Genomic DNA, 115,343 nt, shown 5'->3' with positions numbered 1-115,343 from the left:
TGGCGCTGGCCGAGCACGCCTCCGCCGAGCTCACCCTCACCGACATCGGGGAGCTCACCGCGGAACGGGTCGCCTCCTGGCGCCCGTACGCCGACGAGAAGGGCGTACGGCTCACCGGGACGGGCCGGACCGCCGTCACGGGCTGGGCCGACCCCATCGCGCTCTCCAGCGCGCTCGACGCCGTGATCGACAACGCCCTCAAGTTCACCCCTGAGGGGGAGGAGGTCGAGGTGTCGGTCGCCGCGGCCGGGTCCTTCGTGCACGTCGTCGTCGCCGACCGCGGCCCCGGCCTGACCGACGAGGAGCTGCTGCGCGTCGGCGACCGGTTCTGGCGCAGCGGCCGTCACCAGAACATCAAGGGCTCCGGGCTCGGCCTGTCGATCTCCCGGGCCCTGCTCGCTGCGGGCGGCGGGTCGCTCGCGTACGAGACGAACCCGCCGCACGGGCTGCGGGTGACGGTGGCCGTCCCGCGCAGTGATCCGCACACGCCCTGACCGCAGCAGCAGCAGCAGCCCGGCCGGGGCGGGCCGGGTCAGGCGGATCCGGTCCAGGCGAGGGTGGTGCCCGCCGGGGCGGAGGTCGCGTACAGCTCGTCCACGGCCCGGACCTCGAAGGCGGCCGCCCGCTCCCGGCCGGCGCGGATCACGGCCGGGAGGTGGAGGGCCGTGCCGCAGGTGCCGCCGAGGAAGCGGCGGGTGCCGTCCGGGAGCAGGCGGTACAGCTCGTAGTGGCGGACCGGCCCGGCTGCCCGGCGCCAGGACAGTCGCACGGAGGCCTTGCCGTCGTGCTGGGCCGAGGCGTCCACGGTCAGCGCACCCGGAGCCGCCGGCCGCCGCCGCGCGGTGTCGTCGCGTACCGACAGGGCGCCGAGCCGCCAGGCCACCGCTCCCCTCCCGCGGGCCGTGATCCGTACGGCCAGCCCGTACGCGGTCCTGCCCGCCAGCGACGAGAGCCCGACCCGGGAGGTGTGCCAGCCGCCCCGGCCGGAGCCCGGGGTCTGTGTCTTCAGCCAGGTGTACGGGACCGGCTCGCCCGGGGCGGCCGGCTCGCGCGTGGCCACCCCCACCTCGACGGTGAGTGCGCCCGCCTCGGTGGCGTGCACCAGCTCCAAGGCGGTGGAGCCGGTCAGCGGCAGCCGCGTGCAGTGCAGGCCGACGACGGCCGGGGCGGTCAGCCCGCCCGCCACGAGGAGGCTGGAGCCGCCGCGCCAGGCGTTCGCGAAGTCCAGCGTGACGGACGGGCGCGGCCCGGCGCCCTGCACGGCCCAGCGGCGGCCCGGGAGCCGGTCCTGGAGCCCGAGGTGGTTCCAGGGGGTGTCGGAGGTGACCTTGCCGTCCTCGTACCAGCGCTCCCCGTGCCCGGTGTTGAAGGCGCAGGCGAACGGGAGCGCGGTGACCGTGGACCGGTCCGCGACGGCTGTGGCGGGCGCCCGCCACGTGTCCTCGGGTGCCGGGCGGGCCGGGTCCAGGGACTCGCCCGTCCAGAACCGGTCGTCGGCGCGGTGGAAGGCGCCGGGGGAGCGGTCGGTCAGGTGATTGCGGGTCCACTCGGGCCGGTAGAAGCCGAAGCTGACGACGTGGTCGCGGCCGCGCGGGATGATCGCATCCCAACGGACGGCGGAGTTCCAGCCGTTGGACTCCACATCGAGGGCCGCCCACAGCTCGTGGCGGGAGCGGCCCAGCCGGTCGGCGAGCGTGCCGGAGGCCGCCAGGGTCTGCGCGGTCCACCGGAAGTCCACGAACACCGTGTCCGCGACCCGGCCCGACCGGTCCTCGAAGAACTCCTGGTTGAGCTGGTTGAGCGCGCCCTGCCAGCCGACCTGTCCGGTGCTGTTCATGGCGTCGTACCAGGTGATCCGCAGGCGGTGCGGGGCGCCGGCGGCCCGCAGGGCGCGCAGGAACTCCCGCATCCGGGCGGCGAGCGAGCTGTCCCCGCCGTCGGTCTCGGCATTCACGAACCAGCCGTCGAACCCGTACGTCCGCGCCACCTGTACGAGCTTCTCGGCGATCGGGAACCGGCCGTCGGCGTCCTGCTGCACCAGGTCCCGCGTCCAGCGGAGGTCACCCCCGTACACGACGGGCGGCAGGAAGACGTTGCCCAGCACCGGGACGCCGTTGCGGTGGGCCGCATCGACCACGGGCGCGTTCGGCGCGAGCACGATGCCCTCGCCGGCCGAGCCGCCCCAGAACACCAGCTCGTCGAGGTACGCCCAGTGCGTGAGCGCGTAGTGGTCGGCGGTGGCGGAGCCCTGGGAGGGGTTCCGGGCGGTGGGCCCGAAGGAGACGAGCGAGGAGATCCGGGCCTGGCCGGCGCGGGCGCCCGCGTTCGGCGGCACCGGGGTGAAGCGGGGCGCCAGCGGCACGGTCGCGGTGTTGTACGCGAGGTCCGGGTCGGACTCGGGGGTCCACTGTTTGAGCGAGCGCCAGGTGATGCCCGGGCCGGGGGCACCCTGGGGGAGCGAGTCGGGGAACCAGTAGGAGGCGTACGGGGCCAGCTCGGCCGGGTCGCCGGGGGCTGCCGGCTCGGCGGGGGCTGCCTGCGCCGCGGTGGCCGCGCCGGTCGTGCCGAGCAGCGCGGTCACCCCCGCCCCGGCCCCGGCGGCGAGCACCCCGCGGCGGGTCGGTGCCGCCGACAGCGCCGGGGGTGCCGGTGGCATCGGTGGCATCGCCGGCGTCGAACGGGCGGTGCGAGGGTCTGCGCCGGTGCCGATCTCGGACATGCGGGGCTCCTCGGTGACGGGGGTGCGACGGGTGGCGGGTGACGCGTGATGGGTCACGGGCGGACGGTGGCGGGTGGGGTCGCGGGTCGCGGGCGGCGGGCGCCGGGTGACGTGTGCAGTGCGGTCAGGTGACGTCGCGGACGCGCAACACCTCCGTGATGCCGCGCGCGGACAGATGGGCGCGGTCCTCGGCGAGCTCCGCCAGGACCACGGCGGGTCGGACCCCCTGGGCCGTCAGCGCCGCCCAGGCCTCGAAGAAGGCGCCGCCGGGGGCGCACACCGAGCGCCGCGGTGCCGTCTGCGACCCGCCGACGTCCACGGCCAGCGCGGTGGACCGGACGGCCGGCCCGTGCTCCCGGCCCCGCCATTCCGCGGCGATCCGGGCGATGACCGCACCCACCGGCTTGGCCCGGCGGTCGTTGGTGAGCAGGCCGAGCCCGTACTCCAGCTCCGGGAAGTCCGCGAGCTCCCGGGACACGTCGTGCGAGCACCACCAGGTCACGCCCCACAGGTCCGGGCAGTCCAGCACGCCGGCCACGGTCGCCTCCGCGAAGGCGGCCGCGTGCTCCGCCGGGATCAGCGGCGCGGGCGCCCCGACCTCCTGGAGCCACACCGGCCGGTGCGGATCCAGTGCCCAGGCCTTCGACAGCTCGACCAGGTACGCGGCGTGGTGCTCGGTCGCCGTCCCGGTCCGGCCGTGGCGCTGGGCGGTGCCGTTGAACACCCAGGAGTGCACGGCAGTGGCCGCGCCCAGCCGGGCCGCCTGCGCGATCGTGAAGGGGTGCCCGTCCTGGTACCAGGCGGCGTCGTACTCCGCATGCAGGTGGAACCGGCCCGGAGCGCCCTTCTCGCAGGCCGCGAGCATCCGCTCCAGCCAGCGGCCCGCCTGCTCCCGGGTGATGCGGTCCGGGTCCGGATGCGGGGCCCCGGAGAACTGGTTGATCTCGTTGCCGACGGTCATGCCGAGGAAATTGGGACGGTCGGCGAGGGCGGCGGCCAGCGTGCGCAGGTACTCCTGTTGCGCGGCGACGACGTCCGGGTCGGTGAAGATGTTCCGCCGGTGCCAGGTCCCGGTCCACGCGGGCAGGAAGTCGAAGCTCGACAAGTGCCCTTGCAGGCCGTCCACGCTGACGTCGAGCCCGCGCTCGGCGGCCGCGTCGGCGAGCGCGACGAGCTGTTCGACCGCGCGCGGCCGGATGAGTGTCCGGTTCGGCTGGAACACCGGCCACAGCGGGAACACCCTTACGTGGTCCAGCCCGAGCGCGGCAACCGAGTCGAGGTCGGCCCTGACCTCGTCGAGGTCGAAGTCGAGCCAGTGGTGGAACCAGCCCCGGGCCGGCGTGTAGTTGGCGCCGAAACGGAGGGTTCGGGCGGGCGGGGGAACGGCGGTGCCGTCGCGCATGCAGAGTCCCGGAGTTCAGGGGAATTCGCCGGACGTGCCATAACCTGCCGCGCGCCGAGGGAGAAAGTCAACAGGGCCTTCGGCTTCCCGAACGGCTCTCCACAGTCGTGGACTTATTCGCTTCAGTCCCGTTGACAGAAGGGTCGGCGGCGTCTGAAGCTGCATGAGCTAATGCGGTTTAGCTCTGTTCGGCCAATGGCGTCCGATGGAGAAGTACGGGGAAATGGACAGCGGTATTTCGGTCACGTCGGCCACCACTCCGCGCCTCTTCACCCGGAGTTCGAACTCAGGCCGCCGCCGGGAGCCGTGCCGGGCACGCGTACTGGATGCCGGTCAGGGCGGCCTGCCGGGGCAGGATCGCGTACGGTCCCGCCATCGCCGTCCACGTGGGCGGACCTGACGCACCCGAGGGATGAAGAGGCAGGCCATGGCCCGCAGACCCACCATCAAGGACATCGCCCGCCGGGCCGGGGTGTCCGAGAGCGCCGTGTCCTTCGCGCTCAACGACCGGCCCGGAGTGTCCCGGGACACCCGTGCCCGGATCCGCCGGGTCGCCGAGGAACTCGGCTGGCAGCCCAACAGCGCCGCCCGCGCCCTGTCCGGCGAACGTTCCGGCGCCGTCGGGCTGGTGCTCGCCCGGCCCGCGCAGACCCTCGGAGTCGAGTCCTTCTTCCTCCAACTCGTCTCCGGCATCCAGGAGGTGCTGTCCGCGAGCCGGGTCGCCCTCCTCTTCCAGGTCGTGGACGGCATGGACGCCGAATGCGCCGTCTACCGCCGCTGGTGGGCCGAGCGGCGCGTGGACGGGGTCCTCGTCGTCGACCCGCGTACGGACGACCCGCGCCCCGAACTCCTCGCGCAGCTCGGCCTCCCCGCCGTCGTGATCGGCGCAGCGGGCGAGACCGGCCCCCTCTCCTCGGTCCGGGCCGACGACGCCCGGGCCATGGCCGAGGTGCTGGACCACCTGTACCGGCTCGGCCACCGCCGCATCACCCACATCGCCGGGCTGCCCGGCCTCGCCCACACCGCCCGTCGCATGGCCTCGCTGCGCACCGAGGCCGCCGTGCACGGGCTCGGCCCGGAGCACGTGCGCTCGGTGGTCACCGACTACTCCGACGCAGAGGGGGCGGCCGCCACCCGCCGGGTCCTCGCCGAGCCCGAACCTCCGACCGCGCTCGTCTACGACAACGACGTGATGGCGGTGGCCGGCATCGCCGTCGCCGCCGAGCTGGGGCTTGCCGTCCCCGGCCGGATCTCCATGGTCGCCTGGGACGACTCCGCGCTGTGCCGGGTCACCCACCCCCGGCTCACCGCGCTCGTACGCGACACCGCGGGCTTCGGCCGGCTCGCCGCCGAGGAGCTCCTCGCCGTGCTCGCCGGGAACCCGCCCCGGGCCCGCGAGAGCGAGCAGCCCCGGCTGGAGCCCCGGGAGAGTACGGCCCCGCCGCCGACCGCATACTGATCCCGACCCCTTCCTGGAGCAGCTTCCGTGACCAGTCCCACCTCCGCCCACCCCGCTCCCCGGGGCACCGACCCGGCCGCCGGCCTGACGGTGGCCATCGACATCGGCGGTACGAAGATCGCCGGCGCGCTGGTGCACCCCGACGGCACGATGACGGCCACCACCCGCCGCCCGACCCCCCGGGGTACGGACGGCGACGGGGTCTTCGCCGCCGTGGCCGAGGTCGTCGCCGAGCTCGCGGGCTCCCCGCTCTGGCCCTCGGCGGTCCGCTGCGGCATCGGCAGCGCGGGCCCCGTGGACACCTCCCGCGGCACGGTGAGCCCGGTCAACATCGGGGCATGGCGGGAGTTCCCGATCCAGGCCCGGGTCGAGGCCGAACTGGTCCGGCACGGCGCGGCCCTGCCCACCGTCCTCGCCGGTGACGGCGTGGCGATGACCGCCGCCGAGCACTGGCTCGGCGCGGCCCGGGGCCACGCGAACGCCCTGTGCATGGTGGTCTCCACCGGGGTGGGCGGCGGGCTGATCCTGAACAACCGGCTCCACCCGGGCCCCACGGGCAATGCGGGCCACATCGGCCACATGAGCGTGGCCTTCGACGGTGAGCGGTGCGTCTGCGGCGGCCACGGCTGCGTGGAGTCCATCGCCTCCGGCACCGCCATCGCCCGGTGGGCCCTGGCCCAGGGCTGGACCCCGGCGACCCCGGACGGGGACGCCTCGGCGGCGGGCGTGGCCGTGGCCGCAGATGCGGGGGACCCCGTCGCCAAGGCCGCCTTCGACCGGGCGGGCCGCGCCCTGGCCGCAGCCGTCGCGGCCACCGCGACCCTCGTCGAAACGGACATCGCGGTCATCGGTGGGGGCGTCGCCGCCTCGGGCGACACCCTCTTCGCGCCGGTCCGGGCCCACCTGGCCGACTACGCCACGCTTTCGTTCGTGCGCGGCCTGCGGGTGGTCCCGGCGTCCCTGGGCACCCACGCGGGACTGATCGGCGCGGCCGCGGCGGCGCTGATGCTGCTGCCGTCCGCCTGACGCCGTTCGGGCGGCGTCCGCTACGGCTTGACCGAGCGGTAGTACCGCCGGGCGCCCTCGTGCAGGTCCAGGGGATCGGTGTAGATCGCCGTGCGCAGGTCCACCAGCTGCGCCGCATGCACCTCGTGCCCGATCCGGTCGCGGCTGAGGATCACGGTCCGTGTGAACTGCTCGGTGAGCTCCGGGTCGGTCTCCTCGGTGGTGACCAGCAGGTTCGGTACGGCCAGGGTCGCCACCGCCGAGGTGTTCCGGGCCCGCTTGTACGCGTCCTGGGGCATCACCGCCGCCCGGTAGTACCGGGCCGGGCTCCCGCTCGCCTGGAGTGACTCCACCAGGTCGCCGAGCTGGACGAGCCGGATCTCGAAACGCTCCGACAGCTCCCGCACCGCGTTCGTCGGCAGGCCGCCGGACCAGAAGAACGCGTCGATCCGACCGGCCTCCAGCTCGGCCGGCATGGTGTCGATGCCGATGGACACCGGGGTGATGTCCCGCGCCGGGTCCAGCTTGGCCGCCGACAGCAGCCGCTCCGAGATCAGCCGCACCCCGGACCCCGCCTGGCCGACGGCCACCCGCTTGCCCTTCAGGTCCCGCGCCGACTGCACCGTCGACCCGGCCGGCACCACCAGCTGCACGTAGTCGTCGTACAGGCGCGCGACGCCGCGCAGCCGCTCCGCGCCCGGCTTCCCGTCGGCCCGGTACTTGGAGACCGCGTCGGCCGTCGCGATGGTGAAGTCGGCCTTCCCCGAGGTGACCCGCTGCAGGTTCTCCTGCGAGCCCTCACTGGTCTCCAGCCGTACCTTCATCCCGGGCATGTCCTGGGCGAGCGCCTGGTCCAGCAGCTGCCCGTAGCGGTGGTAGACGCCCGTACGGACACCCGTGCTGAAGGTCAGCCCGCCCTTGAGTTCCGGCTCTGCGAAGGGCTTCAGCCACCATGTGAGCAGCCCGAGCACCGCGAGTACGGCCACCAGCCCCCACAGGGCGGTGCGCCTGCGGATGCGGGGCGGTACATGAGCCATGGCCGCGATCCTGCCACCCACCCGCCGCCCTGTCACGGGCCGCCGGTCCCGGACCCCCGGATCCGAGCCCTGACCGGGCCGGTTCCGGATCTTCGTCCGGCTCCCCTTACGGCTCCCGATCCTGCTCCGGGCCCGGGCCCGGAGCCTGCTCCGGCAGGTCAGTCGCCCGGACCCGTTCCGGCCGCGAACCGGGTCCGCAGGAGGTCCAGCAGCGTGCGCGCCGCCGGTCCGGCAGAGCCGTCCGCGGGCCAGGCCAGTGCGACCCGCCCGTTCAGGGCCGGCCCGGTGATGCGCAGCGCGACCAGCTCCCGCACGGCCCCCGGCTCCTGCGCCCCGGCCGGTACCACCGCCACCCCCAGCCCCCGCGCGGCGAGCCGCACCAGCACCCCGGGAGCCGCCGCCTCGAAGTCCACCCGCGGAGCGAACCCGGCCTCCGCACAGGCCCGCTCCAGCACGCCGCGCAGCCCGGTCCCGCGCGGCAGACCGATCAGGGCCCGGCCGCGCAGCGCCGCCAGCGGAATCCCGCCGTCCACGCTGTCCTGCACGAGGGGGTCGTCGGTCCGTACGACGGCCACCAGCGGTTCGTCGACCACCACCTGTACGGAGATCCCGGCGGGCGGTTCCCCGCCCAGCCCGACCACGGCGAGGTCCAGCTCGCCCTGCCGGAGCGCGGCCAGCATCCGCTCCGAGGTGTCCTCGGCCAGTGAGATCTCCACCTGCGGGTGCGCGTCGTGGAAGTCGCCCAGCACCCCGACCACGTCGGAGCCGCCCACCACGGCCCCGGCCGCCCCCGGGATCAGGCCGATCGCCACTCGCCCCCGCAGCAGCCCGCAGACCTCGTCCGCCGTCCGCCGGATGCCCTCGACCGCCGCCAGCGCGGCCCACGCGTACGACAGCACGGCCTCACCCGCCTCCGTCGGTGTCACCCGCCGCCCCGACCGGTCCAGCAGCCGCAGCCCCAGCTCCCGTTCCAGTTGCCTGACCTGCGCGCTCACCCCCGGCTGGGAGACGTGCAGGCGGGCCCCGGCCCGGGTGAACCCGCCCTCCTCGACCACCGTCACGAAGTACCGCAGCTGAGCCAGCTCCATAACCAGCGATTCTAGATCGGAGAAGCACCCGCTCTTGGACTTATGGATACCGGCCCGCCCACTCTGAACCCATGACCGACATCGCCGCGGCCACCGCCGCCGAACGCCGCGAACTGGCCGACGTACTCGACACGCTCACGCCCGGGCAGTGGGACGCCCCGAGCCTCTGCGCGGGCTGGCGGGTCCGGGAGGTCGCCGCACACATGTCGATGGGCTTCCGCTACTCCGTGCCCCGGTTCGCCACCGAGTTCGCCAAGGCCCGCGGCAGCCTCCACCGCATGACCGACCGGGCCGCCCGCCGCGACGCCGCCGCGTTCACCCCGCGCGAACTGGCTGCCCTGCTGCGCGAGAACGCCGGACACCCGTGGAAGCCCCCGGCGGGCGGCCCCACCGCCAGCCTCGCCCACGACGTGGTCCACGGCCTCGACATCACCGTCGCCCTCGGCCACCCCCGCCGGGTCCCCGAGGACCGGCTGCGCCTGCTGCTCTCCGCGGTCACCCCTCGTGGCCTGCGGTTCTTCGGAGTCGACCTCACTGGCATCCGACTGTGCGCCGACGACCTCGACTGGTCCCACGGCGACGGAACCCCCGTACACGGCTCCGCCCAGGACCTGCTCCTCGTCCTCTTCGGCCGCCGCCTGCCCGCGGGCCGGCTGCACGGTGGGCCGGAGGGCTTCCGGGTACCGCCTACCCTTGTCGCATGACCAGCAGCAGCGACCGGAGCACGGCAGTGGACGTCAAGGGAACATACGAGGTGCGCACCTACGGGTGCCAGATGAACGTGCACGACTCCGAGCGACTGTCCGGTCTGCTGGAGGACGCGGGCTACACGCGGGCGCCCGAGGGCTCCGACGGCGACGCCGACGTCGTGGTGTTCAACACCTGCGCCGTGCGCGAGAACGCCGACAACAAGCTGTACGGCAACCTCGGCCGGCTTGCCCCGATGAAGACCAAGCGCCCCGGCATGCAGATCGCCGTCGGCGGCTGCCTCGCGCAGAAGGACCGCGACACGATCGTCAAGCGGGCCCCCTGGGTCGACGTGGTCTTCGGCACGCACAACATCGGCAAGCTGCCCGTCCTGCTGGAGCGCGCCCGCATCCAGGAGGAGGCGCAGGTCGAGATCGCCGAGTCGCTGGAGGCGTTCCCCTCCACGCTGCCGACCCGCCGCGAGTCCGCCTACGCGGCCTGGGTCTCGATCTCCGTCGGCTGCAACAACACCTGCACCTTCTGCATCGTCCCGGCGCTGCGCGGCAAGGAGGAGGACCGCCGGCCCGGCGACATCCTCGCCGAGGTGGAGGCCCTGGTCGCCGAGGGCGTCTCCGAGATCACCCTGCTCGGCCAGAACGTCAACGCGTACGGCTCCGACCTGGGCGACCGCGAGGCCTTCTCGAAGCTGCTGCGCGCCTGCGGCCAGATCGAGGGGCTGGAGCGGGTCCGCTTCACCTCCCCGCACCCGCGGGACTTCACGGACGACGTGATCGCGGCCATGGCCGAGACGCCGAACGTGATGCCGCAGCTGCACATGCCGCTCCAGTCCGGCTCGGACACCATCCTGCGCGCGATGCGCCGCTCGTACCGCCAGGAGCGCTTCCTCGGCATCATCGAGAAGGTCCGCGCCGCCATCCCGCACGCCGCGATCTCCACCGACATCATCGTGGGCTTCCCCGGTGAGACGGAGGAGGACTTCGAGCAGACGATGCACACCGTGCGCGAGGCGCGCTTCGCCAACGCGTTCACCTTCCAGTACTCCAAGCGCCCCGGGACCCCGGCGGCCGACATGGAGGGGCAGATCCCGAAGGAGGTCGTCCAGGAGCGCTACGTGCGGCTGGTCGCCCTCCAGGAGGAGATCTCCTGGGAGGAGAACAAGAAGCAGGTCGGCCGCACGCTGGAGGTCATGGTCGCGGAGGGCGAGGGCCGCAAGGACGGCACGACGCACCGCCTGTCCGGCCGCGCCCCCGACAACCGCCTGGTGCACTTCACGAAGCCGGAGGCGGAGGTCCGTCCGGGTGACGTGGTGACGGTGGAGATCACGTACGCCGCCCCGCACCACCTCCTGGCCGAAGGCCCGACGGAGTCGGTGCGCCGGACCCGCGCGGGCGACGCGTGGGAGAAGCGCAACGCGGCCCCGGCGCAGCCCCAGGGCGTCATGCTGGGCATCCCCACCCTGGGCGTTCCCGCCCCCCTCCCGGCGGCAACCTCGGGCTGCGCCCTGCCCACTCCCTCCTGACCCTCCCGGCGCACCGCCCGGCGCCGGGGACGCGCCTCCCGCAGCTGCGCCGACCGGTCGGCACCGGCCCGGCACCGCCGACCGGTGCCGACCGGCACCGGCCCGGCACCGCCGGGCGCTCCGGGCACCGCCGGCGGCGTTCGAGGCGCGCCGCGGGGGTCCGGGCCGACTCCTGGGCACCCCGGGGCGCGGCCGGGGGCGCCTCGCACGGTACGGAGCGGCACCCGATCCCGCCGGCGGCCGGGGGGCACGTGGAGCCCGGGTAAACCCGCGCCCGCCGGAGACGGCTCACGCGTCACGGGAGCGGAACGCGATCCAGCCACCCACCCGGCCGGAGTGCGGGTGGGGCCCGGCGGTGGCCGAGGAAGGGACCGGGCGGAGCCCTGGGAAACCCGGGCTCGGCCGAGGCGGCCCGCAACCCGTTCGGCGACGTCCGCGGCACGGTCCGGTACCGCCGGCACGCCGTCGTTACCCCCGCCCGGCGAACCCGGCCTCGCCGCGGGTTCCGAGCCGGAACCCGGGCCTGCCCGGACGGAGCCGGTGGGCCGCTCGGGGGCCGGGCCGGGGCCACGGAGCGCCGGAAGCGGAGGTGGCCCGCCGGGCCCCGTTCCGCCCGCGACGGCTAGGCTGCGGATCATGCTCGTTGCCGCCGCCGTCTGCCCCGCCCCGCCGCTCCTCGTGCCCGAGGTCGCCGCGGGAGCCGCCGCCGAACTCGGCGACGCCCGTACCGCCTGCTCCGACGCCCTCGCGGTGCTCGCCGCCTCCCGCCCCGACCTGCTGGTCGTCATCGGCGCCGCCGACGAGGACCACCGCGGCACCTTCCCTCAGGGCGCCCGCGGCAGCTTCCGCGGATTCGGCGTCGAGGCCGACGTACGGCTCGGGGCCGGGGACGAAGGCCCCCGCCTCCTGCCGCCGTCCCTCGCCGTCGGCGCATGGCTGCTCGGCCGCGCCGGCTGGGGCGCCGCGCCCGTGGAGGGCCTCGGGGTCGGGGAACCGTTCGACACCGCGCGGTGCCTGGAGGCCGGCCGGGGACTCGCCGCGCGCGAAGAGCGCGTCGCGCTCCTCGTCATGGGCGACGGCAGCGCCTGCCGCACCCTGAAGGCCCCCGGCTACCTCGACGACCGGGCCGAAGCCTTCGACGCCGCGGCGGCCCGCGCCCTCGCCTCCGCCGACGTGGCCGCGCTCGCCGCCCTCGACGCCGAGCTCGCGTACGAGCTCAAGGCCGCCGGCCGGGCGCCCTGGCAGGTGCTGGCCGGCGCAGCCGAGGGCGCCGGCCTCGACGGGCGGCTGCTGTACGAGGACGCCCCGTACGGGGTCGGCTACTTCGTCGCCACCTGGTCCTAGCCCCGGTCCGAGCCGCCGGCACCGGTCCCGGCCCGCGGCCCCGGAGACGCGGAAGGGGCGCGGGTTCCGATGAACCTGCGCCCCTTCCGAAACAGCGTCAGGAAGCGGCCGGCGGCGTCGTCCCGCCGGGGGCGTCCTTGTGCGCGATCTTGCCCAGGGCGTCCTTCGCCTTGCTCGTGCCGGTCTCGATGTGGCCGTGGTACTTGCCCTTGGTTTTGGAGTCCACGGCCTGGGCCATCTTGTCGAGGTTCTGGCCGATCTTGCCCTCGTGCTGCAGTGCGAGGTTGCCGACCTTCTCCTTCGCCGGACCGAGCTTGGCCTTCAGAGATTCCAGCAGGCCCATGGGTCACCTTCCAGTGGCGGCGGCTACGTACGGGCGCTCTCGCCGGCCTCGCTGTCCGCGACTGCCTCCGCCGACTGCTGCTTCGGGATCTCCACGGCTTCCGCCGCAGGCGCCTCCGGCGCAGCCGGCTCGGCTTCGGTCTCACCGACCGGAGCCTCGGACTCCGTCGTCACGTCCTCGGAAGCGACCTTCGTGGTCGCATCCTCGCCCTTACGACGAAAAAACCGAGCAAAAACGCCCATGTCTACTCCCATAACGTTACTCGTGCGGGTGAAGTTCCGCCTCGTACGGCCCGGCCTCCGCACGGCGTACGCCCGGCGGAGGCTCGCCAGGGCAACGACCCTGCCACCGCCCCGTCACGTAACTCGATCGGGTACATGCCGCAAGGTTTGCGAGACTGGGGCGGTGAGGAATGCAGCCCCCGCCCCGCGGGTCATCGCCGTCGTCGGTCCCACCGCGGCCGGAAAGTCCGATCTGGGCGTAGCCCTGGCCCGCCGGTTCGACGGCGAGGTCGTCAACGCCGACTCCATGCAGCTGTACCGGGGGATGGACATCGGCACCGCCAAGCTGACGACCGAGGAGCGCGGCGGCGTCCCGCACCACCTCCTGGACATCTGGGACGTGACCGAGACCGCGAGCGTCGCCGAGTACCAGCGCCTGGCCCGCGCCGAGATCGACAAGCTGCTCGCCCAGGGCCGCACGCCGGTCCTCGTCGGCGGATCGGGCCTGTACGTCCGCGGCGCCCTCGACGCCATGGAGTTCCCCGGCACGGACCCGGAGATCCGGGCCCGGCTGGAGGAGGAGGCCGCCCTGCACGGCCCCGGCGCCCTGCACGCCCGCCTCGCCGCCGCCGACCCGGCCGCCGCCCAGGCGATCCTGCCCAGCAACGGCCGCCGCATCGTCCGCGCCCTGGAGGTCATCGAGATCACCGGGAAGCCGTTCACCGCCAACCTGCCCGGCCACGAGTCGGTCTACGACACCGTCCAGATCGGTGTCGACGTGGCCCGGCCGGAGCTCGACGAGCGGATCGCGCTGCGCGTGGACCGGATGTGGGAGGCCGGGCTGGTCGACGAGGTCCGTGCGCTGGAAGCCCGGGGCCTGCGCGACGGAATCACCGCTTCCAGGGCGCTCGGCTACCAGCAGGTGCTGGCCGCCCTCGCCGGCGAGTGCACCGAGGACGAGGCCAGGGCCGAGACCGTCCGGGCCACCAAGCGGTTCGCCCGCCGACAGGACTCCTGGTTCCGCCGGGACCCCCGTGTGCACTGGCTCAGCGGCGCCGTCGCGGACCGGGGGGAACTCCTCGGACTCGCGCTGTCGTTGGTCGAACGAGCGGTTACAGCCTGATCACGTGATGGCATCGGGACGCCCCGTGCGCCCGTTCGGGACCCTCAGCCGTGCCATCATCAAATTCCGCGGGTGCGATCACCGGCGGTGAACAACAGCGTGCGAAGTCCGAGTGGGGAGGGCGCGTGGCAATGGAGGCCGGCCCTCGTGACACCGGGCAGGACGGGACGAGACGGGAAGCGGACCCGATGCTTCTCGACGCGTCCCCCGAGCCCGAAGGCCTCGGCCTGCCCGCGGACCCGGCACGGCTGACCCCCGACGGCCCGGACGCACCGGACACCGCCGAGGCGGAGGCCGCCGCCGGTCCCGCGTTCGAGGTCGAGCTGCGCCCGCAGCGCCGGCTGCGCATCTGGCAGATCGCCCCGATCGTGATGCTGGCCGCCGCCGGCTCCCTGATGTTCGCCTTCCCACTCGCCTTCGAGTTCGGCGACGGCGGAGCCGTGGTCGCCATGCTCGGCTTCCTCATCAGCTCCTGCGCCGGCGGCTGGGGGATGATGGCCGCGCGCCGCGTGGGCTACACCTGGCCCGGGCTCCCGCCCCGGGGCAGCGGCCGTCGCCCCGACTGGCGCATGGCCGGGCTGTACGCCCTGGTCGCGCTGGCCGTCGTCGCCCTGGCCGTGTACCGGGTCGCGCGCCTGCGATAGACGCCGCCGACCTGCCCGAACACCGCGCTCGGTACCATGGGCGGGTGACGCAGACGAGCCTCTCCTTCCTCAAGGGCCACGGCACCGAGAACGACTTCGTGATCGTCCCGGACCCGGACAACGCCGTCGAGCTGCCCGCGACCGCCGTCGCGAAGCTGTGCGACCGGCGTGCCGGAATCGGCGCGGACGGCGTGCTGCACGTCGTCCGGTCCGCCGCGCACCCCGAGGCGGCGCACATGGCCGACGAGGCCGAGTGGTTCATGGACTACCGCAACAGCGACGGCTCCATCGCCGAGATGTGCGGCAACGGCGTCCGCGTCTTCGCCCGCTACCTCCAGTACGCCGGCCACGTCGAGCCCGGCGACCTCACCGTCGCCACCCGCGGAGGCGTCAAGCGGGTGCACCTCGACAAGAGCGGCGACGTGACGGTCTCCATGGGCCGCGCCGTCCTCCCCGAGGAACAGGTCACCGTCACGGTCGGCGACCGTGCCTGGCCCGCCCGCAACGTCAACATGGGGAACCCGCACGCCGTCGCGTTCGTCGACAGCCTGGACCACGCCGGCAAGCTGCTCGACCCGCCCCCGTTCAGCCCGGCCGGGGTCTACCCGTCGGGTGTCAACGTGGAGTTCGTCGTCGACCGGGGCCCCCGCCACGTTGCCATGCGCGTCCACGAGCGCGGCTCCGGCGAGACCCGCTCCTGCGGCACCGGCGCCTGCGCCGTCGCCGTGGCCGCCATCCGCCGCGACGGCGCGGACCCGGCAGCCACCGGCGAACCCGCCACGTACACCGTCGACCTCCCCGGCGGCACCCTCCTCATCACCGAACACCCCGACGGCCAGATCGACATGACCGGACCGGCCGTCATCGTGGCCGCGGGTGAGTTCGACGCGGCCTGGCTCGCCGAAACGGCTTTCGGCTGAAGCTTCCCTCTAATGGGTGATCCGTTTCACGCTGAGCGAGAGGCGGACTGCGCCACGTGGTGGGGTCGGTAGCATCAGGCACCGGCCCTGAGGGCTCACCCCATGCCCGCCACCGCCGGTCGAAGACGCCGGAGGTGCCCATGAGTGCAGAGGCCACGAACCCCGAAGCACGTCCCGAAGCGCGCCCTGAGCTCCGCAGACGAGGCCGTACCCGCCTTGACCTGCGACGACTTGGGCGCGCCGCCCTTCTCGGGCCCACATCCCGAGACCGGCTCCCCGACGCCATCGGCCATGTCGCCGAGGCGCACCGCGCCCATCACCCGGACGCGGACCTGTCCGTCCTGCGCCGCGCGTACGTGCTCGCGGAGTCCTCGCACCGCGGCCAGATGCGGAAAAGCGGTGAGCCGTACATCACACATCCACTCGCCGTCACCCTGATCCTCGCCGAACTCGGCGCCGAGACCACCACCTTGACGGCCTCTCTGCTCCACGACACCGTCGAGGACACCGAGGTGACCCTCGATCAGGTCCGCGCGGAGTTCGGCGACGAAGTCTGCTTCATCGTCGACGGCGTCACCAAGGTGGAGAAGATCGACTACGGGGCCGCCGCCGAGCCCGAGACCTTCCGCAAGATGCTCGTCGCCACCGGCAACGACGTCCGCGTCATGTCGATCAAACTCGCCGACCGGCTGCACAACATGCGCACCCTCGGCGTGATGCGCCCCGAGAAGCAGGCGCGCATCGCCAAGGTCACCGGCGACGTCCTCATCCCCCTCGCCGAACGGCTCGGCGTACAGGCCCTCAAGACCGAGCTGGAAGACCTCGTCTTCGCGATCCTGCACCCCGAGGAGTACGAGCACACCCGCGCGCTCATCGCCGCCCACGCCGGCGAGCGCGACCCGCTGCCCGCCATCGCCGACTCCGTCAGGGCCGTCCTGCGCGACGCCGGCATCGCCGCCGAGGTGCAGGTACGGCCCCGGCACTTCGTCTCCGTGCACCGGATCGCCCTCAAACGCGGCGAGCTGCGCGGCTCCGACTTCGGCCGCATCCTGGTGCTCGTCGGGGAGAACGCCGACTGCTACGCCGTGCTGGGCGAGCTGCACACCTGCTTCACCCCGGTCGTCTCGGAGTTCAAGGACTTCATCGCCGCCCCGAAGTTCAACCTCTACCAGTCGCTGCACACAGCCTTCGCCACGCCCGAGGGGTACGTGGCCGAAGTCATCGTCCGCACCCGCCAGATGCACCGGGTCGCCGAGGCCGGCGTGGTCGCCCTCGGCAACCCGTACGCCACCGCCTCGGCGGAGGCCGCCGCCGACTGCGACGAGGAGCGGGTCGACCCGACCCGGCCCGGCTGGCTGTCGCGCCTCCTCGACTGGCAGCAGTCCGCGCCCGATCCCGACACCTTCTGGAGCGTGCTGCGCGCCGAGCTGGCACAGGACCGGGAGATCACCGTGTTCCGCGCCGACGGCGGTTCCCCCGGCACGATCAGCCTGCCCGCCGGGGCCAGCTGTATCGACGCCGCGTACGCACAGTACGGCGAAGCGGCCCACGGCTGTATCGGCGCCCGCGTCAACGGGCGTCTCACCTCCCTGGCCTCCCGGCTGTCCGACGGGGACACCGTCCAGCTGCTGCTCGCCCAGGACGCCTCCTCGGGCCCCGCCGCCGACTGGCTGGAGCACGCCAGGACCCCGGCCGCCCGGATCGCCATCGGCAGCTGGCTCCAAGCGCACCCCGACTCGGTGAAACCCACCACCACGGCCGCCCGGGCACCGCTGTCCGTGGTCGGCGCCCGGGGCGGCGGCGGCAACGCGGTCGCCGACCTGCCGGACGCCACCGTACGGCTCGCGGGCTGCTGCACACCCGTACCGCCGGACGCCGTCGCCGGGTTCGTCGTACGGGGCGGGGCCGTCACCGTCCACCGCATCCACTGCTCGGCGGTGGCCCAGATGCGCGCACTGGGCCGGACCTCCGTCGCCGTGCACTGGCGGGCCACGGCGGACTGCCGGGTCACCCTGCTCGCTGAATCGTTCGGCCGCCCGCATCTGCTGGCCGACCTGACCGAGGCCATCGCCCGCCAAGGGGTCGAAGTGGTCTCCGCGACCGTGGAGCCGCCCGTCGAGCAGCGGGTCCGGCACACCTACACCCTGCAGCTGCCCGACGCGACCGGACTGCCGGCCCTGATGCGGGCCATGCGGGACGTTCCCGGCGTCTACGACGTCAGCCGGGCCTAGGCCGGGCGTCGCCGGAAGGCCCCGTTCGGGTGGACCCGTCGCGCGCCGTACCCGGGCGCGTGGCGGGCGCTGGTAAGCGGTGGAGGATGCAGCTCTCCTCCCCCCGCCTGCGCGCCGCCCTGCTCGCCGCGGCCTCCCTCACCCTCGTCGCCGCCGTGCTGCCCCCGCCGATGCCGCTGGGCATCGGTGACACGCTGTTCCCGCAGCTCGGGAACCCCGGGTATGACGTCCTCTCGTACGATCTGTCCTTCACGTACAAGGACAACAAGAGCCCGCTCGACGCGGTCACCGTCATCGACGCCCGCACCCTGCAGCCGCTGGAGCGGATCAACCTGGACTTCACCCACGGAACGGTGGCGTCCGCCCAGGTCAACGGCGAACCGGCGCGCTTCGAGAGCGCCGGGGAGGACCTCGTGCTCACCCCGGCGCGCCCGGTCACGGCCAATCTGCCGCTCCACATCGAGATCCGGCACACCAGCGATCCGCGCGGCATCGCCGACGGGGGCTGGGTCCCGACCGACGACGGCCTGGCCATGGCCAACCAGGCCGACGCCGCCCACCGGGTCTTCCCGTGCAACGACCACCCGGCGGACAAGGCGTACTTCACCTTCCGGATCACCGCACCGACCGGACTCACCGCCGTCGCCAACGGGGTGCCCGGCACGCTCCCGGCCCGCCGGGCCGCGGGCTCGGCCACCTGGACGTACCGGACCCTGCACCCGATGGCCACCGAGCTCGCGCAGGTCTCCATCGGCACCTCGGCCGTGGTGCAGGGCACCGGTCCGCACGGGCTGCCGCTGCGCGACGTGGTCCCGGCCGCGGACCGGCAGCGGCTGGAACCCTGGCTGAAGAAGACCCCCGGGCACATCCAGTGGATGGAGCAGCACATCGGCCGCTACCCCTTCGAGAACTACGGAGTGCTGATCGCGCGGGCGAAGACCGGATTCGAGCTGGAGACGCAGACCCTCTCCCTCTTCGAGAACAGCCTGTTCTCGGGGGAGGGCTACCCCGAGTGGTACGTCGAGTCGGTGATGGTCCACGAGCTCGCCCACCAGTGGTTCGGCGACAGCGTCACCCCGCGGACCTGGTCCGACCTGTGGCTCAACGAGGGACACGCCACCTGGTACGAGGCCCTGTACGCGGACGGGCTCGGCAAGTACTCCCTGGAGCGGCGCATGCGCGAGGCGTACCAGCGCTCCGACCAGTGGCGGGCGGCCGGCGGGCCCCCGGCCGCGCCGAAGCCCGCCGCCCCCGGCGAGAAGATCGGGCTGTTCCGGCCGGTGGTCTACGACGGGGCCGCGCTGGTGCTGTACGCACTGCGCCAGGAGATCGGCGCGAAGGCTTTCGACGGGGTCGAGCGCCGCTGGGTGGCGGAGCACCGGGACGGGATCGCCGGCACGCAGGACTTCGTACGACTGGCCTCGGAGGAGGCCGGACGGGATCTGGAGGCCTTCCTGAAGCCGTGGCTGTACGGGACGACGACCCCGGCGATGCCCGGGCACCCGGAGTGGGGCGGGCCGAAAAGCGTGTGACCGGCGGGGAACGGGCATGTCACCATCGACGAGGCCGAACGCCGGGGGAATCTCCCGGCGATGTGACACGTTGGACGTGACAGTGTTAGGTCACTGTCACACGTGGCTTTGGCCGCATTCGATATCGACGTAAGGATCCAATGACCTCCTCTTCTTCCCCTTTCCAGGACGCGCGGGACGCACGGGACGTGCCGGACTCGCAGAGCTTCACCGAGAGTCTTCGGGCCGACGCCCTGATGGAAGAGGACGTCGCCTGGAGCCACGAGGTCGACGGAGACCGGGACGGCGAGCAGTTCGAGCGCTCCGAGCGCGCGGCGCTGCGCCGCGTGGCCGGCCTCTCCACCGAGCTCGAAGACGTCACCGAGGTCGAGTACCGGCAGCTGCGCCTTGAGCGCGTGGTGCTGGTGGGCGTCTGGACCTCCGGCACGGTGCAGGATGCCGAGAACTCCCTCGCGGAGCTCGCGGCCCTCGCCGAGACGGCCGGCGCCCTCGTACTCGACGGTGTCATCCAGCGCCGCGACAAGCCGGACCCGGCCACCTTCATCGGCTCCGGCAAGGCCCGCGAGCTGCGGGACATCGTGCTTGAGAGCGGGGCCGACACCGTCGTCTGCGACGGTGAGCTCAGCCCCGGCCAGCTCATCGCCCTCGAAGACGTCGTCAAGGTCAAGGTGGTCGACCGGACCGCCCTGATCCTCGACATCTTCGCCCAGCACGCCAAGTCCCGAGAGGGCAAGGCGCAGGTCGCCCTCGCGCAGATGCAGTACATGCTGCCGCGCCTGCGCGGCTGGGGTCAGTCGCTGTCCCGGCAGATGGGTGGCGGCGGCGGTGGCGGCATGGCCACCCGAGGCCCCGGTGAGACCAAGATCGAGACCGACCGGCGCCGGATCCGCGAGAAGATGGCGAAGATGCGCCGGGAGATCGCGGAGATGAAGACCGGCCGCGACATCAAGCGGCAGGAACGGCGCCGCAACAAGGTGCCCTCGGTCGCCATCGCCGGCTACACCAACGCCGGCAAGTCCTCCCTGCTCAACCGCCTCACGGGCGCGGGCGTGCTGGTGGAGAACGCGCTGTTCGCCACCCTCGACCCGACCGTGCGCCGGGCCGAGACGCCCAGCGGCCGGATCTACACGCTGGCCGACACGGTCGGCTTCGTCCGGCACCTGCCCCACCACCTGGTCGAGGCGTTCCGCTCCACGATGGAGGAGGTCGGCGACTCCGACCTCATCCTGCACATCGTGGACGGCTCGCACCCGGCTCCGGAGGAGCAGCTGGCGGCGGTGCGCGAGGTCATCCGCGAGGTCGGCGCGGTCAACGTGCCCGAGATCGTGGTGATCAACAAGGCCGACGCCGCGGATCCGCTCGTACTGCAGCGGCTGCTGCGGATCGAGCGGCACTCCATCGCCGTCTCGGCGCGCACGGGGCAGGGCATCGCCGAGCTCCTCGGGCTCATCGATTCCGAACTGCCGCGGCCCGAGGTCGAGGTGGAGGCCCTGGTGCCGTACACGCGCGGCTCGCTGGTCGCTCGGGCGCACGCCGAGGGCGAGGTGATCTCCGAGGAGCACACCCCGGAGGGCACCCTGCTCAAGGCCCGGGTCCACCAGGAACTGGCGGCGGACCTGGCGCCGTACGTGCCGGCGAAGCGGTGACGCGGACACGGCAGCACGGATGAACCGAGGGCCCCCTGCACTGCAGGGGGCCCTCGGTCGTGTGGCTGCGTGGCCACGTGGCCGCGCATACGGGTGGGGACTACTTGAACTTGGCGCTCACGGCGTCGAAGATCCCCTTGGCCTCCGGTCCCAGCCGGGGTCCGGCCAGCCAGCCCGCCTTGACGGGGCCGATCGAGGTGTTCGACACCAGCGCCGGCTTGCCGTCACTGCCCGCGGCCACCCAGCCGCCGCCGGAGGAGCCGCCGGTCATCGTGCAGCCGATGCGGTACATCACCGGGTCGTTCGTGGTCAGCGACAGCCGGCTCGGCTTGTCGGTGCACTGGAAGGCCTTCTGGCCGTCGAACGGGGCCGCCGCCGGGTAGCCCGTGGCTGTGATGCCCGCGACCTTCGGCACCGCCGGGGCGTTGAACTCCACCGGGAGCGCCGCACCGACCGTCTCCTCCAGGGACTTCCCGGTGCTCTTCTCCGGGGTCACGTGCAGCACCGCGAAGTCGTACGGGGCGCCTGCGCCGCCGGTCGGACCGCCGTTCGCGATCCACTGGTTCGAGGTCTGCGCCCAGTCGCTCCACCACACGCCGTACGGAGCCACCTGATCGCGCGGGGCGCCCTTGAGCTGCGCCGCCGGCCGGCCCGCGTTGTTGTACGACGGGACGAAGGCGATGTTGCGGTACCAGCCGCCGGACTTGCCCGCGTGCACGCAGTGGCCGGCCGTCCAGACCATGTTGGACTTGCCAGGGTGGGCCGGGTCCTTGACCACGGTCGCCGAGCAGACCATGGAGCCCTCGGGGCCGTCGAAGAAGACCTTGCCGGACACCGGAACGCTCGTGTGGTAAGGCGCGTTGGCCGCCTTGGCCTGCACCGGTGCCGGGACCGGGTCGGTGACGCCCTGGTCCTTGCCGGCGTCCGGGTCGATGGCCGGGGGCTGCGGGGTCTTGTCGGCCTCACGCATCCGGTCCGGGTCCCACAGGTCCTCGATGATCGGGTTGACGTAGTCGCCCGCCTCGCGGAGCCAGTCCTCCTGCTTCCAGTTCTTCCACGCACCCCCCTTCCACTTGTCCAGGTCGAAGCCGTGCTGCTTGAGCTTGTCCTTGAGCTGGTCCGGGATCTTGATGGTCCCGTCGGCTTCGGACGGGAGGCTCGCTGCCGCGGTCGGCTTGGCGTCGCCGCCGGCCTCCCCGTCGCCGGGTCCGCAGGCTGCGGCGGTCAGTGCGAGTGCCGCCGCGCACAGGATCGCGGTGACCGGTCGGTTCGGTCGCATGTCGTGAATCCCCCTGGTGGTTCTGGGTGTGAGACGCGGTGCAGTTGCGCTTTGTGGGGCACGCGAGGTGCGTGCTGCCGAGTGCAGCACCCCACTATGCCGCTGTCTTTGGGGACGGCACAGCCCGGGGCTGCGGTTCCGGATCCGGCGGACACCCCGAAGTCCGGGCGGAACAAGGATCTTGGGGCCACCCGTGATCCGCCGCCGTCACCGTCGTTGGTACGCACGGGGGATGGGGGAGCAGCGTTCATTTTCGAGGCGCAATCCGGTAGAGCAATCGTGCGGGAGGTCCGACAGTCGTGGCTTTGACCGAGCAGGGCGCGGCCGCCGCGCAGGGGCCACCGCAAGGGCAGCAGGCGTCACAGGAAGCACCGCAAGTACCGCAAGTAGCGCCACAGGCAACGCCGCAGGTACCGCCGCAGGGGAGCCGGGGATCGGCGGGGTCCGGTGGGCCTGCAGGGGTGGGCGCAGGTGCGGAGGGCATCCTGCGACGGCAGGCGATGCGGGAGTCCGCCGCCCGCACGTACGCGCGCTCGCTGCCCATCGTCCCGGTGCGCGCCCGAGGGCTGACGATCGAGGGCGCCGACGGGCGGCGCTACCTGGACTGCCTCTCCGGGGCCGGCACCCTCGCCCTGGGACACAACCACCCCGTGGTGCTCGAAGCCGTCCGCGGCGTCCTCGACTCCGGAGCACCGCTGCACGTCCTGGACTTGGCGACCCCGGTCAAGGACGCCTTCACCACGGAGCTGTTCGCCTGCCTCCCGCCGGCCCTGGCCGCCGACGCCCGCATCCAGTTCTGCGGGCCCGCCGGCACGGATGCGGTGGAGGCCGCGCTCAAACTGGTCCGCACGGCCACCGGGCGCACGGGGCTGCTCGCCTTCACCGGGGCCCACCACGGGATGACCGCCAGGGCCCTGGGTGCCTCGGGCGGAGCACCGGACGTACGGGTGACCCGGCTGCCGTTCCCTCAGGACTTCCGCTGCCCGTTCGGGGTCGGCGGCCCCGGGGGCGCCCGGCTCGGGGCCCGTTGGACCGAGAGCCTGCTGGACGACCCCAAGGGCGGGGTGCCGAAGCCCGCGGCGGTGATCGTCGAGCCGGTGCAGGGCGAGGGCGGGGTCTTTCCGGCCCCGGACGAGTGGCTGCGCCGGATGCGCGAGATCACCGAGGACCGGGGGATCCCGCTGGTCGCCGACGAGGTGCAGACCGGCGTGGGCCGCACCGGCGCCTTCTGGGGCGTCGACCACGCCGGGGTGGTGCCGGACGTGATGGTCCTGTCCAAAGCGATCGGCGGCAGCCTCCCGCTCGCGGTGATCGTGTACCGGTCGGGCCTGGACGTCTGGGCCCCCGGAGCACATGCCGGCACCTTCCGCGGCAACCAGCTGGCCATGGCGGCCGGAGCCGCCACCTTGGCGTACGTACGGAGGAACCGTCTCGCCGAGCGTGCGGGGGCCCTGGGCGAGCGGATGCTGACGGCCCTGCGTGCCTTGGCCTCCGTCCACCCCTGCATCGGGGACGTCCGGGGCCGCGGCCTGATGATCGGTGTCGAACTCGTCGACCCCGACACCGGGGCCGTGGCGCCGGCCCTCGCCGCGACCGTCCGCCAGGAGTGCCTGAACCGCGGCCTGATCGTCGAACTCGGCGGCCGCCACTCCAGCGTCGTCCGCCTCCTGCCGCCGCTGACCCTCACCGACGAACAGGCCGCCGCCGTGCTCGACCGCCTGGCCGACGCCATCCCCGCCGCAGCCGCCTGCCGGCCCCACTGACCCGCACCCCAAGGACCAGCGATGCCCGACTCGCAACACCGCGCCACCGACACCCCGCCCACGCGCCCCCTCGCCGAACCGACACCAACCCCGGGTCCCGTCCCCGGCACTCCGCGTCCCCCTGGCGGATCGGCGCCGACCCTCGGCATCGGGACCGAGTCCGCCACCGCGAGCCCCGTCGGCGGGCCGGCACCGGCCCCGGGCGGCGGGACCGACGGCATGCGTCCCCCTGGCGAATCGGCACCGACCCCCGCCAGTGGGGACGAGGCCGGCGGCACGCGTGCCGCCGATGGGCCGGCGCCCGCCCATGGCGGCAGGGGCGTACCGGGCGGATCGGCGCCGGAGCCGGTGGGCTCGATCCCCGAGGCCACCTCATTGCCGTCCGCGGGCACCGGCGCTCCCGGCAGAACCGATGGGAGCGAACGGACCGGCGGCCTCGCAGGGTTGGCCTCGACCCCCCAGCCCACCCACCGGCCGAACCCCGGCGCCGACGGGCTGGTGTCGGAGCCGGAGGGCTCTGCTCTGACCCCCCGGTCCCCGCTGGGCTCGGCGCCCCGGGCCACTCCGTGGCCTGCATCCGGTCTCGGCAGCCTCACCACCCCTGGCGGGCCCGCCGGGACCGAAGGGACGGGAAGGCTTGCGGGCGCCGGCGGTTTCGGCGGGTCCGCTACGGAGGCGGGGGCGGCTGCCACCCCCGGCCCGCAGTCCCCAGTGGACCCGGTCTCAGAGGGCAGCGCATGGCAGGCTCCAGGGACCGGCGGGCCGGGTGGAGCCGGACGCATCCCCTCCTCCGGTGCTTCCCCTGAGCCCGGCAGGGGCGGTGACGGCCGAGGCCTCGGCGGGATCGCGCCCGAACCGGAGTGCACCGCTCCGGCCCCCCGGCGCCCGCTGGGCCCGACCCTCGGCGCTGGCAGCCCTGGTGCTCACGGGGGCGGCGGGAGCGGGGGCGAGACCGAGCCGGCGGGGTCCGGCGCGACTCCACAGCCCACGGCAGCGGCGGTTCCGCCGGGTGCCGCGGCCACCGTGCCGCGGCAGAAGGACGGCACACTCCGGCTCCGGGTCGGCTCCGCCGGTTCGGCCGGTCCCGAGCCCGCGATGCTGCCCGACCTGCTGGACCACCCCGACCCGGGCATCGCCGCCGAGGCCGCGGCGGTGGAGAACCTGCTGCGGTGCTGGGTCCGCGAAAGCGGCATCGGCCGTCCCGACGGGCCCGGCGGGACCCTGCTGCGCATCCCCTTCCCCGCATCCGGCACCGCCCTGCTCGTCGCCGTCCGCTACTGGTCCCCGGCCGGCTGGCACCGCTTCGCCCCCGCCCGGCTCGAAGGCGCACCTGCCCACGCCCCGGCGCTGGACGCCGTCACCCTCGCCTCCCTGATCGCCCGCGAGGGCGACAACCGCGGCCGCGGCGGTGCCGCCCTCGTCGGCCGCGTCGCCGACTCGGTACGCCGCACCGCCGAGTTCATCGCCGACCGGCGCGAACGCCCCACCCCGCCCGAACCCGTCGCCGGTGACCTCTTCCTCACCGCCGAACAGTCCCTCCTCCTCGGCCACCCCCTCCAGCCGGACCCGAAGAGCCGCGAAGGGCTCTCCGAAACCGAAGCACGCCGCTACTCACCGGAACTCCACGGCTCCTTCCCCCTGCACTGGTTCGCCATCGCCCCTTCCGCCCTCGCCACCGACTCCGCCTGGACCGAGCGCGGCCGTCCCGTCTCCGCCGCCCGCCTCCTCGGCCGGCTCACTCCCGGGCTCCCGCTGCCCGACGGCATGACCCCCCTTCCCCTGCACCCCTGGCAGGCCCGCGACCTGCTCCAGCGCCCCGCCGTCGCAGCCCTCCGCGACGCGGGACTCCTCCACGACCTGGGCCCGTACGGCGAGCCCTGGTACCCCACTTCCTCCGTCCGCACCGTCCACCGCCCCGGCACCCCCGCGATGCTCAAACTCTCCCTGGGCCTGCGCATCACCAACTCCCGCCGCGAGAACCTCCGCAAGGAACTCCACCGCGGCGTCGAAGTGCACCGGCTGCTCCGCACCGGCCTCGCGGAACAGTGGCAGGCGGCCCACCCCGGTTTCGACATCGTGCGCGACCCTGCCTGGATCGCTGTCGACGCCCCGGACGGCACCCCCGTCCCCGGACTGGACGCCGTACTGCGACACAACCCCTTCCGCCCCCACGACGACGTCGTCTGCATCGCCGCACTCACCGCGCCCCGCCCGTGGCCGGGCCGGGCCACCGTGCGCTCGCGGCTCGCCGAGATCGTCTCCCGGCTCTCCGCCACCACAGGGCGGGCGACCTCCGCCGTCGCCGCCGAGTGGTTCCTGCGCTATCTCGACCACGTCGTCCTGCCGGTCCTCGCCTTCGACGCGCTCGCCGGCATCGCCCTCGAAGCGCACCAGCAGAACACGCTGGTCCTCCTCGACCCGGCCGGCTGGCCGGTCGGCGGCCGCTACCGCGACAACCAGGGCTACTACTTCCGCGCCTCCCGCCGGGCGGAACTGGAGCGCCGACTCCCCGGTATCGGCAGCGCCAGCGACACCTTCGTCTCCGACGCCGTCACCGACGAACGCTTCGCCTACTACCTCGGCATCAACAACGTGCTCGGGCTCATCGGCGCCTTCGGATCCCAGCGGCTCGCCGACGAACGCGTCCTGCTCGCCGCCTTCCGCCGGTTCCTCGGCAAGGCCTCCGGACTCGGACCGCTCCCCGCACGGCTGCTCGACTCACCCACCCTGCGCTGCAAGGCGAACCTGCTCACCCGCCTGGGCGGCCTCGACGAGCTCGTCGGCCCCGTCGACTCCCAGTCCGTCTACGTCACCCTCACCAACCCCCTCCACGATTGAGTGCCGATGCCCTCCACCGACACCTCCACCGACCTCTCCGCCACCGCCTTCACCGTCGCCGTCGACTCCGCCGCCCCCATGGCCGCCGCGGGTGTCCGTATCCCCGGACGACGGCTCGCCGCCCGGCTGCTGCCCCTGCTCGCCGAAGCCGAACTGCTCGACTCCCCGGCCGGCTGGGGCACCGTCGCCACCCCAGTGGGAGCCTTCCGCCTCGAACCCGTACGGCTCGGCCGCGACCTGGAGCTGCTCACCGGCTGGATGAACGACCCCGAGGTGGCCGCCTACTGGGAGCTCGCCGGTCCCGCGGCCGTCACCGCCGCCCACGTACGGGCCCAGCTCGACGGGAACGGCCACAGCGTGCCCTGCCTCGGCCTCCTCGACGGCAGGCCGATGAGCTACTGGGAGATCTACCGGGCCGACCTCGACCCGCTGTCCCGCCACTACCCGGCGCGCCCCCATGACGCGGGTATCCACCTGCTCATCGGGGACGGCACGAACCGCGGATGCGGCCTGGGCACCGCCCTGCTGCGCGCCGTCGCCAACCTCGTGCTCGACAACCGCCCCCGCTGCACCCGCGTCATCGCCGAACCGGACATCCGCAACACCCCCTCCGTATCAGCCTTTCTCAACTCCGGATTCCGCTGTTCCACGGAGATCGACCTCCCCGGGAAGCGCGCCGCCCTGATGGTCCGGGAGCGGGCGCTGCGCAATCTCATCTGAACCGCCGCCCCGCATCCCCGGACCACCACTGCGCGCCTCCCCTTCAGCCTTCCTGCTCAGCTCTCCCGCACAGCCTTCCGTTCACGCCTCACCCTTCGAAAACTCTGCGCCGCGCAGCAAAGTTCCCGATCCCGAGGAGTCCCGTGCCGAATTTTCCCGACGCCACCGACTCCGCCGGCGACGCCTGGCAGCTGACCCTCGACGACGGCAGCAGCCTCGGCTTCCGGGCCCGCCGCCGCGCGTACGGGAGCCGGCACGTCGTCCCGGACACCATCACGCTCACCCCGCCGCCCCCGTCGCCGGAACCCCCCACCGCCTTCACGGACCCGTACGCCTTCCTCGTCCGCACCCGCACCCTTCGACCTGCTCGGCGAGCGCATCGGGCGGCTCTGCATGCACCGGAACCCGCTGTACGAGGACGGCTGCCGCGAGCGCGCTGCCGCCCGCAGGCGGTGGCACGGCACCGTGCCCGACCCCTTGTACCAGCCGTTGTACCGGCCGTGAATCATCGTCTTGGCGGTCACTGTCGGTGGCGCCCCGTAGGGTTGGCAGTGCTATGACGAAGCCCTCCCTCCCCGACCTGCTGCACGCCGCCGTCTCCGCCGTCGGCGGCACGGAGCGGCCCGGCCAGGTGTCCATGGCCGAAGCCGTCGCCGAGGCGATCGACGACAACACGCACCGGCTGATCCAGGCCGGCACCGGCACCGGCAAGTCCCTCGGCTATCTGGTGCCGGCCCTCGCGCACGGCGAACGTGTGGTCGTGGCCACCGCCACCCTCGCCCTCCAGCGGCAGCTCGTCGAGCGCGACCTGCCCCGGACGGTGGACGCGCTGCACCCGCAGCTCCGCCGCCGCCCGCAGTTCGCCATGCTCAAGGGCCGGTCCAATTACCTGTGCCTGCACCGGCTGCACGAGGGTGCCCCGCAGGATGAGGAGGAGGGCCTCTTCGACCAGTTCGAGGCGGCCACCCCCACGAGCAAGCTCGGTCAGGACCTGCTGCGCCTGCGCGACTGGGCCGACGAGACGGAGACCGGCGACCGGGACGACCTGACTCCCGGTGTCTCGGACAAGGCCTGGTCGCAGATCTCCGTCTCCTCCCGGGAGTGCCTGGGTGCGACGAAGTGCGCGTACGGCGCCGAGTGCTTCGCCGAGGCTGCCCGCGAGCGGGCCAAGCTCGCCGACGTGGTCGTCACCAACCACGCGCTGCTGGCCATCGACGCCATCGAGGGCGCCCCGGTGCTGCCGCAGCACGAGGTGCTGATCGTGGACGAGGCGCACGAGCTGGTCTCCCGGGTGACCGGGGTCGCCACCGGCGAGCTCACCCCGGGCCAGGTCAACCGCGCCGTGAAGCGCGCGGCCAAGCTGGTCGACGAGAAGAACGCGGACTCGCTCCAGACCGCGTCCGAGTCGTTCGAGCGGGTCATGGAGCTGGCCCTTCCGGGCCGGCTGGAGGAGGTCCCCGAGGACTTGGCGTATGCCCTTGCGGCCCTGCGGGACGCCGCGCGCAACGTCATTTCGGCGATCGGCGCGACCCGCGACAAGTCCGTCCACGACGAGGACGCCGTCCGCAAGCAGGCTCTGGCCGCGGTGGAGAGCGTCCACGGGGTGGCCGAGCGGATCCTGCTCGGCTCCGAGTACGACGTCGTCTGGTACGAGCGGCACGACCGCTTCGGCGCCACCCTCCGGGTCGCCCCGCTGTCCGTGTCCGGGCTGCTGCGCGAGAAGCTGTTCGAGGACCGCTCGGTGGTCCTGACCTCGGCGACCCTCAAGCTGGGCGGTGATTTCAACGGGGTCGCAGCCTCGCTGGGCCTGTCCCCCGAAGGGGTCGAGGGGGACGACGCACCGGTGTGGAAGGGGCTGGACGTCGGCTCGCCGTTCGACTACCCGAAGCAGGGCATCCTCTACGTCGCAAAGCACCTGGCCACGCCGGGCCGGGAGGGCACCCGCGGCGACATGATGGACGAGCTCGCCGAGCTGATCGAGGCGGCCGGCGGCCGCACCCTCGGCCTGTTCTCCTCCATGCGGGGCGCCAAGGCAGCCGCCGAGGAGCTGCGCGGCCGGCTCGACAACCCGATCCTGCTCCAGGGAGAGGAGACGCTCGGCGAGCTGATCAAGGCGTTCGCGGCGGACCCGAAGACCTGCCTGTTCGGGACGCTGTCGCTCTGGCAGGGCGTGGACGTGCCCGGTCCCAGCTGCCAGCTCGTGGTCATGGACCGCATCCCGTTCCCGCGCCCCGACGACCCGCTGATGAGTGCCCGGCAGAAGTCGGTCGAGCAGCACGGCGGCAACGGCTTCATGGCCGTCGCGGCCACGCATGCGGCACTTCTGATGGCCCAGGGTGCGGGTCGGCTCGTACGGGCCACCGGCGACCGCGGCGTCGTCGCGGTCCTGGACCCCCGGCTGGCCACCGCCCGGTACGGAACCTTCCTGCGGGCCACCCTGCCGGACTTCTGGTACACCACGGACCGCAACCAGGCACGCCGCTCGCTGGCAGCGATCGACGCTGCCGCACAGGCGGACGGCAAGTAGCCCCTCCTGCCGAACAGCCCCTGCCGACGGGTCGGCAGGGGCTGTCGTGCGCGGGAGCAGCACAGGTTCAGACGCGGGAAAAGACGCGGAAAAGCAGCTCCGGGACCGGCGCAGTGGGTCCCGGAGCCGTATGGGGGCGCGGGGTCAGACCCGGCGCAGCACCGCGACGACCTTGCCGAGGATCGTCGCCTCGTCGCCGGGGATCGGCTGGTAGGCGGCGTTGTGCGGGAGCAGCCAGACATGGCCGTCCTCCCGCTTGAACCGCTTGACCGTGGCTTCGCCGTCGAGCATCGCGGCCACGATGTCCCCGTTCTCCGCGACCGGCTGGCGACGGACCGTGACCCAGTCGCCGTCGCAGATGGCTGCCTCGATCATCGAGTCGCCGACGACCTTGAGGACGAAGAGTTCTCCATCGCCGACCAGCTGGCGGGGGAGCGGGAACACGTCCTCCACCGACTCCTCGGCGAGGATCGGGCCGCCGGCCGCGATCCGGCCGACCAGGGGAACGTACGAGGCGGCGGGCTTGCCGGTGGTGTCCGTGGGCTGAGAGCTGGGCTGGTCGGAGCCGCGGACCTCGTACGCCCGGGGGCGGTGCGGGTCCCGGCGCAGGAAGCCCTTGCGCTCCAGGGCCATCAGCTGGTGGGCGACCGAGGACGTGCTGGACAGGCCGACCGCCTGGCCGATCTCGCGCATCGACGGCGGGTAGCCGCGCCGCTGCACTGAGTCGCGGATGACCTCGATGACCCTCCGCTGCCGGTCCGTGAGCCCGGAGCTGTCGGCGCGGATGCCTGGAGGTCGGCCTGGCAGCGAGCGTGCGGGGCGTACGGGCTCCGCCTCCGGGTTCAGACTTGCGTCGTTCATGGGATGCACCGGCTCGAGTCGGCTCTGGGAGCGGTTCTGGGCAGTGATGGTGGCACTGTCTGCGGTGGTGGTCACGTCGGCCCCTCTCGAAATGTTCTCCCTAGCTGGACAACGGTAGTTGCTTTCGAAAGGTTGCGCCAAACACACGTTCGAGTGAAAAATCGCAGATCGTTCAACATGGCCACATCGAGGGGTGTATAGGCGGCCGGTCCGCCGAACGCGGGTTCGGTCCCGTGCCCGCTGTTTACGGTACCCTTCCCGGTCGGATCGCCACCTTCCGGTCCGGTGCCCAGTGTGGCACCGGGAACGCCTCCGTCCGGTGATCGGGCCCGGCGACACGCGGAGCGAACCAAATCTGCCGCAACCCAAGATCTAGTGGTTGGATGAGCGATGCCGCCCAGAAGTTGTGGTCCACGGTCCGCCGAGGCCCTCCGCATCGCATATGCTGGTGGCTGCTTCGCGAGCCCCCGGCAGAGACCCGTCTCAGTCGTTCAGGGGCCTTGCGGGGCGATTCAGTCGTGCCCAGAGGGAGGGTGAGGGACCATGCACTGCCCCTTCTGCAGGCACCCCGACAGCCGCGTCGTCGACAGCCGCACCACGGACGACGGCACGTCGATCCGCCGGCGCCGTCAGTGCCCCGACTGCTCCCGTCGCTTCACGACGGTGGAGACGGCCTCGCTGATGGTGATCAAGCGCAGCGGGGTGACCGAGCCCTTCAGCCGGACCAAGGTCATCTCCGGTGTGCGCAAGGCGTGCCAGGGGCGGCCGGTCACCGAGGACGCCCTCGCCAAGCTCGGCCAGCGGGTCGAGGAGGCGGTGCGCGCCACCGGGAGTGCGGAGCTGACCACCCACGACGTGGGTCTGGCCATACTCGGCCCGTTGCAGGAGCTCGACCTGGTCGCGTACCTCCGGTTCGCGTCCGTTTACAAGGCGTTCGACACACTCGAAGACTTCGAGACCGCCATCGCGGAACTCCGCGTGCCGCGGCCTCACCCCGAAGAGTGCGAGCCCGGTCGGACCGTTCCGGTCCCCGTGCCCGCCTCCGCCGCCGACTGACCGGGCGGCCGCAGCGCAGCGCGGCCGCCCGGTACGGCAAGGCGAAGAAACGCAGATAGAAGACAGACCGTGCCGCGGAATAACGCTGGCACTTTAGGGCGTTTTTGCCCGCATATGGGAGGAAGCGGCATGACAGAGACGGCGAGCGGCTCGGCACGAGGTTCCCGCGCCAAGGGGACCAAGACTGCCAAGGGCGGCCTGCGGATCGAGCGCATCCACACCACCCCGGGCGTGCACCCGTACGACGAGGTGAGCTGGGAGCTCCGTGACGTCGTCATGACGAACTGGCGCGACGGCTCGGTCAACTTCGAGCAGCGTGGCGTCGAGTTCCCCGACTTCTGGTCGGTGAACGCGGTCAACATCGTCACCAGCAAGTACTTCCGCGGCGCCGTCGGCACCCCGCAGCGCGAGACCGGTCTGAAGCAGCTCATCGACCGCATCGTGAAGACGTACACGAAGGCCGGTGAGGACTACGACTACTTCGCGTCCCCCGCCGACGCGGAGATCTTCGAGCACGAGCTGACCTACGCCCTCCTGCACCAGATCTTCAGCTTCAACTCGCCGGTGTGGTTCAACGTCGGCACGCCCCAGCCGCAGCAGGTCTCCGCCTGCTTCATCCTGGCCGTCGACGACTCCATGGAGTCGATCCTCGACTGGTACAAGGAAGAGGGCATGATCTTCAAGGGCGGCTCCGGCGCCGGCCTGAACCTCTCCCGCATCCGCTCCTCCAAGGAGCTCCTCTCCTCCGGCGGCAACGCCTCCGGTCCGGTTTCCTTCATGCGCGGCGCCGACGCGTCCGCCGGAACGATCAAGTCGGGCGGCGCCACCCGCCGCGCGGCGAAGATGGTCGTCCTCGACGTCGACCACCCCGACGTCGAGGCCTTCATCGAGACCAAGGTGAAGGAAGAGGAGAAGATCCGCGCCCTGCGCGACGCGGGCTTCGACATGGACCTGGGCGGCGACGACATCACGTCCGTCCAGTACCAGAACGCCAACAACTCCGTCCGCGTGAACGACGAGTTCATGACGGCCGTCGAGAACGGCACCGAGTTCGGCCTGCGCGCCCGCATGACCGGCGAGGTCATCGAGAAGGTCGACGCCAAGGCGCTCTTCCGCAAGCTGGCCGAGGCCGCGTGGGCCTGTGCCGACCCGGGCATCCAGTACGACGGTGTGATCAACAACTGGCACACCTGCCCCGAGTCCGGCCGGATCACCGCGTCCAACCCGTGCAGCGAGTACATGCACCTGGACAACACGTCCTGCAACCTCGCCTCGCTGAACCTGATGAAGTTCCTGAACGACGACGGCAAGGGCAACCAGTCCTTCGACGCCGAGCGCTTCTCCAAGGTCGTCGAGCTGGTCATCACCGCGATGGACATCTCCATCTGCTTCGCGGACTTCCCGACGCAGAAGATCGGCGAGAACACCCGCGCCTTCCGCCAGCTGGGCATCGGCTACGCCAACCTCGGCGCCCTGCTGATGGCGACCGGCCACGCGTACGACTCGGACGGCGGCCGCACCCTCGCCGCGTCGATCACCTCGCTGATGACCGGCACCGCGTACAAGCGCTCCGCCGAGCTGGCCGCCATCGTCGGCCCGTACGACGGCTACGCCCGCAACGCCGAGGCGCACAAGCGCGTCATGAAGCAGCACGCCGACGCCAACGCCGTCGCGCCGCGCACCGAGGACCTCGACAACTCGATCTGGGCCGCGGCCACCGAGGCCTGGCAGGACGTCCTGCGCCTCGGCGAGAAGAACGGCTTCCGCAACTCCCAGGCCTCCGTCCTCGCGCCGACCGGCACCATCGGTCTCGCGATGTCCTGCGACACCACCGGTGTCGAGCCGGACCTGGCCCTGGTCAAGTTCAAGAAGCTCGTCGGCGGCGGCTCGATGCAGATCGTCAACGGCACCGTCCCGCAGGCACTGCGCCGCCTGGGCTACCAGGAGGAGCAGATCGAGGCGATCGTCGCCCACATCGCCGAGCACGGCGTGGTCGTCGACGCCCCGGGCCTGAAGACCCAGCACTACGCGATCTTCGACTGCGCCATGGGCGAGCGCTCCATCTCCCCGATGGGCCACGTCCGGATGATGGCCGCGATCCAGCCCTGGATCTCCGGCGCGATCTCGAAGACGGTCAACATGCCGGAGTCGGCGACCGTCGAGGAGATCGAGGAGATCTACTTCGAGGCGTGGAAGATGGGCGTCAAGGCGCTCGCGATCTACCGCGACAACTGCAAGGTCGGCCAGCCCCTCTCCGCGAAGAAGAAGGAAGAGGAGAAGGAGGAGGTCACCGCCAAGGCGGAGGACACCATCCGCGCGGCGGTCGAGAAGGTCATCGAGTACCGCCCGGTCCGCAAGCGCCTCCCCAAGGGCCGCCCGGGCATCACCACCTCCTTCACCGTGGGTGGCGCCGAGGGCTACATGACCGCCAACTCCTACCCGGACGACGGCCTGGGCGAGGTCTTCCTGAAGATGTCCAAGCAGGGCTCGACCCTCGCGGGCATGATGGACGCCTTCTCGATCGCCGTCTCGGTCGGTCTGCAGTACGGCGTCCCGCTGGAGACGTACGTCTCGAAGTTCACGAACATGCGTTTCGAGCCGGCCGGCATGACGGACGACCCGGACGTGCGGATGGCGCAGTCGATCGTCGACTACATCTTCCGCCGCCTGGCGCTCGACTTCCTGCCCTTCGAAACCCGCTCGGCGCTCGGCATCCACACCGCCGAGGAGCGTCAGCGCCACCTCGACACCGGCTCGTACGAGCCGCTTGAGGACGACCTCGACACGGAGTCCCTTGCCCAGTCGGCCCCGCTGGCCGCCGTCCCGGCCGCCCCGAAGCCGGCCGCGGTCGTCGAGGTCCAGGCCCCGAAGACGGCGCACTCCAACGCCGAACTGGTCGAGATGCAGCTCGGCGTCTCCGCCGACGCCCCGCTCTGCTTCTCGTGCGGTACGAAGATGCAGCGCGCAGGCTCCTGCTACATCTGCGAGGGCTGCGGCTCGACCAGCGGCTGCAGCTGATACGGGCGGCTTCGCGTGGTTGAGCGCGAAGCGTGATCTCTGAAAGGGAGGGGCGTCAGCCATGGGCTGACGCCCCTCCCTGACGTGCACCGGCTTCGCCGCACATGCACAGGACAACTGGGACGCCGATCAGCTCGGCTACCCCTGGCCGGGCCCCCGACGACGCGCAGGCAGCTGACCGGCGCCGGATACGCTCGGAGCCGGTGAGCCGGGCGAAGAGCGGGTTGGTGTGCAGCGCCGTTATGCCGATCATTGTGCGCGGCGGGGCCATCGGGCGCCCGCCGTTTCACGAGCGGGAGCGGGGGAGACATGTGGAGTGGTGGCGAGCTGGATCTCGATGCCTATCTGGCACGGATCGGCTACGACGGGCCCGTCGGTGAGGACGGGGAACTCCGGCCGGACCTCGCGACGTTGTACGCAGTGCACCGGGCCCACACCGGTGCCATCACCTTCGAGAACCTGGACGTGCTGCTCGGCCGCCCCGTCGAGCTGGGCGTCAAGGCCCTGGAGGACAAGCTCGTGCACGGCCGCCGCGGCGGCTACTGCTACGAGCAGAACTCGCTGCTGGCCGCTGCCCTGGAGCGGATCGGCTTCGAGGTATCCGGGCGCGGCGCCCGCAACCGCACCCGGGGGGACTCCGTGCTCGCTGTGACGCACGCCGTCCTCGTGGTCACCGTCGAAGGGGAACCCTGGCTGTGCGACGCCGGGTTCGGCCACCAGGGCCCGCGCGAGCCCGTCCCGCTGGCGCGGCCCGGAGCCGAACTGGTGCAGGGGGAATGGACGTACGCGGTCCGTGAGGAGGGCGAGGGGATCCTCGCGCTGTGCATGCTGCGCGAGGGCACCTGGCGGGACCTGTACGCGTTCTCGCCGCAGCGTTACCACCCCGTCGACTACGTCCTGCTCAACCACTACAGCTCCTCTCACCCCCGTTCCGCCTTTGTCGGCCAGGTGGTCGTCCAGCACCCGGGCGAGCCCGTCCGCCGGGCGCTCGTGGGGCGGGAGCTCACCCGGCTGTACCCCGACGGGCGCGCAGAGCGGCAGTCAGTGGCCCCCCACGAGCTGCGCGCGCTGCTCGACCGGGAGTTCGGGCTTCGGCTGTCCGGGCGGGATGCGGAGGAACTGGAGCGTATGAACCGCGCTGGGGACTGACCGGGGCCGCGCCGGGCCCGTACGATGGCGCGGTGCTGGTCAAGTGGATTCGCTGCACGGTGACGGACCGACGCGGGTTCGAGCGCGGGCAGCGCAAATGGGCGGGGCTGCCGGGCGAGCCGGGATTCCGGGGACAGGGCGGCGGCTGGAGCCGGGGGCGGCAGGGGGTCGCGCATGTCTTCGCGTTTTGGGAGAGCCGTTCCTTCTACGACTCCTTCATGGCCCGGTCGTACGACCGGCTGGCCGCGGCCCAGGCCGGCACGTACACCAACGCCCGGGTCACGCTCTTCGACCACCGCTTCGACGTGAAGACCGGCTTCGAGCCGCGCTTCACCGACGCGGACGTCGTGCGCGTGGCCCACACCCGTGTGCGCGAGGGCCGCGTGGACCACTTCGCCCTCATGCAGGAGAAGGTGTGGAACCCGGCCATGGCCGGCTCGCCCGGGATGATCCGGGGACTCTTCGGAGAGGCCCCGGGCCGGGAGTTCCTGGTGCTGTCGATGTGGCATGCCGCCGCCGAACACGGCAAGTACCGTCAGGAGCGGGTCGAGCGGCTCTCGCTGCGCGCCCAGACCGAGGCCGACGTGGAGGCCCTCACGGGCGACGTCGTCGACCTCGAACCGTCTTGGACGGTATGACCGTACGACGATCGGCGGGCCGACCGGCGAGCCCGGGTGCCCGGCCCGCCGGTGGCCGCATAGGGTCGTGGAATGGCACGACCACGGCGCATCGTCCTTGTCCGGCACGGGGAATCGGAGGGCAATGCCGATGACACGGTGTACGAGCGGGAGCCCGATCACGCCCTGCGGCTGACCGGCCAGGGGCGTGAGGAGGCCGCGGAGGCCGGCGCACGGCTGCGCGAGCTGTTCGGCGAAGAGCCCGTCAGCGCGTACGTCTCCCCGTACCGCCGGACCCTCCAGACGTTCCGGGAGCTTCGGCTGGACCCGGCGCGGGTCCGGATGCGCGAGGAGCCGAGGCTGCGCGAGCAGGACTGGGGGAACTGGCAGGACCGGGAGGACGTACGGCTGCAGAAGGCGTACCGCGACGCGTACGGGCACTTCTTCTACCGTTTCGCGCAAGGCGAGTCGGGCGCGGACGTGTACGACCGCGTCGGGGCCTTCCTGGAGAGCCTCTTCCGCAGCTTCGAGGCCCCGGACCACCCGCCGAACGTGCTGCTGGTGACCCACGGGCTGACCATGCGGCTGTTCTGCATGCGCTGGTTCCACTGGTCGGTGGCCGAGTTCGAGGCCCTGTCCAACCCCGGTAACGGCGAATTCCGGGTGCTCCTGCTGGGTCCCGACGGGCGGTACCGCATGGACCGCCCATTTGAGCGCTGGACCACACCGGAGCCTTATGACCTGGACGGCTAAACTGACGCGGGATGACCGCCGACTCCTCTTCCGAAGGGCGCTACGCACGCGCCACGGCCAGCCTCCGCGGGCTGGCTCTGGGTGACGCCCTGGGCTCCCAGTACTTCGTCCCCGTGAACTACCCCCGCCTCAAGCGCCGCGAGCTGCCCGCCGGCACCGAGACCTGGCAGTGGACCGACGACACCGAGATGGCCTGCTCGGTGGTCGCCGTCCTCGCCCGACACGGGCGCATAGACCAGGACGCCCTGGCGAGCTCCTTCGCCCACCACCACGACTTCGACCGCGGCTACGGGCCCGCCGTGAACCGGATGCTCCGCCTCGTCCGTGAGGGCGAGGACTGGCGCACCCTGGCGGCCGAGCTGTTCAACGGGCAGGGCTCGTGGGGCAACGGTGCGGCCATGCGCATCGCGCCGCTGGGCGCCTGGTACGCCGACGACCCCGAGCAGGCCACGCACCAGGCGGAGATCTCCGCCTACACCACCCACCAGCACCGCGAGGCGGTGTGCGGGGCGATGGCCGTCGCCGCGGCAGCCGCGCTGGCGGCCGATCCGGCGGGTCCGCCGAAGGCTGCCGACCTGCTGGACGGGGTGATCGCCCTGGTGCCGCGCAGCGCCGTGGGCGCAGGGCTGCGGCGCGCGCGGGACATGCTGGACTACGGCGACGCGACCACGGTCGCGGCGGTGCTGGGCTGCGGGCGGCGCACGAGCGCCCACGACACCGTGCCGTTCGCCCTGTGGTCGGCGGCGCGGTCGCTGGACGACTACGAGCGGGCGTTCTGGACCACCGCGCAGGTGGGCGGGGACGTCGACACGACCTGCGCGATCGTCGGCGGGGTGCTGGGGGCGCGTGGTGACGCGGTGCTGCCGGCCGCCTGGCTGGCCCGTACGGAGGCTCTGCCGGACTGGCTGCCGAAGACGCCGACGGCGGGGTAGCCGGCGGGCCGGCATCGGGTCGGCCGACGGTCCGGCGGCCGGGCCGGGGGAGCGGGCCGGGGGAGCGGGCGGTGTCCGCAGTCGGGCGGTACGCCCCGTTCCCGATTGTCACGGTCCTGCCACAGGGACCCCTCCGGTATGGCTGACGCCGCACGTCACGCGCCTACCCTGTCCGCTTCGCCGCCTCCGTCGTGACGACGGGGCGGCCGACAGGGGAGGGGAACCCGATGACGGAAAACTCCGATGGAGTGGCCGACTGCGCGAGAGGGGACGCGAGCGGAGGCCCGACCGCCGAGCCCGCGCAGCCGGCCCGGGCGGGCGACGGGCCCGCAGAGGCCCCAGATCCACCGACAGGACCGGCCACGGGCGCGGCCGGCGGATCCATCCCGGCCGCACAGCCTGCGGCGCTGCAGACCGGGCAGCCCGTGCAGTCCGTGGCAGAGGCCAGCCCCGGCCCCGATGGCGGTCCGGCCGGCGGTCCCGCCGCCGGGACGGCGCAGGCCGCAGTACCGCCCGGCTGGGACCCCAGGGCATGGCAGGCCTACCAGGTCCGTCAGCAGCGGGCCAAGACCGGAGCCTGGTCCATCGCACCGCTGGCCTGGGCCGAAGCCGCGCGTCCGGCGCAGGCCGCACCCGTTTCCACCGCCGTGCTGCTCTCCGCCGGGGCCGCCGGCCTTGCCGCAGCCCTCTTCCTCGGCGACGGCCTGGGTCCCGGCCTGCTGCTCGCCGTCGTGCCCGCCGTCGTCGCCGCGTACGCCGCCGCCCGCGCGGCCCGGCGTACCGCGCGCCCCTGGACCGTGGTCTGGGCCATCGGCTGCATCGCGCTCCTCGCCGTACCCGCGCTGCGCGACGCCGGCTGGCCGTCGACCCTCGCGCTGCTCGCCGCCGTACTGCTCGGCGCGCTGGCCCTGCACGGCAGCCGCACCTGGCCCGGCGTGCTGCTCAGCCCGCTTGGCTTCGTCGACGCCACCGTGCTCGGAATCCGCTGGGCCTGGAGCGGGCTGCGCTCGCGCGGCAGCGGGGTCGACCGGGACCGCTGGGTGCCCGTGGCCAAGGCCACCGTGGTGGCAGCCGTACTGCTGGTCCTCTTCGGCGCCTTGTTCGCCTCCGCCGACGCCGCTTTCGCCGACCTGCTGGGTGGGCTCACTCCCGACGTCTCCGTCGGTGACGGACCGGTGCGCCTCCTGCTCTTCCTGCTCGGAGCCGTGCTCGCGCTCGCCGCCGCCCGCGCCGCCGCGGCACCTTCGCGCTGGGACCGGATCCGGGTCGCACCCGGCAAGCCGCGCTCCCGTGTCGAATGGGCACTCCCGCTCGTCGTGCTCAACCTGCTCTTCGCCGGGTTCAACGCCGTCCAGCTGGCCGTGCTGTTCGGCGGCTACGACAAGGTTCTGGAGAGCACCGGGCTCACCTATGCCGAGTACGCCCGACAGGGCTTCTGGCAGCTGCTCTGGGCCACCCTGCTCACTCTCGCCGTGATCGCGCTCGCCCTGCGCTGGGCTCCGCGTGCCGGAGCCGGGGACCGGCGGTTCGTCCGCGCCGTCCTGGGCACGCTGTGCGCCCTGACCCTGGTCGTGGTCGCCTCCGCGCTGCGCAGGATGGACCTGTACGTGGACGCGTACGGGCTGACCCGGCTCCGCGTGTCGGTGGCCGCGATGGAGCTCTGGCTCGGGCTGGTCATCGTACTGATCATGGCTGCCGGGGTGTTCGGCGCGCGCTGGCTTGCGCGCGCCGTTGCGGGAAGCGCGGCCGCCGCCGTCCTGGCCTTCGGACTGCTGTCCCCGGACGGGATGGTCGCCGAGAAGAACGCGGACCGCTTCCGGCAGGCCGGCAAGATCGACCTGGCCTACTTCCAGTCCTTGTCGGCGGACGCGGTGCCCGCCCTGGACCGGCTGCCCGAACCCCACCGCTCCTGCGCCCTGCGCAGGATCAACAACGAACTGTCGAGGGCCGGCCGAGTGCCCTGGTACGCCATGAGCCTCGGCGAGTACCGGGCCCGGCAGATCCTTCGCGAGCGCCCGGTGACGGCCCCGTACGAGGTCTGCTCCAGCCTCGGCGCGTTCAGCACGCGCACCGGGTAGCCGCGCGCCGCGGATCCCGTACGGGGCCCGGGCGCACGGGACCACCTCCCGCGCCCGGGCCCCCGCGTGGTCCAGCAGCGCTTCAGGCCGCCGGAGCGGCCTCCGCGGCGCCGTTGAGGGCCTCCAGGTCGCTCTTGCGCACCCGGATCACCAGCAGCGCGGTGGCCAGGGCGAGCCCGGCCATGGCGACGGCCGCGATCAACGCGGTGGAGATGCCCTGGGTGAGGACGAGGTCGCCCCAGGGGTCGGGCAGCCGCCCGGTCTCCTTGAAGGCCGCCACCTGATCGGCGTCCGCGTGGGCCATGAAGTCCGGGATCTGCTTCTCGCCTTCGCTCCGGCTGGCCGTGGCGAAGACGGTGACCAGGATCGACAGGCCGAGTGAGCCGCCGACCTGCTGGCTGGCGTTGAGCAGCCCGGAGGCCGCGCCCGCCTCCCGCCGGGCGACCCCGGAGACGGCCGTGAGGGTGAGGGTCACGAAGTTCAGGCCCATGCCGAAGCCGAAGAGCAGCATCGGCCCGAGAACCCCGGAGACGTACGAGCTGTCGGTGCGGATGGACGTCAGCCAGGTCAGCCCGATGCCGGTGAGAGCGGATCCGGCGACCATGAACGGCTTGGGCCCGAAGCGCGGCAGGAAGCGCTGCGAGAGGCCGGCGGCGGTGACGATCGCGACGGTCACGGGCAGGAAGCCGAGCCCCGACTGGATCGGCGAGAAGCCCAGCACGTTCTGTACGAACTGGACGATGAAGAAGAACATGCCGAACATCGCGGCGGCGAGGCCGAGCATGATCAGGTAGGTGCCGGCGCGGTTGCGGTCGGCGAACATCCGCAGCGGGATGATCGGCTCGCTCGCCCGCGACTCGACGGCCACGAAGAGCCCGAGGAGGCCGACGGCGGCGGCGAAGGAGGCGAGGGTGAGCCCGTCGCTCCACCCGTCCTCCGAGGCGCGGATGAACCCGTAGACGAGCGAGGCCATACCGCCGGTGGAGGTGAGGGCCCCCGCGATGTCGAAGCGGCCGGAGTGGCGCTCGGACTCGGTGATGTACAGCGGGGTGAGCACGGCGATCAGCACGCCGATCGGCACGTTGACGAAGAGCACCCAGCGCCAGTCGAGCCATTCGGTCAGCATGCCGCCGGCCAGCAGGCCGATCGCGCCGCCGCCTGCGGAGACGGCGGCGAACACCCCGAACGCGCGGTTGCGCTCGGGGCCTTCGGCGAAGGTCGTGGTGATCAGGGCGAGCGAGGTCGGTGAGGCGATCGCGCCGCCGACCCCCTGGAGGGCACGGGCGGCCAGCAGCTGCCAGGGCTCCTGCGAGAAGCCGCCGAGCAGCGAGGCCAGGGTGAAGAGCAGGATTCCGGTGAGGAACACGCGGCGCCGGCCGAGGATGTCGCCGGCCCGGCCGCCGAGCAGCAGGAGACCGCCGAAGGCCAGCGTGTACGCGCTGATCACCCACGACAGGTCGGTGGTGGAGAAGGAGAGGGCGGTCTGGATGTGCGGGAGTGCGATGTTCACGATCGTCGCGTCGAGGACGACCATCAGCTGGCAGGCGGCGATGACCGCGAGTGCCACGCCGGGGCGCCCTTCCCGGCGGGCCGCGCCCGGTATCCGGGGCGTGGCGAGTTGAGAGCCTTCCACCGTGGAACCCCCCATAGTGAAATAGTGAACGCATTCGTTCACTGTGGGTCCACGGTAGGAGGCCCTCGATAGTGAACGCAACCGTTCACTAAGGCTGAAAGCGCGCGCAAGGGGCGCGTGAGTCGGTCGGAGGTAGAGGTGATGGTGGGTTCGCGCTGGTCGGCGCCGCCACCGGGGCGCAGGCGGGGGCCGGAACTCGAACGGGCGATTCTCGACGCGGCTTTGGAGCAGCTGAGCACCGTCGGCTGGAACGCGCTCACCATGGAAGGGGTCGCCGCCTGTGCCCACACCGGCAAGGCGGCGGTGTACCGGCGCTGGCCCTCGAAGGCGGACCTGGTGGCCGAGGTGCTGCGGACCGGACTGCCGCCGATCGGTGAGATCGCCGATCACGGATCGATCCGGGATGACCTCCTCTGGTTGTGTGTGCGGATGCGGGACGTGATGGAGTCGCGCGCCGGTCAGGCACTGCGTGCGGTCCTTCACGAATGCGACCACATGCATGCGGGTCGCTTCCACGAGGTCATCCGGGCCGGGCTGCACGAGCCCGCCCACCGGCTGATCAGGGAGCTTGTGCAGCGTGGAATCAAGCGAGGCGACGTGCGACCGGATGTGACGAGTCCATTTGTTGCCGACGTCATTCCGGCGATGATGATGTACCGCGCGAAGGTGTGCGGGAGCGAATGGTTGGATCCGGACATCGCGGAAATGATCGACCAGGTGATGGTGCCCCTGCTCAGGACGTGAGACGCCGCACCGACTCCACCCGGGCCGGGGTGTGCAGGCGGCGCGGGGCGGCGTAACCTTGCTGGCGCCATGCCGTACGAAGCACCCACCCACACCGTCGAACGCTCCCTCCGTGCAACCACCGGCGCCAAGGTCATCGCCGGGGTCGACGAAGTCGGACGAGGGGCCTGGGCCGGTCCGGTCACCGTGTGCGCGGCGATCACCGGTCTGCGCCGGCCGCCCGCAGGCCTCACCGACTCCAAACTGCTCACCCACAAACGACGCGACGCGCTCCTCGACGTCCTGGAGGACTGGGTCACCGCGTACGCCTTGGGGCACGCCTCCCCGGAGGAGATCGACGAATTCGGGATGACGGCCGCGCTGCGGCTCGCCGCGGAGCGCGCCCTGGAGGAGCTGCCGGTGCGGCCCGAAGCGGTGATCCTCGACGGCAAGCACGACTACCTCGGCGGGCCCTGGCGGGTGCGTACGGTGATCAAGGGCGACCAGTCCTGCGTCGCCGTCGCCGCGGCCTCGGTGATCGCCAAGGTCAGACGCGACCGGATGATGGCCGAACTCGGTCAACAGGGCGGCGGATTCGAGGACTTCGCCTTCGGTGACAACGCCGGATACCCCTCGCCCGTGCACCGGGCCGCGCTTGAGGAGTTGGGGCCCACCCCGTATCACCGGCTCTCGTGGTCGTACCTCGACGCGCTGCCCCGGTGGCGCCACCTCAAGAAGGTGCGCCGCAGCGAGGAATCGACGGAGCTGGAAAACGGAGGCCAACTCGGCTTCGATTTCTGATCGCACCCACGTGCCACCCACCGGTACGTTTCGTACCGGTGTTTGATAGACATCAACTCCTGCCTCTCACACCCGAGGAGCCTCAGATTCACGAGAGTGCCCAGGGTCCCCGCGTCACGCCGGCCGCGAGCCGCACCGCGCAGACCCCCCGCCCCGTACCAGGTCCGCGTCCCGCCGCCGTTCCGCGGCCCGGGCGCCCCGGTCCCTCCCCCGCAGCGGCAAGCCGCGCGGGAGGTGCCCCCAGGCCCGCACCGTCGGCGCAGCGCGCGCCGCAGGCCACCGGGCCCGTTCCCGCCACCCACACCGCACCGTCCGTGTCCGCGGCGGTGCCGCAGATCCAGCTGATCCCGGCTTCCGCCGAGGGTGCGCTGGACGCGGCCGAAGAGGCCGTCGACCTGCTGCTCGACACCGGGCGGGCGCCCGGCGACATCCTGGTGCTCACCACAGGCGACCCGCACCCGTGGGCCGCACACGAGCTGTCCTTCGGCGAGGCCGCGTACTGGGCCCTGCACGACGCCGGGGACGACGTCTTCTACGCGGACGCGGCGCAGGTCAAGCGCGCTGCAGGCCGTCCCGTCGTGGTCTTCGCGGCCAACGGCGGACCGGTCGGGGCGACCGCCGCCGCCCTGCCGACCGCGCTCACGCGGGCCGGTGCGCTGCTGATCGTGTGCGGCGACCCGCAGCAGATCAACTCCGTGCTGGGCGCGGGCGTCTGACGCCCCGTGCCCCGGCACCGGCGAGGGGCGGGGCCGGCCGGGAGTCGGCCCCGCTGAAGCCCGAGGCCTGACCTGCCGTACGCCCGTTCCGGGGTGTACGGCTGTGCGGGCTGCCCGAACGCGGTACGGGTTCGGGCGGGTCGGCCGTCTCAGCGCGCGGCGGTGTGGCGCAGGGCCTCGGTCGCGCCGCCGCCGGTACGCAGGGTCAGCGCGGGGAACTCGGCAACGGTGTCGCCGAGGCGCTCGGGCCGCGAGTCGGAGCTGGGGTGCCGGCCGCCCCGGCCTTCGCCGAGCACCTGCCAGCCGCCGCGGGTCAGCGTGATGTACGCGCCACAGCGCAGCCCGTGCAGGGTGCAGGCGTCCCGCAGCCCCCACATCCAGGCGCCGTCCTCCTCGGTCCACCGCTCGTCGCCCTCGCGGCAGTACAGCAGCACCGCGGTCCGCACCGGGGTCCGGCGCCGCAGGTCGTGCGGGATGACCCGGCGCAGCCCGGCGAGCAGGGCGTTGCGGTATTCCCAGCCGTCGGCCGAGGACGACCGCTGGACGAAGGAGGCACTCGCCACGAGCTGTTCCTCGGGGCCGAGAACGGCGATCACCGCAGTCGAAGGCACCGGACTGTGCCGGGAATGCAGTCCGCTGACGACCTCGCGCGGGTTGCGCAGCAGGGGAATGCCCGCCGCTGTCCACTCGGCGGGTTCCAGCAGTCTGCCGTGCCGGCTGGTGCCGCGGGCTGCCGTTGTCAGTGACGTGGTTGCGGGCGGGGCGAATCCGAAGGTCACGGTCCTCCCTTCGGGTACACGCCCGCGGACGGGCACAGCTGGAGTGCGGGCGCGCCGCGGCGCGGCTCAGGGGAGCGCCGTCGAGCCGAGCGGGAGCACTCCAATTCTCGCGTGGCCTGAGAGCATGCGGCAACGAGCAATTGGCGCCGCCGACCGGAATTCGCCGGTATGCCGTTCATATCCTTGCCCCGCCACGCCGAAGATGACGCATCCGACTACAGCTGAAGCGCCAGCACCAGCGGAAACACCCCCTTCGCGCCTGCCCGCCGCAGCAGCCGGGTGGCCACCGCGAGGGTCCAGCCGCTCTCCGCGCGGTCGTCCACGAGGAGTACGGGCCCCGCCGCCTCCGCCAGATTCGACGCCAGCGCCGGGGGCACGCTCAAGGCCTGGTGGAGCCCGCGCACCCGTTGAGCGCTGTTGGAGGAGGGCAGGCCGAACTGCGGTGCCTGGTCCGTGTACGCGAGCGCGCCGAGCAGCGGAATCCGCCCGACCTCCGCGATCCGTGCGGCCAGGGAGCCGACCAGCTGAGGACGGCTGTGCGAGGGGAGGGCCACCACGCCCACCGGCCGGGCGGGCGCGTCCGGGGCTCCGGAGGCCCAACCGCCCGGCCCCCGGGCCCAGTCGGCGAGCACTGCCACCACGGCCTGCGCCACATCGTCCGGAATCGGCTGGTCCGGAGCTTGCGCCGCGAGCATCGGGCGCAGCCGGTTGCCCCAGCCGATGTCGGACAGCCGGCCCAGTGCCCGCCCGGTGGAGGCCTGTTCCCCGACAGGGATACGGCCCTTCAGGTCCACGCCGACTGCCGCCAGCCCGGTCGGCCACATCTTGCGCGGCTCCAGTTCCACGCCGGGGCGGCCGAGCTCACCGCGGGCGGTGTCGAGGGCGGTGGCGGACACGTCCACCGTGAACCGGGCCCCGGCGCAGTTGTCGCAGCGGCCGCAGGGCGCGGCCTCCTCGTCGTCCAACTGGCGGCGCAGGAACTCCATCCGGCAGCCCGTGGTCGCCGCGTAGTCCCGCATCGCCTGCTGTTCGGCGGCCCGCTGACGGGACACCCAGGCGTAGCGCTCGGCGTCGTACACCCACGGCTCGCCCGTCGAGGTCCAGCCGCCCTTGACCCGGTGCACCGCGCCGTCCACGTCGAGGACCTTGAGCATCGTTTCGAGCCGGGTGCGCCGCAGGTCGACCAGCGGCTCCATGGCGGGCAGCGACAGCGGTCGGCCTGCCTGGGCGAGGACTTCGAGCGTGCGTCGTACCTGCTGCTCCGGCGGGAAGGCCACCGAGGCGAAGTACTGCCAGATGGCCTCGTCCTCCCGGCCGGGCAGCAGCAGCACCTCCGCGTGCTCCACACCGCGGCCGGCGCGGCCGACCTGCTGGTAGTACGCGATGGGGGAGGACGGGGAGCCCAGGTGCACCACGAAACCCAGGTCGGGCTTGTCGAAGCCCATGCCCAATGCCGAGGTGGCCACCAGGGCCTTGACCCGGTTCGCCTGGAGGTCGTCCTCGGCCTGCTGGCGGTCGGCGTTCTCCGTCTTTCCGGTGTACGAGGAGACCGTGTGGCCGCGGTGGCGCAGGTACACGGTGACCTCCTCGGCGGCGGCCACCGTCAGTGTGTAGATGATTCCGGAGCCCGGGAGTTCGCCGAGGTGGTCGGCGAGCCAGGCCAGCCGGTGCGCCGCGTCGGGCAGGGTCAGTACCGCGAGGCTCAGGCTCTCGCGGTCCAGCGGGCCGCGCAGGACCAGCGCGTCCGTCCCGGCCCCGGTGCCCAGCTGCTCGGCGACGTCTGCGGTCACGCGCGCGTTGGCCGTCGCGGTCGTGGCCAGCACCGGGACGCCGGGCGGAAGGTCGGCCAGCATCGTGCGCAGCCGCCGGTAGTCGGGCCGGAAGTCGTGACCCCAGTCCGAGATGCAGTGGGCCTCGTCCACGACGAGCAGACCCGTCGCAGCGGACAGCTTGGGGAGCACCTGGTCGCGGAAATCGGGATTGTTGAGCCGTTCCGGGCTCACCAGCAGGACGTCGACCTCGCCCGCGGCGACCTCCGCCTGGATCCCCTCCCACTCCTCGGGGTTGGCGGAGTTGATGGTGCGGGCCCGGATGCCGGCGCGGGCGGCGGCCTCCACCTGATTGCGCATCAGTGACAGGAGCGGGGAGACGATCACGGTGGGTCCCGCGCCGCTCGCCCGGAGCAGGGAGGTGGCGACGAAGTACACGGCGGACTTGCCCCAGCCCGTGCGCTGCACCACCAGCGCCCGCCGCTTGTGCGCGACGAGGGCCTCGATCGCGAGCCACTGGTCCTCGCGCAGGCGGGCGGAGCCCGTGGGATCGCCCACGAGACGGGCCAGTACGGAGTCGGCCGAGGTCCTCAGGTCTGCGTTCATGCCCCCATGCAACCCGATGGCTCCGACATCGCGCCAATGGCGTCCTGAACCTGTGGATGTTGAACGGTCAATGGTTATCCACAGGGGTTTCCGGATTCGATCGTCCGCGGGACCGTCGGGGCATGACGAACGACCGCGCATCACGCACCCCGTCCGACCGGCCCTCCATCAGCCCCTCCGGACCCGCACTCGACCCTCGGATCACCCTGCGCAGCCCGGCCGAACTGGCCGACGCGCTGCCGTACATGCTCGGCTTCCATCCGAGCGACTCCCTCGTCATGGTCGCCGTGCACGGCGAGGGCGGCCGCTTCGGCGGCCGGCTCCGCGTCGGCATCCCCGCGGCCCCGGCGGAATGGGAGGACACCGCCCGACAGGTCGCCGACTGCCTGATCCGGGGCAGCGAGCGGCGCGGTGGCAAGCCCGACGGCATCGTCGTCTTCCTCTGCCAGGACCCGGCCGGCGGCGAGAGCGGCCAGCGGGTGATGACCCGGCTGCGACCGCTGGCCCAGCGCATCCGCCTGGCCTGCGGGGCGCTCGACGTGCCCGTCATGGAGGCGCTGTGCATCTCCGGCGGCCGGTTCTGGTCGTACTGCTGCCCCGACGAGCGGTGCTGCCCGGCCGAGGGCAGCCCCGTGGCCGCGACCGGCACCTCGGTGATGGCGGCTACGGCCACCTTCGCCGGACTCCGGGTCAGGGGCTCCCTCCGGGAGATCGAGGGCCGGCTGGCACCGCTGCGCGGCGGTGTGGCGGTGGAGATGGAGCGGGCCCTGGACCGGGCGGCCGCCGCCCTCGTGCCGAAGATCCTCGACGGGGCCACCCGGCAGGAGGTCGGCGCGGAGACCGTCGCTCTGGCTCGCACCCTGATGCAGCGGATGACCATGGCCCCGCCCGTCGAGGGCGGCCCGGGAGCCGACGACTGGGACGACGCGCTGCTCGGCCACGAGGAGGCCGCCACCTTGATCCTCGGCCTCCAGGACCGTGAGATCAGGGACGTCGCGGCCGAGTGGATGGAGGGGGAGGAGGCGCCCCCCGCCCTGCGGTTGTGGCGGGCGCTGGCCCGCCGCTGCGTCGGGGCCTACGGCGAGCATGCCGCGGCCCCGCTCACCCTCGCCGGCTGGGTCTCCTGGTCCACCGGGGACGAGCCGACCGCCCGGATCGTCCTCGGACTGGCCCTTCGGGCCGACGCCGAGTACCGCTTCGCGCAACTGCTCCACCACGCCTGCAACGAGGGCATCGACCCGGAGGGGCTGCGGGCCTGCCTGCGGGAGGAGCGGCGCCGCCGGGAGCCGCGCCGCAAGCGCGCCGCGGCCACCACCCGTCCTCCGGGCCGCCGGGACGCCCGGCCCCGCCGCCGGCCCCGCCGCCCCGCGGGGAGCGACCAGTGAGCCGGGACGGGGGCCGGGGCCGCGGCGCGGCCCTGGGCGAGCGGTATCCCGTGCGCCGGATCCGGGACGCCGTGAGGACCGACCTGCGGCGGCTGCGACACCGGCACGGCCCGGGACGGGCGCAGCCGCCACCGGGGCCCGTGACCCGGGCGGGGGTGGGGGCGTTCAGCTGGAGGGTGGCGGGGGCCCGGCCGCGCCGCCGCCCAGCGAAACCGGCCGGAGCGCAGACAGCCCAGACAAGGCGATCCATGGCCCACTCCGTACCGCTCGCCCGCACGACCGAGTTGCCGCCCGTGCACGGCGCCGTCATCTGCGTCTCCGCGCCCTGCCTGGTCATCTCGCCGGAACACGGCCAGCTGACCGGACGGGGGATCGACGGGATCTACCGCTCCGGGCGCAGGCTGCTCTCCCGCTGTGTGCTCCGGGTCGGCGGGCGGGACCCGGTCGCCGTCCAGGGACGCAGCCTCGGCTCCGACCGGGCCGCCTTCACCGCGACGGTCCGCACCGGGGCCGAAGCGGGCCCCGACCCGGACGTCGGCGTGGAGCGGGTCCGGCATGCGGACGGCACCGAGCGGATCACCCTGCGCAGTTTCACGGCCCGGCCGCTGCGCCTTCCGGTGGAGGTGTCTCTCGGCACGGACCTGACCGAGCTGGCCGCGGTGGCCGCCGGCCGGGCCGGGCCCGAACTGCCGGCCGGGGTGCACGCCGCCGGGCTGCGTTGGAGCACCGGGGAGGCGCAGTCCGTCACCGTGGCGGAGCCGGCCCCGGACGACGCGCTCGCCTCGGTGGGGCTGCTGCGCTGGCAGCTCGAACTGGGGCCCGGCGAGTCCCGCACCATCGAGCTGCGGACCACCCAGGACCGGACGGCGCGGGCCCCGGCCGGGCAGGTGGCCAACCCGCTGGCCGCCGCCCGGGGAGAGGGGGACGACCCGCGGGTCGAGGCCTGGTTCCGCAGCAGCGTCGAGGACCTCGGTGCGCTGCTGATGCGGGACCGCGAGGAGCCTGCTGACTCCTTCGCCGCTGCCGGGGTGCCGTGGCGGCTCGGGCTGGCTCCGGCGGAGTCCCTGTGGGCCGCCAGGATGTCGCTGCCGCTCGGTACCGGGCTCGCCGCGGCAACCCTGCGGACCCTCGCGCGGACCCAGACCGGCGGCCACGGCCCCGATGCCGGGAAGATCCCGGGACCGCTGCGCGGGGCGGGTCCGCAGCTGCCGCCGGGGTGTACAGGCACCGAGGCGACGCTCGCCTTCCCGGCCGTGCTGGCCGAGGCCCGGCGCTGGGGGATGCCCGAGGCGGAGGTGGCCCGGCTCCTCCCGGCGGCCGAGCGGTGCCTGGACTGGCTGCGCGGCGCCCTGGGGGAGGACGGCTTCCTGGCCGATCCCGATCCCGGGCCGCGGCGCTGCGAGACGCAGGCCCATGCCCACCGGGCCGCTCTGCTCGGGGCCGACCTGCTCGCCGGATGCGGGCGGCCCGGCGCCGAGGAGTGGCGGCAGTGGGCGGCCGTACTGCGGGAGCGGTTCCGGGACGGGTTCTGGATCGACGGCCCGGACGGCGGACGGCCCGCGGCGGCCCGGCATCCCGACGGGAGGCCGCTGCCCCGGCTGACGGGGGCCGCGGCCCACCTCCTGGACACCGGCCTGCTGGGCGGCGGCCGGCTCGCCCCGGGGCTGCTGGACCGGATCCGCACCGAACAGCTCGCCCGGCTCCTCGGCGCCCCTGCCATGGATTCCGGATGGGGGCTGCGGAGCATGGCATTCCGGGAGCCGGGTCACAACCCGTTCGGGCACCGCTCGGGCGCGGTGCGGGCGTACGAGAGCGCCGTGGCGGTTTCCGGGCTGGCCCAGGCCGGCTTCGAGAAGGAGGCCGCCGGACTGCTGAGGGGCTTGCTGGACGCCGCGGAGAGCTTCGGGTACCGGCTGCCGGAGATGTACGCCGCCGAGCAGCGCACCGCGGGCAGTGCGCCGCTCCCGCACCCGGCGGCCTGCCGCCCCGCGGCGGTGGCCGCGGCCGCGGGGGTGCACGCACTGACCGCCCTCGCCGGGATCCGTCCCGATGTCCCCGCGGGCACCGTCGCCCTCGTCCCGCTGCGCGGTGCTCCCCTCGGTGCCCTGCGCTTCTCCGGCCTGCGGGTCTCCGGGGAACCGTTCGCCGTCCGGATCAGCCGGCTCGGCCTCGGCATGGTGGAGGAGGCGGCCGATGCGCTCCAACTGGGCGGGTAGCCTTGTGACCGCGGCCTCCGGGATCGCCAAAGCCCTGTTTATCGTCAGGCAGACGACTATGATCGCGGCATGTCGCCCTACGACCCGTCGGCCTATCCGCCCTTCGCTGTCACTGTCGACCTGGTCGTGCTCACCGTGCGGCGTCACGCGCTCTGTGCGCTGGTCGTCCGGCGGGGTGAGCAGCCGTTCCAGGGGCGCTGGGCCCTGCCCGGCGGCTTCGTGCGCGGAGACGAGGACTTGGCCGCGGCCGCCGCGCGCGAGCTCTCCGAGGAAACCGGCCTGTGCGCCCATGACCCGGCCGAGCCGGGCGCGGACAACGGGGCGCATCTCGAACAGCTGGCCACGTACGGGGATCCGAAGCGGGATCCGCGCATGCGTGTCGTCAGCGTGGCGCATCTGGTGCTTGCTCCGGACCTCCCCGCACCCCGGGCGGGCGGAGACGCCAACAGCGCGCGCTGGGCTCCCGTCGACGAGCTCCTGGCCGTCGAGGACCAGGCGGCCTCGGGGCTCGCCTTCGACCACGCCCGGATCCTCGCCGACGGTGTGGAGCGGGCCCGATCCAAGATCGAATACTCCTCGCTGGCCACCGCCTTCTGCCCGCCCGCGTTCACCGTCGGCGAGCTGCGCCGGGTCTACGAGGCGGTGTGGGGCGTATCCCTCGACCCCCGCAACTTCCACCGCAAGGTCACCGGGACCCCCGGGTTCCTGGTGCCGGCCGGGGGGACGACGACCCGTCAGGGCGGCCGGCCCGCCCAGCTGTTCCGGGCCGGCGGGGCGACCCTGCTCAACCCGCCGATGCTGCGCCCGGAAGTCTGAGGCGTCGACACGGGCGCGAGCGCGCCCCGATTGCCCTGAAAATCGGATATATCGCGTTATCTTGTTTGCGGTACTCACATTGCCGCAGAGCGGTCTCACCCCCCGCGAGAGAAGCGATGCTCCAGGCCATCGGACTCACCAGCACACCCCGTCGAGACCTCCCGCCCCTGGTGGACGACCTCACGTTCGAGGCCCGCCCGGGGACCGTGACCGCCCTCCTCGGCGAACCGGGATCGGGCAAGACCGCCGCGCTGCGGCTCATGCTCGAACTCGAACCGGGCCGCGGCGTCACCTACTTCCGCGGCCGCCCGCTGCACCGGATCCCGTATCCGGGCCGTGAGGTCGGAGTGCTGCTCGGCGACGTCCCCGGCAACCCGTCACGGACCGTCCGGGGCCAGCTGCGGATGCTGTGCGCCGCCGCCGGGGTCCCGGCCTCCCGGGCCGAAGCCATGCTGGAGACCGTCGGCATCGCGGGCCTGCGCGACCAGCGGCTCGGCTCGCTCTCGCTCGGCATGGAGCGCCGGCTGGGGCTGGCCGCGGCGCTGCTCGCGGACCCGTGCACGCTGCTCCTCGACGATCCCGGCGCCGGACTCCCGCCCCGCGAACGCGGCTGGCTCCACGGGCTGCTGCGCAGCCACGCCTCCCTCGGAGGCGCGGTGCTCTTCGCCACCGGCGACGCGAAGGAGGCCGCCCGCACCGCGGACCGGGTCGTCAGCATCGAGGCGGGCCGGCTCGTCGCCGACCAGGACGCGGCCGAGTTCGCCCGCACCCGGTTGCGGCCGCGCGTCGCCGTCCGCAGCCCGCACGCCGCCCGGCTGGCCGACGTGCTCGGCCGCGAGGCCCGCGACGCCCGGCGCGCGGTGGAGATCGTCGAGGAGAGCGGCAGCCGCCTGTCGGTGTACGGCAGCAGCTGCGCGGAGATCGGCGAAGCGGCGTTCCGGCACGGTGTGCTGGTCCACCAGCTCGCCGACGAGACCGGGGACGCCGGCGCGCCCCGGCCGCCCGAGCCGCCGGTGCCGCAGGCGCGCACCGACCCGGGACCGGGTCCGGTGCGGACGGACGTCCCGGCGGGCGCCCCGGCCGAAGCCGGCTCCCCGGCCTCCTCCGGCGGCAGCCGGGCAGCAGCGTGCAGCGGGCGGCCCGCCTCGCCGGTGCGCCGGGTGGGCGGCCCGCTGCGCCCGATGCGGTACGAGCTGTGCCGGGTCTTCGGTACCGCCACGCCCGTTCTCACCGCGGCCGTCGTCTCCGTCGTCTCCGCCGTCACCGCCCTGGTCCTGGCCCGGGTCGGCGACACCCCGCAGAACCGGCTGCTCGCCGCCTGGCCGGAGCTGCTGCCGTTGCCCCCCGCGGCCCTCGGCGCGGGACTGCTCGGCGCCCTGGCCTTCGGCGAGGAGTACCGCTATCCCGCGCTCGCCGCCGACCGCGGCACCGTGCCGCGCCGGATGAGCCTGCTCGCCGCCAAACTCGCCGTCTGCGCAGGCCTCGCCCTCGTCTTCGGTACGCTCGCGGTCGCCTCCGACGCCGCCGCCCTGGAACTCGTCTTCGGCCGCGGCCCGCTGCGCACCCCCGCGGAATGGGTTTCCCCGGCCGTGAGTTGGGCCGGGCTCCTCGTCGGCTGCGCCTGGGCCGGTGTACTGGCCTCCGGCGTCTTCCGGTCGGCGGTCGCGGGCCTGGCCGCCGTGCTCGCCGTACCGGTCATGGTCGTTCCGCTCGTGCGCAAGGTGCTGGACGGGCCGTCCGCGTACCCGGCGAGCGGGCTCGCCGCCAGGCTGCGCGGGCTGGCCTGGGCGCAATGGCCCCCGGAGGCGGACCGCCTGGTCCTGGGCGTTCTGAGGGTGATGACCCAACCCGTCGGCACCGCGTTGGTGTTGTCGCTGATGGTCCTGTTGTGCGCCTATGGGTTCACAGGACTGCGCAGCCGCGTCCGTTGGTAACGGACCGTTCGTGATCGTTCCGACGCCGGGAATGGTCTCAACAGGACCGGTCCGGTCCACATCACGCGAACCGGATCACAACTCCCCGTAAAGAGCCTGGTTCTTTACGATAAGTCGTCAATTGCGCAGGTGGCACCGATCACCCTTTCGTGTGCTTTTCACCAAAGACCTCAAGGGTGATCGAGGCGCGGCCGACAAAGGATTCGTGAGTACCCTTGCGCACACCATGATGACCGCCGCCCGCCATGCCGACTCCGGCCTCGCCGGCCCGGGCGAACTCGACCGCTACCCCTACGCGGAGGCCCCCGGCACCGACCGCGTCGGAGCGCCCCACTGGGACGGCGCCGACGTCGAGTTGAGCCGGGTCGGCCGCCGCGCGGCAGGCAGCCGCGGCCGCGGACTGCACGGCCAACTCGTCCAGCAGCTCGGCCAGATGATCGTCTCCGGCGACCTCGGCGCGGACCGCCCCCTGGTCCCGGAGGAGATCGGCCAGCGCTTCGAAGTCTCCCGCACGGTGGTCCGCGAATCGCTCCGCGTGCTGGAGGCCAAGGGCCTCGTCAGCGCCCGCCCCAACGTGGGAACCCGCGTCCGACCGGTCGCCGACTGGAACCTGCTCGACCCGGACATCATCGAGTGGCGCGCATTCGGCCCCCAGCGCGACGACCAACGCCGCGAGCTCAACGAGCTCCGCTGGACCATCGAGCCGCTCGCCGCCCGCCTCGCCGCCGGCCACGGCCGCCCGGACATCCAGCAGCGCCTCGCCGACATGGTCGAGATCATGGGCCACGCCCTCGGCCAGGGCGACGCGATCACCTTCGCGCGCGCCGACAACGAGTTCCACGGGCTCCTCATCCAGGTCGCCGGCAACCGCATGCTGGAGCACCTCTCCGGCATCGTCTCCGCCGCGCTCCAGGTCTCCGGCAGCCCCGTCACTGCCTGCGACCGTCCCAGCGAGGCGTGCGTCGCGCACCACGCGCGGATCGTCGAGGCCCTCGCCGCCGGTGACGCGACGGGCGCCGAGAGCGCCATGCGCCAGCTCCTGACGGTGCACCCGGAGGTCGAGCGCGTGGTACCCGCCCCGCGCGAGCACTGACGGGCGGACGGACGGCGGCGCGGGGTGCTCGCACGCGTCGCCGGGCCCGGAGGTACCCCGCTGGGGGTGCCTCCGCGCGGCGGGCCGGGGAGAAGGCCCGGCGGCACCGGTGCCCGGGGCCCTCCGCACACGTCGGCCGATGTCGGTCCCCACGGCCCCGCACCACCGTGCACGACCTCACTCGACGGCATCCGGCCGCGTCCGCCACGTGTGTACGACCGTATGACGGGCACCGGGGCAATCGGGGGTGTGACTCGGGCCACGAAGAATTGGGCGTAACACTCCGCGAGGTCAAGCGATGACCTAGAGAGGTGATGGCCGACGGAGGGAAGACAGCAGCCCTTGGGGGTGCTGTGCAGCTCCCCGGCCCCTGCCCGCGCCCCCGGCCCATCCCCAGTCGGTGGTCGTCGGCTCCGGTCCAGCACGACCCGGCCGGGGTCGGAAGCCGTTCCCATCGTTCCGAGAGGTTGTTCGTGTCGGCCAGCACATCCCGTACGCTCCCGCCGGAGATCGCCGATTCCGAGTCTGTGATGGCGCTCATCGAGCGGGGCAAGGCCGAGGGGCAGATCGCCGGCGATGACGTGCGTCGGGCCTTCGAGGCTGACCAGATTCCTGCGACCCAGTGGAAGAATGTTCTGCGCAGCCTCAACCAGATCCTCGAGGAAGAGGGTGTGACGCTGATGGTCAGTGCCGCGGAGTCGCCCAAGCGCACCACCCGCAAGAGCGTCGCAGCGAAGACCCCGGCCAAGCGGACGGCCACGAAGACCGTCGCGGACAAGACGACGGCTGCGCGGACCGTCGCCGCCGCGGCACCCGCGGCCGAGACGGTGGACCCGGAGCCCGTGGACGCTCCCGCGGAGGAGCCCGGAACCGAGCCCGCCGCGAAGAAGACGACGGCGAAGAAGACGGCGGCCAAGAAGGCCGCACCCGCCAAGAAGACCACGGCGAAGAAGACGGCGGCCAAGAAGACCGCCTCCAAGAAGGACGCCGACGAGGCCGGCGAGGCGGAGCCCCTCGAAGAGGGCCCCGGCACGGTCAAGGCGGAAGCCGAGGAGGAAGAGGACGGCGGCGAGAGCAAGGGCTTCGTCATCTCCGATGACGAGGACGACGCCCCGGCCCAGCAGGTCGCCGTGGCCGGCGCCACCGCCGACCCGGTCAAGGACTACCTCAAGCAGATCGGCAAGGTCCCCCTCCTCAACGCCGAGCAGGAGGTCGAGCTCGCCAAGCGGATCGAGGCGGGCCTGTTCGCCGAGGACAAGCTGGCCAACTCCGACAAGCTGGCGCCCAAGCTCAAGCGCGAGCTGGAGATCATCGCCGAGGACGGCCGCCGAGCCAAGAACCACCTGCTGGAGGCCAACCTCCGCCTCGTGGTCTCCCTGGCCAAGCGCTACACCGGCCGCGGCATGCTCTTCCTGGACCTGATCCAGGAGGGCAACCTGGGCCTGATCCGCGCGGTCGAGAAGTTCGACTACACCAAGGGCTACAAGTTCTCCACGTACGCGACCTGGTGGATCCGGCAGGCGATCACCCGCGCCATGGCCGACCAGGCCCGCACCATCCGCATCCCCGTCCACATGGTCGAGGTCATCAACAAGCTCGCCCGCGTGCAGCGCCAGATGCTCCAGGACCTGGGCCGCGAGCCCACCCCGGAGGAGCTGGCCAAGGAACTCGACATGACCCCCGAGAAGGTCATCGAGGTCCAGAAGTACGGCCGTGAGCCGATCTCCCTGCACACGCCGCTCGGCGAGGACGGCGACAGCGAGTTCGGTGACCTCATCGAGGACTCCGAGGCGGTCGTCCCGGCCGACGCCGTGAGCTTCACGCTTCTCCAGGAACAGCTGCACTCGGTGCTCGACACGCTCAGCGAGCGCGAGGCCGGCGTGGTCTCGATGCGCTTCGGTCTCACCGACGGCCAGCCGAAGACCCTGGACGAGATCGGCAAGGTCTACGGCGTCACGCGCGAGCGGATCCGTCAGATCGAGTCCAAGACGATGTCGAAGCTGCGCCACCCGTCCCGCTCCCAGGTCCTGCGCGACTACCTGGACTGACCGGGCCGGGGGCCGTACGGAGGTGGCCGTGCGCGGGTGCGCACGGCCACTTGGCGTCCCACTCTGGGTGGAGTCATGCACACTCAGAGTCAGGAGGCCTCATGCGTCGTCCCTTTTCCCGTGCTCTGGCGGGCGCGCTGACCCTGGTGGCGGGAGCGGCCGCGGCGCCGCTGGCCCAGGTGCCGCAGGCAGCCGCGGACAGTGTGGTGATCGGCGGGAACCCGGTGAAGGCGGCCGACAGTCCGTGGGTGGTGGCCCTCGCCAGCCGTGACCGGTTCGGGGGTACGCGGGGCGGTCAGTTCTGCGGGGGCGTCATCGTGGGTCCGACCAAGGTCCTGACCGCGGCCCACTGCCTGGGCCGCCAGGTGCTGGGCGGCCCGCTGGAGTCCGTCCCCGACCTCCGTGTGGTCGCCGGGCGTACGCAGCTGCGCGGCACCGACGGCAGGGAGATCCCGGTGCGCTCGGCCCGGGTCAATCCGGCGTACGACACACGGACCAATGCCGGGGACCTGGCCGTGCTGGAGCTCGCCGAGGCCGTGCCCGCGCACTACGTGCTCCCCATGGCCGAAGAGGGGCATTCCGGCTACGCGGCGGGCGGCGAAGCGGCCGTGTACGGCTGGGGCGACACGAGCGGATTCGGCGACTACGCGTACGCGCTGCGTGCCGCGCGGGTGACGGTGCTGGCGGACGAGGTCTGCCTGCATGCCTACCCGGGGGACGCGGACGGACAGTACCGGCCCGAGGCCATGGTGTGCGCGGGTCACCGCGACGGCGGCCGGGACGCGTGTCAGGGGGACAGCGGCGGGCCGCTGGTAGCCCAGGGCCGGCTCATCGGACTGGTGTCCTGGGGGCGCGGCTGCGGTCGCCCCGACAGTCCGGGGGTGTACACGAAGATCGCACCGCTCACCGGCTTCGTGACGGCCCCGGAGACGGCCCCACGGCGAAGCGTCGGCCAGGACATCGCGTGGGGTGCCGAAAGGGGCTCCGCACCGGCTGCACGGCCTGTACGGGGGCATGTGGCGGGAGAGCCGCAGGGTGCCCAGGGAGCGCCGGGGGGCCGGCGTCGGCGCGGGAGCCGCTAGCCGGACCGGCCGGACGTGAGGACGGGCGGCACCCCTGGGTCTCAGAGGTGCCGCCCGTCGACCGGCCTGGCCGGTCCTGGCTCGTCGGATGCGAGGTATAGGCCTGTGTCAGCGGTCCTCGGTGTCGGCATTGGCCGTCGGAGCGGACGTAAGCCGCTCGGTCTCATCCTGTATATCCGCGGCGATCTTCTTGAGTTCCGGCTCGAACTTACGCCCGTGGTGGGCGCAGAACAGCAGTTCACCGCCGCTCAGCAGGACGACGCGCAGATATGCCTGGGCGCCGCAACGGTCGCATCGGTCAGCGGCCGTCAGCGGGGTCGCGGGTGTCAGAACAGTAGTCACGTCGCCTCTTCTCTAGCTCGACGAGCTGTCGTACCAGGGTCAACATCCAACCAGGCCGAAAACGTTCCCGCTCGCGGCTTTTCCTCGAAACTTCCTTCCGAAGCTGGCCGGCTGTTGCCGGTTGGCGGCGAAGGAGCCGTATTGCGTTGCTTTACGGTTTCGCGTTGTCAGTCGTTCGCTTGTCGCAGTTCCGTCCTCCCCGGCGTGAGTGCCGGTTGTTCATGAGGACGTGCCCGAACCCTAAATGGTTCATGCCTGGAAGGGAACGTGATGTTTGCTTCACTCCCCCGGGGGATCGAACATCCGTGCGGTCCTGCACTAGGCTGATGAAGGGGCGAGGGTGGTGTTGCATCGGCTCTACCAGGCCTCGGTACCCTTCGACGGGCAACCGAGCCACCCTGCGCCCGACGGGCCAGAAAAAGAAATTCAGCGAGGAGCGAACTGCGTGACCGCCGACACGTCCGTGCCTTCCAGCGCGCTGCTGTCCGGAGCAGACCGGGACGGCTCCAACTACACCGCGCGGCACCTGCTCGTCCTCGAAGGTCTTGAGGCCGTCCGCAAGCGCCCCGGCATGTATATCGGGTCCACCGACTCCCGAGGCCTCATGCACTGCCTCTGGGAGATCATCGACAACGCCGTCGACGAGGCGCTGGGCGGCTACTGCGACCACATCGAGGTGATCCTCCACGAGGACGCCTCGGTCGAGGTCCGCGACAACGGCCGCGGCATCCCCGTCGACGTGGAGCCCAAGACAGGGCTGTCCGGCGTCGAGGTCGTCATGACCAAGCTGCACGCCGGCGGCAAGTTCGGCGGCGGCTCGTACGCGGCCTCCGGCGGCCTGCACGGTGTCGGCGCCTCCGTGGTCAACGCCCTCTCCGCCCGGCTGGACGTCGAGGTCGACCGCAACAGCTCCACCCACGCGATCAGCTTCCGGCGCGGCGTCCCGGGCATGTTCACCGAGCAGGGCGCCGACGGCCCCTTCGACCCCGCCAACGGCCTGCGCAAGGTCAAGCGGGTCGCCAAGGGCAAGACCGGCACCCGGATCCGCTACTGGGCCGACCGGCAGATCTTCCTCAAGGACGCCCGGCTCTCTCTGGACACGCTCTACCAGCGCGCCCGCCAGACCGCCTTCCTCGTCCCCGGCCTGACCATCGTCGTCCGCGACGAGCGCGCCATCGACGGAGCCGGCAAGACCGAGGAGACCTTCCGCTTCGACGGGGGCATCAGCGAGTTCTGCGACTACCTCGCGCAGGACAAGGCCGTCTGCGACGTGCTGCGCCTGAGCGGCCAGGGCACCTTCAAGGAGACCGTCCCCGTCCTCGACGAGCGCGGCCACATGACCCCCACCGAGGTCACCCGCGAGCTCGGCGTGGACATCGCCCTGCGCTGGGGCACCGGGTACGAGACCCAGGTCAAGTCCTTCGTCAACATCATCGCCACGCCCAAGGGCGGCACCCACATCACCGGCTTCGAGCGCTCGGTCGCCAAGACCGTGAACGAGGTGCTGCGCTCGGCGAAGCTGCTGCGCGTCGCCGAGGACGACGTGGTCAAGGACGACGCGATGGAGGGCCTGACGGCGGTCGTCACCGTCCGGCTGGCCGAGCCGCAGTTCGAGGGCCAGACCAAGGAGGTGCTCGGCACCTCGGCGGCCGCCCGCATCGTCGCGGCCGTGGTCGCCAAGGAGCTCAAGGCCTTCCTGACCAGCACGAAGCGCGACGACAAGCAGCAGGCCCGCGCCGTGATGGAGAAGATCGTCGCGGCCGCCCGGACCCGGATCGCCGCCCGGCAGCACAAGGAGGCGCAGCGCCGCAAGACGGCGCTGGAGACCTCCTCGCTGCCCGCGAAGCTGGCCGACTGCCGCAGCGACGACGTGGAGCGCAGCGAGCTCTTCATCGTCGAGGGCGACTCCGCCCTCGGCACCGCCAAGCTCGCGCGGAACTCGGAATTCCAGGCACTTCTGCCGATCCGCGGCAAGATCCTGAACGTCCAGAAGTCGTCGGTCTCGGACATGCTCAAGAACACCGAGTGCGGCGCGATCATCCAGGTCATAGGAGCCGGCTCGGGCCGGACCTTCGACATCGACGCCGCGCGGTACGGGAAGATCGTCCTGCTCGTCGACGCCGACGTGGACGGCGCCCACATCCGCTGCCTGCTGCTGACGCTCTTCCAGCGGTACATGCGGCCGATGGTCGAGGCGGGCCGGGTTTTCGCCGCGGTGCCGCCGCTGCACCGGATCGAACTCGTCCAGCCCAAGAAGGGCCAGGACAAGTACGTCTACACGTATTCGGACAACGAACTGCGCCAGACGCTGCTCGAATTCCAGCGCAAGAACATCCGGTACAAGGATTCGATCCAGCGCTACAAGGGTCTCGGCGAGATGGACGCGGACCAGCTGGCGGAGACGACCATGGACCCCCGTCACCGCACCCTGCGCCGGATCAACATCGGCGACCTGGACTCGGCCGAGCAGGTCTTCGACCTGCTGATGGGCAACGAGGTGGCGCCGCGCAAGGAGTTCATCACGAGCTCGGCGGCGACCCTGGACCGCTCGCGCATCGACGCCTGACGGGGCGCACCGGCACACCGGTGCTCTTCGCTTCATCACCTGTTGGAGTGAAGAGCACCGGGACACCAGTCCGGAAAACGTCCATACCGCACATCCTTGTGGGCACGCGGCCAATGCGGCAGTGGACAAGGAGAGTTCGGTGGACAAGCACGAAGGTCCCGACGCCGGAACGATCCGGCTCGACGACCCCTGGTACGACGCGCTCGCCGTCGGCTGGGGGGAGGGCGAGGGTGAGGATCCCGCGCCCCCGCGTCCGGCGGCCGGCGGCCGGGCCGCGCCCGGGGCATCCGACATCTACCTCGAAGTGCAGCGCAGCGCCGCTTTCCAGGAGGTCCGCAGCCGCTACCGCGGGTTCGTCGTCCCCGCGACCGCAGGCTTCTTCCTCTGGTACCTCGGGTACGTCGTCGCGGCCACCATGGCGCCCGGCATCATGGCCCGGCCCGTCGTCGGGGCGGTCAACGTGGCGCTGCTGGCGGGCCTCGGCCAGTTCCTCAGCACGTTCCTGCTGACCTGGGCGTACGCCCGGCACGCGCGGCTGCGCCGGGACCGGGCCGCGCTGGACCTGCGCTGGACGGTCTTCGAGCAGGAGCGCAGCCAGGAGAGGAACCGGAACCGGGGGGCCGGCCGGTGACCACCGAGCACCAGACCCTCGCGCTGATGCTGTTCAGCCTGTTCATCGCGGTCACGCTGGGGATCACCACCTGGGTCAGCCGCAACCGGCGCGGATCGGCGGAAGAGTTCTACGCCGGCGGGCGGCTTTTCTCACCACTGGAGAACGGTTTCGCCATCGCCGGCGACTACATGTCCGCCGCCTCCTTCCTCGGCATCTCCGGCCTGATCGCCCTCTTCGGCTACGACGGCATGCTGTACTCGGTGGGGTTCCTCGTCGCCTGGCTCGTCGTGCTCTTCCTCGTCGCGGAACTGGTCCGCAACTGCGGGCGCTTCACCCTCGCGGACGTGGTCGTGGCCCGGATGAGCGAGCGGCCCGTCCGGATCGCCGCCGGCATCTCGTCCGTCACCGTCTCGGTGCTGTACCTCGTCGCCCAGATGGTCGGCGCGGGCAGCCTGGTGGGCCTGCTGCTCGGCGATTCGGACACCACCGCCCGGACGCTTACCGTGATCGGGGTCGGGGCGCTGATGGTGGTCTACGTGTCCTTCGGCGGAATGCGGGCCACCACCTGGATCCAGATCGTGAAGGCCGTGCTGCTCATGGGCGGGGCCGTCACCCTCACCGTGCTCGTACTGCTGCGCTTCCACGGGGACTTCGACCAGCTGCTCACGAGCGCCGCCGACCGCAGTGGGCACGGGCGGCGGTTCCTGAGCCCGGGGCTCAAGTACGGCGGCGACTGGACCTCCCGCTTCGACTTCATGAGCCTCGGTCTCGCGCTGGTCCTCGGGACGGCCGGGCTGCCGCACATCCTGTCGCGCTTCTACACGGTGCCGACCGCGCGGGCGGCCCGCCGGTCGGTGGTGTGGGCGATCGCGCTGATCGGCGGCTTCTACCTGATGACCATCGTGCTCGGCTTCGGGGCGGCCGCGCTGCTGGGTCCGGACGAGGTGCGGGCCTCCAACGCCTCGGGGAACACTGCGGTTCCGCTGCTCGCGGCCTTCCTGGGCGGCGGGGCCGACTCGACCGGGGGAGCGGTGCTGTTCGCCTTCGTGGCGGCGATCGCCTTCGCCACGATCCTGGCCGTGGTCGCCGGGATCACGCTCGCGTCCTCGGCCTCGGTCGCGCACGACCTGTACGCGTCGCTCAGGCGCCGCCACGCACGCCAGCGCAGCGAGGTCGCGGTGGCCAGGGCGGCGGCCGTCGGGATCGGGGCGGTGGCGATCGCCCTGGGACTCCTCGCCCAGGACCTGAACGTGGCGTTCCTGGTGGGGCTGGCCTTCGCGGTGGCGGCCTCGGCCAATCTGCCGGTGCTGCTGTACTCGCTGTTCTGGAGCGGTTTCACCACGCGGGGCGCGGTCTGGTCGGTGTACGGGGGCCTGATTCCGGCGGTGGTGCTGGTCGTCGTGTCGCCGGTGGTCTCCGGGAGCCCGGACTCCCTCTTCCCGGGCGTGAGCTTCCAGTTCTTCCCGCTTCAGAACCCGGGCCTGGTCTCGATCCCGCTGGGTTTCCTGGCGGGCTGGATGGGCACGGTGACCTCGGCGGAGGAGCCGGACGCGGCGCGGCACGCGGAGACGGAGGTCCGCTCCCTGACCGGCGCCGGGGCCGTCTGAGCGCCGTCCCGTCCGCCGGCTACGCGCCCTCGGACGGGAGCCAGGAGTAGCGGTGTTCCGGGCGGCCCGTCTCGCCGTAGCGCAGCGCCAGGGTGACCCGGGCGGTGCGCTCCAGGAGCTTCAGGTAGCGCTGGGCAGTCTGACGGCTGATGCCGGCGCGGTCCGCGATCTGCTGGGTGGAGAGCGGGCCCTCGGCGGAGCGCAGGACCTGGCGGACCAGTTCGGCGCTGGTGGCGGAGTGGCCCTTGGGCAGCTCGTTCGGGGAGCCGGCCGCGGCGAGGGCGCCGAAGATCCGGTCCACCTCGGCTTGTTCGGCCTCGCCGCCCGTCTCCAGGGTGCGGCGCAGGGCGCCGTACGCCTCAAGCCGGGCCCGCAGGCCCGCGAACGTGAAGGGTTTGACCAGGTATTGCAGGGCGCCGAGGCGCATGGCGGACTGGACGGTGGCCAGGTCGCGGGCGGCCGTGACCATGATCACGTCGGTGCGGTGGCCGAGTTGGCGCAGCCTGCGGACGAGGTCCAGGCCGTTCTCGTCCGGGAGGTAGTGGTCGAGGAGGATCAGGTCCACGGGACGGGCGTCGAGGCAGGCCAGGGCCTCGGCGGCCGAATGGGCCTGGGCGCAGACACGGAAGCCGGGAACCTTCGCCACGTACGCCGCGTTGATCCGGGCAACACGCATGTCGTCGTCGACGACCAGTACGGCACAGACGCTGCTCGGGGTCTCGTTCATCGCAGGGCCTCCGGGAGTACGACGGAGAACTCCGCCCCTCCGTCCGCTGCCCCGCCGGCCCGGACCGTGCCGCCCTGCCGCTCCGCGAGGCGGCGTACGAGCGCGAGACCCAGCCCGCGCTCACGGTGGGCCTTGGGCTGCTTGGTCGACCAGCCCTCGGTGAAGATCTCCTCGCGGCGGGCTGCCGGCACGCCGGGGCCGCTGTCGCGCACCCGGAGGATCGCCGTACGGCCTTCGGCGCGCAGCTCGACCTCGACCAGGGGCGCGGCGGAGCCCGCCGCCGCGTCCAGGGCGTTGTCCACCAGGTTGCCCGTGATGGTGACGAGACCGCCCGGGTCGACGAGGCAGTCGGGGAGGAAGGTGGTGTCGGCGAGGCGCAGTGGGACGCCGCGCTCGGCCGCGACGGTCGCCTTGCCCACCAGAAGGGCGGCCAGCAGCGGGTCGTGGACCTTCTCGGTGACCTGTTCGGCGGTGCTGCGGTGCACTCCGACGACCTCGGTGACGAACTCCACTGCCTCCTCGTGCAGGCCCAGCTCCAGCAGGCCGAGGAGGGTGTGGAGGCGGTTGGCGTGCTCGTGGTCCTGCGCGCGCAGGGCGTCGATCAGGCCCTTGGTGGAGTCGAGCTCGCGGCCGAGGTGTTCCAGCTCGGTGCGGTCGCGCAGGGTGGCGACGGCGCCGCCGTCCTCGGTGGGCATCCGGTTGGCGACCAGTACCCGGGGCCCCTGGACGGTGAGCAGGTCGCGGCCGGCGACCCGGCCGGCGAGGACGTCGGTGGTGCGGCCCGCGCCCAGTACGTCGTCCAGCGGGCGCCCGGCGAGGGTGGCGGCGGTGTCCGGCGCGAGGCCCAGCAGCCGGGCGGCCTCGTCGTTGACCAGCCGGAGCCGGCCGTCGCGGTCGAGGGCGATCACGCCCTCGCGGATGGAGTGCAGCATCGCCTCGCGCTCCGCGAGCAGGCCGGCGATATCGGAGAAGGCCAGGTCGCGGGTCTGCCGCTGGATCCGGCGGGACAGCAGGCAGGCGGCGAGCGCGCCTGCCGCCAGGGCGCCGCCCGTGTAGGCGAGCAGGCCCGGGACGGCGCCGAGCAGCCGGTCGCGGACGCTGTCGTAGGCGATGCCGACCGAGACGGCGCCGATGATCTCCCCGTCGGCCGCGACGAGCGGGACCTTTCCGCGGGCGGAGCGGCCGAGCGTGCCCTCGTCGATCTCCATGACCTCGCGGCCCGCGAGGACGTCGCTCGGATCGGTGGAGACGCGCAGTCCGATCCGGTCGGTGGCGGGGTGTGAGCGGCGGATGCCGTCCAGGTCCATGACGACCACGTACTCGGCGCCCGTGGCCCGGCGGATCCGCTCGGCCGCGGCCTGTACCGGGCTGTCGGCCGTCGGCCCGGAGTCGAGGAGACCGGCCGCCAGCGAAGGGTCCGCCGCCGCGCTCTGGGCGATGGCCAGGGCGCGCCGCATGGCCTGGTCGTCGAGCTGTGCGCTGAGCGGGGCCAGGAAGAGCCCGGCGGCCAGCACGGCCACCCCGGCGGCGATGGCCAGCTGGGTCAGCAGGATCTGCGAGACGGCCCGTCTGGGCAGCCCGAGGCGCCGAGCGCTCACGTGGGGGAACCGCATGCCGGCAACCGTAGGCGGCCTTCGGCGTAAGCGGAATCTCCCCTGAGCATGGAGAAGTGGCACAGCCCCTGGGGCACGGGAGGCCCGGGCGGTTCGTAGCCGATCCGCAAGCCACGTGCACGGCCCCCGTCGGCTTTGCGCGAGCGCATCGGCCCGGTGCCGATCAGGGCATCGGCTGTGGCGGGCGCGGCCCCTGGTACTGGCCGCTCGGCCGCATCCGCAGGGGCCGCTCCTGGTACTCCTCCAGTGCGTGCGCGATCCAGCCCGCCGTCCGGGACACCGCGAACACCGTCTCCCCGGCCTCGGCGGGCATGGCGCAGGACACCGTCAGGACCGCCAGCGCCAGGTCCACGTTCGCGTGCAGCCCGGGCCGCCGGGCCGCCGTCGTGGCGACGACATCCCGGGCGGCCGCCAGCGCGGGTCCGGCCTGCGGCACGTTCTCCAGCCGGGCGAACAACGCCGTGGCCCGGGGGTCCTCGCCCTCGTACAGCCGGTGCCCGAGCCCCGGAACCCGCCGTCCCGCCCGCAGATGGTCCGCGACCACCGGTGCGGCCCCGCCCCGCTCCAGCGCCTCCACCAGCATCCGGTGCGCGAGCCGCCCGGCTGCTCCGTGTAGTGGCCCTTCGAGCGCGCCGAGGCCGGCGGACACCGCCGCGTACGGATGGGCCCGCGCCGAGGCGGCCACCCGCACGGCCAGGGTCGAGGCGGCCAGATCGTGGTCGATGAGCAGCGACAGGGCCAGGTCGAGGGCGCCCAGGGCCGCCGGGTGCGGTTCCTGCCCGGTCAGCCGGCACCACAGCTGCTCCGCGAGCGTCCCGGTCGCGGGCTCCGCCCGGCCCACCACCGGCAGGGCGGCGGCCAGCGTCGGGATCAGACAGCGCGCGGAGCCGAGGACGGCCTCCGCGGACAGGTCGAAGCGCAGCGGATCCGCCACCGCGGCGGCGGCGGTCGCCATTCGCAGCCGGTCGATGGGGCCGCTGTGCGCGGGCAGTGCGGCCACGGCCCGCCGGGCGGCGGCCAGCAGCTCCGGGGGAGCGGAGAACCGCACGCCGCGCGGCAGCGTCCCGGTCCAGAGCCACTCGGCGACCTCCTCGTAGCGGTGCCGTGCTGCCAGTTCGACGGCGTCCACGCCGCGGAAGTAGTACCGGCCGGGCTCGATGAGCGTGAGCGAGGTGCGTACGGCGAGCTCCGCGCCGGAGGGCGCCGCCGCCTCGCGGCGGGTGCGCAGGGCCAGGGCCTCCACCTCGCGCGCGTCGAAGCTGCTGCCGCGGCCGACCGGATCGCGGCGGCTGGTGAGCTGGCCGCGGCTGACGTACGCGTACACCGTGGCCGGTTTCACCCCCAGCAGTTGCGCTGCCTGCCGGGTGCTGAGCCGCCGTTCGCCGTCCGCCTGGTCGTTCATGACACACAGGCTACATATGTTGATTTAATCAACATTGACAAGGATTCAATCCATCATGGATGGTCGATGCATGAACACCACCGTCGATGTGCCCCGCGGTCTCGCGGGAGTCGTGGTCACCGAGACCGAACTCGGTGACGTCCGAGGCCGCGAGGGCTTCTACCACTACCGCCAGTACTCGGCAGTCGAGCTCGCCGCGAGCCGCAGCTTCGAGGACGTGTGGCACCTGATGTTCCGCGGCGCCCTGCCGGCCGACACCGCCGAGCGGGCCGCGTTCGCCGCCGAGATCGCCCCGCTGCGCAGGCTGCCCGACGCGGTGCGCGACGCCCTGCCCGGCCTCGCCCGGGCCGGAGCACTCTCCGGCCCGCTGGCCGGGCTGCGGACCGCGCTCTCGCTGCTCGGCGCCTGTGCCGGTTTCCGGCCGGTCTACGACATCGACCCCGGGCGACGGGCCGCCGACGCCCTGGCCGCCTGCGCCGCCGTACCGACCCTGCTCACCGCCCTGCACCGGCTCGGCCAGGGCCTGGAGCCGGTCGAGCCGCGCGACGACCTCCCGTACGCCGCCAATTACCTGTACATGCTCACCGGGCAGGAGCCCGACCCGGTCAAGGCGCGGGCCGTCGAGCGCTACCTGATCTCCACCGTCGACCACGGCTTCAACGCCTCGACCTTCACCGCCCGCGTGATCGCTTCCACCGGCGCGGACGTCGCCGCCTGCCTCACCGGGGCGATCGGGGCGCTCTCCGGCCCGCTGCACGGCGGCGCGCCGAGCCGGGCCCTGGACACGCTGGACGCCATCGGCACGGCGGACCGCATCGAGCCGTGGATCCGCGAGCGGGTGCTCGCCGGGGACCGGATCATGGGCTTCGGGCACCCCGTGTACCGGACCGAGGACCCGCGCTCGCGGCTGCTGCGGGACATCGCGCTGCAGTTCGGCGGTCCGCTGGCGGACTTCGCCGTGCAGGTGGAACGGCACGTCGAGGAGATCCTCGCCGAGCTCAAGCCGGGGCGGGAACTGCACACCAACGTGGAGTTCTACGCGGGCGTGGTCATGGAGCTGTGCGGACTGCCGCGCGAGATGTTCACCCCGACCTTCTGCGCGGCCCGTGTGGTCGGCTGGAGCGCGAACATCCTCGAACAAGCCGCCGATTCGAAGATCATCCGTCCGGCCGCCCGGTACGTCGGCCCGAACCCGCCCGAGCCGGTTCCGGCGCTCGGCTGACTACGATCGGCCGCGTGAACAGCAGTCAGCCCGCCCAGCAGGCCGCGCGGCAGCCCGCCCAGCCCATCCCCGTCGTCGTGCTCTCCGGATTTCTCGGATCCGGAAAGACGACCCTGCTCAACCATCTCCTCGGCAACCGGGGAGGCACCCGGATCGGCGTCGTCGTCAACGACTTCGGCTCGATCGAGATCGACGCAATGGCCGTGGCGGGCCAGGTCGGCGACTCGATGGTCTCCCTCGGCGGCGGCTGCCTGTGCTGCGCGGTCGACGGCAGTGAGCTGGACGCGTACCTGGAGAAGCTCTCCGCACCCGTCCACCGGATCGACGTGATCGTCATCGAGGCGAGCGGACTCGCCGAGCCGCAGGAGATGATCCGGATGCTGGTGGCCAGCGAGAACCCGGCGATCCGGTACGGCGGCCTGGTGCAGGTCCTGGACGCGGCGGAGTTCGACGCGACCCGGGCCAGGCACCCGGAGACCGACCGCCACCTGGCCGTCGCGGACCTGGTGGTGCTGAACAAGGCCGACCGGGTGGAGGCGGCCGGCCTCACCCGGATCGAGGCCGAGCTCAGCACGCTCTGCCCCGGTACGCCGGTGGTGGCCGCCGACCACGGCCGGATCGACCCGGAGCTGCTCTTCGACCGGCGCCCGTGGACCGAGACCCGGGGCCAGCTGTCCTTCGAGGACCTCATCTCGCAGGCCCGGGAGGCAGACGAGGACCACACAGGTCCCGAGGGGCACGGGGGCCGCAGGGGTCACGAGGACCACACGGGGCACGCCCACATGGTGTACGAGAGCACGGAGTTCGTCTCCGAGCAGGCCCTGAACCCGCGCCGGTTCATCGACTTCCTCGACCGCCGCCCGGCCGGGCTGTACCGGATCAAGGGCTTCGTCCATTTCGGCGTCCCCGGCCACGAAGAGCGCTACGAGGTCCACGCGGTCGGCCGCTTCCTCCGCTTCGCGCCGGGCCCCTGGGGCCGCGGCGAGCCGCGCCGGAGCCAGTTGGTCCTGATCGGCGCCGGTACGGACGGCCCCGCGCTGCTCCGAGAGCTGGAGGGCTGCCGCGAACCGGCTCCGCAGTACGCGCCGCCGGAGAGCATGTGGGGCGTCCTGCGCTACGTCGACCGCCCGGCACGGACGGGCGACGAGCCGGAGCCGGGCCCGGAGCCCGAGCCGTACGAGCCCGAGCCGTACGGCGAACCCGATCCCGACTCGCAGGACCTGTAGGACGGCGCCGCGGCCGGCGCGGCCGGTCTCAGGCGACCTCGACGCCGTACTCGCCCAGCAGGTCTTCCAGGCCGCCGCGGTAGCCCTTGCCGCCGATCACGAAGTCCCAGTCGCCGTTGGAGCGGCGCCGGAACGATCCGAGGACCAGTGCGGTTTCGCCGGCGCGCCCGTCGGAGACGTCCAGCCGGCCCAGTTCCCCGCCGTCGGCGGACAGCAGGCGGATGTGGGCGTCGGTGAACCCGGCGAGATCGGCGTCGGGATCGACCTCCGGATCGATCGCGGCCACGAGGACGAGGCGGTCGGCGGGCTCGGGCAGCGCGTCGAAGGAGACCTCCAGCGCCGCCTTGTCGGGGGCCGAGTGCGCGCGGGCCCGGACCGAACCGTCCGGGGTCCGCGGGTTGTTGAAGAAGACGAAGTGCTCCTCGCTCAGCACCCGCCCGCCCTCGCACACGAGCGCGCACACGTCCAGCGCGACCGACCCAGACCAGGACATGCCGAGTACGTTGTGGTCCCCCGGGAGCTCGGGCGCGGGCTCGGCCGTCCGCGATGCGGCGGAGGTCGCCGATGCCGAGGTGCCGCCGCCGAGCCGACCGCGCAGCCCGTACTGGTGCAGCAGCTCGACCAGGTCCGCCCCGGGAACCAACTCCAGCGGCTTGCCGTTGGCAAAGGTGTACGACCCGGGCCCGAAGGACGCGGTGGTGACGAGCACCCCCTTGTTCGCCCCCTTGTCCTGGACCGTGCCGTACAGGTCGCGTACGGCCGTCGGCGGCACCGTGTTCCGGTAGCGCTTGACCTGCACCACGATCCGCCCGCCCCGGATCGGGGCCGGGTCCAGTGCCTCCACGTCCACCCCGCCATCGCCCGACCGCTGCGTGGTCACCGCCTCCATGCCCATCGCCCGGAACAGCTCGGCGACCAGGTTCTCGAACGCGATCGGGTCCATCGCGAACAGGTCCGGCTCGTCGTCGCCGCCGTCCCCGTCCGAGCCGCCGCCGTGGCTGACGACGCCCCCGCCGACCTCGTCGGGCCTGCGCCCGGGGCGGACCGCACCGAGCTGGTCGGGCCGGGCCGAAAGCTGCCCGTGCAAGCCGTCGACCAGGCAGTCCACCGCGCTGACCTGCTCCAGCCGCAGTCCCTCGAAAGCGGAGCGCGCCGCCGGCACCGTGGCGAGCACGACCTGCACCTCCTGCCCGGTCACCGGATCGTGGCCGTCCACGAAGCCGTTCACCACGACCGAGTCCAGCACGCCGAACTCGTCCGCCGCGTACAGCTCGCGCACCACCAGCAGCATGCTCTGCGCCAGCAGGTCCCGGTAGAGCGCCCGCCGTTCCGTGGCCGCGCGCGGCTTCACCCTGTCCTGGTCCGTACTCGGCAGGTACTGCACCGCCCTCGCCTCCGGGACCACCGCGAACCCGGGCAGCTCCCAGTCCAGCACCAGCTGCCGGGCCCCCTGGTCGTAGGCGGCCGACACCTGGCGCGGCAGCTGCTCGGGCCAGACCGCGGAGGCGTACAGGGCGGCCGAGAAGTACTCCACCACCGCCTCGGCATCGCCCGCGCGCAGGGCCCCCGCCAGCTCGGTGAGCCCCGCGTTGTGCCGGCGGATCCCGGCGAGCTGCTCCGCGGCCCACCGGTCGTACTGCTGCCGGTACGCGGCCAGCTGCTGCTGCCGCTGCGTCTCCGAGGCGTGCGCGGCCTGCCAGGCCTGGGTGTAGCGGGCGTGCGCCTCCCGCTCGGCTTGCGCCCGCTGGCCCGATCCGAGGGTCCAGCCGCTGCTCTGGTGCTGGAACTGTTCGATGCGCGGCATCGGCACGGGGTCCGCCAGCGTGCCCGGGCTGAAGGGTTCCGGCTGCTCGGGCCGGACCAGGGCGGCCATCCGGAACGCCGGCGCCCGGCAACCCGTGACCAGGAGGCCCCGCAGGGCCTCGACTTCGGCGTCGAGCTGCGCGGTCTGTCGCCGGGCCTCCGCCTCGCGGTGCTGGCGGTGGCTCCGGGCCGCGTCCCGCTCATGTGCCCGCTGCCGGCGATCGGCCTCCCGCTGCTGGATCAGCTGGGTCTGCTGCTGGCGGCGCTGGGCCTCGGCCCAGTCCCCGATCAATCCGCCCGACCGACGACTCATCAGCTGTGCACTCCCCCCACCAACGCCAAGAGGGAAAACACTAGTCGGCATTCGGGTGGTACGTCCCCCGGGTCGCACCACCCGAATGCCGCAGTACGTCCTACAGTGCGCCCCCCGCCAGGGCGGCGACGGCCGCGGGCAGCGCGGCCCCCGACCCGTCACGGCGCGGGTCCACGGCCGGCAGTTCGGCAGGGGTGCCGTTCGCCGCGGCCGCCCGGACCGGCGCATTGCCGGCCCAGGCCAGCACCAGCAGGTCCTCGCCCTTCAGGAACCGCTGGCAGCGCACGCCGCCGGTGGCCCGGCCCTTGCGCGGGTACTGGTCGAACGGGGTCAGCTTCCCGGACAGCACCGAGTCGTCCAGCGTCCCGTGCGAGCCCGCCACCGTGAACACCAGGGCGTCCCGCGCCGGGTCCACCGCCGAGAAGTGGATCACCTTCGCGTTCTCGGAGAGCTTGATGCCCGCCATGCCGCCCGCCGGGCGGCCCTGCGGACGCACCTGGCCCGCGGGATAGCGCAGCAGCTGGGCGTCGTCGGTGAGGAAGACCAGGTCCTCCTCGCCCGTGCGCAGTTCGACCGCGCCGACGATCCGGTCGCCCTCCTTGAGGGTGATGACCTCCAGCTCGTCCTTGTTCGCCGGGTAGTCCGGCACGACCCGCTTGACCACGCCCTGCTCGGTGCCCAGGGCCAGGCCCTGCGAGGACTCGTCCAGCGAGGTCAGGCAGATCACCTTCTCGTCCGCCTCCAGCCCGGAGAGGAACTCCGAGACCGGGGCGCCGCCCGCCAGGTTCGGCGCGGCGTGGGTGTCCGGCAGCTGCGGCAGGTCGATCACCGAGAGCCGCAGCAGCCGCCCGTACGAGGTGACCACGCCGACGTCCGCCCGGGCGGTAGCGGCGACCTGCGAGGCGATCAGGTCGTGCTTCGCGCGGGCGCCGCCCTCCTCCTCCGGAAGCGGGTCGCCGCTGGCGGTCCGGGCCAGCAGGCCCGTCGAGGACATCAGGACCCGGCACGGATCGTCCGCGACCTCCAGCGGAACCGCAGCGACCGCCGTGCCCGCCGACTCCAGCAGGACCGTACGGCGCTCGGTGCCGAACTTCTTCGCGACCGCCGCCAGTTCCGTGGAGACCAGCTTTCGCAGCTCCGTGTCGGACTCCAGGATCCCGGTCAGCTCGTCGATCTCGCCGGTCAGGCGGTCCCGCTCGGACTCCAGCTCGATCCGGTCGAAGCGGGTGAGCCGGCGCAGCGGGGTGTCCAGGATGTACTGGGTCTGGATCTCGCTCAGCGAGAAGCGCTCGATCAGCCGCTCCTTCGCCTGCGCCGAGTTGTCGCTGTCCCGGATGATCCGGATGACCTCGTCGATGTCGACCAGGGCCACCAGCAGACCCTCGACCAGGTGCAGCCGGTCGCGCCGCTTGCCGCGGCGGAACTCGCTGCGCCGCCGCACGACCTCGAACCGGTGGTCGAGGTAGACCTCCAGCAGCTCCTTGAGGCCGAGCGTCAGCGGCTGCCCGTCGACCAGCGCGACGTTGTTGATGCCGAAGGATTCCTCCATCGGCGTCAGCTTGTACAGCTGCTCCAGCACGGCCTCCGGGTGGAAGCCGTTCTTGATCTCGATGACCAGGCGCAGGCCGTGCGAGCGGTCCGTGAGGTCCTTGACGTCCGCGATGCCCTGGAGCCTCTTCGAGCCGACCAGGTCCTTGATCTTCGCGATGACCTTCTCGGGGCCGACCGTGAAGGGCAGTTCGGTGACGACCAGGCCCTTGCGGCGCGCCGTCACGTTCTCGACGGTCACCGTGGCGCGGATCTTGAACGTGCCGCGGCCGTTCTCGTAGGCGTCCTTGATCCCCGAGAGGCCCACGATCCGGCCGCCCGTGGGCAGGTCCGGACCCGGCACGAAGCGCATCAGCGCCTCCAGGTCCGCCTGCGGGTAGCGGATCAGGTGGCGGGCGGCCGCGATGACCTCGCCCAGGTTGTGCGGGGGCATGTTGGTGGCCATGCCGACCGCGATCCCGGACGCACCGTTGACCAGCAGGTTCGGGTACGCCGCGGGCAGCGCGACCGGCTCCTGCTCCTGGCCGTCGTAGTTGGAGGTGAAGTCGACGGTGTCCTCGTCGATCGACTCCGTCATCAGTGACGTGGCGTCCGCCATCTTGCACTCGGTGTAGCGCATCGCGGCCGGCGGGTCGTCGTTGCCGAGCGAACCGAAGTTGCCGTGGCCGTCGACCAGCGGCAGCCGCATCGAGAAGGGCTGGGCCATGCGCACGAGGGCGTCGTAGATCGACGCGTCGCCGTGCGGGTGCAGCTTGCCCATGACCTCGCCGACGACACGGGCGCACTTCACGTAGCCGCGGTCCGGGCGCAGGCCCATCTCGCTCATCTGGTAGACGATGCGCCGGTGCACCGGCTTCATGCCGTCCCGGGCATCGGGCAGGGCGCGGGAGTAGATCACCGAGTACGCGTACTCGAGGAAGGAGCCCTGCATTTCGTCGACGACGTCGATGTCGAGGATCTTCTCCTCGAAATCCTCCGGCGGCGGGGTCTTCGTGCTGCGGCGGGCCATCGCTGCGCGGCTCCTTAACCAAGAAAGAAAGGGTGCTGGGGGGGCTGGCGGGTGGTCTGAGAAGGGTTGACAGGGGTTGTCGCGGACCATTGTGGCCCGAGGCACCGACAACGCCGACTCCGACCCTGGGGTCACCCCCGGACGGAGTCCCCCTGGAGTGCGTGCCGGGAACCTCTCCGGTCACCGACGCGCTTGCATACAGTGGCAGGTCCGACGGAAATCTCTGCATCGCGATCGAAGGGACCACATGCACATGGGTCACACGGCCACAGCCCAGGCCGGCTCCGGCGGCCTGACAGCGACCGAGCACCGGCTGGCCAACGGCCTGCGCGTGGTGCTCTCCGAGGATCACCTGACCCCGGTCGCCGCGGTCTGCCTCTGGTACGACGTCGGCTCGCGCCACGAAGTCAAGGGACGAACCGGCCTGGCTCACCTCTTCGAGCACCTGATGTTCCAGGGCTCGGCGAGCGTACCCGGCAACGGCCACTTCGAACTGGTCCAGGGTGCCGGCGGTTCGCTCAACGGCACCACCAGCTTCGAGCGCACCAACTACTTCGAGACCATGCCGGCCCACCAGCTGGAGCTCGCGCTCTGGCTCGAAGCGGACCGGATGGGCTCGCTGCTGGCCTCCCTGGACGACGAGTCCATGGAGAACCAGCGCGACGTCGTCAAGAACGAGCGCCGCCAGCGGTACGACAACGTCCCGTACGGCACGGCCTTCGAGAAGCTGACCGCCCTGGCATACCCCGATGGCCACCCGTACCACCACACCCCGATCGGCTCCATGGCCGACCTGGACGCGGCCTCCCTGGAGGACGCCCGCGCCTTCTTCCGCACGTACTACGCACCCAACAACGCGGTGCTGTCGGTCGTCGGCGACATCGACCCCGAGCAGACGCTCGCCTGGGTCGAGAAGTACTTCGGCACCATCCCCGGCCACGAGGGCAAGCAGCCGCCGCGCGACGGCACGCTGCCCGAGATCATGGGCCGGGAGCTGCGCGAGGAGATCGTCGAGGAGGTCCCGGCGCGCGCGCTGATGGCCGCCTACCGGCTCCCGCACGACGGCACCCGCGAATGCGACGCCGCCGACGTGGCGCTGACCGTCCTGGGCGGCGGCGAGTCGTCCCGGCTGCACAACCGCCTGGTACGCCACGACCAGAGCGCCGTCGCAGCCGGCTTCGGCATGCTGCGGCTCGCCGGGGCGCCCTCGCTCGGCTGGCTGGACGTGAAGACCTCCAGCGGGGTGGAGGTGCCCGCCATCGAGGCGGCCGTCGACGAGGAGCTCGCGCGGTTCGCCGCCGAGGGCCCGACGGCCGAGGAGATGGAGCGCGCCCAGGCACAGCTGGAGCGCGAGTGGCTGGACCGGCTGAGCACCGTGGCCGGCCGCGCCGACGAACTGTGCCGCTTCGCGGTGCTGTTCGGCGACCCGCAGCTGGCGCTCAGCGCCGTCCAGCGCGTCCTCGACATCACCGCCGAGGAGGTGCAGGCCGTGGCCGCGGCCCGGCTGCGCCCCGACAACCGCGCGGCGCTGGTGTACGAGCCGCTCCCGGCAGAGGCCGACGAGAACGACGAGAACGAGGGGGCGGAGCAGTGAGCGACACCGCAGCCGTCACGATGACCTTCCACCCGCAGCCGCAGGCCGGCGAGGCCAAGCCGTGGGCCTTCCCGGCCCCGGAGCGCGGCTCCCTGCCCAACGGCCTGACCGTGCTGCGCTGCCACCGGCCCGGCCAGCAGGTCGTCGCGGTCGAGGTCAACCTCGCCGCCCCGCTGGACGCCGAGCCCGAGGGCCTGGACGGCGTGGCGACCATCATGGCCCGCGCGCTGTCCGAGGGCACCGACAAGCGCTCGGCCGAGGAGTTCGCGGCCGAGATGGAGCGCTGCGGTGCCACGCTCGACGCGCACGCCGACCACCCGGGCGTGCGGGTCTCCCTGGAGGTTCCGGCCTCCCGGCTGGCCAAGGCGCTGGGCCTGATCGCCGAGGCGCTGCGCGCGCCCGCCTTCGCCGACAGCGAGGTCGACCGGCTGGTGCGCAACCGGCTCGACGAGATCCCGCACGAGCTGGCGAACCCGCAGCGCCGCGCGGCCAAGGAGCTGTCCAAGCAGCTCTTCCCGCCCACCCTGCGGATGTCCCGGCCGCGCCAGGGCACCGAGGAGACCGTCGCCCGGATCGACTCCGCGGCCGTACGCGCCTTCTACGAGGCCCACGTACGCCCCGCCACCGCCACGGCGGTGGTCGTCGGCGACCTGACGGGCATCGACCTGGACGCCGTTCTCGCGGACACCCTGGGCACCTGGACCGGAAACGCCGCCGAGGCGCTCCCGGTGGCGCCGGTGACCGCCGACGACACCGGCCGCGTGGTCATCGTGGACCGGCCCGGCGCGGTCCAGACGCAGCTGCTCATCGGCCGGATCGGGCCGGACCGGCACGAGCGGGTCTGGGCGGCGCAGGTGCTCGGTACGTACTGCCTGGGCGGCACCCTCACCTCGCGCCTGGACAAGGTGCTGCGCGAGGAGAAGGGCTACACGTACGGCGTGCGCGCCTTCGGCCAGGTGCTGCGCTCCACGGCCGACGGCAAGGGCGCCTCGATGCTCGCCATCAGCGGCTCGGTGGACACCCCCAACACCGGCCCGGCGCTCGACGACCTCTGGAAGGTGCTCCGCACCCTTGCGGAGGGCGGCCTGACCGATGCCGAACGGGATGTGGCGGTGCAGAACTTGGTGGGCGTGGCCCCGCTGAAGTTCGAGACGGCCGCGGCCGTCGCCGGCACGCTCGCCGACCAGGTCGAGCAGGAGCTTCCGGACGGTTACCAGGCGCAGTTGTACGCGCAGCTGGCCCGCACGGGCACGGTGGAGGCGACTTCGGCCGTCCTGGCCGCCTTCCCGGTGGACCGCCTGGTCACCGTCCTGGTCGGTGACGCGTCGCAGATCGAGGAGCCGGTGCGGGCGCTCGGGATCGGCGAGGTCACCGTCGTCTCCAACTGACGGACATCTCAAGGGGCTCCGGTGACTTGTCCGCCGGGGCCCTTTATGTCTGTTTAGTGGAGAGGTTGCTTGTATGTGGTGTGGCGTACGCAACAAAAAGGCGCGTCTGTTTGGCGATTGACTGATGATCCGCCTAGCGTCGGCCGTGCTGTCCGTCAGTTGTACGCGCCGCATCCGCGGCACCGGGCAGCGATCGCCGAGTCCCCGTCAGGCGCGAGCCTGGGGAGCCGGGGACCCACATGTGTCCCTGGGGTGAATCGGACCGCCTCGTCAGAGGGGGCCCGTAGGAGACCTTCCTGCTCCGAACCCGTCAGCTAACCCGGTAGGCGAGAAGGAAGGAAAGGATCGACCCCTTCATGGCGTTTGGCAGTCGTGCCGCCGGTAAGCACCGTGGTTCCAGTCGTCTGAGCCGCAAGACCGCCGGTTACGCCGGCATCGCCGCCCTCGCCACCACGGGTGTCGTCGGCTCCCTCGCAGGCCCGGCGTTCGCCGCGTCGGACAAGGCCCCCTCCATGGAGGACACCGGCCTGAACGCGGTCGTGACGGCCGAGGACCTCCCGGTCCAGATCGAGGCCCAGGCCGAGGCCCAGCAGAACGCGGCCGACGCCGCTGCCGCCAAGGAGAAGGCGGAGGCCGACGCGAAGGCGCGCGCCGCCGAGGCCAAGCAGAAGGCCGAGGAGAAGGCGAAGGCCGAGCGCGAGGCCGCCGAGCGCGCCGCCCGCGAGGAGGAGCGCAAGCGCCTCAACACCTTCGTCGCCCCCGTCGACGGGTCCTACATCAGCACCCAGTGGCACGCGGGCGGCGGCATGTGGTCCTCCGGCAGCCACACCGGCATCGACTTCCACGCGGCCTCCGGCACCTCGGTGCACGCGGTGGGCGCCGGAACCGTGGTCGAGGCCGGCTGGGGCGGCGCGTACGGCAACAACGTGGTCATCAAGCACAACGACGGCACGTACACGCAGTACGGCCACATGACCTCGCTGAACGTCTCCGTCGGCGAGCAGGTCACCCCGGGCCAGCAGATCGGCCTGTCGGGCTCCACCGGCAACTCCAGCGGCCCGCACCTGCACTTCGAGGCCCGCACCGCCGCAACCTACGGCTCGGACATCGACCCGGTCGCGTACCTGCGCCAGCACGGCGTCGACGTCTGACCCGCAGCACTTCACCGAAGGCCCCGGCTTCCCGAGCCGGGGCCTTCGTGTTGTGGCTGTAAATATCCCCGATTTCCGTCCGCGCTCGGAAAATATCGCATGTTGCAATAGAGTCCCAGTACGATCCCGGCGCGGTCGCGACAATGGGGTCGACAGTCGGAAAGAGGCGGAGGTCCGGACTTGCGTATTCCTGCGCACGCGGTATCCACGGCAATCCGCGACGACATCGTCTCCGGAGTCTTCACGCCGGGCGCCAGACTGACCGAGGAGCTGCTGGCCCGCCGGTACGGGGTCTCCCGCGTCCCGGTCCGCGAGGCGCTGCGGACCCTGGAGTCCGAGGGCTTCGTCACCACCCGGCGGCATGCGGGAGCCTGCGTCGCCGAGCCCACCGAACAGGAGGCGGCCGATCTCCTGGAGCTGCGGATGCTGCTCGAACCGCTGGCGGCCGCCCGAGCCGCCCGGCGGCGCACCGAGGCCCACCTCAAAGTCCTGCGCGGGCTGGTCAGGCTGGGCCAGGAACGGGCCAGGCGGGGCCAGGGGGAGGACCTGAGGTCCCTGGGCGGCTGGTTCCACGAGACCCTCGCCCAGGCCTCCGGCAGTCCCGGGCTGATCACGCTGCTCACGCAGATGCGGCACAAGGTCGCCTGGATGTACGTGGTGGAGGCGCCGGCCCGGCCCGTGGAGTCCTGGGCCGAGCACGGGGCGATCGTGGACGCGGTCGCGCGCGGGGACGCCGAGCGGGCCCGGGCGCTGACGGCGCTCCACGCCGACCGCGCGGCCGGCGCGCACCGGCCGAGGGTGAGGACTTCGCAACATGCCGTAAACACGGCGAGCGGTCCGTATTAACAAATGCCGCGTATTAATGTCGGGGGCGTCTGCTGAATTCACGGCGATTGTGTCGTCGCCCGGCGCGGCCCATATGAATTGCCGATACGCCCGGAACGGGCCGTTCGACGGGGTGGGTAAACGACGAAGCCGCGGCCGCCGGAATACCGGTGGCCGCGGCTTCGCCGTACGCCCGGGGTGAACCCGAAGGGTCAGACGGTCTCGGGGAGCTCTTCGAGGCCCTCGGCGACCAGCTTCGCGAGGCGGTCCAGCGCCACCTCGGCGCCCTCGGCGTCGGACGCGAGGACGATCTCCTCGCCGCCCTGTGCGCCCAGGCCCAGCACCGCGAGCATGGACGCGGCGTTGACGGGGTTCCCGTCGGCCTTCGCGATGGTCACCGGGACGCCGGAAGCGGTCGTCGCGCGGACGAAGATCGAGGCGGGACGAGCGTGCAGGCCCTCGGCCCAGCCGACGTTGACGCGGCGCTCTGCCATGGTGATGCCCTTCAGGTTCTTACGGGTTGTCTAGACCAGTCTCTCACGATGCCTCGAATGCTCCGACCGACCTCCGGCCCGAATCCTCCGCCGCTCGACCTATCACAGCTTGCACCGGTTCGCCCCGGCTTGCCTCGTGCGCCGCGCAGGAGCGATCCGGCCGGTGCCGGCCTTAGGATCACCGCATGACCACCGCGTCGGACCCCTCGTACCCGGCCCACTGGGAGGCGGACGTCGTCCTGCGCGACGGCGGCACCGCCCGCATCCGGCCCATCACCACGGAGGACGCGGGCCGGCTGGTCAGCTTCTACGAGCAGGTCTCCGACGAGTCGAAGTACTACCGCTTCTTCGCGCCCTACCCCCGGCTCTCCGACCGCGACGTGCACCGCTTCACGCACCACGACTACGTGGACCGGGTCGGCCTCGCGGCAACCGTCGGCGAGGAGTTCATCGGCACCGTGCGCTACGACCGCATCGGCCCCGACGGGCGGCCCGCCTCCGCCCCCGCCGACGAGGCCGAGGTCGCCTTCCTCGTCCAGGACGCCCACCAGGGCCGCGGCGTCGCCTCCGCGCTCCTCGAACACATCGGCGCGGTCGCCCGCGAGCGGGGCATCCGCCGCTTCGCGGCCGAGGTGCTCCCCGCCAACAACAAAATGATCAAGGTGTTCACCGACGCCGGATACCAGCAGAAGCGCAGCTTCGAGGACGGCTCCGTCCACCTCACCCTCGACCTCGAACCCACCGCCGAGTCCCTGGCCGTGCAACGCGCCCGGGAACAGCGCGCCGAGGCCCGGTCCGTGCAGCGGCTGCTGGCCCCCGGCTCGGTGGCCGTCATCGGAGTCAGCCGCTCCGGCGGGGGCGTCGGCGCCGCGGCCCTGCGGAACCTGCGCGACAGCGGCTTCCGAGGCCACCTCTACGCCGTGAACGAGGCCCGCGCCCCCGGCATGGAAGGGGATCTGCTGGACGGCGTACGGGCCTACCGGGCCCTCGCCGACATCGACGCCCCGGTCGACCTCGCGGTGATCGCGGTCCCCGCCGAGCGGGTCCCCGAGGCCGTGGCCGCCTGCGGCGAGCACGGGGTGCAGGGGCTGGTGGTGCTGTCCGCCGGATACGGGGAGAGCGGCCCGGCCGGGCTCGACCGGCAGCGCGAACTGGTGCGCCAGGCGCGCTCGTACGGGATGCGGCTGATCGGGCCGAACGCGTACGGCGTGATCAACACCGCGCCCGAGGTCGTGCTCAACGCCTCCCTCACACCGGCCCCGGCGCCGGTCCGGGGCCGCATCGGACTGTTCACCCAGTCCGGGGCCATCGGCATCTCGCTGCTCTCCGCACTGCTGCGGCGGGGCGAGGGGCTCTCGTCCTTCATCTCGGCCGGCAACCGGGCGGACGTCTCCGGGAACGACATCCTCCAGTACTGGTACGAGGACGAGGCCACCGACGTCGCGCTCATGTACCTCGAAACCCTCGGCAACCCGAGGAAGTTCACCCGGCTCGCGCGGCGGACGGCGGCCGTGAAGCCGGTGGTCGTGGCCAAGGGCGGCCGCCACACCCCGGCCGGACACGTGGTCCCCGGGACCCGGCTCCCGGACACCACGGTCTCGGCACTGCTGCGGCAGGCGGGGGTGATCCGGGTCGACACGGTGACGGAGCTGGTGGACGTGGGGCTGCTGCTGGCCTCGCAGCCGCTGCCGGGCGGGCCGCGCGTGGCGATCCTCGGCAACTCGGAGTCGCTGGGCGTCCTCACGTACGACGCGTGTCTCGCGCAGGGACTGCGGCCCGGGATCCCGCTGGACCTGACGACCGCGGCGACGCCCGAGGACTTCCGCTCGGCGCTGGGCGCGGCACTGGGCTCCGCCAAGAACGACGCGGTGATCGTCACGGTGATCCCCTGGGTGAACGAGCAGGCACCGGAGGACGACCTCGCCGCGGCCCTGCGCGACGCGGTGGCGGGACATCCCGGAAAGCCGGTGGCCGTGGTGCACGTGGAGCTGGCCGAGCTCGTGGACGCCCTGTCACCCGCGGGCGGCCTGCCGGGCGCCCGGCCCGGTCCGGACCCGGCGCGCCCCGGCCTACCGCCCCCGCACCCCCGCGCAGCCGCCGACGACGACGAGACCGGAACCGCCGGCGCCGACACCGCCCCGGGTTCCCCGGAGGCGGCGGAGGTCCGGATTCCCGCGTACCCGGCCGCCGAGCGGGCCGTACGGGCCGTCGCGGAGGCCGTGCGGTACGGCCAGTGGCGGCGGGCCAACGCCGAGGCCGGGCAGGTTCCCGCGTACGAGGACATCGACGAGGCCGGAGCCGCCGCCCTGCTCGCCACCCTCCTGGCAGACGTCGGCGACGAGGCGCTCACCCTCACCGAGCCCGATGCCGCCGCGTTGCTCGCCCGGTACGGGATCCGGGTGCTCCCCACCCTGCCCGCCCCCTCCGCGGACGACGCGGTCCGGGCCGCCCGGACCCTGGGCTACCCCGTCGCCCTCAAGACCACCGCCCCGCACCTGCGCCACCGCGCCGACCTCGGCGGCGTACGCCTCGACCTCGCGACCGAGGCCGACCTGCGCCGCTCGTACGAGGAGCTCACCGACCTCCTCGGGACGCCCGGCGAGCTGCTCCCCGTCGTCCAGGCCATGGTGCCCCGCGGGGTCGACACCGTCGTGCGGTCCGTCATCGACCCCGCCGCCGGCGCCGTCCTCTCCTTCGGCCTCGCCGGCGTCGCCTCCGAGCTCCTCGGCGACACCGCCCACCGCCTCGTGCCGGCCACCGACCGGGACGCCGCCGGGCTGATCCGGTCCATCCGGGCCGCCCCCCTCCTCTTCGGCTGGCGCGGCAGCGACCCCGTCGACATCAGCGCACTCGAAGAGCTCCTGCTGCGCCTGTCCCGGCTCGTCGACGACCACCCCGAGGTGGTGGGCGTCACCCTCGAACCCGTCGTCGTCGCCACCGAGGGCCTCTCCGTGCTCAGCGCCGACGTCCGTGTGGCCCGTCCGCCTGTCCGCACCGATCTCGGTCCCCGGACACTCCCCAGCTACTGAGCGGGTCCGGGGCGCCCGGGGCGCCCCGGACGGGCCTTAGGATGGACCCCATGGCGAAATCCGGTACGACGACCCAGGGGCTGCGCACGGCGATCGAGCGCAGCGGCTACTACCCGGCCCTCGTGGCCGAGGCCGTGGAGGCCGCGGTGGGCGGCGAGCCGATCTCGTCGTACCTGGTCCACCAGGAGACGACCTTCGACTCCAACGAGGTGCGCCGGCACGTCACCGTCCTGGTCCTGACCGGCAACCGCTTCATCGTCAGCCACACCGACGAGCAGGCCGCCGACGCCGGGTCCCCGTCCCCGTACGCGACGACCTCCACCGAATCGGTCAAGATCGGCGCGATCTCCTCAGTGGTCCTCAGCCGCGTCGTCGCCAACCCCGAGTCGTACACCCCCGGCACCCTGCCCCGCGAGGTCGTCCTGACCATCGGATGGGGTGCAGTGTCCCGGATCGACCTGGAGCCCGCCGCCTGCGGCGACCCGAACTGCGATTCCGACCACGGCTACACCGGCAACTCCACCGCCGACGACCTCAGCCTGCGCGTCAGCGAGGCCGGCGACGGGCCGGAGGCGGTCCGCCAGACCCTCGTCTTCGCGCAGGCGCTCAGCGAAGCAACGGCAGCCACGTCCACTTCCGCCCGCTGATGACCTACTCCGCACCGCCGAACTGGGACGAGCCGGAACTGCTGGACCTCGCCGGCGCCCCCGTACCGGAGTACGGCACCGGCTCGCTCGCCGACCTGCTGCCGACCCTCGTGGCCGGCCAGGGCGTCCCCGGGTTCACCGCCGCCATCGCCGAGCTCACCCCCGCCGACCGGAACTGCGTGTTCCTGGTCGACGGCATGGGCTGGGAGCAGATCAAGGCCCACCCGGACGAGGCCCCGTACCTGACCTCCCTCCTCGGCAGCTCGCGCGGCGGCACCGGCCGTCCCCTCACCGCGGGCTTCCCGGCGACCACCGCCACCTCGCTGGCCTCCGTCGGCACCGGCCTGCCGCCCGCCCGGCACGGCCTGCCCGGCTACGCAGTGCGCAACCCGGCCACCGGCGAGCTGATGAACCAGCTCCGCTGGCACCCCTGGACCCCGCCGAAGCCCTGGCAGCCGTACCCGACGGTCTTCCAGCAGGCCGACCGGGCGGGGGTGGCGACGGCGCAGGTGTCCTCGCCCGCCTTCCAGACCACCCCGCTCACCAAGATCGCGCTGAGCGGCGGCACCTTCCTCGGCCGGATGACGGGCGAGGAGCGGATGGACCTCGCGGCCGAGCGCCTCGCGGCCGGCGACCGCTCGCTGGTGTACACGTACTTCAGCGAGCTCGACGGGGCCGGCCACCGGCACGGCGTGAACTCCGACGTCTGGCGCGGCCAGCTCATGTACGTCGACCGGCTGGTGCAGCGGCTCGCCGAACAACTCCCGCCGCGCACCGCGCTGTACGTGACCGCCGACCACGGCATGGTGGACGTCCCCTTCGACGAGGACTCCCGGATCGACTTCGACGAGGACTGGGAGCTGGGCGCGGGAGTGGCCCTGCTCGGCGGTGAGGGCCGGGCCCGGCACGTGTACGCCGTCCCGGGCGCCGAGGCCGACGTCCTGACCGTGTGGCGGGAGGTGCTGGGCGACAGGTTCTGGATCGCGAGCCGCGAAGAGGCCCTGGAACTCGGCTGGTTCGGTCCGCCGGGGGAGTGCGACGAGCGCGTGCTCGGCCGGATCGGCGACGTGGTCGCCGCGGCCCAGGCCGATGCCGCGATCACCGCGTCCGTGAACGAGCCCAACGAATCGGCGCTCGCGGGGATGCACGGCTCCATGACCTCGGCCGAGCAGCTCGTCCCGCTGCTCGAAATCCGCACCTGACCGAGGTCCCGCCCGTTTCGTCCCGCACGCCCCTCCTGTCGACCACGACCCGAAAGGTCCCGTTCCTTCCATGCCCGAATTGGTGTTTTTCTCCGGCACGATGGACTGCGGGAAGAGTACGTTGGCCCTCCAGATCGGGCACAACCGGTCGGCCAGGGGCCTGCAGGGCGTGATCTTCACGCGCGACGACCGCGCGGGGGAGGGCAAGCTCTCCTCGCGCCTCGGCCTGGTGACCGAGGCGGTCGAGGCGGCCCCGGGCATGGACCTGTACGGGTACCTGGTGGGCCAGATGTCGAAGGGCGCCAAGGTCGACTACGTCATCGTGGACGAGGCGCAGTTCCTCGCCCCCGAGCAGATCGACCAGCTGGCCCGCGTGGTGGACGACCTGGACCTGGATGTCTTCGCCTTCGGCATCACGACGGACTTCCGCACGAAGCTGTTCCCGGGCTCGCAGCGGCTGATCGAGCTGGCGGACCGCCTGGAACAGCTCCAGGTCGAGGCCCTGTGCTGGTGCGGGGCCCGCGCGACGCACAACGCCCGCACGGTGGGCGGCGAGATGGTCGTCGAGGGCGCCCAGGTGGTCGTCGGCGACGTCAACCAGGCCGCCGCGGAGGTGGGCTACGAGGTCCTGTGCCGCCGGCACCACCGCCGCCGCCTGACGAGCGCCGCGGCCCACGCGGCCGCCCTTTCCCCGGACGTCCTCCCGGTCAACGGCGGCTGACCCGGGCGGGACGGCCCCGACGGCGTCCCCTCCCCGTCGGGTGGTCCGGCCGGCAGTGGTCAGCGGCCGTTTCCGGGGCGTGACTCCAGGAGGGTGAGCACCGCGCCCTCCGGATCGGTGACCGTGGCGACCCGGCCGGTCAGACCCTCGCGGGGCGGCTGGACGATGCGCCCGCCGAGCCGGAGGACCAGGGCCGCAGCCGCGTCGGCGTCCTCGACCTCGAAGTACGTCATCCAGTGCGGGCCCCGGTCGTGCGGGAGCGAGCGCCCGACCCCGTGCACGGCGGCCACAGGATGCCCGTCCAGCAGCAGCGTCACGTAGTCGAAGTCGGCGTAGGCCGTGCCGTGCGTCTCGGCATCGTGGCCGAAGACGTGCTCGTAGAACTTGCCGACGGTCGACGTGTCCTGCGTGACCAGCTCGTTCCAGACCGGGGTGCCGGGCACCCCGGACAGCCGGGTCCCGATGTGTTCCTCGGCCTGCCAGATCCCGAAGATCGCCCCCAGCGGGTCGGAGCAGATCGCCACGCGCCCCTCGGTACCCGCGTCCAGCGGGCCCACGGCGACCGTGCCGCCGCACGAGCGGATCGTCTCGGCGGTCGAGTCCGCGTCGTCGGTGGCGAAGTACGTGGTCCAGGCGATCGGAAGGTGCCGGTCCGGCGGCATCTCGCCGATGCCGGCCACCTCCCGGCCGTCGAGCAGGGCGCGGACGTACGGGCCGAAGGGCTGGGGGCCGGGCTCGTACTCCCAGCCGAACAGTTCGGTGTAGAAGGCCTCGGTGGTCCCCAGGCCGTGCACCATCAGACTCGACCAGCACGGTGTGCCGGGCGGGCGCCGCGTAGCTTCCGGTGCCTCGCTCATGTCAGCCGTCTCCTCCGTCGTCGCTCATCCCGGACCGGACCAGATGCTTCCACTCCGGCGGGTCCGGCGCGCCCCGACCGGCCGGGATCCGCCGATGCGGGGAGAGATGACCGAATCGGTGCGGCCTGTCGATGTCGGGCTTGTTACGCGGGTTCCGGAGCGGGGAGGAAGATGGGCCGCATGACTGCGAATCCCGCGAACTCCGCGATCCTCTCCACCTCCGAACTGATGGACGAGATGGCCGGGTCCCGGCCGCCCGTGCTGCTGGACGTCCGCTGGCAGCTGGGCGGGCCCGACCTGCGGTCCGCGTACGAGTCCGGCCACCTTCCGGGCGCGGTGTACGTGGACCTGGACCACGAACTGGCAGGTCCGCCGGGGCGGGGCGGGCGCCACCCGCTTCCCGAGCCGGAGGAGTTCGGGGCGGTGATGCGCAGGGCCGGGGTCTCGGCGGACGTGCCGGTGGTCGTGTACGACGGGGGCCAGGGCTGGGCCGCCGCCAGGGCGTGGTGGCTGCTGCGCCATACGGGTCACACGGACGTGCGGGTGCTGGACGGGGGGCTGGCCGCATGGACGGCGGTCGGCGGGGCCGTGACGGCCGACGCGGCGACTCCCGTAGAGGGCGATTTCAAGCCAACCCCGGGGGCGGCGGGGCTGCTGGACGCGGACGCCGCGGCGGCGCTCGCCCGCAGCGGGATCCTGCTGGACGCGCGGGCGGGGGAGCGGTACCGGGGCGAGGTCGAGCCGATCGACCGGGTCGGCGGCCACATTCCGGGGGCGGTGTCGGCGCCGACGGCGGAGAACGTGGATGCGGACGGGCGGTTCCTCCCGGCCGACGCGCTGCGGGCGAGGTTCGCCGGGCTGGGCGTTTCCGGCGGGACGCCGGTGGGGGTGTACTGCGGCTCGGGGGTCTCGGGGGCGCACCAGGTGCTGGCGCTGGAAGTGGCGGGGGTTCCGGCCGCCCTGTACGCGGGCAGCTGGTCGGAGTGGTCCTCGGACCCGGCACGACCGGTGGCCACGGGGCCGGACCCGCAGTAGCCCGTCGGCCCCGTGCCGCGGACGGGGCCGGTGGCCCGGGGCCGCGACCCGGCCCGGGGGCGCCGCCCCGGGCTCCGCGACCCGAAGGCCGGCGGGGCCGGGGTGGCTACTCCTGTTTCTTGCGGCGGGTGCCGAAGACGATTTCGTCCCAGCTCGGGACCGCCGCACGGCGGCCCGGGCGGACGCCGTCGGCTTCCGCCTGGCGGTCCGTGGTGCCCGTCAGGCGGTCGCGGTGCCCCGCCACCGTCCGCGGCATCAGGACGTCCGCGTACGCGGCGCCGGCCCCGGCGCTCGCCGAGGCCGCCGGGGGCTCCTCCGCCTCCGGCTCCTCCACCGGGGGCTCGGTCCGCTCCGGGACCACCAGGTCGCCGCGGAAGCTCGGTACCGCCTCCAGCAGGCTCGTCAGCGTGTCCCGCTCCTCCTCCGGCTCCGGTGCCGGGGCGGCGTGGTTGGCGGTTCGTTCCAGCTGGCGGTCCAGGGCGCGGTCCAGCGGACGGTCCCTCGGCAGCCGCGCGATCCTGGGCACGAACGGAAAGCTCGGCTCCGGCGTCGCCGGCAGGTCGTCCGCCTCGCCGATCAGGGAGCGGGCCTCGTCGTCCACGGCCACGACCAGCCGGCGCGGCGGGTCGTACGTCCAGCTGGCCGAGTGCGTTTCGCTGACGACCCGGTAGACCAGCAGGACCTCCCAGGTGCCGTCGTCGCGGCGCCAGGAGTCCCACTGCACGGAGTCCTTGTCGACCCCGCGCAGCAGCAGCCGCTCCTGCACGGCCTCGCCGAGCTGGGGCCCGGTGTTCTCGCCGGGACGGCGCACCGGGGTCTTGCGGGCCCGCTCCGCCATGAACGCGCGCTCGGCCAGCACGGGGCCCTCGAAGCGGCGCACACGGTCGACGGGGATGCCGGCGAGTTGGGCGACCTCCTCCGCGGAGGCACCGGCCCGTATGCGGGCCTGGATGTCGCGGGGGCGGAGGTGGCTCTCCACCTCGATCTCGATCTGGTTCAGGCGTGCGCGATCGTTGCGCACGGCAGCCCGCAGCCGCTCGTCGATCGGAAGCGTGTACTCCGTGCTGTCCGCAGCCTTGAGCACCAGTCGTGTGCCGTCATTTGAGACGGCCACGACACGCAGTTCGGGCATGGGGACCTCCCGGGTGGTGCCTGCCGACGTCACGTGCGTCGCTGCTTCCGCTAGTCGAGTGTGGCCTGCCCGGGTGCAGCCTGCCACAACCTTGCCGAGTTCAACCGGCGTGTCGGGCATGCGCCCTTGATCGCCGTTATGGCACGGTTACCTGTTGGGCACGCACAGTGACCGAAAGATTACTGTGCGCAGCAGGAACCCGTGCAATGCCGCGGCATCACCGGTCTCGAGTGCCGTTTCTTCACCAGTCGGCCCCCTCTCCCGAGTCCGGACATCCGTAAGGAAGGACGGCCCCAGGGCTCGCCACAGTACTCCATTCGGGCCACCTGGGTGGACCGCCGCGCCGCCGAAGTTGTCGTGGGTGGCGGGAGTTGGGCTGCCCTGAATCGGGCCGGACCTGCGACCCCGCACGTTTCAAGGCGTCTTGCTTCACAGAATCCCCAGAAACGGAACTACCCGTTTCGCCTAGCAGTTAGTAACTGCTGAGAGCGGTGATGTGCGAGAGGTCGCGAGAGGCGGCACACACTCGACGAGCGGCCCGCCGGCCCGGAGCAGGGCCCCGGCACCGGCGGGAAGGCGGGGCGGCCCCGACTCCGCCCGCCCCGACGCCCGCGCCGAGCGGGCCGGGGCGGCAGGACGGCCCCTGAGCCGGGGTCACTCTCCCAGGACCCGCCGCAGGTAGTCGTTGCCGAACAGCCGGTCCGGGTCCAGCCGGTCCCGCAGCGCGGTGAACTCCCCGAAGCGGGGGTAGACCCGGGCGAGGTACTCCGCGTCCCGCGTGTGCACCTTGCCCCAGTGCGGCCGTCCGCCGTGCGCGGTGAAGATCCGCTCGGCAGCCGTGAAGTAGGCCTGGTACGGAGTGCCCTTGTACATGTGCACCGCGATGTACGCGGTCTCCCGCGCCGAGGCGGTCGACAGCGCGATGTCGTCCGCCGGAGCCGTCCGCACCTCCACGGGGAAGCTGATCCGCAGTCCCGAGCGGTCGACCATCGCCTTCAGCTCCCGCAGCGCCTCGACCACCTGCTCGCGCGGGAGGGCGTACTCCATCTCCACGAAGCGCACCCGGCGCGGACTGGTGAACACCTTGTAGGGGATGTCCGTGTAGGTGCGCGCGGACAGGGCGCGGCTCGCGATCCGGGCTATGGAGGGGATCGTCGCCGGGACAGCGCGGCCCAGCGAGTTGACGGCCTGGAAGATGCCGTTGGACAGCAGCTCGTCCTCGACCCAGGCGCTCACGGCCCCGGGCGGGGCGGCGGGGCCCTGGCTGCGGTTGTTGCGCTTGGTGTTGCAGTTGCCGGTGTGCGGGAACCAGTAGAACTCGAAGTGCTCGTTCTCCGCGAAGTGCTGCTCGAACTCGGCGGTCACCCGGTCGAAGCCCATGGGCTCCTCACGGGCGGTCAGGAAGAAGACCGGCTCCACGGCGAAGGTGATGGCGGTGACGATGCCGAGGGCGCCGATGCCGATCCGGGCGGCCGCGAAGACCGCGCGTTCCTCGTCGTCCCCCTTCTCTGAGCACGTCAGCAGCCGGCCGTCCGCCGTGACCAGCTCCAGGCCGCGGATCTGGGCGGCGATGGAGGCGGAGTCGCGGCCGGTGCCGTGGGTGCCGGTGCTGGTGGCGCCCGAGACCGTCTGCTCCATGATGTCGCCCATGTTCGTGAGCGACAGGCCCTCCCGGGCCAAGGCCAGGTTGAGGTCCTTGAGCACCGTGCCCGCGGCCACCGTCACGGTGCCGGCGGCGCGGTCGACCTCCCGGATCCCGGTCAGCGCCTGCGGGCGCACGAGCACCCCGTCGGTCGCGGCGGCCGCGGTGAAGGAGTGGCCGGTGCCGACCGCCTTCACCTTCAGCCCGTCCTCGGCGGCCCGGCGCACCGCCTCCTGAAGCTCCCCGACGGAGGCCGGGGTCACTGTCCGGGCCGGTGTGGCCGTGACGTTGCCCGCCCAGTTATGCCACGCGGCCCGCGTCCCCGGCCGGTTCTTCCCTGCTGCTGTCGAAGTCCCCATCGTTGGCTGGCTCCTCCCCTTGCGCCGGCCTCGTCAGCCGGCGGTAACCCGCGAACGCGACCGCCGCCGCGGCGGTCCCCGCCGAGATGGAGACGACGTACCCGTTCTTCGCGCCGGCCGCGTCGATCACCCAGCCGGCCACGGAGGACCCGACCGCGACGCCGACCGCGAGGCCCGTGGTGATCCACGTCATGCCCTCGGTGAGCTTCGCGCGTGGTACGTGCGCCTCGATCAGGGCCATCGTGGTGATCATCGTGGGAGCGATGGCGAGGCCCGAGACGAAGAGCGCCACGGCCAGAAACGGAAGGTTCCCGGCCAGTAGGAGGGGGATCATACTCACGGCCATCGCACAGATGCCCAGTACCCACCTGCGTTCGGTCCGGCCCTTGAGGTGGAGCAGGCCGAAGACGATGCCGGCCAGGCAGGATCCGGCCGCCCAGACGGCGAGGATGAAGCTGGCGGCGGACTTCTGGCCCTGCTCCTCGGCGAAGGCCAGGGTGGACACGTCGATGGACCCGAAGATCGCGCCGGTCGCCACGAAGGTGGCCGTCAGCACCTGGAGGCCGGGGGAGTGCAGGGCGGAGGTCCGGTCGCCGTCGTGGCTGCGCGGGTGCGGCGCCGGCTCGGTGGAGCGCTGCGCGATGAGCAGCCAGACGCCGACGAGCAGGCAGACGGCCGCGATCACCGGTCCGGCTTCCGGGAACCAGGTCGTGGACAGTCCGATGGCCAGGATCGGGCCGAAGATGAAACAGACCTCGTCCACCACGGACTCGAAGGAGTACGCGGTGTGCAGCTCGCGCGGCGCATCGCGGTAGAGGACGGTCCAGCGGGCGCGGACCATCGAGCCGACGCTCGGCACGCAGCCCGCCACGGCCGCGAAGACGAAGAGGGTCCAGTCGGGGAGGCCGTTCGCCGCGGCCAGCACCAGCGCGGTGACGGAGGCGACGGAGACCAGGGTGGCGGGGCGCAGCACCCGCCGCTGCCCGTACTGGTCCACCAGCCGGGAGACCTGGGGGCCGATGAAGGCCGCGGCCAGGGCCAGAGTGCCGGTGAGGGCGCTGGCCATCGCGTAGCGCCCGGTGATCTCGGAGATCATCGTGAGGATGCCGACGCCCACCATGGATATCGGCAGCCGGCCTATGAAGCCGGCGGCGCTGAAGGCCTTGGTGCCGGGGGCCGCGAAGATCGCGCGGTAGGGACTGGGCAAGGTCTCTCCGTAAGGGACGGCATTGGCTCGTACAGGTTACGGCCGCCCGGAAGGCACCCGCACGGGGAAAATTCGGCACCGACGGGTTCCAGCAGTGAACTTAGGGTCACCTTACCTGTGATGCGTCCCGGCATGCGGACCGGACGGTTCTCCCGCGTACACGCCGAGTGGCAGGATTCGACGCATGTCAGACCAGCTCCGTGCCCCCGACGCGCCCGCGGCCGAAGGCCTCGCGGCCCCCTACGACGCCCTCCTGCTGCTCTCCTTCGGCGGCCCCGAGGGCCCCGACGACGTCGTGCCGTTCCTGGAGAACGTGACGCGCGGGCGCGGCATCCCGCGCGAGCGGCTCAAGGAGGTCGGCCGGCACTACTTCGGCTTCGGCGGGGTCAGCCCGATCAACGGGCAGAACCGCGAACTGCTGGACGCGCTGCGCAAGGACTTCGCCGGGCACGGGCTGGACCTGCCCGTGTACTGGGGAAACCGGAACTGGGCTCCGTACCTCACCGACGTGATGCGGGAGATGACCGCCGACGGGCGCCGCCGGATCGCGGTGCTGGCGACCAGCGCCTACGCCTCGTACTCGGGCTGCCGGCAGTACCGCGAGAACCTCGCGGACGCGCTGGCGGCGCTGGCCGACGAGGGCGTCGCCGAGCTGCCGGAGGTCGACAAGCTGCGGCACTACTTCAACCACCCCGGCTTCGTGCAGCCGATGATCGACGGGGTGCTCGCCGCGCTGGAGTCGCTGCCGCAGGAGGTGCGCGCCGGCGCGCACCTGGCCTTCACCACGCATTCGATCCCCACCGCGGCCGCGGACACCTCCGGCCCGGTCGAGGAGCACACCGCGGGCGGCGAGGGCGGGGCCTACGTCAGGCAGCACCTGGACGTCGCGCAGGTGATCGCGGAGGCGGTGCGGGCCGAGACGGGCACGGAGCTGCCCTGGGAGCTCGTCTACCAGTCGCGCAGCGGCGCCCCGCACATCCCGTGGCTGGAGCCGGACATCTGCGACCACCTGGAGACGCTGCACGGCGCCGGGGCCCCGGCGGTGGTGATGGTGCCGATCGGGTTCGTCTCGGACCACATGGAGGTCCTCTACGACCTCGACACGGAAGCGACGGCGAAGGCTGCGGAGCTCGGGCTTCCGGTCGCGCGGTCGGCGACGGTCGGGGCCGACCCGCGGTTCGCGGCGGCGGTCCGGGAACTGGTGCTGGAGCGCGCCGCGGCGGAGCGGGGCGAGCCGGTGGAGCGGTGTGCGCTGGGGCTCCTCGGGCCCAGCCACGATCTGTGCGCGGTGGGCTGCTGCCCGGCGCGCGGGCCCCGGCCGGCGGCCGCGGGCGTCGACAGCCCGTACGCCTAGGAAGGCCGGACCGTGATCTCCGAACAACTGAAGGCCGAACTGCTGGAAGTGGGTCTGGACGCCGCCCGGCAGGCCGGGGAACTGCTGCGGGACGGCCGGCCGGCCGATCTCGCGGTGGCGGCGGTGAAGAGCAGCCCCATCGACGTGGTGACCGAGATGGACATCGCGGCGGAGAAGCTGATCACCGGCATCCTCGCGCGGCAGCGGCCCGAGGACGGGCTGCTGGGCGAGGAGGGCGCGGACAGCCCCGGGACCAGCGGGGTGCGGTGGGTCGTGGACCCGCTGGACGGCACCGTCAACTACCTGTACGGGCTGCCGAGCTGGAGCGTGTCGATCGCCGCCGAGTACGAGGGCGAGACCGTGGTCGGCGTCGTGGCCGCGCCGATGCGGGGCGAGACGTACCACGCGGTACTCGGGGGCGGGGCGTGGCTGGGGGAGGTCCGGCTGGCCTGCCGGGCGGCCGCGCCGCTGGACCAGGCGCTGGTCGGGACCGGCTTCGCGTACCTCCAGGCGCGCAAGGAGCGGCAGGCGGACGTCGCGCAGCGGGTGATCCCCCGGGTGCGGGACATCCGGCGGGGCGGATCGGCGGCGCTGGACCTCAGCGATGTCGCCGCCGGGCGGCTGGACGCGTACTACGAGCGGGGGCTCAACCCCTGGGACCTGGCGGCGGGCGAGCTGATCGCCCGGGAGGCCGGGGCGGTCACCGGCGGGAGGCCGGGACGGCCGGCCTCGGGGGAGCTGGCGCTGGCCGCCACGCCCGCGGTCTTCGCCTCGCTCCAGCCGCTGCTGGAGGAGGCCGGGGCCTGGCACGACTGAGGGCCGCGGAGGCCGGGCCGTACGGCCCGGTCTGTTACGACCGGGCTCGCAGGGCCGGGCCCGTGCCGTCCGGGCATGTGCGGTCCGAACCCGTGCGGTCCGGGGCCCGGCATGAGGGAACCCCGGCTGCCGCGTGCGGCCGCCGGGGTTCGGGCTGGACTGGTGAGGTCGTCAGGCGGAGACGGCGACTCCGTGTTCGGCGGCGAGGCGCTGGAGATCTTCCAGTTCCGCCTGCTCCACTTCCACGAGGAAGTCGTCGCCCGTCTCACGGGCCTGCTTGAGGTCCGACTGCGTGGCCCGGATGCGCTGCAGGAGACCCGCGGTGAATGCGTCCATGATGGGTTCGCCCCCTCTTCGTGGGTCGGCGGCGGCACGTGGCTGTCCGCCGTCAGGGAGTGGATGGGGTGTGCTGACGTCCTCCCCGGCACCCTGGGCCCAGAAACCTCGGGAGGCGAGGGAATCCTCACTTCCGGCCCCCGCAAGCCCCTGAGCGGCGCCTTACAGCCGGTTTACGGCTGAAACGGGCAGGATGGACGACGCAATACACGTGTGCCCTCAGGGCCCGATGGAAGGAAACGACGTGCGCGTACTCGTCGTCGAGGACGAGCAGCTGCTCGCCGATGCGGTGGCCACCGGGCTGCGCCGGGAGGCCATGGCCGTGGACGTCGTGTACGACGGCGCCGCGGCCCTGGAGCGCGTCGGAGTGAACGACTACGACGTGGTCGTGCTCGACCGGGACCTCCCGCTCGTGCACGGCGACGACGTCTGCCGCAAGATCGTGGAGCTCGGCATGCCCACCCGCGTGCTGATGCTGACGGCGTCGGGTGACGTGAGCGACCGGGTGGAAGGCCTCGAACTGGGTGCCGACGACTACCTGCCCAAGCCCTTCGCGTTCACCGAGCTGACCGCCCGCGTGCGTGCCCTGGGGCGGCGCACCACCGTCGCCCTGCCCCCCGTACTGGAGCGGGCCGGCATCAAGCTGGACCCGAACCGGCGCGAGGTGTTCCGTGAAGGCAGGGAGGTGCAGCTGGCGCCCAAGGAGTTCGCGGTGCTGGAGGTTCTCATGCGGAGCGAGGGGACCGTCGTCTCCGCCGAGCAGCTGCTGGAGAAGGCATGGGACGAGAACACCGACCCCTTCACGAACGTGGTGCGGGTGACGGTCATGACCCTGCGGCGCAAGCTCGGGGAGCCGCCGGTCATCGTGACCGTGCCTGGCTCCGGATACCGGATCTGACGCGGGTGGCGGCGACCCCGGCACCACCAACGGTGCCGCCGAGACCGACCTGGGACCCCGGCCAGCCCGAGGGTCCTTTCCCTTGGCTGCGGCCGACCATCCGCATACGCCTCACCCTGCTGTACGGCGGGATGTTCCTGATCGCCGGCATCCTGCTGCTGTCGATCATCTACCTGCTGGCGGCGCAGGCGCTGCGCGAGGGCAACGGACTCCCGTTCAAGATCGTCGGTGGAACGGACATCCAGGTCACCAGCACCTGCCCCGGCGTGGTCGGCACGGGCCAGACGCACGACCAGTTCAACGCCGCGATCAACACCTGCATCCTGGAGCAGCGCAGGCACGCGCTCGACGACCTGCTCAGCCGGTCGCTGATGGCCTTGCTCGGCCTCAGCATCATCGCCTTCGCCTTCGGCTACGCGATGGCGGGCCGGGTGCTCTCGCCGCTCGGCAAGATCACCCGGACCGCCCGCCGCGTGGTCGGCTCCGACCTGACCCGGCGGATCGAGCTGGACGGGCCGGACGACGAGCTCAAGGAGCTCGCCGACACCTTCGACGAGATGCTCGACCGGCTGGAGCGGGCCTTCACGGCCCAGCAGCGGTTCGTCGCGAACGCCTCGCACGAGCTGCGCACCCCGCTGGCGATCAACCGGACGCTGCTGGAGGTGCACCTGTCGGACCCGGGCGCGCCCGTGGAGCTCCAGCAGCTGGGCAGGACGCTGCTGGCCACCAACGAGCGCAGCGAGCAACTGGTCGAGGGCCTGTTGCTGCTGGCCCGCAGTGACAACCAGATAGTCGAGCGCAAGCCCGTGGACTTGGCGGAGGTCGCCTCGCGCGCCATCGACCAGGCGCGCGGCGAGGCCGCGGTGAAGGGCGTCGAGATCCGCGGCGAGCGGGCGGTCGCCGTGGTCCAGGGCAACGGCGTCCTGCTGGAGCGGATCGCGCTCAACCTGGTGCAGAACGCCGTCCGGTACAACGTGCCGGAGGACGGCTGGGTGGAGGTCACCACCGAGTCGGAGCACGGCCATGCGGTCCTCGTCGTCTCGAACACGGGTCCCGTGGTTCCCGCGTACGAGGTGGACAACCTCTTCGAGCCCTTCAGGCGGCTGCGTACGGAGCGCACGGGCAGTGACAAGGGTGTGGGGCTCGGCCTGTCGATCGCACGCTCTGTGGCCCGCGCACACGGCGGCAGGATCTCGGCGACGCCGCGCGAGGGCGGTGGCCTCGTGATGCGTGTCACTTTGCCCCTGTGAGTCCCTTGTCATTTGTTCGCTGTTGGCTGAATGGCGCGAGGGCGGGGAGGGTTCCGACTGTGTGATCGATCACATTGTCGAGTGTTGGGTCATGTGCGTTCAGTGACCCCGAAAGAGGCCGGAAAGCCCGGGAAGTCCGGGTTTCCCGCCCCTCGAACGGCGGGAAATACACGGGGTGGCGTTTGTGCAAGACGGGCCCCGGACCGTGTACGGTCCCGGTCGTCATCCCAGTCAATCGCTTCTTCAGGCGTGCGGCTGGGTGTCGATTGAGTAACAGACCTTGATGTGAGGCAAAATCTCCGCCTCAGGTCGGGCACAAGTCCGGCCTCTCGCGCGTTACGTGCGCTGAGACACCGCTAAATCCCAGAGGGGGAGAGCGAACAATGGCAACGGACTACGACACCCCGCGCAAGACTGACGACGACGTCGACAACGACAGCATCGAAGAGCTGAAGGCCCGGCGCAACGAGAAGTCGTCCTCGAACGTCGACGTCGACGACTTCGACGCGGCGGAGGGCATGGAGCTCCCCGGTGCGGACCTCTCCAACGAGGAGCTGGCCGTCCGGGTGCTGCCCAAGCAGGCCGATGAGTTCACCTGCATGAGCTGCTTCCTGGTGCACCACCGCAGCCAGCTGGCACGGGAGAAGAACGGCCAGCCGATCTGCCGCGACTGCGACTGAGAGGTGTCGGCCGTGACCGGCTCGACACCGTTTCGGAAGCGGCGCTTTCGAAAAGCCGGTGATCCGGCGGAGGCGCAGGCGGGGGCCACGGACCCGGAAACGGGCCCAGGGGCCCCCGGCGTACCCGCCGTGTCCTCCGGCGCCGCCACGGCGGCGCCGTCGGCCGCGGAGCCCGACGAGGCGGCCCGGCGCAGGTCCGGGACCCGTCGGCTGCAAGCCGTAACGAGCGGTGTGCGCAAGGGCGGCGAACATGCCAGGGCCGCCGTCCTGCACATCGCGGACCGCATCATCGAGAACGCACCGCGCGTTCCGGTTCGGGACCTCGCGACCCTGCGCGCGCAGTTCCCGGGCCTCGGTCCCGATCAGCTCGCCGACAAGCTGATCGCGGGCGCCTCGTACGGCACCTCCACGGTGGGCGCGGGCATCGGAGCCGCGGCCATGCTGCCGGTGCCGCCCGCGATGCCCGCCGAACTGGCCGCGGAGATCACCGGGGTCGCCGCCATCGAGCTGAAGCTCATCGCGGAGCTCCACGAGGTCTACGGTCTGCGGCCGTCCGGGAACCTCAAGGAGCGCAGCCTCGCCTACCTGACCGCGTGGACGGAGGAGCGCGGGGTGGACCTGACGAAGCCGACGACGCTGAACGTCGCGCTCGGTGGCCAGATGAAGCGCGAACTGCGCCAGCAGATCGTGAAGCGGACGTTCCGCAACCTGCCGAACCTGCTGCCGTTCATGGTGGGCGCGGCCGTCGGCGCGGTCATGAACCACCGCGACACCCGCAAACTCGCCGAGAAGGTCCGTGCCGACCTGCGGAGCCGGGCCGTGGCCTGGGACTCGCTGCCGCAGCTTCCGCGCCTTGAACAGCCCTCCGAGCCCCTTCCCGAGGCCATCGGGGCCGCCCTCGAAGCGCCGGCCGGCGACCGGCCCCCGGCCTGACACCCCCTGCGCCCGGCCCGCGCCTGCTCCTCGCCCGCCCCTGACGCCGGGACGCCCGGCCCGCGGCCCGTCAGCCCTTGGCCGACCGGATCGCCGAGACCAGGGCCTGCGGCTCGCGGGTGGAGACGTAGACGTACGGGGTCGGGTCCTCGGGATCGGTGACCGGGATGCGCACCGCCGTCGGGACGTAGCTGCGCAGCAGCATGAAGGCGCGGGTGTCCGCCTTGTACGTGCGCCAGGCGCGCGCCTCCTCCGGGTCCAGCACCTCGGGCTCGCCCAGGGCCGTCACCGGGATCCGGGCGTCGCCGGCCGCCAGCGCGCCGTTCACCACGCGCACACGGGCGGAGCCGTACGAACTCACCAGCATCCCCGCCAGCGCGGTGCCCCCGACCAGCCCGGCCAGCAGCGGCAGCGTGCCCAGCGGCAGCAGCATCAGCGCGCACGCGAGGCCGATGAGCGCGGCGATGGCCCACCAGGAGCGGGGGGCGGTCAGACGTTCGTCGTGGTGCGCGGGGGAGAGCTGCATGGTGTCAAGCCTGCCACGAGGCGACCGGCGGGTAGCGGCGCGGGTAAGGTCTGCGCCTGTGAGTGGACGAAACACAGCGTTGACGCCCCCGGCCGATGCCGCCGCACCGGTCAGGCACCCCGACGCCCCGGCACCCGGCGAGCTGCTCGGTGCGCACTACGAGCACTGCTTCGGCTGCGGTGAGGGCCAGCCCCACGGACTCCACCTGGAGGCCCGCGCGGGCGAAGGTGTGCGCGTCACGGCCGAGTTCACCGTCAGGCCCGCCCACCAGGGTGCTCCCGGTCTCGCCCACGGCGGCGTACTCGCCACCGCGCTCGACGAGACGCTGGGCTCCCTGAACTGGCTGCTGCGCGTCATCGCGGTGACCGGACGGCTGGAGACGGACTTCGTACGGCCGGTGCCCGTGGACACCGTGCTGTACCTGGAGGCCGAGGTGACCGCCGTCGCCGGGCGCAAGATCTACTCCACCGCGGTCGGCCGGACGGGCGGGCCCGACGGCCCCGTCGCCGTGCGCGCGGACGCGCTCTTCATCGAGGTGAAGGTCGACCACTTCATCGACAACGGTCGGCCCGAGGAGATCCGGGCGGCGATGTCCGACCCGGACCAGGTCAGGCGCGCACGCGCCTTCGAGGTGAACCCCTGATGGCTCTGTCCAACCCCAACCACGCACCCGTCGACGTGCTGATCAAGCGCGTCGACCCCGAGGTGCCCCTTCCCGCGTACGGCCATCCCGGCGACGCCGGCTGCGACCTGGTGACCACCGAGGCGGCCGAGCTGGAGCCCGGCGAGCGCGCGGTACTGCCCACGGGGGTGTCCATCGCCCTGCCCGACGGGTACGCGGCGTTCGTGCACCCGCGCTCGGGCCTGGCCGCGCGCTGCGGGCTCGCGCTCGTGAATGCCCCGGGGACGGTGGATGCCGGGTACCGTGGGGAGATCAAGGTGATCGTGGTCAATCTCGACCCGCGCGAGAGCGTCCGGTTCGAGCGCTTCGACCGCATTGCCCAGCTGGTTGTCCAGCGGGTCGAGAAGGTGCGCTTCCACGAGGTGGCGGAACTTCCCGGCTCGGCCCGGGCCGAGGGGGGTTTCGGCTCCACCGGCGGTCATGCGGCCGTGGCCGGAAACGGCGCTGGTCAGCAGGGTGGGAATGGCTACGCTTCGGTCGTATCCGACCGGGAAGGACAGTGACGTGTTCGGACGTCGCAAGAAGAACGACTCCGCCAAGGACGGCGGCGCGGCCGAGCAGGTCGTGGACGGCGTGGCTGCCGATGAGCAGAACGGCGGCGAGGAGGCCGACTCCGCGCCCCGCAGGGTGAACCTGCCGCCGGCCCCGCGGCCCGACGGCCCCTGGGACGTCTCCGAGGTGCTCGGTGCACCCGAGGACGGCCGCGTCGACCTGGGCGGCATTCTCGTACCGGGTGTCGAGGGCATGGAGCTGCGCGTCGAGGTCGCCGGTGACGCGATCGTCGCCGCGACGGTCGTCCTCGGCGACAGCGCCGTGCAGCTGCAGGCCTTCGCGGCGCCCAAGAAGGAAGGCATCTGGGGCGAGGTCCGCGAGGAGATCGCCACGGGCATCACCCAGCAGGGCGGCATCATCGACGAGGTCGAGGGTCCGCTGGGCTGGGAGCTGCGCGCCCAGGTGCCCGTACCGATGCCCGACGGCCAGACCGGCGCCCAGCTGGTCCGCTTCGTCGGCGTCGACGGCCCGCGCTGGTTCCTGCGCGGCGTCATCTCCGGCCAGGGCGCGGTGCGCCCCGAGTCGGCGGGCGTGCTGGAGCAGATCTTCCGGGAGACCGTCATCGTGCGCGGCGACGGCCCGATGGCTCCGCGCGACCCGATCGTGCTGAAGCTGCCGAACGACGCCCAGATGGTGCCGGACGGCGTGCAGACCGACGACCAGGAGGGCTCCCGCTTCTCCGGCGGCATGGGCCAGCTGGAGCAGGGCCCGACGATCACCGAGATCCGCTGACCACGGCGGATCCTGTAGACGGACGTTTCCGGCCGCGGGCCGTACTCCTTCGGGGGTACGGCCCGCGGCCGTACGTGCGGGTGTCAGGGATCCGTCAGGGATGGACGGACCGGCTGCAAAAGGTACGTGATCGCCGCAAACGTCCCGGAGAATGAGCGCATGGGACGCGGCAAGCTTCGGATCTACCTCGGCGCGGCACCCGGTGTGGGCAAGACGTACGCGATGCTCTCCGAGGGCCACCGCCGGGTGGAGCGGGGCGGCGACTGCGTCGTCGGCTTCGTCGAGCACTACGGGCGGCCGCGCACCGAGGTGATGCTGCACGGGCTCGAACAGGTGCCGCGCAAGGAGCTCTCCCACCGGGGTGCCGCTTTCACCGAGATGGACGTGGACGCCGTACTGGCGCGCCGGCCCGCCGTCGCACTCGTGGACGAGCTCGCGCACACGAACGTGCCGGGCTCGCGCAACGCGAAGCGCTGGCAGGACGTGGAGGAGCTGCTGCGGGCGGGCATCGACGTCGTGTCCACCGTGAACATCCAGCACCTGGAGTCGCTCGGCGACGTGGTGGAGTCCATCACCGGTGTGCGCCAACGGGAGACCGTGCCGGACGAGGCGGTGCGGCGGGCCGACCAGATCGAGCTCGTCGACATGTCCCCCCAGGCGCTGCGCCGGCGGATGGCGCACGGGAACGTCTACCGGCCCGACAAGGTCGACGCGGCCCTGTCCAACTACTTCCGTCCCGGAAACCTCACCGCCCTGCGCGAGCTGGCGCTGCTGTGGGTGGCCGACCGCGCCGACGAGTACCTTCAGCAGTACCGGGGCGAGCACGGCATCCGCTCGACCTGGCAGGCCCGCGAGCGGATCGTCGTCGGGATCACGGGCGGCCCCGAGGGCCGTACGCTCATCCGCCGCGCCGCCCGGATGGCCGCCAAGGGCTCCGGCAGCGAGATCCTGGCCGTCTACATCGCCCGCAGCGACGGGCTGACCTCGGCCTCGCCGAAGGAGCTCGCGGTCCAGCGGGCGTTGGTCGAGGACCTCGGCGGAACGTTTCACCATGTGATCGGCGACGTCATCCCCGAGGCCCTGCTCGCATTCGCCCGCGGGGTCAACGCCACGCAGATCGTGCTCGGCTCCAGCCGCCGCAAGGCCTGGCAGTACGTCTTCGGCCCCGGCGTCGGCGCGACCGTCGCCCGCGACTCGGGGCCCGACCTCGACGTGCACATCGTCACCCACGAGGAGGTCGCCCGGGGCCGCGGCCTGCCCGTGGTCCGCTCGGCGGCCCGGCTCGGACGGCCCCGGATCATCGCCGGCTGGATCGTCGGGACGGTGCTCCCCGCACTGCTGGCCGTGCTGCTCACGCACGTGAACGCCGATCCGGGCCTGGCCAACGAGATGCTGCTGTTCCTCTCGCTGACCGTGGCCGCCGCGCTGCTGGGCGGGCTCTACCCGGCGCTCGCCTCGGCTGCCTTCGGATCGCTGCTGCTGAACTACTACTTCGCCCCGCCGGTGCACCGGTTCACCATCTCCGACCCGAAGAACATCGTGGCCATCGCCGTCTTCTTCGGGGTGGCGGTCGCCGTGGCCTCCGTGGTGGACCTGGCCGCCCGGCGCACCCACCAGGCCGCCCGGCTGCGCGCCGAGTCCGAGATACTCTCCTTCCTCGCCGGCAGCGTGCTGCGCGGCGAGACCACGCTGGACGCGCTGCTGGAGCGGGTCCGCGAGACCTTCGCCATGGAGTCCGTGGCCCTGCTGGAGCGCGCGGGCGACGTCGAGCCCTGGAAGCCGGCCGGCAGCGTCGGCCCGAGCCCGGTCGGCCAGCCCGAGGATGCGGACGTGGACATGCCGATCGGCGACCACATGGCGCTGGCCCTGTCCGGCCGGGTGCTGCCCGCCGAGGACCGCCGGGTACTCGGCGCCTTCGCCGCGCAGGCCGCCGTGGTCCTGGACCGGCAGCGGCTGGTCGGGCAGGCCGAGGAAGCCCGCCGGCTGGCCGAGGGCAACCGGATCCGGACCGCGCTGCTGGCCGCCGTCAGCCATGACCTCCGTACGCCGCTGGCCTCCATCAAGGCGTCGGTGTCGTCCCTGCGCTCCGACGACGTGGACTGGTCCGAGGAGGACCGGGCCGAGCTCCTCGAAGGCATCGAGGACGGCGCCGACCGGCTCGACCACCTGGTGGGCAACCTGCTCGACATGTCCCGGCTCCAGACTGGCACCGTGATCCCGCTGATCCGGGAGATCGACCTCGACGAGGTGGTCCCGATGGCACTGGGCGGCGTACCGGAGGACAGCGTGGTGCTGGACGTTCCGGAGACGCTGCCGATGGTCGCGGTGGACCCGGGGCTGCTGGAGCGGACCGTGGCGAACGTGGTGGAGAACGCGGTCAAGTACAGCCCGCCCGGGGAGCCGGTGCTGGTGGCGGCCAGCTTCCTCGGCGACCGGGTCGAGGTGCGGGTCGTGGACCGCGGGCCCGGGGTGCCCGACGTGGCCAAGGACCGGATCTTCGCGCCCTTCCAGCGGCACGGGGACGCCCCGCGCGGCGCCGGGGTCGGCCTCGGGCTCGCGGTGGCCCGGGGTTTCGCCGAGGCCATGGACGGCACACTGGCGGCCGAGGACACCCCGGGCGGCGGACTGACCATGGTGCTGACCCTGTGCGCCGTGGCGGGCGACAGCGGACCGGCACACGCCGCGCCGGACGGCGACGGACCCGCCGCCGCTGCCGGCGCCCCCGGTGCCCTCGGCGTCGCCGACGGCACCATCGATCTCGACCCGATACGACAGAAAGCAGGACCCCAATGACCCGGGTGCTCGTGGTGGACGACGAGCCGCAGATCGTCCGAGCCCTCGTGATCAACCTCAAGGCGCGCAAGTACGAGGTCGACGCCGCGGCGGACGGGGCCGGCGCCCTGGAGCTCGCGGCCGCCCGCCACCCCGACGTGGTCGTCCTCGACCTGGGCCTGCCCGACATGGACGGCGTCGAGGTCATCAAGGGCCTGCGCGGCTGGACCCGCGTGCCGATCCTGGTCCTCTCGGCCCGGCACAGCTCCGACGAGAAGGTCGAGGCGCTGGACGCCGGGGCCGACGACTACGTCACCAAGCCCTTCGGTATGGACGAGCTCCTGGCGCGGCTGCGCGCCGCCGTCCGCCGGGCCGAGCCGGCCGCGGGTGCCGGCGAGGACGAGGTGATCGTGGAGACCGACGGCTTCACGGTGGACCTGGCCGCCAAGAAGGCCGTGCGCGAGGGGCGCGACGTACGGCTCACCCCCACCGAGTGGCACCTGCTGGAGGTGCTGGTCCGCAACGGGGGCAAGCTGGTCGGCCAGAAGCAGTTGCTCCAGGAGGTCTGGGGTCCCTCGTACGGCACCGAGACGAACTACCTGCGGGTCTACATGGCGCAGCTGCGGCGCAAACTGGAGGCGGATCCCTCGCACCCGCGGCACTTCATCACGGAACCGGGTATGGGATACCGCTTCGAGAGGTAGTCGGGGCGCCGGTACGCTTCCTGTATGAGTGCTGAACCGCGTCCCGAGAAGTCCGTCAAGCCGGTCAGGTCGGCGGGCCGGTTCCGGCGGATGATAGAGCGGCTGTCCACCTCGCAGGAGGAGCTGCATTCGGCGGAACTGCAGGAGGACGCAGAAGCCGCGGGGTGCACGCGGATCTGCGACTCCCAGGACCGCCAGATAGTCAGGGTGACGGGAACCCTGCGTACCGTCACCCTTCGGCCCCGCGCCGGGGTGCCCGCCCTGGAGGCCGAGCTCTTCGACGGCTCGGCGGCGCTGGACGTGGTCTGGCTCGGGCGTCGCTCGATCGTGGGAATCGAACCGGGCCGGCGCATGATCGCCTCCGGGCGGATCGCGATGAGCCACGGCCGCCGGGTCCTCTTCAATCCGAAGTACGAACTCCGACCGCTCGGACAGGAGCACTAACCGGTGACGTCACTCGACAAACCGATCACCCCGGACCCCGCGGGCGAGCCGTCCGCGGACCAGAAAGCCGTGACCCAGGCGGCGCTCTTCGACGCCTTCGGGGGCATCCGGGGCACCGTGGAGACGATGCTCCCCGGGCTGCTCTTCGTGATGATCTACACGGTCAACAAGGACGTGAAGATGTCCGCGATCGCGGCGGGCGCGGTTGCCGTGCTGCTCGTGATCGTGCGGCTGCTGCGCAAGGACACCGTGAAGCACGCCTTCAGCGGGGTCTTCGGCGTGGGCGTCGGCGTGGCCTTCGCCCTCTTCACCGGCACCGCCAAGGGCTTCTACCTGCCCGGCATGATCTACGGCGCCGGGCTGGGCGTGGCCTTCACGCTGTCCGCGCTGGTGGGGTTCCCGCTGCTGGGCGTGATCCTGGGGCCGGTGTTCAAGGAGAACCTGTCCTGGCGGACGCGCAACCCCGGACGGAAGAAGGCGTACACCAAGGCGAGCCTGGCCTGGGGGATCGTCTTCCTGGCGAAGTACGCGATCCTCTTCCCGCTGTACTGGTGGGGGGACGCGACGCAGCTGGGCTGGGTGCTGATCGCGCTGAAGCTGCCGCCGATGGTGCTGGCGGTGTACTTCACGTGGGTGTTCCTGGCGAAGGCGCCGCCGCCGATCGACGTGATCGCGGAGTGGGAGGCCGAGGAGGCCGCGGAGAAGGCCCGCAAGGCCGCTGCCGCCCGGGAGCCCCGGGCCTGAGCCCGTTCGCCGTTGGATGACACGACACGACGAAGGGGCGGGCCGACCCTGCCGGTCGGCCCGCCCCTTCGTCGTGTCGTTTACTGCGTGCCGCTTCGCCGCGTGCCGTCAGCGACGGGCCTGGAGGAGCTCCTCCAGCTGCTCCTCACGGGCCTGGGCGGCCACGAAGAGCAGCTCGTCGCCCGGCTCCAGCGTCTCCTCCGCATGCGGGGTGAGGACCCGGTTGCCGCGGATGATCGTGACCAGCGAGGTGTCCTCGGGCCAGGCGATCTCGCTGATCTGCGTTCCGGCGACCGAGGAGTCGGCGGGCAGGGTCAGCTCGACGAGGTTGGCGTCGCCGTGGCTGAAGCGGAGCAGCCGCACCAGGTCGCCGACGCTGACGGCCTCCTCGACGAGGGCCGACATCAGACGAGGCGTGGAGACCGCGACGTCGACGCCCCAGGACTCGTTGAAGAGCCACTCGTTCTTCGGGTTGTTCACCCGGGCCACGACCCGGGGGACCCCGTATTCGGTCTTGGCCAGGAGGGAGACGACCAGGTTGACCTTGTCGTCGCCGGTCGCGGCGATGACGACGTTGCAGCGCTGGAGCGCGGCCTCGTCCAGCGAGGTGATCTCGCAGGCGTCGGCCAGCAGCCACTCGGCCTGCGGCACGCGCTCCACCGAGATGGCGGTCGGCGCCTTGTCGACGAGCAGCACCTCGTGCCCGTTCTCCAGCAGCTCGCCCGCGATGGAACGGCCCACCGCGCCGGCTCCGGCGATCGCGACCCTCATGCGTGTGCCTCCTCGGGGCCCTCGGCGAGCGCCGCCTCGACCTTGTCGATCTCGTCCGTGCGCATCATCACGTGGACGAGGTCGCCCTCCTGCAGCACCGTCTGGGACGTCGGCAGCATGGCCTCGCCCAGCCGGGTGAGGAAGGCCACGCGGACGCCGGTCTCCTCCTGCAGCTTGCTGACCTTGTGCCCGATCCAGGCGGCGGAGGTGTGCACCTCGGCGAGCTGGACACCGCCGCTCGGGTCGCGCCACAGCGGCTCGGCCCCGGAGGGCAGCAGCCGGCGCAGCATCTGGTCGGCGGTCCACCGCACGGTGGCCACGGTGGGGATGCCCAGGCGCTGGTAGACCTCGGCGCGCCTGGGGTCGTAGATGCGGGCGGCGACGTTCTCGACACCGAACATCTCGCGGGCCACGCGGGCAGCGATGATGTTGGAATTGTCACCACTGCTGACCGCGGCGAAGGCGCCCGCTTCCTCGATACCGGCCTCGCGCAGCGTGTCCTGGTCGAAGCCGACCCCGGTGACGCGGCGGCCGCCGAATCCGGCTCCCAGCCGGCGGAATGCGGTGGGGTCCTGGTCGATGACAGCGACCGTATGCCCCTGCTGTTCCAAGGTCTGCGCGAGGGCGGAGCCCACTCTTCCGCAGCCCATAATGACGATGTGCACGGCCGTCCTTCCGGCTGTCAGCGCTCGCTGGTTTCCAGCCTCATTGCATGCTCTGGCTTCACAGGGTCTCAGACCATGGCCCAAGCTACACACGGGCGGTCCCGTGTGTGACGTTTGCAGCGCACACGGCGGCTCATTGCCCTTGAATACCGGCAGGGGGTTCGTCAGCCGGATTTCGAACGCATACGATCCTCTGCGTGTCCAAACTGACCGACGTGCCCAAACGGATCCTGATCGGCCGGGCGCTGCGCAGCGACCGCCTCGGGGAAACGCTGCTCCCCAAGCGGATCGCCCTTCCTGTCTTCGCTTCCGACCCGCTCTCCTCGGTGGCATACGCCCCCGGCGAGGTCCTGCTGGTCCTGTCGATCGCGGGTGTGTCGGCGTACCACTTCAGCCCCTGGATCGCCGTCGCGGTCGTCGTGCTGATGTTCACCGTGGTCGCCTCCTACCGCCAGAACGTCCACGCGTACCCCAGCGGCGGCGGCGACTACGAGGTCGCGAACACCAATCTCGGGCCGAAGGCCGGACTCACCGTCGCGAGCGCCCTGCTCGTCGACTACGTCCTGACCGTCGCCGTGTCGATCTCGTCCGGAGTCGAGAATCTCGGCTCCGCCGTCGATTTCGTGATCGAGCACAAGGTGCTCTCGGCGATGATCATGATTCTGCTGCTCACGCTGATGAATCTGCGCGGCGTGAAGGAATCCGGGAAACTCTTCGCCATTCCGACGTACGTGTTCGTCGGCGCCGTCTTCGTGATGATCGCCTGGGGTGCATGGCGCGGCCTCGTCGCCGGCGACACCATGGAGGCCCCGACGGCCCACCTGGAGATCAAGGCCGAGCACGAGGGGCTGGCCGGCTTCGCGCTGGTCTTCCTGCTGCTGCGGGCCTTCTCCTCCGGATGTGCCGCCCTGACCGGCGTCGAGGCGATCAGCAACGGCGTGCCCGCCTTCCGCAAGCCCAAGAGCAAGAACGCCGCCAGCACCCTCGCCCTGATGGGCGCCCTGGCGGTCACCATGTTCTGCGGGATCATCGGCCTGGCCATGGCCACCGACGTGAAGATGGCCGAATCGCCCACGACGAACCTGCTGGACAACGGCGTCCCCGTCGGACCCGGCTTCGTCCAGCACCCGGTGATCTCCCAGGTGGCCGAGGCCGTCTTCGGCAACGGCAGCTTCCTGTTCATCGTCCTGGCGACCGCCACCGCGCTCGTCCTGTTCCTGGCCGCCAACACCGCGTACAACGGCTTCCCGCTGCTCGGCTCGATCCTCGCCCAGGACCGCTACCTGCCGCGCCAGCTGCACACCCGCGGTGACCGGCTGGCCTTCTCGAACGGCATCGTGCTGCTCGCGGGCGCGGCCATGCTGCTCGTGTGGATCTACGACGCCGACTCCACCAAGCTGATCCAGCTCTACATCGTCGGCGTGTTCGTCTCCTTCACGCTCAGCCAGATCGGCATGGTCCGGCACTGGAACCGCCACCTGCGGACCGAGAAGGACCTGGCCGCGCGGCGCCGGATGCACCGCTCGCGGGCGATCAACACCTTCGGCGCGATCTTCACGGGGCTGGTCCTGGTCGTCGTCCTGGCCACCAAGTTCACGCACGGCGCCTGGGTCGCCCTCATGGGCATGCTGATCTTCTACGGCACCATGACGGCGATCCGGAAGCACTACGACCGTGTCGCGACCGAGATCGCCGCGGACGAGGGCCCCAGCGACGACAGCGTGCGGCCCTCCCGGGTCCACTCCATCGTCCTGGTCTCCAAGGTGCACAAGCCCACGCTGCGCGCCCTGGCCTTCGCCAAGCTGACCCGCTCGGACACCCTGGAAGCGCTCAGCATCAGCGTCGACTCGGCCGAGACCAAGGCGCTGAAGGAGGAGTGGGAGCGGCGCGGGATCAACGTACCGCTCAAGATCCTCGACTCCCCGTACCGTGAGATCACCCGCCCGGTCGTCGAGTACGTGAAGGGCCTGCGCAGCGAGAACCCGCGCGACGCCGTCAGCGTGTACATCCCCGAGTACGTCGTCGGCCGCTGGTACGAACACCTGCTGCACAACCAGAGCGCCCTGCGGCTCAAGGGCCGCCTGCTGTTCACGCCCGGCGTGATGGTCACCTCGGTGCCGTACCAGCTGGAGTCCTCGGAGCTCGCGAAGCGGCGGGCGAAGAAGCGGCAGGAGTGGAACCCCCCGGGCGCGGTGCGCCGCGGACCGGTGGACACCCAGCGCCCGAAGGACCGCGCGGCGAAGTAGCGCCGCGGCCGGTGTGGCGAACGGCCGGACGAGATCCACGTAAACTGGTGGGTCGGTCGTCCGGCCGTTCCCATTTATGTTTTGGAGTCTCCCCACCATGACCGAGCAGAACGAGAAGCAGTCCTTGGTCGGGGAGCAGTACGAGGTCGAGGTCGGCCCCGTCGCGCACGGCGGCCACTGCATCGCCCGCACCGCGGACGGCCGCGTCCTCTTCGTCCGCCACGCCCTCCCGGGGGAGAAGGTGATCGCTCGCGTGACGGAGGGCGAGTCGGACTCCCGCTTCCTGCGCGCCGACGCGATCACCGTCCTGACCGCCTCCAAGGACCGCGTCGAGGCCCCGTGCCCCTACGCCGGCCCCGGCAAGTGCGGCGGCTGCGACTGGCAGCACGCCAAGCCGGGCGCCCAGCGCCGGCTCAAGGGCGAGGTCGTCGCCGAGCAGCTGCTGCGGCTCGCCGGCCTCACCCCGGAGGAGGCCGGCTGGGACGGCACGGTCATGCCGGCCGAGGGCGACAAGCTGCCCGCGGGCCAGGTCCCGCAGTGGCGCACCCGGGTCCAGTACGCGATCGACGAGGACGGCCGAGCGGGCCTGCGCAAGCACCGCTCGCACTCCGTGGAGCTGATCGACCACTGCATGATCGCGGCCCCGGGCGTCTCGGAACTCGGCATCGAGAAGCAGGACTGGCCCCAGATGGCCACGGTCGAGGCGATCGCCGCCTCCGGCTCGAACGACCGCCAGGTCGTCCTGACCCCCCGTCCCGGCGGTCGCCTCCCCCTCGTGGAACTCGACAAGCCGGTCTCCGTCCTGCGCGTCGAGGAGAAGGACGGCGGTGTCCACCGCGTCCACGGCCGCCCCTTCGTCCGCGAGCGCGCGGACGGCCGTACGTACCGCGTCGGCATGGGCGGCTTCTGGCAGGTCCACCCGCAGGCCGCCGACACCCTGATCAAGGCCGTCATGCAGGGCCTGATGCCGCGCAAGGGCGAGATGGCGCTCGACCTCTACTGCGGCGTCGGCATCTTCGCGGGCGCCCTGGCGGAACGCCTGGGCGAGACGGGCGCGGTGCTCGGCATCGAGTCGACGAAGCGCGCGGTCGAGGACGCCCGCCACAACCTGGCGGACTTCCCCCGGGTCCGCATCGAGCAGGGCAAGGTCGAGACGGTCCTCCCGAAGACCGGGATCACCGAATGCGACCTGGTCGTCCTGGACCCCCCGCGCGCGGGCGCGGGCAAGCAGACGGTCCGCCACGTGGCAGGCCTCTCCGCCCGCCGCATCGCGTACGTGGCCTGCGACCCGGCGGCCCTGGCCCGCGACCTGGGCTACTTCCGCGAGGCCGGCTACAAGCCCCGCACCCTCCGCGTCTTCGACCTCTTCCCGATGACCCACCACGTGGAGTGCGTGGCGATCCTTGAACCGGCGGGGGAAGGCGTCTGACCTGCGGTTTTGTCGGTGCGCATTATGTGCACTGTAGGCGTTACGGGCGATATCTTGACGCTGAAATGACGCTTGTGACGCTCATTTTGACGAGGTGTCAGGTGAAGTGAGGGGCAGCTCGCCGGTCTCGGACCACCGGGCCCGAGGGGCTCGGTGGGCGGACTGCGCCGTGCGGTCGACAGCCCACCTCGTGATCGCGCTGAAGCTCGCCGGAGTGGGCGCCTGCCAGGTGCCTGCTCTGTCCGGCGGGTGAGCAGGGGAACCGAAGCAGCTCGTAGCGCAACCCCTACTCCGTCACTTTCAGTACGCGTCGCGGGTGCGGCCCCGGAGGTATCGGGCGTGCCACTCTTCCAAGACCTTCCAACCCCGCTGGCTTCGCCGGAAACAATCCGGGCTCCCTCACGGTTAAGGCCTGGGAAGACGAGCTATGGGGGTGTTGGGGGCTGAGGCTGCTTGATGTGGCCGGGGGGAGCGCGGTGGAGATCGCCGCACGCCCTGCGGAGGTGGAGCGGCACCTGCAGGACGTGGTCGAGGCGAACATGGAGGCCATGCTGGGGGTTCGCTTCCTGGCCAGCGAGTACAGCACCGGATCGGTTCATCGAGGCCGGATCGACTCGCTGGGCCTGGACGAGGACGGCTCACCGGTCGTGGTCGAGTACAAGCGAGGCCGCGACGCCGGCGTGATCACCCAGGGGTTGTTCTACCTGGCGTGGCTCACCGACCACCGGGCCGAGTTCCAGCAGTTGGTCCGCGAGCGTCTCGGGGCTTAGATCGCTTCCCAGGTGCTGTGGAGTAGCCCTCGGCTGATCTGCGTCGCAGAGGACTACACCCGCTACGACCTCCACGCCGTGCGCGAGATCCGACGCACCATCGACCTCGTCCGTTACAGCTACTTCGGTACAGGTCTGCTCGCCCTCGAACCGGTGGCCAAAGCGACAGCTGGGGCACAGGAGCGCAGCGAGCAGCGTCGCCGCCGACCGAGCGCGTCGGTCGGCATGCGTGAGGGCCCCGTCGCCGGGCTGCGCAGCGCGCTCGACGAGTTGCTCCAGGGGCTGGGTGACGATGTGAGCAGCGTTGATCGCAAGCAGTACCGCGCGTACCGGCGGCTGCGAAACTTCGCATGCGTCAGTCACGCCCACCAACAGGAGGTCGTGGTTACGCTCCGCCTTGATCCCAAAGACGTAGACCTTGTTGGGGGCTTCACCCGGGATGTCAGCCAGATCGGTCACCACGGCACCGGCGATGTCGAGGTCCGCCTTTGGACGGAGGCCGATCTGAGCCGCGCTGAGCCGTTGCTCCGGATGAGCTACGAGGCTGCCTGAGAACGCCAGCGAGCATGTCCGGTCGACGGCGGCGGGCTGAGAACGTACTGGTGCTGAAGCGGTAGGTGTCCTCCTCTCGTCGCGATGGTCAGAAGGGTGGCGGTGCCCTTCCATGATGCGGAGAATCCGTGATTTCCGAATTCCTGCACGGAGTGATAGCCCCGGAGGGACGCCGGCCCAGTAACACCGCTCTCCGGTGCCGCGAAGCCGACAGCGCTTGCTCCAGCCGTTTTGGGAATCTAGGCGGCGATCTGGGGGCGGCGCGCGCCCATCTACGGGAGGCTCTGCGGCTGCGGCTGCGGCTGCGGATCGGCAAGGGCGATGTTGGGCTGATCGAGTCCACCCAGGTCGCGCTAACTAGCCCCTCAGTGGTTGTCGTACGGGGAGATGATGATCTCAGAGTTGACCGACAGCAGCGTGTTTCCTGCGCTGTCGAAGCCGACCAGGCGGGCATACGCCCTGCCGTTAACGTGCAGTTCGGCGAGATAGCGAGCGATACCAACCTCCCCGGTGGCGCAGGGGATGTTGTTCACGGAACGCACCGCCGTGCCATCGGGGTCAACGACGTCGACCCGGAATTTGGCGCAGTTGCTGGGGAATTGCTGGATGTGGCCCAGGCCGATGAATTCTTGTGGTCCCCAGCCGACCCGGTCCACACAGACGTCGCCCTTGAATCCATTCTGATCGAATGACGTGCATTTCCTGAACGGCGGCTCCCAGGCGGCCTGGGCCGGGCCGCTGACTGCGGTGACCATGCCGACGGCAGCTGTCGCCACGACGGCCACTGCGGAAATGGATTTGCGGATTCTCATTGGTGCCCCCTCGCACGACAAGTGAACCTTCAAACGTGCCGTCCAGCAGTGGGAAAGCAGCTTTTCCTGATGGATCGGCGATTCGCTACGCTAGCCGACCGGCTCCGGGACGTCGACGGCCGCAGTTGAACAGCTACTCCGGAAATCACCGAAATCCGTCCCGGCGCTCAGCTCGACGACCGGTACCCCGGCAGCAGCTGATGTAGAGCTCGACGATGTCCGAGCGCCCCCGCCAGTCCGCCTCCCAGACGTCCTTGAGGGTCTGGCGTTTGCTCAGCACGCTGTCGCGGTGGCGGATAGGGAGTGCAGCAGGGTGAACTCGCGCGGGGTCAGGCGCAGAGCGATGCCGTCACGCTCGACCGTCCGCCGGAACGGATCGAGCATCAGCCCTCCGGCGGTGAGTACACCCGGGGCTGGCGGTGCTTGCGCCGGATGAGGGTCTGCAGCCGGGCCATCCGCTCGAGGAAGCCGATCGGTATCATCAGGTAGTCCTCGGCCGCCCCGACGTCGAACACTTCCTTGCGACGCTGGTCCCCGGGCCCGGGACAGGCCGGTGACAGAGTCCTGGACGACGTCCGTCGCGAAACCCTCGGTCTGCCCCCTGATGCAGCGCCGGGGTGAGCCGGCGGTGGTCGCACATCATCAGCACCCGCAGCGACTCCTGGTCCGGTCGCACCACCCGCGGCTCTGGCACGAGGGTGCTCGTGACCGGGCCGGGACGACCGAGGTGCTCGCCCCGGCCCCGGCGTACGGGTCCAGGCTGGCCAACACACCTAGACCGTCACCGTCTCCGGCTGGGTGAACGCGCTCCGGCTTCAACGCAAGATGCAGTTCGTCATCCTGCGGGACCACTCCGGCATGGCCCAGGTTACCCACAAGCGCGACGGCGGCCCGCTCGGAGCCGTCATCGAATCGCTTACCCCCGAGTCCGCCGTCCGGATCACCGGACGCGCCGTAGAGGCGGCCCAGGTCAACGTGGGTGGCCTGGAGATCGTCCCCGAGACGATCGAGGTGCTGAACCGGGCGGAGAGACCGCTTCCGATCGACGAGCACCTCAGCCCCGAGCACGGGCTCGACTGGCGCTTCCTCGACGTACGCAAGCGGGCCACCGCACAGATGGTGTTCGCCGCGCAGACGACCCTGGAGCAGGGGCTGCGCGAGTACGCCGTGCAGAACGGCTGCACGGAGATGCACACCCCGAAGCAGTTGCACGTGGACCCCCAAGGTCAGGCTGCCGCGCAGTCGCGGGACGCAGGACGGCAGATGGCGGCGCAGTCGGGTACAGTGCGATCCGTGGCCGGCGCGTCGAGGAAGGCTCGGATCTCGGTACGTGGGGGGCATGGACACTGACCTCGGATGCTCCGTAGGGGCAGTGCCGCACCTCGCCGTCAGCCGACATGCAGAGGGTGGCCGACCGACAGGGGTGGCTCTCCTCTTTGGACAGCTGCAGCTGCCGCAGGTTGTCGAGGTAGGAGCGGTATCCGTTGGACAGGCGGAAGTACTGGTCGAGTCCGTGTCGTGCGCTCTCTGGACCAGCGAGTCCTGGACCGATCGGCTGTCCCGGCGCAGGGCGCTTTCGGAGAGGAGCGCGGGGCTGAGCTGAACGTCGGTCCCCGTTCCCGCTACGAGGTCGGCGAGCTGCGCGGCTTCCTCGTCGTCCACCTCCCAGTAGTGAGGTGCAGGGCCTTCGAGGGGGTGTCGACGGCATCTAGCGTCGCGACGGCCGAGGCCGCGCTTCGGGTGGTGCGGCCGAGTGTCATCGCGTCCTGCGAGTCGGCGGAGACGGTCACGCTGGTCAGAAGGTGACCGACCTCCGCGAGGGCGGTGACCTCAGCCTCCCGAGCGGGCCGAGGTCACCATGGACACCGCCATGCCGAACTGGAGGGCCAGGCGGACGAGCTGCCGGAGGCTGCCCGTCGCCGCGGCGGCCCCACGGCGCTCCTGAGGGGAACCCGTGGCCCGTCCCCGGGGGCCGTCCCGCGGCGCGGTCAGCGCGTGAGGTGTCGGGTACCTTCCGTCAGCGCCCCCGCCACACGGGTTCACGCCCCTCCGCGAAGGCGCGCGGGCCCTCGACGGCATCCGCGCTGTGCCTTCGCTGCTGCTCCCAAGGGAAGGGGGTGACGAACGCTTCCTCCAGGGGCATGTCGACAGAGCGCATCACGGCCTCCTTGATGGCACGCACGGCCAGGGGAGCGCTGCAGAGCAGCGCATCGGTCCATGCGGTGACCGCGTCATCCAACTCCTCGGCAGGCACGACCTCATTGACCAGCCCCAGGCGCAGCGCCACGTCTGCACTCATCCGGCGGCCGGTCAGCAGATAGCCCATGGCGATCTTCAGAGGTACCTGTCGTGCGAGTCTGAAGGCCCCTCCGGCACCAGGCACCAGCCCCAGGGTCGCCTCGGGCAGTGCGAAGACCGACTGGTCGGAGGCGATGATGAGGTCACAGGCGAGGGCGAGTTCGAAGCCCCCGCCGAGGGCGTAGCCGTTCACCCGGGCGACAACCGGTTTGGACAGGCCGAACCGCTCGGTCAGCCGCGGCCACCCCGGCTGACCGCGACTGCCGAACGTCGACGGAGGGACTCCCTGCCCGTCGAGACGGGAGCGTTCGCGCAGGTCCTGTCCGACGGAGAAGGACCGGTCGCCGGCGCCGGTCAGTACGGCGACCCGTATGTCGTCGTCCGCCTCGACGTCGTCCCAGACCCGGGCCAGTTCCTCGTGCATGCGCAGATTCATCGCGTTGAGCACTGCGGGCCGATCGAGTGTGACGTAGGCGATGTGGCCCTTCTTCTCGTAGCGCACGCCGGACTCTTCTGTGTCAGTCACCGGGGCGATACCTCATTTCTGGATGAAGCGGCGAGAGCCGTCCGACTTTTCGAGTGATTTTTACGTGAAGTCAGTGCATACCGGCAGCCCCTTCTGTGTTCAACTGATGCGCTGCCGCAGTTGAGCGGCGCCCGACCTAAAGAAGTCAATCCGGGGTGTTCAGTTCACGGGCTCCCGGACACTATTGATCGAATGCGGCAACCCGCGTCATAGTGCTGACCGAGCGCTTGGGTGCGCTGTGGAGTGAGGTGTGCGAGACCGTCTAACCTCTGCACTTCCTTTGTCGTCTCCGTGGTCCAGCGTTCCGCCAGCGGTGAGTTGGCATTCGCACTCCCGGGGCGATATGTGACGTTGGATCTCGAAGAGAGGTGGGGAGCAGATGGCTGAGGAGCCGTTGTTTCTGCGTTCGAAGGCCATTGTGGAGCCGTTGGTTGACCGGTTCTT

General features: G+C 72.2%; 91 protein-coding genes, 2 pseudogenes and 1 riboswitch (1 of these 94 running past the window's edge). Of the genes and pseudogenes, 64 read left to right on the top strand and 29 right to left on the bottom strand.

Annotated features, from left to right (window positions below):
* A protein-coding gene (locus ABTY04_RS17910) for a sensor histidine kinase (protein WP_352214286.1) crosses the window boundary here: on the top strand, positions 1-494 show its final stretch. The gene continues 919 nt to the left of window position 1, outside the view; the window shows 494 of its 1,413 coding nt (coding positions 920-1,413); its start codon lies off the left edge, out of view; the stop codon is at positions 492-494.
* A 38-nt stretch (positions 495-532) separates the two neighbouring features.
* Here ABTY04_RS17910 and ABTY04_RS17905 read toward each other — a convergent pair whose 3' ends face one another.
* Both ABTY04_RS17905 and ABTY04_RS17900 read right to left on the bottom strand, forming a co-directional pair.
* A complete protein-coding gene (locus ABTY04_RS17905) occupies positions 533-2,665 on the bottom strand; it encodes an endo-beta-N-acetylglucosaminidase (RefSeq protein ID WP_502996662.1) in 2,133 nt (710 codons plus the stop codon).
* 178 nt (positions 2,666-2,843) lie between these two features.
* Positions 2,844-4,121 (bottom strand): glycoside hydrolase 5 family protein, encoded by a 1,278-nt coding sequence (locus ABTY04_RS17900; RefSeq protein WP_352214285.1) that lies wholly within the window; start codon positions 4,119-4,121, stop codon positions 2,844-2,846.
* Positions 4,122-4,548: 427 nt separating this feature from the next.
* Here ABTY04_RS17900 and ABTY04_RS17895 point away from each other — a divergent pair, with 427 nt between their 5' ends.
* Together ABTY04_RS17895 and ABTY04_RS17890 are read left to right on the top strand one after the other, a co-directional pair.
* On the top strand, positions 4,549-5,580 hold the full coding sequence (locus ABTY04_RS17895) for a LacI family DNA-binding transcriptional regulator (protein ID WP_352214284.1): 1,032 nt from the start codon (positions 4,549-4,551) through the stop codon (positions 5,578-5,580).
* Between the two features lie 27 nt (positions 5,581-5,607).
* Positions 5,608-6,606 carry an ROK family protein gene (locus ABTY04_RS17890; protein WP_502996658.1) on the top strand — a complete coding sequence of 333 codons (999 nt, stop codon included), beginning with the start codon at positions 5,608-5,610 and terminating at the stop codon, positions 6,604-6,606.
* 20 nt (positions 6,607-6,626) lie between these two features.
* On the opposite strand, the gene ABTY04_RS17885 is transcribed toward ABTY04_RS17890, so the two are convergent.
* Positions 6,627-7,622, bottom strand: coding sequence for a TAXI family TRAP transporter solute-binding subunit (locus tag ABTY04_RS17885; protein ID WP_352214283.1), 996 nt, complete (start codon positions 7,620-7,622; stop codon positions 6,627-6,629).
* 158 nt (positions 7,623-7,780) lie between these two features.
* The gene (locus tag ABTY04_RS17880) at positions 7,781-8,710 is read right to left on the bottom strand and encodes a LysR family transcriptional regulator (RefSeq protein WP_352214282.1); all 930 of its coding nucleotides are present in this window, start codon (positions 8,708-8,710) and stop codon (positions 7,781-7,783) included.
* Positions 8,711-8,781: 71 nt separating this feature from the next.
* Between ABTY04_RS17880 and ABTY04_RS17875 the strand changes: the two genes are divergently transcribed.
* The 3 genes from ABTY04_RS17875 (at position 8,782) to ABTY04_RS17865 (ending at position 12,281) form a co-directional block, all read left to right on the top strand.
* Entirely contained in the window at positions 8,782-9,414 is a 633-nt protein-coding gene (locus ABTY04_RS17875) for a maleylpyruvate isomerase family mycothiol-dependent enzyme (RefSeq protein ID WP_352214281.1), read from the top strand.
* Positions 9,411-10,937 carry a tRNA (N6-isopentenyl adenosine(37)-C2)-methylthiotransferase MiaB gene (gene miaB, locus ABTY04_RS17870; RefSeq protein WP_352214280.1) on the top strand — a complete coding sequence of 509 codons (1,527 nt, stop codon included), beginning with the start codon at positions 9,411-9,413 and terminating at the stop codon, positions 10,935-10,937. Before ABTY04_RS17875 ends, miaB begins: the two co-directional genes overlap by 4 nt.
* Positions 10,938-11,573: 636 nt before the next feature.
* Entirely contained in the window at positions 11,574-12,281 is a 708-nt protein-coding gene (locus ABTY04_RS17865) for a class III extradiol dioxygenase subunit B-like domain-containing protein (protein ID WP_352214279.1), read from the top strand.
* 97 nt (positions 12,282-12,378) lie between these two features.
* On the opposite strand, the gene ABTY04_RS17860 is transcribed toward ABTY04_RS17865, so the two are convergent.
* Both ABTY04_RS17860 and ABTY04_RS17855 read right to left on the bottom strand, forming a co-directional pair.
* Positions 12,379-12,624, bottom strand: a complete 246-nt coding sequence (locus tag ABTY04_RS17860) for an antitoxin (RefSeq protein WP_352214278.1) — start codon at positions 12,622-12,624, stop codon at positions 12,379-12,381.
* A 23-nt stretch (positions 12,625-12,647) separates the two neighbouring features.
* Positions 12,648-12,797, bottom strand: a complete 150-nt coding sequence (locus ABTY04_RS17855; RefSeq protein ID WP_352214277.1) for a gliding motility protein — start codon at positions 12,795-12,797, stop codon at positions 12,648-12,650.
* A gap of 232 nt (positions 12,798-13,029) precedes the next feature.
* On the opposite strand from ABTY04_RS17855, the gene miaA reads away from it, so the two are divergent.
* The 6 genes from miaA to hflX all read left to right on the top strand — a co-directional run bounded on the left by miaA (position 13,030) and on the right by hflX (position 20,941).
* Positions 13,030-13,968, top strand: a complete 939-nt coding sequence (gene miaA / locus ABTY04_RS17850; protein WP_352214276.1) for a tRNA (adenosine(37)-N6)-dimethylallyltransferase MiaA — start codon at positions 13,030-13,032, stop codon at positions 13,966-13,968.
* Positions 13,969-14,099: 131 nt separating this feature from the next.
* A complete protein-coding gene (locus ABTY04_RS17845) occupies positions 14,100-14,612 on the top strand; it encodes a hypothetical protein (RefSeq protein ID WP_502996661.1) in 513 nt (170 codons plus the stop codon).
* A 44-nt stretch (positions 14,613-14,656) separates the two neighbouring features.
* Positions 14,657-15,532: a diaminopimelate epimerase gene (dapF, locus tag ABTY04_RS17840; RefSeq protein ID WP_352214274.1), complete on the top strand. Its 876-nt coding sequence runs from the start codon at positions 14,657-14,659 to the stop codon at positions 15,530-15,532.
* A 140-nt stretch (positions 15,533-15,672) separates the two neighbouring features.
* On the top strand, positions 15,673-17,763 hold the full coding sequence (locus tag ABTY04_RS17835) for a RelA/SpoT family protein (protein ID WP_352214273.1): 2,091 nt from the start codon (positions 15,673-15,675) through the stop codon (positions 17,761-17,763).
* 86 nt (positions 17,764-17,849) lie between these two features.
* Positions 17,850-19,295, top strand: coding sequence for a M1 family metallopeptidase (locus ABTY04_RS17830; RefSeq protein WP_352214272.1), 1,446 nt, complete (start codon positions 17,850-17,852; stop codon positions 19,293-19,295).
* A 140-nt stretch (positions 19,296-19,435) separates the two neighbouring features.
* Positions 19,436-20,941: a GTPase HflX gene (gene hflX / locus ABTY04_RS17825; RefSeq protein WP_352214271.1), complete on the top strand. Its 1,506-nt coding sequence runs from the start codon at positions 19,436-19,438 to the stop codon at positions 20,939-20,941.
* Between the two features lie 100 nt (positions 20,942-21,041).
* Here the strand turns inward: hflX and ABTY04_RS17820 are convergent, their stop codons facing one another.
* A complete protein-coding gene (locus tag ABTY04_RS17820) occupies positions 21,042-22,220 on the bottom strand; it encodes a hypothetical protein (protein ID WP_352214270.1) in 1,179 nt (392 codons plus the stop codon).
* A 461-nt stretch (positions 22,221-22,681) separates the two neighbouring features.
* Here ABTY04_RS17820 and ABTY04_RS17815 point away from each other — a divergent pair, with 461 nt between their 5' ends.
* The 4 genes from ABTY04_RS17815 to ABTY04_RS17800 all read left to right on the top strand — a co-directional run bounded on the left by ABTY04_RS17815 (position 22,682) and on the right by ABTY04_RS17800 (position 30,068).
* Positions 22,682-23,983 carry a diaminobutyrate--2-oxoglutarate transaminase family protein gene (locus tag ABTY04_RS17815; RefSeq protein ID WP_352214269.1) on the top strand — a complete coding sequence of 434 codons (1,302 nt, stop codon included), beginning with the start codon at positions 22,682-22,684 and terminating at the stop codon, positions 23,981-23,983.
* Positions 23,984-24,871: 888 nt separating this feature from the next.
* Positions 24,872-26,821, top strand: coding sequence for an IucA/IucC family protein (locus ABTY04_RS17810; protein ID WP_352214316.1), 1,950 nt, complete (start codon positions 24,872-24,874; stop codon positions 26,819-26,821).
* A 6-nt stretch (positions 26,822-26,827) separates the two neighbouring features.
* Positions 26,828-27,541: a GNAT family N-acetyltransferase gene (locus tag ABTY04_RS17805; protein ID WP_352214268.1), complete on the top strand. Its 714-nt coding sequence runs from the start codon at positions 26,828-26,830 to the stop codon at positions 27,539-27,541.
* A gap of 556 nt (positions 27,542-28,097) precedes the next feature.
* Positions 28,098-30,068, top strand: a complete 1,971-nt coding sequence (locus ABTY04_RS17800) for an ATP-dependent DNA helicase (RefSeq protein WP_352214267.1) — start codon at positions 28,098-28,100, stop codon at positions 30,066-30,068.
* Between the two features lie 144 nt (positions 30,069-30,212).
* On the opposite strand, the gene lexA is transcribed toward ABTY04_RS17800, so the two are convergent.
* On the bottom strand, positions 30,213-31,004 hold the full coding sequence (gene lexA, locus ABTY04_RS17795; protein ID WP_030301390.1) for a transcriptional repressor LexA: 792 nt from the start codon (positions 31,002-31,004) through the stop codon (positions 30,213-30,215).
* 468 nt (positions 31,005-31,472) lie between these two features.
* Between lexA and nrdR the strand changes: the two genes are divergently transcribed.
* The 7 genes from nrdR (at position 31,473) to ABTY04_RS17760 (ending at position 40,532) form a co-directional block, all read left to right on the top strand.
* Positions 31,473-31,985, top strand: a complete 513-nt coding sequence (gene nrdR, locus ABTY04_RS17790) for a transcriptional regulator NrdR (protein WP_352214266.1) — start codon at positions 31,473-31,475, stop codon at positions 31,983-31,985.
* Positions 31,986-32,114: 129 nt separating this feature from the next.
* Entirely contained in the window at positions 32,115-35,003 is a 2,889-nt protein-coding gene (locus ABTY04_RS17785; RefSeq protein WP_352214265.1) for a vitamin B12-dependent ribonucleotide reductase, read from the top strand.
* A 309-nt stretch (positions 35,004-35,312) separates the two neighbouring features.
* On the top strand, positions 35,313-36,152 hold the full coding sequence (locus ABTY04_RS17780; protein ID WP_352214264.1) for an arylamine N-acetyltransferase family protein: 840 nt from the start codon (positions 35,313-35,315) through the stop codon (positions 36,150-36,152).
* A gap of 32 nt (positions 36,153-36,184) precedes the next feature.
* The gene (locus ABTY04_RS17775; protein WP_352214263.1) at positions 36,185-36,790 is read left to right on the top strand and encodes a YdbC family protein; all 606 of its coding nucleotides are present in this window, start codon (positions 36,185-36,187) and stop codon (positions 36,788-36,790) included.
* 72 nt (positions 36,791-36,862) lie between these two features.
* Positions 36,863-37,522 (top strand): histidine phosphatase family protein, encoded by a 660-nt coding sequence (locus ABTY04_RS17770; protein ID WP_352214262.1) that lies wholly within the window; start codon positions 36,863-36,865, stop codon positions 37,520-37,522.
* An 11-nt stretch (positions 37,523-37,533) separates the two neighbouring features.
* The gene (locus tag ABTY04_RS17765; protein WP_352214261.1) at positions 37,534-38,454 is read left to right on the top strand and encodes an ADP-ribosylglycohydrolase family protein; all 921 of its coding nucleotides are present in this window, start codon (positions 37,534-37,536) and stop codon (positions 38,452-38,454) included.
* A gap of 227 nt (positions 38,455-38,681) precedes the next feature.
* Positions 38,682-40,532 (top strand): DUF4153 domain-containing protein, encoded by a 1,851-nt coding sequence (locus tag ABTY04_RS17760; protein WP_352214260.1) that lies wholly within the window; start codon positions 38,682-38,684, stop codon positions 40,530-40,532.
* 82 nt (positions 40,533-40,614) lie between these two features.
* Here the strand turns inward: ABTY04_RS17760 and ABTY04_RS17755 are convergent, their stop codons facing one another.
* Complete coding sequence (locus ABTY04_RS17755; RefSeq protein ID WP_352214259.1) at positions 40,615-42,180, bottom strand: MFS transporter; 1,566 nt, start codon at positions 42,178-42,180, stop codon at positions 40,615-40,617.
* Positions 42,181-42,306: 126 nt separating this feature from the next.
* Here ABTY04_RS17755 and ABTY04_RS17750 point away from each other — a divergent pair, with 126 nt between their 5' ends.
* From ABTY04_RS17750 to ABTY04_RS17740, 3 genes are all read left to right on the top strand, one after another.
* The gene (locus ABTY04_RS17750; RefSeq protein ID WP_352214258.1) at positions 42,307-42,909 is read left to right on the top strand and encodes a TetR/AcrR family transcriptional regulator; all 603 of its coding nucleotides are present in this window, start codon (positions 42,307-42,309) and stop codon (positions 42,907-42,909) included.
* Positions 42,910-42,978: 69 nt separating this feature from the next.
* Positions 42,979-43,689, top strand: coding sequence for a ribonuclease HII (rnhB, locus tag ABTY04_RS17745; RefSeq protein WP_352214257.1), 711 nt, complete (start codon positions 42,979-42,981; stop codon positions 43,687-43,689).
* A 59-nt stretch (positions 43,690-43,748) separates the two neighbouring features.
* Positions 43,749-44,405, top strand: a complete 657-nt coding sequence (locus tag ABTY04_RS17740) for a hypothetical protein (RefSeq protein ID WP_352214315.1) — start codon at positions 43,749-43,751, stop codon at positions 44,403-44,405.
* A 149-nt stretch (positions 44,406-44,554) separates the two neighbouring features.
* Here ABTY04_RS17740 and ABTY04_RS17735 read toward each other — a convergent pair whose 3' ends face one another.
* Together ABTY04_RS17735 and ABTY04_RS17730 are read right to left on the bottom strand one after the other, a co-directional pair.
* A complete protein-coding gene (locus ABTY04_RS17735; protein ID WP_352214256.1) occupies positions 44,555-45,184 on the bottom strand; it encodes a hypothetical protein in 630 nt (209 codons plus the stop codon).
* A 215-nt stretch (positions 45,185-45,399) separates the two neighbouring features.
* The gene (locus ABTY04_RS17730; protein ID WP_352214255.1) at positions 45,400-47,559 is read right to left on the bottom strand and encodes a RecQ family ATP-dependent DNA helicase; all 2,160 of its coding nucleotides are present in this window, start codon (positions 47,557-47,559) and stop codon (positions 45,400-45,402) included.
* 122 nt (positions 47,560-47,681) lie between these two features.
* Between ABTY04_RS17730 and ABTY04_RS17725 the strand changes: the two genes are divergently transcribed.
* From ABTY04_RS17725 to ABTY04_RS17695, 7 genes are all read left to right on the top strand, one after another.
* Positions 47,682-48,944: a DUF4192 domain-containing protein gene (locus tag ABTY04_RS17725; RefSeq protein WP_352214254.1), complete on the top strand. Its 1,263-nt coding sequence runs from the start codon at positions 47,682-47,684 to the stop codon at positions 48,942-48,944.
* 248 nt (positions 48,945-49,192) lie between these two features.
* A complete protein-coding gene (locus ABTY04_RS17720) occupies positions 49,193-51,160 on the top strand; it encodes a glycogen debranching N-terminal domain-containing protein (protein WP_352214253.1) in 1,968 nt (655 codons plus the stop codon).
* Positions 51,161-51,229: 69 nt separating this feature from the next.
* Positions 51,230-51,976: an NUDIX hydrolase gene (locus ABTY04_RS17715; RefSeq protein WP_352214252.1), complete on the top strand. Its 747-nt coding sequence runs from the start codon at positions 51,230-51,232 to the stop codon at positions 51,974-51,976.
* A gap of 116 nt (positions 51,977-52,092) precedes the next feature.
* On the top strand, positions 52,093-53,910 hold the full coding sequence (locus ABTY04_RS17710) for an ATP-binding cassette domain-containing protein (protein ID WP_352214251.1): 1,818 nt from the start codon (positions 52,093-52,095) through the stop codon (positions 53,908-53,910).
* Positions 53,911-54,115: 205 nt separating this feature from the next.
* Positions 54,116-55,003 carry a FadR/GntR family transcriptional regulator gene (locus ABTY04_RS17705; protein WP_352214250.1) on the top strand — a complete coding sequence of 296 codons (888 nt, stop codon included), beginning with the start codon at positions 54,116-54,118 and terminating at the stop codon, positions 55,001-55,003.
* 473 nt (positions 55,004-55,476) lie between these two features.
* On the top strand, positions 55,477-57,051 hold the full coding sequence (locus ABTY04_RS17700; RefSeq protein ID WP_352214249.1) for an RNA polymerase sigma factor: 1,575 nt from the start codon (positions 55,477-55,479) through the stop codon (positions 57,049-57,051).
* Between the two features lie 101 nt (positions 57,052-57,152).
* Positions 57,153-58,133 carry a S1 family peptidase gene (locus ABTY04_RS17695; RefSeq protein WP_352214248.1) on the top strand — a complete coding sequence of 327 codons (981 nt, stop codon included), beginning with the start codon at positions 57,153-57,155 and terminating at the stop codon, positions 58,131-58,133.
* Between the two features lie 108 nt (positions 58,134-58,241).
* Here ABTY04_RS17695 and ABTY04_RS17690 read toward each other — a convergent pair whose 3' ends face one another.
* Complete coding sequence (locus ABTY04_RS17690; protein ID WP_030154305.1) at positions 58,242-58,475, bottom strand: DUF7455 domain-containing protein; 234 nt, start codon at positions 58,473-58,475, stop codon at positions 58,242-58,244.
* A 445-nt stretch (positions 58,476-58,920) separates the two neighbouring features.
* On the opposite strand from ABTY04_RS17690, the gene ABTY04_RS17685 reads away from it, so the two are divergent.
* The 3 genes from ABTY04_RS17685 to ABTY04_RS17675 all read left to right on the top strand — a co-directional run bounded on the left by ABTY04_RS17685 (position 58,921) and on the right by ABTY04_RS17675 (position 63,261).
* Positions 58,921-61,041, top strand: coding sequence for a DNA gyrase/topoisomerase IV subunit B (locus ABTY04_RS17685; protein ID WP_352214247.1), 2,121 nt, complete (start codon positions 58,921-58,923; stop codon positions 61,039-61,041).
* A gap of 139 nt (positions 61,042-61,180) precedes the next feature.
* Complete coding sequence (locus ABTY04_RS17680; protein ID WP_352214246.1) at positions 61,181-61,672, top strand: DUF485 domain-containing protein; 492 nt, start codon at positions 61,181-61,183, stop codon at positions 61,670-61,672.
* A complete protein-coding gene (locus tag ABTY04_RS17675; protein WP_352214245.1) occupies positions 61,669-63,261 on the top strand; it encodes a monocarboxylic acid transporter in 1,593 nt (530 codons plus the stop codon). Before ABTY04_RS17680 ends, ABTY04_RS17675 begins: the two co-directional genes overlap by 4 nt.
* 19 nt (positions 63,262-63,280) lie before the next feature.
* On the opposite strand, the gene ABTY04_RS17670 is transcribed toward ABTY04_RS17675, so the two are convergent.
* The 3 genes from ABTY04_RS17670 to ABTY04_RS17660 all read right to left on the bottom strand — a co-directional run bounded on the left by ABTY04_RS17670 (position 63,281) and on the right by ABTY04_RS17660 (position 67,003).
* Positions 63,281-63,988 (bottom strand): response regulator, encoded by a 708-nt coding sequence (locus ABTY04_RS17670; RefSeq protein ID WP_352214244.1) that lies wholly within the window; start codon positions 63,986-63,988, stop codon positions 63,281-63,283.
* On the bottom strand, positions 63,985-65,601 hold the full coding sequence (locus tag ABTY04_RS17665) for an ATP-binding protein (RefSeq protein ID WP_352214243.1): 1,617 nt from the start codon (positions 65,599-65,601) through the stop codon (positions 63,985-63,987). The genes ABTY04_RS17670 and ABTY04_RS17665 overlap by 4 nt, the downstream gene beginning before the upstream one ends.
* A 163-nt stretch (positions 65,602-65,764) precedes the next feature.
* Positions 65,765-67,003, bottom strand: a complete 1,239-nt coding sequence (locus tag ABTY04_RS17660) for a citrate/2-methylcitrate synthase (protein WP_352214242.1) — start codon at positions 67,001-67,003, stop codon at positions 65,765-65,767.
* 55 nt (positions 67,004-67,058) lie between these two features.
* On the opposite strand from ABTY04_RS17660, the gene ABTY04_RS17655 reads away from it, so the two are divergent.
* Both ABTY04_RS17655 and ABTY04_RS17650 read left to right on the top strand, forming a co-directional pair.
* The gene (locus tag ABTY04_RS17655; protein ID WP_352214241.1) at positions 67,059-68,225 is read left to right on the top strand and encodes a citrate synthase; all 1,167 of its coding nucleotides are present in this window, start codon (positions 67,059-67,061) and stop codon (positions 68,223-68,225) included.
* 14 nt (positions 68,226-68,239) lie between these two features.
* A complete protein-coding gene (locus tag ABTY04_RS17650; RefSeq protein WP_352214240.1) occupies positions 68,240-69,451 on the top strand; it encodes a CobW family GTP-binding protein in 1,212 nt (403 codons plus the stop codon).
* Between the two features lie 28 nt (positions 69,452-69,479).
* Here the strand turns inward: ABTY04_RS17650 and ABTY04_RS17645 are convergent, their stop codons facing one another.
* Both ABTY04_RS17645 and ABTY04_RS17640 read right to left on the bottom strand, forming a co-directional pair.
* Positions 69,480-71,567 carry a restriction endonuclease gene (locus ABTY04_RS17645; RefSeq protein WP_352214239.1) on the bottom strand — a complete coding sequence of 696 codons (2,088 nt, stop codon included), beginning with the start codon at positions 71,565-71,567 and terminating at the stop codon, positions 69,480-69,482.
* A 100-nt stretch (positions 71,568-71,667) separates the two neighbouring features.
* Positions 71,668-74,124 (bottom strand): DNA gyrase/topoisomerase IV subunit A, encoded by a 2,457-nt coding sequence (locus ABTY04_RS17640; protein ID WP_352214238.1) that lies wholly within the window; start codon positions 74,122-74,124, stop codon positions 71,668-71,670.
* A gap of 253 nt (positions 74,125-74,377) precedes the next feature.
* Here ABTY04_RS17640 and ABTY04_RS17635 point away from each other — a divergent pair, with 253 nt between their 5' ends.
* The 4 genes from ABTY04_RS17635 to ABTY04_RS17620 all read left to right on the top strand — a co-directional run bounded on the left by ABTY04_RS17635 (position 74,378) and on the right by ABTY04_RS17620 (position 79,103).
* Entirely contained in the window at positions 74,378-75,718 is a 1,341-nt protein-coding gene (locus ABTY04_RS17635; protein WP_352214237.1) for a M16 family metallopeptidase, read from the top strand.
* A 20-nt stretch (positions 75,719-75,738) separates the two neighbouring features.
* Positions 75,739-77,106, top strand: coding sequence for a M16 family metallopeptidase (locus ABTY04_RS17630; protein WP_352214314.1), 1,368 nt, complete (start codon positions 75,739-75,741; stop codon positions 77,104-77,106).
* A gap of 184 nt (positions 77,107-77,290) precedes the next feature.
* Positions 77,291-77,449: riboswitch (cyclic di-AMP (ydaO/yuaA leader) on the top strand.
* Between the two features lie 13 nt (positions 77,450-77,462).
* Entirely contained in the window at positions 77,463-78,257 is a 795-nt protein-coding gene (locus tag ABTY04_RS17625) for a M23 family metallopeptidase (RefSeq protein WP_352214236.1), read from the top strand.
* Positions 78,258-78,437: 180 nt separating this feature from the next.
* Positions 78,438-79,103, top strand: a complete 666-nt coding sequence (locus ABTY04_RS17620) for a GntR family transcriptional regulator (RefSeq protein ID WP_352214235.1) — start codon at positions 78,438-78,440, stop codon at positions 79,101-79,103.
* Positions 79,104-79,294: 191 nt separating this feature from the next.
* Here the strand turns inward: ABTY04_RS17620 and ABTY04_RS17615 are convergent, their stop codons facing one another.
* Positions 79,295-79,576 carry an HPr family phosphocarrier protein gene (locus tag ABTY04_RS17615; RefSeq protein WP_327278946.1) on the bottom strand — a complete coding sequence of 94 codons (282 nt, stop codon included), beginning with the start codon at positions 79,574-79,576 and terminating at the stop codon, positions 79,295-79,297.
* Between the two features lie 185 nt (positions 79,577-79,761).
* Here ABTY04_RS17615 and ABTY04_RS17610 point away from each other — a divergent pair, with 185 nt between their 5' ends.
* From ABTY04_RS17610 to ABTY04_RS17595, 4 genes are all read left to right on the top strand, one after another.
* Complete coding sequence (locus ABTY04_RS17610; RefSeq protein ID WP_352214234.1) at positions 79,762-82,605, top strand: bifunctional acetate--CoA ligase family protein/GNAT family N-acetyltransferase; 2,844 nt, start codon at positions 79,762-79,764, stop codon at positions 82,603-82,605.
* Positions 82,606-82,646: 41 nt separating this feature from the next.
* A complete protein-coding gene (locus ABTY04_RS17605; RefSeq protein ID WP_078864899.1) occupies positions 82,647-83,252 on the top strand; it encodes a DUF5998 family protein in 606 nt (201 codons plus the stop codon).
* The gene (locus tag ABTY04_RS17600) at positions 83,252-84,454 is read left to right on the top strand and encodes an alkaline phosphatase family protein (RefSeq protein WP_352214233.1); all 1,203 of its coding nucleotides are present in this window, start codon (positions 83,252-83,254) and stop codon (positions 84,452-84,454) included. The genes ABTY04_RS17605 and ABTY04_RS17600 overlap by 1 nt, the downstream gene beginning before the upstream one ends.
* 70 nt (positions 84,455-84,524) lie before the next feature.
* Positions 84,525-85,175 carry a thymidine kinase gene (locus tag ABTY04_RS17595; protein WP_352214232.1) on the top strand — a complete coding sequence of 217 codons (651 nt, stop codon included), beginning with the start codon at positions 84,525-84,527 and terminating at the stop codon, positions 85,173-85,175.
* A gap of 59 nt (positions 85,176-85,234) precedes the next feature.
* On the opposite strand, the gene ABTY04_RS17590 is transcribed toward ABTY04_RS17595, so the two are convergent.
* On the bottom strand, positions 85,235-86,032 hold the full coding sequence (locus ABTY04_RS17590; protein ID WP_352214231.1) for a VOC family protein: 798 nt from the start codon (positions 86,030-86,032) through the stop codon (positions 85,235-85,237).
* A 180-nt stretch (positions 86,033-86,212) separates the two neighbouring features.
* On the opposite strand from ABTY04_RS17590, the gene ABTY04_RS17585 reads away from it, so the two are divergent.
* Positions 86,213-87,067 (top strand): sulfurtransferase, encoded by an 855-nt coding sequence (locus ABTY04_RS17585; protein WP_352214230.1) that lies wholly within the window; start codon positions 86,213-86,215, stop codon positions 87,065-87,067.
* A gap of 106 nt (positions 87,068-87,173) precedes the next feature.
* Here the strand turns inward: ABTY04_RS17585 and sepH are convergent, their stop codons facing one another.
* The 3 genes from sepH to ABTY04_RS17570 form a co-directional block, all read right to left on the bottom strand.
* A complete protein-coding gene (gene sepH, locus ABTY04_RS17580; RefSeq protein ID WP_352214229.1) occupies positions 87,174-88,199 on the bottom strand; it encodes a septation protein SepH in 1,026 nt (341 codons plus the stop codon).
* A gap of 654 nt (positions 88,200-88,853) precedes the next feature.
* Positions 88,854-90,200, bottom strand: coding sequence for a D-arabinono-1,4-lactone oxidase (locus ABTY04_RS17575; protein ID WP_352214228.1), 1,347 nt, complete (start codon positions 90,198-90,200; stop codon positions 88,854-88,856).
* Positions 90,142-91,407 carry an MFS transporter gene (locus tag ABTY04_RS17570; RefSeq protein ID WP_352214227.1) on the bottom strand — a complete coding sequence of 422 codons (1,266 nt, stop codon included), beginning with the start codon at positions 91,405-91,407 and terminating at the stop codon, positions 90,142-90,144. Before ABTY04_RS17570 ends, ABTY04_RS17575 begins: the two co-directional genes overlap by 59 nt.
* Before the next feature lie 184 nt (positions 91,408-91,591).
* On the opposite strand from ABTY04_RS17570, the gene ABTY04_RS17565 reads away from it, so the two are divergent.
* Positions 91,592-92,761 carry a ferrochelatase gene (locus ABTY04_RS17565; protein WP_352214226.1) on the top strand — a complete coding sequence of 390 codons (1,170 nt, stop codon included), beginning with the start codon at positions 91,592-91,594 and terminating at the stop codon, positions 92,759-92,761.
* Positions 92,762-92,773: 12 nt separating this feature from the next.
* Positions 92,774-93,577, top strand: a complete 804-nt coding sequence (locus ABTY04_RS17560; RefSeq protein WP_502996657.1) for an inositol monophosphatase family protein — start codon at positions 92,774-92,776, stop codon at positions 93,575-93,577.
* 171 nt (positions 93,578-93,748) lie between these two features.
* On the opposite strand, the gene ABTY04_RS17555 is transcribed toward ABTY04_RS17560, so the two are convergent.
* Positions 93,749-93,913: a hypothetical protein gene (locus ABTY04_RS17555; RefSeq protein WP_352214225.1), complete on the bottom strand. Its 165-nt coding sequence runs from the start codon at positions 93,911-93,913 to the stop codon at positions 93,749-93,751.
* Between the two features lie 244 nt (positions 93,914-94,157).
* Between ABTY04_RS17555 and ABTY04_RS17550 the strand changes: the two genes are divergently transcribed.
* From ABTY04_RS17550 to ABTY04_RS17535, 4 genes are all read left to right on the top strand, one after another.
* Positions 94,158-94,811 (top strand): response regulator transcription factor, encoded by a 654-nt coding sequence (locus ABTY04_RS17550; protein WP_030036265.1) that lies wholly within the window; start codon positions 94,158-94,160, stop codon positions 94,809-94,811.
* A gap of 5 nt (positions 94,812-94,816) precedes the next feature.
* Positions 94,817-96,061 (top strand): sensor histidine kinase, encoded by a 1,245-nt coding sequence (locus ABTY04_RS17545; RefSeq protein WP_352214224.1) that lies wholly within the window; start codon positions 94,817-94,819, stop codon positions 96,059-96,061.
* A 383-nt stretch (positions 96,062-96,444) separates the two neighbouring features.
* Positions 96,445-96,741: a DUF4193 domain-containing protein gene (locus tag ABTY04_RS17540; RefSeq protein ID WP_053676268.1), complete on the top strand. Its 297-nt coding sequence runs from the start codon at positions 96,445-96,447 to the stop codon at positions 96,739-96,741.
* Positions 96,742-96,753: 12 nt separating this feature from the next.
* Positions 96,754-97,674 (top strand): hypothetical protein, encoded by a 921-nt coding sequence (locus ABTY04_RS17535; RefSeq protein ID WP_352214223.1) that lies wholly within the window; start codon positions 96,754-96,756, stop codon positions 97,672-97,674.
* A 70-nt stretch (positions 97,675-97,744) separates the two neighbouring features.
* Here the strand turns inward: ABTY04_RS17535 and ABTY04_RS17530 are convergent, their stop codons facing one another.
* Positions 97,745-98,200 carry a DUF3093 domain-containing protein gene (locus ABTY04_RS17530; RefSeq protein WP_352214222.1) on the bottom strand — a complete coding sequence of 152 codons (456 nt, stop codon included), beginning with the start codon at positions 98,198-98,200 and terminating at the stop codon, positions 97,745-97,747.
* Between the two features lie 58 nt (positions 98,201-98,258).
* On the opposite strand from ABTY04_RS17530, the gene ABTY04_RS17525 reads away from it, so the two are divergent.
* The 7 genes from ABTY04_RS17525 (at position 98,259) to ABTY04_RS17495 (ending at position 104,830) form a co-directional block, all read left to right on the top strand.
* Positions 98,259-98,843, top strand: coding sequence for a PaaI family thioesterase (locus ABTY04_RS17525; RefSeq protein ID WP_352214221.1), 585 nt, complete (start codon positions 98,259-98,261; stop codon positions 98,841-98,843).
* Positions 98,843-99,385, top strand: a complete 543-nt coding sequence (gene dut, locus ABTY04_RS17520) for a dUTP diphosphatase (RefSeq protein ID WP_352214220.1) — start codon at positions 98,843-98,845, stop codon at positions 99,383-99,385. Before ABTY04_RS17525 ends, dut begins: the two co-directional genes overlap by 1 nt.
* Position 99,386: 1 nt before the next feature.
* Positions 99,387-100,166 carry a DUF3710 domain-containing protein gene (locus ABTY04_RS17515; protein WP_352214219.1) on the top strand — a complete coding sequence of 260 codons (780 nt, stop codon included), beginning with the start codon at positions 99,387-99,389 and terminating at the stop codon, positions 100,164-100,166.
* A 159-nt stretch (positions 100,167-100,325) separates the two neighbouring features.
* The gene (locus ABTY04_RS17510; RefSeq protein ID WP_352214218.1) at positions 100,326-102,959 is read left to right on the top strand and encodes a DUF4118 domain-containing protein; all 2,634 of its coding nucleotides are present in this window, start codon (positions 100,326-100,328) and stop codon (positions 102,957-102,959) included.
* Positions 102,956-103,642 carry a response regulator gene (locus tag ABTY04_RS17505; protein WP_352214217.1) on the top strand — a complete coding sequence of 229 codons (687 nt, stop codon included), beginning with the start codon at positions 102,956-102,958 and terminating at the stop codon, positions 103,640-103,642. Before ABTY04_RS17510 ends, ABTY04_RS17505 begins: the two co-directional genes overlap by 4 nt.
* A gap of 24 nt (positions 103,643-103,666) precedes the next feature.
* Positions 103,667-104,086: an OB-fold nucleic acid binding domain-containing protein gene (locus ABTY04_RS17500; protein ID WP_352214216.1), complete on the top strand. Its 420-nt coding sequence runs from the start codon at positions 103,667-103,669 to the stop codon at positions 104,084-104,086.
* 3 nt (positions 104,087-104,089) lie between these two features.
* Positions 104,090-104,830 (top strand): DUF3159 domain-containing protein, encoded by a 741-nt coding sequence (locus ABTY04_RS17495; RefSeq protein ID WP_352214215.1) that lies wholly within the window; start codon positions 104,090-104,092, stop codon positions 104,828-104,830.
* A 108-nt stretch (positions 104,831-104,938) separates the two neighbouring features.
* Here ABTY04_RS17495 and ABTY04_RS17490 read toward each other — a convergent pair whose 3' ends face one another.
* Complete coding sequence (locus ABTY04_RS17490; protein ID WP_352214214.1) at positions 104,939-105,601, bottom strand: potassium channel family protein; 663 nt, start codon at positions 105,599-105,601, stop codon at positions 104,939-104,941.
* The gene (locus ABTY04_RS17485; RefSeq protein WP_352214213.1) at positions 105,598-106,266 is read right to left on the bottom strand and encodes a potassium channel family protein; all 669 of its coding nucleotides are present in this window, start codon (positions 106,264-106,266) and stop codon (positions 105,598-105,600) included. Before ABTY04_RS17485 ends, ABTY04_RS17490 begins: the two co-directional genes overlap by 4 nt.
* A gap of 197 nt (positions 106,267-106,463) precedes the next feature.
* Here ABTY04_RS17485 and ABTY04_RS17480 point away from each other — a divergent pair, with 197 nt between their 5' ends.
* The 3 genes and pseudogenes from ABTY04_RS17480 to ABTY04_RS17470 all read left to right on the top strand — a co-directional run bounded on the left by ABTY04_RS17480 (position 106,464) and on the right by ABTY04_RS17470 (position 111,263).
* Positions 106,464-108,512 carry an APC family permease gene (locus ABTY04_RS17480; protein ID WP_352214212.1) on the top strand — a complete coding sequence of 683 codons (2,049 nt, stop codon included), beginning with the start codon at positions 106,464-106,466 and terminating at the stop codon, positions 108,510-108,512.
* A gap of 97 nt (positions 108,513-108,609) precedes the next feature.
* Positions 108,610-109,941: a class I SAM-dependent RNA methyltransferase gene (locus ABTY04_RS17475; protein WP_352214211.1), complete on the top strand. Its 1,332-nt coding sequence runs from the start codon at positions 108,610-108,612 to the stop codon at positions 109,939-109,941.
* 539 nt (positions 109,942-110,480) lie between these two features.
* Positions 110,481-111,263, top strand: a pseudogene (locus ABTY04_RS17470) (DUF5655 domain-containing protein).
* A gap of 365 nt (positions 111,264-111,628) precedes the next feature.
* On the opposite strand, the gene ABTY04_RS17465 reads toward ABTY04_RS17470, so the two are convergent.
* Together ABTY04_RS17465 and ABTY04_RS17460 are read right to left on the bottom strand one after the other, a co-directional pair.
* Positions 111,629-112,075 carry a hypothetical protein gene (locus ABTY04_RS17465; RefSeq protein WP_352214210.1) on the bottom strand — a complete coding sequence of 149 codons (447 nt, stop codon included), beginning with the start codon at positions 112,073-112,075 and terminating at the stop codon, positions 111,629-111,631.
* A gap of 383 nt (positions 112,076-112,458) precedes the next feature.
* Positions 112,459-112,590, bottom strand: coding sequence for a hypothetical protein (locus ABTY04_RS17460; protein ID WP_352214209.1), 132 nt, complete (start codon positions 112,588-112,590; stop codon positions 112,459-112,461).
* A 277-nt stretch (positions 112,591-112,867) separates the two neighbouring features.
* Between ABTY04_RS17460 and ABTY04_RS17455 the strand changes: the two are divergent.
* Positions 112,868-113,425 (top strand): annotated as a pseudogene (locus ABTY04_RS17455) (OB-fold nucleic acid binding domain-containing protein); the annotation flags it as partial.
* Positions 113,426-114,092: 667 nt separating this feature from the next.
* Here the strand turns inward: ABTY04_RS17455 and dpgD are convergent.
* Positions 114,093-114,899: an enoyl-CoA-hydratase DpgD gene (gene dpgD / locus ABTY04_RS17450; RefSeq protein ID WP_352214208.1), complete on the bottom strand. Its 807-nt coding sequence runs from the start codon at positions 114,897-114,899 to the stop codon at positions 114,093-114,095.
* Positions 114,900-115,343: the final 444 nt, after the last annotated feature.

This window comes from Streptomyces sp. NPDC097981 (assembly GCF_040302565.1).
In the GTDB taxonomy this organism is placed as follows: domain Bacteria; phylum Actinomycetota; class Actinomycetes; order Streptomycetales; family Streptomycetaceae; genus Streptomyces.
The sequence above is the reverse complement of the archived record's forward strand: the minus strand, read 5'-3'. Positions and strand labels throughout refer to the sequence as shown.

Coding starts and splice junctions, on each gene's coding strand:
- ABTY04_RS17905 (WP_502996662.1), bottom strand. CDS start 2,665: ATGCCACCGATGCCACCGGCACCCCCGGCGCTGTCGGCGGCACCGACC.
- ABTY04_RS17900 (WP_352214285.1), bottom strand. CDS start 4,121: ATGCGCGACGGCACCGCCGTTCCCCCGCCCGCCCGAACCCTCCGTTTC.
- ABTY04_RS17895 (WP_352214284.1), top strand. CDS start 4,549: ATGGCCCGCAGACCCACCATCAAGGACATCGCCCGCCGGGCCGGGGTG.
- ABTY04_RS17885 (WP_352214283.1), bottom strand. CDS start 7,622: ATGGCTCATGTACCGCCCCGCATCCGCAGGCGCACCGCCCTGTGGGGG.
- ABTY04_RS17880 (WP_352214282.1), bottom strand. CDS start 8,710: ATGGAGCTGGCTCAGCTGCGGTACTTCGTGACGGTGGTCGAGGAGGGC.
- ABTY04_RS17875 (WP_352214281.1), top strand. CDS start 8,782: ATGACCGACATCGCCGCGGCCACCGCCGCCGAACGCCGCGAACTGGCC.
- miaB (WP_352214280.1), top strand. CDS start 9,411: ATGACCAGCAGCAGCGACCGGAGCACGGCAGTGGACGTCAAGGGAACA.
- ABTY04_RS17865 (WP_352214279.1), top strand. CDS start 11,574: ATGCTCGTTGCCGCCGCCGTCTGCCCCGCCCCGCCGCTCCTCGTGCCC.
- ABTY04_RS17860 (WP_352214278.1), bottom strand. CDS start 12,624: ATGGGCCTGCTGGAATCTCTGAAGGCCAAGCTCGGTCCGGCGAAGGAG.
- ABTY04_RS17845 (WP_502996661.1), top strand. CDS start 14,100: ATGGAGGCCGGCCCTCGTGACACCGGGCAGGACGGGACGAGACGGGAA.
- ABTY04_RS17835 (WP_352214273.1), top strand. CDS start 15,673: ATGAGTGCAGAGGCCACGAACCCCGAAGCACGTCCCGAAGCGCGCCCT.
- ABTY04_RS17830 (WP_352214272.1), top strand. CDS start 17,850: ATGCAGCTCTCCTCCCCCCGCCTGCGCGCCGCCCTGCTCGCCGCGGCC.
- hflX (WP_352214271.1), top strand. CDS start 19,436: ATGACCTCCTCTTCTTCCCCTTTCCAGGACGCGCGGGACGCACGGGAC.
- ABTY04_RS17820 (WP_352214270.1), bottom strand. CDS start 22,220: ATGCGACCGAACCGACCGGTCACCGCGATCCTGTGCGCGGCGGCACTC.
- ABTY04_RS17805 (WP_352214268.1), top strand. CDS start 26,828: ATGCCCTCCACCGACACCTCCACCGACCTCTCCGCCACCGCCTTCACC.
- ABTY04_RS17800 (WP_352214267.1), top strand. CDS start 28,098: ATGACGAAGCCCTCCCTCCCCGACCTGCTGCACGCCGCCGTCTCCGCC.
- nrdR (WP_352214266.1), top strand. CDS start 31,473: ATGCACTGCCCCTTCTGCAGGCACCCCGACAGCCGCGTCGTCGACAGC.
- ABTY04_RS17785 (WP_352214265.1), top strand. CDS start 32,115: ATGACAGAGACGGCGAGCGGCTCGGCACGAGGTTCCCGCGCCAAGGGG.
- ABTY04_RS17780 (WP_352214264.1), top strand. CDS start 35,313: ATGTGGAGTGGTGGCGAGCTGGATCTCGATGCCTATCTGGCACGGATC.
- ABTY04_RS17770 (WP_352214262.1), top strand. CDS start 36,863: ATGGCACGACCACGGCGCATCGTCCTTGTCCGGCACGGGGAATCGGAG.
- ABTY04_RS17765 (WP_352214261.1), top strand. CDS start 37,534: ATGACCGCCGACTCCTCTTCCGAAGGGCGCTACGCACGCGCCACGGCC.
- ABTY04_RS17760 (WP_352214260.1), top strand. CDS start 38,682: ATGACGGAAAACTCCGATGGAGTGGCCGACTGCGCGAGAGGGGACGCG.
- ABTY04_RS17755 (WP_352214259.1), bottom strand. CDS start 42,180: ATGGGGGGTTCCACGGTGGAAGGCTCTCAACTCGCCACGCCCCGGATA.
- ABTY04_RS17750 (WP_352214258.1), top strand. CDS start 42,307: ATGGTGGGTTCGCGCTGGTCGGCGCCGCCACCGGGGCGCAGGCGGGGG.
- rnhB (WP_352214257.1), top strand. CDS start 42,979: ATGCCGTACGAAGCACCCACCCACACCGTCGAACGCTCCCTCCGTGCA.
- ABTY04_RS17730 (WP_352214255.1), bottom strand. CDS start 47,559: ATGAACGCAGACCTGAGGACCTCGGCCGACTCCGTACTGGCCCGTCTC.
- ABTY04_RS17725 (WP_352214254.1), top strand. CDS start 47,682: ATGACGAACGACCGCGCATCACGCACCCCGTCCGACCGGCCCTCCATC.
- ABTY04_RS17720 (WP_352214253.1), top strand. CDS start 49,193: ATGGCCCACTCCGTACCGCTCGCCCGCACGACCGAGTTGCCGCCCGTG.
- ABTY04_RS17715 (WP_352214252.1), top strand. CDS start 51,230: ATGTCGCCCTACGACCCGTCGGCCTATCCGCCCTTCGCTGTCACTGTC.
- ABTY04_RS17710 (WP_352214251.1), top strand. CDS start 52,093: ATGCTCCAGGCCATCGGACTCACCAGCACACCCCGTCGAGACCTCCCG.
- ABTY04_RS17695 (WP_352214248.1), top strand. CDS start 57,153: ATGCGTCGTCCCTTTTCCCGTGCTCTGGCGGGCGCGCTGACCCTGGTG.
- ABTY04_RS17670 (WP_352214244.1), bottom strand. CDS start 63,988: ATGAACGAGACCCCGAGCAGCGTCTGTGCCGTACTGGTCGTCGACGAC.
- ABTY04_RS17665 (WP_352214243.1), bottom strand. CDS start 65,601: ATGCGGTTCCCCCACGTGAGCGCTCGGCGCCTCGGGCTGCCCAGACGG.
- ABTY04_RS17660 (WP_352214242.1), bottom strand. CDS start 67,003: ATGAACGACCAGGCGGACGGCGAACGGCGGCTCAGCACCCGGCAGGCA.
- ABTY04_RS17655 (WP_352214241.1), top strand. CDS start 67,059: ATGGATGGTCGATGCATGAACACCACCGTCGATGTGCCCCGCGGTCTC.
- ABTY04_RS17645 (WP_352214239.1), bottom strand. CDS start 71,567: ATGAGTCGTCGGTCGGGCGGATTGATCGGGGACTGGGCCGAGGCCCAG.
- ABTY04_RS17640 (WP_352214238.1), bottom strand. CDS start 74,124: ATGGCCCGCCGCAGCACGAAGACCCCGCCGCCGGAGGATTTCGAGGAG.
- ABTY04_RS17635 (WP_352214237.1), top strand. CDS start 74,378: ATGGGTCACACGGCCACAGCCCAGGCCGGCTCCGGCGGCCTGACAGCG.
- ABTY04_RS17630 (WP_352214314.1), top strand. CDS start 75,739: ATGACCTTCCACCCGCAGCCGCAGGCCGGCGAGGCCAAGCCGTGGGCC.
- ABTY04_RS17625 (WP_352214236.1), top strand. CDS start 77,463: ATGGCGTTTGGCAGTCGTGCCGCCGGTAAGCACCGTGGTTCCAGTCGT.
- ABTY04_RS17615 (WP_327278946.1), bottom strand. CDS start 79,576: ATGGCAGAGCGCCGCGTCAACGTCGGCTGGGCCGAGGGCCTGCACGCT.
- ABTY04_RS17610 (WP_352214234.1), top strand. CDS start 79,762: ATGACCACCGCGTCGGACCCCTCGTACCCGGCCCACTGGGAGGCGGAC.
- ABTY04_RS17605 (WP_078864899.1), top strand. CDS start 82,647: ATGGACCCCATGGCGAAATCCGGTACGACGACCCAGGGGCTGCGCACG.
- ABTY04_RS17600 (WP_352214233.1), top strand. CDS start 83,252: ATGACCTACTCCGCACCGCCGAACTGGGACGAGCCGGAACTGCTGGAC.
- ABTY04_RS17595 (WP_352214232.1), top strand. CDS start 84,525: ATGCCCGAATTGGTGTTTTTCTCCGGCACGATGGACTGCGGGAAGAGT.
- ABTY04_RS17590 (WP_352214231.1), bottom strand. CDS start 86,032: ATGAGCGAGGCACCGGAAGCTACGCGGCGCCCGCCCGGCACACCGTGC.
- ABTY04_RS17585 (WP_352214230.1), top strand. CDS start 86,213: ATGACTGCGAATCCCGCGAACTCCGCGATCCTCTCCACCTCCGAACTG.
- sepH (WP_352214229.1), bottom strand. CDS start 88,199: ATGCCCGAACTGCGTGTCGTGGCCGTCTCAAATGACGGCACACGACTG.
- ABTY04_RS17575 (WP_352214228.1), bottom strand. CDS start 90,200: ATGGGGACTTCGACAGCAGCAGGGAAGAACCGGCCGGGGACGCGGGCC.
- ABTY04_RS17565 (WP_352214226.1), top strand. CDS start 91,592: ATGTCAGACCAGCTCCGTGCCCCCGACGCGCCCGCGGCCGAAGGCCTC.
- ABTY04_RS17555 (WP_352214225.1), bottom strand. CDS start 93,913: ATGGACGCATTCACCGCGGGTCTCCTGCAGCGCATCCGGGCCACGCAG.
- ABTY04_RS17540 (WP_053676268.1), top strand. CDS start 96,445: ATGGCAACGGACTACGACACCCCGCGCAAGACTGACGACGACGTCGAC.
- ABTY04_RS17530 (WP_352214222.1), bottom strand. CDS start 98,200: ATGCAGCTCTCCCCCGCGCACCACGACGAACGTCTGACCGCCCCCCGC.
- dut (WP_352214220.1), top strand. CDS start 98,843: ATGGCTCTGTCCAACCCCAACCACGCACCCGTCGACGTGCTGATCAAG.
- ABTY04_RS17510 (WP_352214218.1), top strand. CDS start 100,326: ATGGGACGCGGCAAGCTTCGGATCTACCTCGGCGCGGCACCCGGTGTG.
- ABTY04_RS17505 (WP_352214217.1), top strand. CDS start 102,956: ATGACCCGGGTGCTCGTGGTGGACGACGAGCCGCAGATCGTCCGAGCC.
- ABTY04_RS17500 (WP_352214216.1), top strand. CDS start 103,667: ATGAGTGCTGAACCGCGTCCCGAGAAGTCCGTCAAGCCGGTCAGGTCG.
- ABTY04_RS17490 (WP_352214214.1), bottom strand. CDS start 105,601: ATGAGGGTCGCGATCGCCGGAGCCGGCGCGGTGGGCCGTTCCATCGCG.
- ABTY04_RS17475 (WP_352214211.1), top strand. CDS start 108,610: ATGACCGAGCAGAACGAGAAGCAGTCCTTGGTCGGGGAGCAGTACGAG.
- ABTY04_RS17465 (WP_352214210.1), bottom strand. CDS start 112,075: ATGAGAATCCGCAAATCCATTTCCGCAGTGGCCGTCGTGGCGACAGCT.